General features: G+C 67.5%; 94 protein-coding genes, 2 tRNA genes and 1 pseudogene (1 of these 97 cut by a window edge). 58 read left to right on the top strand and 39 right to left on the bottom strand.

Annotated features, from left to right (window positions below; genetic code table 11):
• From lpdA to MFF01_RS12755, 3 genes are all read left to right on the top strand, one after another.
• On the top strand, positions 1 to 1166 hold the 3' portion of the coding sequence (gene lpdA / locus MFF01_RS12745) for a dihydrolipoyl dehydrogenase (protein WP_238225847.1). The gene continues 274 nt to the left of window position 1, outside the view; the window shows 1166 of its 1440 coding nt (coding positions 275-1440); its start codon lies beyond the left edge, outside the window; the stop codon is at positions 1164 to 1166.
• A 319-nt stretch (positions 1167 to 1485) separates the two neighbouring features.
• The gene (gene lipA / locus MFF01_RS12750; protein ID WP_238225849.1) at positions 1486 to 2460 is read left to right on the top strand and encodes a lipoyl synthase; all 975 of its coding nucleotides are present in this window, start codon (positions 1486 to 1488) and stop codon (positions 2458 to 2460) included.
• Positions 2461 to 2469: 9 nt separating this feature from the next.
• Positions 2470 to 2937, top strand: a complete 468-nt coding sequence (locus MFF01_RS12755; RefSeq protein WP_238225851.1) for a type II toxin-antitoxin system RatA family toxin — start codon at positions 2470 to 2472, stop codon at positions 2935 to 2937.
• 57 nt (positions 2938 to 2994) lie between these two features.
• On the opposite strand, the gene glpK is transcribed toward MFF01_RS12755, so the two are convergent.
• The 3 genes from glpK to MFF01_RS12770 all read right to left on the bottom strand — a co-directional run bounded on the left by glpK (position 2995) and on the right by MFF01_RS12770 (position 6414).
• The gene (gene glpK / locus MFF01_RS12760; RefSeq protein ID WP_238225853.1) at positions 2995 to 4518 is read right to left on the bottom strand and encodes a glycerol kinase GlpK; all 1524 of its coding nucleotides are present in this window, start codon (positions 4516 to 4518) and stop codon (positions 2995 to 2997) included.
• Between the two features lie 20 nt (positions 4519 to 4538).
• Positions 4539 to 6080, bottom strand: a complete 1542-nt coding sequence (locus MFF01_RS12765; protein WP_238225855.1) for a glycerol-3-phosphate dehydrogenase — start codon at positions 6078 to 6080, stop codon at positions 4539 to 4541.
• A 91-nt stretch (positions 6081 to 6171) separates the two neighbouring features.
• On the bottom strand, positions 6172 to 6414 hold the full coding sequence (locus MFF01_RS12770) for a hypothetical protein (protein WP_238225857.1): 243 nt from the start codon (positions 6412 to 6414) through the stop codon (positions 6172 to 6174).
• Between the two features lie 405 nt (positions 6415 to 6819).
• Here MFF01_RS12770 and MFF01_RS12775 point away from each other — a divergent pair, with 405 nt between their 5' ends.
• The gene (locus MFF01_RS12775) at positions 6820 to 7713 is read left to right on the top strand and encodes an SMP-30/gluconolactonase/LRE family protein (RefSeq protein ID WP_238226032.1); all 894 of its coding nucleotides are present in this window, start codon (positions 6820 to 6822) and stop codon (positions 7711 to 7713) included.
• Between the two features lie 38 nt (positions 7714 to 7751).
• On the opposite strand, the gene MFF01_RS12780 is transcribed toward MFF01_RS12775, so the two are convergent.
• Positions 7752 to 8534, bottom strand: coding sequence for a phosphodiester glycosidase family protein (locus MFF01_RS12780; protein WP_238225859.1), 783 nt, complete (start codon positions 8532 to 8534; stop codon positions 7752 to 7754).
• A gap of 236 nt (positions 8535 to 8770) precedes the next feature.
• Here MFF01_RS12780 and MFF01_RS12785 point away from each other — a divergent pair, with 236 nt between their 5' ends.
• On the top strand, positions 8771 to 9268 hold the full coding sequence (locus tag MFF01_RS12785) for a hypothetical protein (RefSeq protein WP_238225861.1): 498 nt from the start codon (positions 8771 to 8773) through the stop codon (positions 9266 to 9268).
• Positions 9269 to 9331: 63 nt separating this feature from the next.
• On the opposite strand, the gene MFF01_RS12790 is transcribed toward MFF01_RS12785, so the two are convergent.
• Positions 9332 to 9727, bottom strand: a complete 396-nt coding sequence (locus tag MFF01_RS12790; protein WP_238225863.1) for a DUF4174 domain-containing protein — start codon at positions 9725 to 9727, stop codon at positions 9332 to 9334.
• Positions 9728 to 9845: 118 nt separating this feature from the next.
• Between MFF01_RS12790 and curA the strand changes: the two genes are divergently transcribed.
• From curA to gyrA, 4 genes are all read left to right on the top strand, one after another.
• Positions 9846 to 10877 (top strand): NADPH-dependent curcumin/dihydrocurcumin reductase, encoded by a 1032-nt coding sequence (gene curA / locus MFF01_RS12795; protein ID WP_238225865.1) that lies wholly within the window; start codon positions 9846 to 9848, stop codon positions 10875 to 10877.
• Between the two features lie 214 nt (positions 10878 to 11091).
• The gene (gene ssb / locus MFF01_RS12800) at positions 11092 to 11667 is read left to right on the top strand and encodes a single-stranded DNA-binding protein (protein ID WP_238225867.1); all 576 of its coding nucleotides are present in this window, start codon (positions 11092 to 11094) and stop codon (positions 11665 to 11667) included.
• A 450-nt stretch (positions 11668 to 12117) separates the two neighbouring features.
• Positions 12118 to 12918, top strand: coding sequence for a glycosyltransferase (locus tag MFF01_RS12805; RefSeq protein ID WP_238225869.1), 801 nt, complete (start codon positions 12118 to 12120; stop codon positions 12916 to 12918).
• Between the two features lie 406 nt (positions 12919 to 13324).
• Positions 13325 to 16069, top strand: a complete 2745-nt coding sequence (gene gyrA / locus MFF01_RS12810) for a DNA gyrase subunit A (protein WP_238225871.1) — start codon at positions 13325 to 13327, stop codon at positions 16067 to 16069.
• A gap of 91 nt (positions 16070 to 16160) precedes the next feature.
• Here the strand turns inward: gyrA and MFF01_RS12815 are convergent, their stop codons facing one another.
• The gene (locus tag MFF01_RS12815) at positions 16161 to 17213 is read right to left on the bottom strand and encodes a GGDEF domain-containing protein (protein ID WP_238225872.1); all 1053 of its coding nucleotides are present in this window, start codon (positions 17211 to 17213) and stop codon (positions 16161 to 16163) included.
• 356 nt (positions 17214 to 17569) lie between these two features.
• Between MFF01_RS12815 and coaD the strand changes: the two genes are divergently transcribed.
• The 5 genes from coaD (at position 17570) to MFF01_RS12840 (ending at position 20620) form a co-directional block, all read left to right on the top strand.
• A complete protein-coding gene (gene coaD, locus MFF01_RS12820; RefSeq protein WP_238225874.1) occupies positions 17570 to 18070 on the top strand; it encodes a pantetheine-phosphate adenylyltransferase in 501 nt (166 codons plus the stop codon).
• A gap of 44 nt (positions 18071 to 18114) precedes the next feature.
• The gene (locus MFF01_RS12825) at positions 18115 to 18672 is read left to right on the top strand and encodes a peptidylprolyl isomerase (RefSeq protein ID WP_238225876.1); all 558 of its coding nucleotides are present in this window, start codon (positions 18115 to 18117) and stop codon (positions 18670 to 18672) included.
• A 17-nt stretch (positions 18673 to 18689) separates the two neighbouring features.
• Positions 18690 to 19178 (top strand): cell envelope integrity protein TolA, encoded by a 489-nt coding sequence (gene tolA / locus MFF01_RS12830; protein WP_505744257.1) that lies wholly within the window; start codon positions 18690 to 18692, stop codon positions 19176 to 19178.
• A gap of 4 nt (positions 19179 to 19182) precedes the next feature.
• On the top strand, positions 19183 to 19641 hold the full coding sequence (locus MFF01_RS12835; RefSeq protein ID WP_238225878.1) for a peptidylprolyl isomerase: 459 nt from the start codon (positions 19183 to 19185) through the stop codon (positions 19639 to 19641).
• A gap of 94 nt (positions 19642 to 19735) precedes the next feature.
• Positions 19736 to 20620, top strand: a complete 885-nt coding sequence (locus MFF01_RS12840) for an EamA family transporter (RefSeq protein ID WP_238225880.1) — start codon at positions 19736 to 19738, stop codon at positions 20618 to 20620.
• A gap of 6 nt (positions 20621 to 20626) precedes the next feature.
• Here the strand turns inward: MFF01_RS12840 and mobA are convergent, their stop codons facing one another.
• Both mobA and MFF01_RS12850 read right to left on the bottom strand, forming a co-directional pair.
• A complete protein-coding gene (mobA, locus tag MFF01_RS12845) occupies positions 20627 to 21244 on the bottom strand; it encodes a molybdenum cofactor guanylyltransferase MobA (protein ID WP_373319754.1) in 618 nt (205 codons plus the stop codon).
• Positions 21238 to 22377 carry an Mrp/NBP35 family ATP-binding protein gene (locus MFF01_RS12850; RefSeq protein WP_238225881.1) on the bottom strand — a complete coding sequence of 380 codons (1140 nt, stop codon included), beginning with the start codon at positions 22375 to 22377 and terminating at the stop codon, positions 21238 to 21240. Before MFF01_RS12850 ends, mobA begins: the two co-directional genes overlap by 7 nt.
• A 245-nt stretch (positions 22378 to 22622) precedes the next feature.
• Here MFF01_RS12850 and MFF01_RS12855 point away from each other — a divergent pair, with 245 nt between their 5' ends.
• The 5 genes from MFF01_RS12855 to hisN all read left to right on the top strand — a co-directional run bounded on the left by MFF01_RS12855 (position 22623) and on the right by hisN (position 28297).
• Positions 22623 to 23126 (top strand): pyridoxamine 5'-phosphate oxidase family protein, encoded by a 504-nt coding sequence (locus MFF01_RS12855; protein WP_238225884.1) that lies wholly within the window; start codon positions 22623 to 22625, stop codon positions 23124 to 23126.
• Positions 23127 to 23286: 160 nt separating this feature from the next.
• Positions 23287 to 24579, top strand: a complete 1293-nt coding sequence (locus MFF01_RS12860) for a nicotinate phosphoribosyltransferase (RefSeq protein WP_238225886.1) — start codon at positions 23287 to 23289, stop codon at positions 24577 to 24579.
• A gap of 29 nt (positions 24580 to 24608) precedes the next feature.
• Entirely contained in the window at positions 24609 to 25367 is a 759-nt protein-coding gene (locus MFF01_RS12865) for a LamB/YcsF family protein (RefSeq protein WP_238225888.1), read from the top strand.
• 115 nt (positions 25368 to 25482) lie between these two features.
• Complete coding sequence (locus tag MFF01_RS12870; protein WP_238225890.1) at positions 25483 to 27426, top strand: AI-2E family transporter; 1944 nt, start codon at positions 25483 to 25485, stop codon at positions 27424 to 27426.
• Positions 27427 to 27511: 85 nt separating this feature from the next.
• The gene (gene hisN, locus MFF01_RS12875) at positions 27512 to 28297 is read left to right on the top strand and encodes a histidinol-phosphatase (protein WP_238225892.1); all 786 of its coding nucleotides are present in this window, start codon (positions 27512 to 27514) and stop codon (positions 28295 to 28297) included.
• A 7-nt stretch (positions 28298 to 28304) separates the two neighbouring features.
• Here hisN and MFF01_RS12880 read toward each other — a convergent pair whose 3' ends face one another.
• Positions 28305 to 29285: an alpha/beta fold hydrolase gene (locus MFF01_RS12880; protein ID WP_238225894.1), complete on the bottom strand. Its 981-nt coding sequence runs from the start codon at positions 29283 to 29285 to the stop codon at positions 28305 to 28307.
• 224 nt (positions 29286 to 29509) lie between these two features.
• On the opposite strand from MFF01_RS12880, the gene MFF01_RS12885 reads away from it, so the two are divergent.
• Entirely contained in the window at positions 29510 to 29983 is a 474-nt protein-coding gene (locus MFF01_RS12885) for an Hsp20 family protein (protein WP_238225897.1), read from the top strand.
• A gap of 77 nt (positions 29984 to 30060) precedes the next feature.
• Here the strand turns inward: MFF01_RS12885 and MFF01_RS12890 are convergent, their stop codons facing one another.
• Both MFF01_RS12890 and MFF01_RS12895 read right to left on the bottom strand, forming a co-directional pair.
• Positions 30061 to 30360: a hypothetical protein gene (locus tag MFF01_RS12890; protein ID WP_238225899.1), complete on the bottom strand. Its 300-nt coding sequence runs from the start codon at positions 30358 to 30360 to the stop codon at positions 30061 to 30063.
• A gap of 94 nt (positions 30361 to 30454) precedes the next feature.
• The gene (locus MFF01_RS12895) at positions 30455 to 30901 is read right to left on the bottom strand and encodes an RNA polymerase subunit sigma-70 (protein WP_238225901.1); all 447 of its coding nucleotides are present in this window, start codon (positions 30899 to 30901) and stop codon (positions 30455 to 30457) included.
• Positions 30902 to 31161: 260 nt separating this feature from the next.
• Here MFF01_RS12895 and kdoO point away from each other — a divergent pair, with 260 nt between their 5' ends.
• The gene (gene kdoO, locus MFF01_RS12900) at positions 31162 to 32028 is read left to right on the top strand and encodes a Kdo hydroxylase KdoO (RefSeq protein WP_238225903.1); all 867 of its coding nucleotides are present in this window, start codon (positions 31162 to 31164) and stop codon (positions 32026 to 32028) included.
• A 32-nt stretch (positions 32029 to 32060) separates the two neighbouring features.
• Positions 32061 to 32360: an antibiotic biosynthesis monooxygenase family protein gene (locus MFF01_RS12905; RefSeq protein WP_238225904.1), complete on the top strand. Its 300-nt coding sequence runs from the start codon at positions 32061 to 32063 to the stop codon at positions 32358 to 32360.
• Positions 32361 to 32510: 150 nt separating this feature from the next.
• On the opposite strand, the gene MFF01_RS12910 is transcribed toward MFF01_RS12905, so the two are convergent.
• The gene (locus MFF01_RS12910) at positions 32511 to 32921 is read right to left on the bottom strand and encodes a hypothetical protein (RefSeq protein ID WP_238225906.1); all 411 of its coding nucleotides are present in this window, start codon (positions 32919 to 32921) and stop codon (positions 32511 to 32513) included.
• 538 nt (positions 32922 to 33459) lie between these two features.
• Here MFF01_RS12910 and hemC point away from each other — a divergent pair.
• Positions 33460 to 34383, top strand: coding sequence for a hydroxymethylbilane synthase (hemC, locus tag MFF01_RS12915; RefSeq protein WP_238225908.1), 924 nt, complete (start codon positions 33460 to 33462; stop codon positions 34381 to 34383).
• 5 nt (positions 34384 to 34388) lie between these two features.
• Here hemC and MFF01_RS12920 read toward each other — a convergent pair whose 3' ends face one another.
• Positions 34389 to 35438: a GSCFA domain-containing protein gene (locus tag MFF01_RS12920; protein WP_238226038.1), complete on the bottom strand. Its 1050-nt coding sequence runs from the start codon at positions 35436 to 35438 to the stop codon at positions 34389 to 34391.
• A 19-nt stretch (positions 35439 to 35457) separates the two neighbouring features.
• Between MFF01_RS12920 and MFF01_RS12925 the strand changes: the two genes are divergently transcribed.
• Positions 35458 to 36513, top strand: coding sequence for a WcbI family polysaccharide biosynthesis putative acetyltransferase (locus tag MFF01_RS12925; RefSeq protein ID WP_373319755.1), 1056 nt, complete (start codon positions 35458 to 35460; stop codon positions 36511 to 36513).
• A 54-nt stretch (positions 36514 to 36567) separates the two neighbouring features.
• On the opposite strand, the gene MFF01_RS12930 is transcribed toward MFF01_RS12925, so the two are convergent.
• Positions 36568 to 36954 (bottom strand): response regulator, encoded by a 387-nt coding sequence (locus tag MFF01_RS12930; RefSeq protein ID WP_238225912.1) that lies wholly within the window; start codon positions 36952 to 36954, stop codon positions 36568 to 36570.
• Between the two features lie 32 nt (positions 36955 to 36986).
• Between MFF01_RS12930 and MFF01_RS12935 the strand changes: the two genes are divergently transcribed.
• From MFF01_RS12935 to glmM, 6 genes are all read left to right on the top strand, one after another.
• The gene (locus tag MFF01_RS12935; RefSeq protein WP_238225914.1) at positions 36987 to 37472 is read left to right on the top strand and encodes an Hpt domain-containing protein; all 486 of its coding nucleotides are present in this window, start codon (positions 36987 to 36989) and stop codon (positions 37470 to 37472) included.
• Between the two features lie 289 nt (positions 37473 to 37761).
• Positions 37762 to 38292, top strand: coding sequence for a peptidoglycan-associated lipoprotein Pal (pal, locus tag MFF01_RS12940; protein WP_238225916.1), 531 nt, complete (start codon positions 37762 to 37764; stop codon positions 38290 to 38292).
• A gap of 164 nt (positions 38293 to 38456) precedes the next feature.
• On the top strand, positions 38457 to 39407 hold the full coding sequence (ybgF, locus tag MFF01_RS12945; RefSeq protein ID WP_238225918.1) for a tol-pal system protein YbgF: 951 nt from the start codon (positions 38457 to 38459) through the stop codon (positions 39405 to 39407).
• The gene (tilS, locus tag MFF01_RS12950; RefSeq protein WP_238225920.1) at positions 39404 to 40504 is read left to right on the top strand and encodes a tRNA lysidine(34) synthetase TilS; all 1101 of its coding nucleotides are present in this window, start codon (positions 39404 to 39406) and stop codon (positions 40502 to 40504) included. Before ybgF ends, tilS begins: the two co-directional genes overlap by 4 nt.
• A gap of 48 nt (positions 40505 to 40552) precedes the next feature.
• Complete coding sequence (ftsH, locus tag MFF01_RS12955) at positions 40553 to 42475, top strand: ATP-dependent zinc metalloprotease FtsH (protein ID WP_238225923.1); 1923 nt, start codon at positions 40553 to 40555, stop codon at positions 42473 to 42475.
• Between the two features lie 210 nt (positions 42476 to 42685).
• Positions 42686 to 44029: a phosphoglucosamine mutase gene (gene glmM, locus MFF01_RS12960; protein ID WP_238225925.1), complete on the top strand. Its 1344-nt coding sequence runs from the start codon at positions 42686 to 42688 to the stop codon at positions 44027 to 44029.
• 6 nt (positions 44030 to 44035) lie between these two features.
• Here glmM and MFF01_RS12965 read toward each other — a convergent pair whose 3' ends face one another.
• The gene (locus MFF01_RS12965) at positions 44036 to 44362 is read right to left on the bottom strand and encodes an MmcQ/YjbR family DNA-binding protein (RefSeq protein WP_373319748.1); all 327 of its coding nucleotides are present in this window, start codon (positions 44360 to 44362) and stop codon (positions 44036 to 44038) included.
• A 221-nt stretch (positions 44363 to 44583) separates the two neighbouring features.
• On the opposite strand from MFF01_RS12965, the gene MFF01_RS12970 reads away from it, so the two are divergent.
• From MFF01_RS12970 to MFF01_RS12985, 4 genes are all read left to right on the top strand, one after another.
• On the top strand, positions 44584 to 45447 hold the full coding sequence (locus MFF01_RS12970; RefSeq protein ID WP_238225928.1) for an outer membrane protein: 864 nt from the start codon (positions 44584 to 44586) through the stop codon (positions 45445 to 45447).
• 221 nt (positions 45448 to 45668) lie between these two features.
• Positions 45669 to 46559, top strand: coding sequence for an outer membrane protein (locus MFF01_RS12975; RefSeq protein ID WP_373319749.1), 891 nt, complete (start codon positions 45669 to 45671; stop codon positions 46557 to 46559).
• 104 nt (positions 46560 to 46663) lie between these two features.
• Complete coding sequence (locus MFF01_RS12980; protein ID WP_238225930.1) at positions 46664 to 47572, top strand: outer membrane protein; 909 nt, start codon at positions 46664 to 46666, stop codon at positions 47570 to 47572.
• 138 nt (positions 47573 to 47710) lie between these two features.
• Entirely contained in the window at positions 47711 to 47935 is a 225-nt protein-coding gene (locus tag MFF01_RS12985; RefSeq protein WP_238225933.1) for a hypothetical protein, read from the top strand.
• Positions 47936 to 47942: 7 nt separating this feature from the next.
• Here the strand turns inward: MFF01_RS12985 and MFF01_RS12990 are convergent, their stop codons facing one another.
• Positions 47943 to 48491 carry an HNH endonuclease gene (locus MFF01_RS12990; protein ID WP_238225935.1) on the bottom strand — a complete coding sequence of 183 codons (549 nt, stop codon included), beginning with the start codon at positions 48489 to 48491 and terminating at the stop codon, positions 47943 to 47945.
• A 743-nt stretch (positions 48492 to 49234) separates the two neighbouring features.
• Here MFF01_RS12990 and MFF01_RS12995 point away from each other — a divergent pair.
• Both MFF01_RS12995 and MFF01_RS13000 read left to right on the top strand, forming a co-directional pair.
• Positions 49235 to 51874, top strand: coding sequence for a DUF3772 domain-containing protein (locus MFF01_RS12995; protein WP_238225936.1), 2640 nt, complete (start codon positions 49235 to 49237; stop codon positions 51872 to 51874).
• A gap of 4 nt (positions 51875 to 51878) precedes the next feature.
• The gene (locus MFF01_RS13000) at positions 51879 to 52412 is read left to right on the top strand and encodes a CAP domain-containing protein (protein WP_373319750.1); all 534 of its coding nucleotides are present in this window, start codon (positions 51879 to 51881) and stop codon (positions 52410 to 52412) included.
• Positions 52413 to 52464: 52 nt separating this feature from the next.
• Here the strand turns inward: MFF01_RS13000 and MFF01_RS13005 are convergent, their stop codons facing one another.
• The 3 genes from MFF01_RS13005 to MFF01_RS13015 form a co-directional block, all read right to left on the bottom strand.
• Positions 52465 to 52797 (bottom strand): c-type cytochrome, encoded by a 333-nt coding sequence (locus MFF01_RS13005; protein ID WP_238225938.1) that lies wholly within the window; start codon positions 52795 to 52797, stop codon positions 52465 to 52467.
• 80 nt (positions 52798 to 52877) lie between these two features.
• Positions 52878 to 54167: a PQQ-dependent sugar dehydrogenase gene (locus tag MFF01_RS13010; protein ID WP_238225940.1), complete on the bottom strand. Its 1290-nt coding sequence runs from the start codon at positions 54165 to 54167 to the stop codon at positions 52878 to 52880.
• 115 nt (positions 54168 to 54282) lie between these two features.
• Positions 54283 to 54693: an MAPEG family protein gene (locus MFF01_RS13015; RefSeq protein ID WP_238225941.1), complete on the bottom strand. Its 411-nt coding sequence runs from the start codon at positions 54691 to 54693 to the stop codon at positions 54283 to 54285.
• A gap of 196 nt (positions 54694 to 54889) precedes the next feature.
• On the opposite strand from MFF01_RS13015, the gene alaS reads away from it, so the two are divergent.
• Positions 54890 to 57541 (top strand): alanine--tRNA ligase, encoded by a 2652-nt coding sequence (gene alaS, locus MFF01_RS13020; RefSeq protein WP_238225943.1) that lies wholly within the window; start codon positions 54890 to 54892, stop codon positions 57539 to 57541.
• Between the two features lie 18 nt (positions 57542 to 57559).
• Here alaS and MFF01_RS13025 read toward each other — a convergent pair whose 3' ends face one another.
• Positions 57560 to 58336: an SDR family NAD(P)-dependent oxidoreductase gene (locus MFF01_RS13025; RefSeq protein WP_238225945.1), complete on the bottom strand. Its 777-nt coding sequence runs from the start codon at positions 58334 to 58336 to the stop codon at positions 57560 to 57562.
• Positions 58333 to 58755 carry a DUF2147 domain-containing protein gene (locus MFF01_RS13030; RefSeq protein ID WP_238225946.1) on the bottom strand — a complete coding sequence of 141 codons (423 nt, stop codon included), beginning with the start codon at positions 58753 to 58755 and terminating at the stop codon, positions 58333 to 58335. The genes MFF01_RS13025 and MFF01_RS13030 overlap by 4 nt, the downstream gene beginning before the upstream one ends.
• Positions 58756 to 58944: 189 nt before the next feature.
• Between MFF01_RS13030 and rfbC the strand changes: the two genes are divergently transcribed.
• From rfbC to rfbA, 4 genes are read left to right on the top strand one after another with little or no spacing between them, the layout of a single operon-like run.
• Positions 58945 to 59496 (top strand): dTDP-4-dehydrorhamnose 3,5-epimerase, encoded by a 552-nt coding sequence (rfbC, locus tag MFF01_RS13035; protein ID WP_238225948.1) that lies wholly within the window; start codon positions 58945 to 58947, stop codon positions 59494 to 59496.
• 32 nt (positions 59497 to 59528) lie between these two features.
• A complete protein-coding gene (gene rfbB, locus MFF01_RS13040; RefSeq protein WP_238225950.1) occupies positions 59529 to 60590 on the top strand; it encodes a dTDP-glucose 4,6-dehydratase in 1062 nt (353 codons plus the stop codon).
• Entirely contained in the window at positions 60591 to 61496 is a 906-nt protein-coding gene (rfbD, locus tag MFF01_RS13045; protein ID WP_238225953.1) for a dTDP-4-dehydrorhamnose reductase, read from the top strand.
• Entirely contained in the window at positions 61493 to 62386 is an 894-nt protein-coding gene (gene rfbA / locus MFF01_RS13050; protein ID WP_238225955.1) for a glucose-1-phosphate thymidylyltransferase RfbA, read from the top strand. Before rfbD ends, rfbA begins: the two co-directional genes overlap by 4 nt.
• 83 nt (positions 62387 to 62469) lie before the next feature.
• Here rfbA and MFF01_RS13055 read toward each other — a convergent pair whose 3' ends face one another.
• From MFF01_RS13055 to MFF01_RS13070, 4 genes are all read right to left on the bottom strand, one after another.
• Positions 62470 to 63090 (bottom strand): hypothetical protein, encoded by a 621-nt coding sequence (locus MFF01_RS13055; RefSeq protein ID WP_238225958.1) that lies wholly within the window; start codon positions 63088 to 63090, stop codon positions 62470 to 62472.
• A 123-nt stretch (positions 63091 to 63213) separates the two neighbouring features.
• Positions 63214 to 63289: transfer RNA gene (locus MFF01_RS13060), tRNA-Ala, on the bottom strand.
• 52 nt (positions 63290 to 63341) lie between these two features.
• Positions 63342 to 63417 (bottom strand) — tRNA-Ala (locus tag MFF01_RS13065).
• 165 nt (positions 63418 to 63582) lie between these two features.
• Positions 63583 to 63972 carry a TIGR02300 family protein gene (locus tag MFF01_RS13070; protein WP_283207189.1) on the bottom strand — a complete coding sequence of 130 codons (390 nt, stop codon included), beginning with the start codon at positions 63970 to 63972 and terminating at the stop codon, positions 63583 to 63585.
• Between the two features lie 288 nt (positions 63973 to 64260).
• Here MFF01_RS13070 and aroA point away from each other — a divergent pair, with 288 nt between their 5' ends.
• Positions 64261 to 65610: a 3-phosphoshikimate 1-carboxyvinyltransferase gene (gene aroA, locus MFF01_RS13075; RefSeq protein ID WP_238225960.1), complete on the top strand. Its 1350-nt coding sequence runs from the start codon at positions 64261 to 64263 to the stop codon at positions 65608 to 65610.
• Positions 65607 to 66263 (top strand): (d)CMP kinase, encoded by a 657-nt coding sequence (gene cmk, locus MFF01_RS13080; RefSeq protein ID WP_238225962.1) that lies wholly within the window; start codon positions 65607 to 65609, stop codon positions 66261 to 66263. Before aroA ends, cmk begins: the two co-directional genes overlap by 4 nt.
• Here the strand turns inward: cmk and MFF01_RS13085 are convergent.
• Together MFF01_RS13085 and hrpB are read right to left on the bottom strand one after the other, a co-directional pair.
• Positions 66260 to 66727: a DUF805 domain-containing protein gene (locus MFF01_RS13085; RefSeq protein WP_238225965.1), complete on the bottom strand. Its 468-nt coding sequence runs from the start codon at positions 66725 to 66727 to the stop codon at positions 66260 to 66262. The two genes, cmk and MFF01_RS13085, sit on opposite strands and share 4 nt — an antisense overlap.
• A gap of 2 nt (positions 66728 to 66729) precedes the next feature.
• On the bottom strand, positions 66730 to 69216 hold the full coding sequence (hrpB, locus tag MFF01_RS13090) for an ATP-dependent helicase HrpB (RefSeq protein ID WP_238226045.1): 2487 nt from the start codon (positions 69214 to 69216) through the stop codon (positions 66730 to 66732).
• Positions 69217 to 69521: 305 nt separating this feature from the next.
• On the opposite strand from hrpB, the gene MFF01_RS13095 reads away from it, so the two are divergent.
• Together MFF01_RS13095 and mutS are read left to right on the top strand one after the other, a co-directional pair.
• Positions 69522 to 69824: a hypothetical protein gene (locus MFF01_RS13095; protein ID WP_238225967.1), complete on the top strand. Its 303-nt coding sequence runs from the start codon at positions 69522 to 69524 to the stop codon at positions 69822 to 69824.
• A gap of 140 nt (positions 69825 to 69964) precedes the next feature.
• Positions 69965 to 72724, top strand: a complete 2760-nt coding sequence (mutS, locus tag MFF01_RS13100) for a DNA mismatch repair protein MutS (RefSeq protein WP_373319751.1) — start codon at positions 69965 to 69967, stop codon at positions 72722 to 72724.
• A gap of 13 nt (positions 72725 to 72737) precedes the next feature.
• Here mutS and MFF01_RS13105 read toward each other — a convergent pair whose 3' ends face one another.
• On the bottom strand, positions 72738 to 73181 hold the full coding sequence (locus MFF01_RS13105) for a response regulator (protein ID WP_373319752.1): 444 nt from the start codon (positions 73179 to 73181) through the stop codon (positions 72738 to 72740).
• Entirely contained in the window at positions 73178 to 74320 is a 1143-nt protein-coding gene (locus MFF01_RS13110; protein ID WP_238225986.1) for a PAS domain-containing protein, read from the bottom strand. Before MFF01_RS13110 ends, MFF01_RS13105 begins: the two co-directional genes overlap by 4 nt.
• Before the next feature lie 305 nt (positions 74321 to 74625).
• On the opposite strand from MFF01_RS13110, the gene MFF01_RS13115 reads away from it, so the two are divergent.
• Together MFF01_RS13115 and MFF01_RS13120 are read left to right on the top strand one after the other, a co-directional pair.
• Entirely contained in the window at positions 74626 to 76089 is a 1464-nt protein-coding gene (locus tag MFF01_RS13115) for an AmpG family muropeptide MFS transporter (RefSeq protein WP_238225987.1), read from the top strand.
• A gap of 92 nt (positions 76090 to 76181) precedes the next feature.
• The gene (locus tag MFF01_RS13120; protein WP_238226049.1) at positions 76182 to 77054 is read left to right on the top strand and encodes an EcsC family protein; all 873 of its coding nucleotides are present in this window, start codon (positions 76182 to 76184) and stop codon (positions 77052 to 77054) included.
• A gap of 135 nt (positions 77055 to 77189) precedes the next feature.
• Here the strand turns inward: MFF01_RS13120 and MFF01_RS13125 are convergent, their stop codons facing one another.
• Entirely contained in the window at positions 77190 to 78578 is a 1389-nt protein-coding gene (locus MFF01_RS13125; RefSeq protein WP_373319756.1) for a leucyl aminopeptidase family protein, read from the bottom strand.
• Between the two features lie 114 nt (positions 78579 to 78692).
• Here MFF01_RS13125 and MFF01_RS13130 point away from each other — a divergent pair, with 114 nt between their 5' ends.
• A complete protein-coding gene (locus MFF01_RS13130) occupies positions 78693 to 79538 on the top strand; it encodes a tetratricopeptide repeat protein (RefSeq protein ID WP_238225989.1) in 846 nt (281 codons plus the stop codon).
• 67 nt (positions 79539 to 79605) lie between these two features.
• On the opposite strand, the gene MFF01_RS13135 is transcribed toward MFF01_RS13130, so the two are convergent.
• Positions 79606 to 80292 carry a metallophosphoesterase family protein gene (locus MFF01_RS13135; protein WP_238225991.1) on the bottom strand — a complete coding sequence of 229 codons (687 nt, stop codon included), beginning with the start codon at positions 80290 to 80292 and terminating at the stop codon, positions 79606 to 79608.
• On the bottom strand, positions 80292 to 81476 hold the full coding sequence (locus MFF01_RS13140) for a pyridoxal phosphate-dependent aminotransferase (RefSeq protein ID WP_238225993.1): 1185 nt from the start codon (positions 81474 to 81476) through the stop codon (positions 80292 to 80294). Before MFF01_RS13140 ends, MFF01_RS13135 begins: the two co-directional genes overlap by 1 nt.
• A gap of 170 nt (positions 81477 to 81646) precedes the next feature.
• On the opposite strand from MFF01_RS13140, the gene MFF01_RS13145 reads away from it, so the two are divergent.
• From MFF01_RS13145 to aat, 6 genes are all read left to right on the top strand, one after another.
• Positions 81647 to 82459, top strand: coding sequence for a DsbA family protein (locus MFF01_RS13145; RefSeq protein ID WP_238225995.1), 813 nt, complete (start codon positions 81647 to 81649; stop codon positions 82457 to 82459).
• Between the two features lie 84 nt (positions 82460 to 82543).
• Entirely contained in the window at positions 82544 to 83023 is a 480-nt protein-coding gene (accB, locus tag MFF01_RS13150) for an acetyl-CoA carboxylase biotin carboxyl carrier protein (protein ID WP_238225997.1), read from the top strand.
• Positions 83024 to 83036: 13 nt separating this feature from the next.
• Positions 83037 to 84392 (top strand): acetyl-CoA carboxylase biotin carboxylase subunit, encoded by a 1356-nt coding sequence (gene accC / locus MFF01_RS13155; RefSeq protein WP_238225999.1) that lies wholly within the window; start codon positions 83037 to 83039, stop codon positions 84390 to 84392.
• Positions 84393 to 84520: 128 nt separating this feature from the next.
• Positions 84521 to 84826 (top strand): hypothetical protein, encoded by a 306-nt coding sequence (locus MFF01_RS13160; RefSeq protein ID WP_238226002.1) that lies wholly within the window; start codon positions 84521 to 84523, stop codon positions 84824 to 84826.
• Positions 84827 to 85095: 269 nt separating this feature from the next.
• Positions 85096 to 85431: a hypothetical protein gene (locus tag MFF01_RS13165; protein ID WP_238226004.1), complete on the top strand. Its 336-nt coding sequence runs from the start codon at positions 85096 to 85098 to the stop codon at positions 85429 to 85431.
• A gap of 197 nt (positions 85432 to 85628) precedes the next feature.
• Entirely contained in the window at positions 85629 to 86306 is a 678-nt protein-coding gene (gene aat, locus MFF01_RS13170; RefSeq protein ID WP_238226006.1) for a leucyl/phenylalanyl-tRNA--protein transferase, read from the top strand.
• A 28-nt stretch (positions 86307 to 86334) separates the two neighbouring features.
• On the opposite strand, the gene MFF01_RS13175 is transcribed toward aat, so the two are convergent.
• Both MFF01_RS13175 and MFF01_RS13180 read right to left on the bottom strand, forming a co-directional pair.
• A complete protein-coding gene (locus MFF01_RS13175; RefSeq protein ID WP_238226008.1) occupies positions 86335 to 87000 on the bottom strand; it encodes a DUF2155 domain-containing protein in 666 nt (221 codons plus the stop codon).
• A gap of 94 nt (positions 87001 to 87094) precedes the next feature.
• Positions 87095 to 87511, bottom strand: coding sequence for an NADH:ubiquinone oxidoreductase subunit NDUFA12 (locus MFF01_RS13180; RefSeq protein WP_238226009.1), 417 nt, complete (start codon positions 87509 to 87511; stop codon positions 87095 to 87097).
• Between the two features lie 503 nt (positions 87512 to 88014).
• Between MFF01_RS13180 and MFF01_RS13185 the strand changes: the two genes are divergently transcribed.
• Positions 88015 to 91743 (top strand): vitamin B12-dependent ribonucleotide reductase, encoded by a 3729-nt coding sequence (locus MFF01_RS13185; protein WP_238226011.1) that lies wholly within the window; start codon positions 88015 to 88017, stop codon positions 91741 to 91743.
• Between the two features lie 635 nt (positions 91744 to 92378).
• Complete coding sequence (locus MFF01_RS13190) at positions 92379 to 93395, top strand: NAD(P)H-binding protein (RefSeq protein WP_238226013.1); 1017 nt, start codon at positions 92379 to 92381, stop codon at positions 93393 to 93395.
• Between the two features lie 63 nt (positions 93396 to 93458).
• Here MFF01_RS13190 and MFF01_RS13195 read toward each other — a convergent pair whose 3' ends face one another.
• From MFF01_RS13195 to MFF01_RS13205, 3 genes are all read right to left on the bottom strand, one after another.
• On the bottom strand, positions 93459 to 94196 hold the full coding sequence (locus tag MFF01_RS13195) for a hypothetical protein (protein WP_238226015.1): 738 nt from the start codon (positions 94194 to 94196) through the stop codon (positions 93459 to 93461).
• A 251-nt stretch (positions 94197 to 94447) separates the two neighbouring features.
• Positions 94448 to 94945: an HAD domain-containing protein gene (locus MFF01_RS13200; RefSeq protein WP_238226017.1), complete on the bottom strand. Its 498-nt coding sequence runs from the start codon at positions 94943 to 94945 to the stop codon at positions 94448 to 94450.
• A gap of 377 nt (positions 94946 to 95322) precedes the next feature.
• The gene (locus MFF01_RS13205; protein WP_238226019.1) at positions 95323 to 95583 is read right to left on the bottom strand and encodes a hypothetical protein; all 261 of its coding nucleotides are present in this window, start codon (positions 95581 to 95583) and stop codon (positions 95323 to 95325) included.
• 323 nt (positions 95584 to 95906) lie between these two features.
• Between MFF01_RS13205 and MFF01_RS13210 the strand changes: the two genes are divergently transcribed.
• The gene (locus MFF01_RS13210) at positions 95907 to 96440 is read left to right on the top strand and encodes a Ros/MucR family transcriptional regulator (RefSeq protein WP_238226021.1); all 534 of its coding nucleotides are present in this window, start codon (positions 95907 to 95909) and stop codon (positions 96438 to 96440) included.
• A gap of 907 nt (positions 96441 to 97347) precedes the next feature.
• Here MFF01_RS13210 and MFF01_RS13215 read toward each other — a convergent pair.
• Both MFF01_RS13215 and MFF01_RS13220 read right to left on the bottom strand, forming a co-directional pair.
• Positions 97348 to 97602: a DUF6894 family protein gene (locus MFF01_RS13215; protein WP_238226022.1), complete on the bottom strand. Its 255-nt coding sequence runs from the start codon at positions 97600 to 97602 to the stop codon at positions 97348 to 97350.
• 269 nt (positions 97603 to 97871) lie between these two features.
• A complete protein-coding gene (locus tag MFF01_RS13220) occupies positions 97872 to 98531 on the bottom strand; it encodes a class I SAM-dependent methyltransferase (RefSeq protein WP_238226024.1) in 660 nt (219 codons plus the stop codon).
• A 332-nt stretch (positions 98532 to 98863) separates the two neighbouring features.
• On the opposite strand from MFF01_RS13220, the pseudogene MFF01_RS13225 reads away from it, so the two are divergent.
• Positions 98864 to 99751 (top strand): annotated as a pseudogene (locus MFF01_RS13225) (TonB-dependent siderophore receptor); the annotation flags it as partial.
• Between the last annotated feature and the right edge of the window lie 26 nt (positions 99752 to 99777).

Below are 99777 nucleotides of genomic sequence, written 5' to 3' on the forward strand. Positions count from 1 at the left end.
CCCGCCTCAACGGCGGGGTCGGCATGCTGCTGAAGAAGAACAAGGTCGACGTGATCTGGGGCGAGGCGACCATCGAGGCGGCGGCCAAGGGCAACACGCCCGGCCGGGTCACGGTCAAGGATACGAGCCGGGCACCGGCGCCCAAGGGCGCCCTCGCGGCTGGATCGTATGCGGCCAAGCACATCATCGTGGCGACGGGTGCGCGGCCCCGCGCGATCCCCGGCATCGAACCCGACAAGAACCAGGTCTGGACCTACTACGAGGCCATGGTTCCACAGACCATGCCGAAGTCCCTTCTCGTCATGGGCTCGGGCGCCATCGGCATCGAGTTCGCCTCGTTCTACCGCACCATGGGGGCGGAGGTGACGGTGATCGAATTGCTGCCTCAGATCCTCCCCGTCGAGGATGCCGAGATCGCCGGCCTCGCGCGTAAGCGCTTCGAGAAGCAGGGCATCAAGATCCTCACGGGCGCCAAGGTGACGAAGGTCGACAAGGCCGCCGACGCGGTCACCGCCACCGTCGAGACCGCGGACGGCAAGACCCAGCAGCTCACGGCCGAAAAACTCATCTCGGCGGTGGGCGTCGTCGGCAACACGGAGGGGCTCGGCCTCGACACGGTCGGGGTCACCCTCGATCGCGGCATCGTCGTCACCGACGGACTCGGACGCACCAACGTTCCAGGAATCTACGCGATCGGCGACGTCGCTGGTCCGCCGATGCTCGCCCACAAGGCCGAGCACGAGGGCGTCCTCTGCGTCGAGACGATCAAGGGTCTGCCGACCCATGCCATGGACAAGGCCAAGATCCCCGGCTGCACCTATTGCCAGCCGCAGATTGCGAGCGTCGGCCTCACGGAGGCCAAGGCCAAGGACCTCGGGTTCGCCGTGAAGGTCGGCCGCTTCCCCTTCGCGGGCAACGGCAAGGCCATCGCGCTTGGCGAGCCGGACGGCCTCGTGAAGACGATCTTCGACGCAAAGACCGGCCAGTTGCTCGGCGCCCACATGGTCGGCGCCGAGGTCACCGAGCTCATCCAGGGCTACGTGGTCGCCATGAACCTCGAGACCACGGAGGAGGACCTGATGCACACGGTCTTCCCGCACCCGACCTTGAGCGAGATGATGCACGAGAGCGTCCTCGACGCCTACGGCAAGGTGATCCACACCTGAAGGCCGCTTCGTGAGAGCCGTCCGGCGACATACGGACGGCTCCGCGATGGCATTTCGAGGCCGTGACATCCTCCCGGAGGATGGGAAACTTCATCCGACACCCGTTCGAATCTGATCGAAATGTGTTTCCGAGCCCCCAAGGGCCGGATGCACGTCTTCCCGTTAGGGCAGGAAAGTCGCACGGGACTGCCTCCGGGCTCGACTGACAAATTCGTCCAGGCGTTTGCGAACCCCCCAGCCCCGATTTGCGATGGGGTCCGCAACCTCCTAAGTCTGGCCCGTGGCACCCGCCGTCGCGGGCGCACCCGTTTGGTGTGAGATGGCCGTCGTCCTCGATCTCCTGCGCAACGATCAGCGTCCCCGGCATCCGGAGAAGGCGCATCGTCCGGACAAGCCGATTCAGCGAAAGCCGGACTGGATCCGCGTGCGGGCTCCGGGCTCCCCCGGTTGGGCCGAGACGAGCCGGATCGTCCATGAGCACGGGCTCGTCACCGTGTGCGAAGAGGCCGGCTGCCCCAATATCGGTGAGTGCTGGGAGAAGCGCCACGCGACCTTCATGATCATGGGGGACACCTGCACGCGGGCCTGTTCGTTCTGCAACGTGCGCACGGGCCTGCCGAAGGGCCTGGATGCAGACGAGCCCGAGAAGCTCGCCGATTCCGTCGCGAAGCTGGGCCTGCACCACGTGGTGGTGACGTCCGTCGACCGGGACGATCTCGTGGATGGTGGCGCCGAGCATTTCGCCCGCACCATCCGGGCGATCCGGCGCATGAGCCCGTCGACCACCATCGAAATCCTGACGCCGGATTTCCTTCGCAAGGAGGGCGCCCTCGAAATCGTGGTGGCCGCCCGACCGGACGTGTTCAACCACAACCTCGAGACCGTGCCAGGCAACTATCTCACGGTTCGTCCGGGAGCGCGTTACTTTCACTCCGTGCGCCTGCTGCAGCGGGTGAAGGAGCTCGACCCGACGATCTTCACGAAGTCCGGCATCATGGTGGGGCTAGGCGAGGAGCGGAACGAGGTGGTTCAGCTCATGGACGACCTGCGTTCGGCCGATGTCGATTTCCTCACCATCGGGCAGTATCTCCAGCCGACGAAGAAGCACCATGAGGTGGTGCGCTTCGTGCCGCCCGACGAGTTCAAGGGCCTGGAGACCACGGCCTACGCCAAGGGCTTCCTCCTCGTCTCCGCGACGCCCCTAACGCGCTCCTCGCACCACGCGGGGGAGGATTTCGCCCGGTTGAAGATGGCGCGCCTCGCCCGTCTGGCGCCCGAGGCGGTCAGCGCCTAGATAGGCCCGATGCCGTCCTTTCGTATCGACCGCCTCGTGCGGCACAGCCCGCGCGCGATGTACGACCTCGTCGCCGATGTGGAGCGCTACCCCGAATTCCTGCCCCTGTGCGAATCCCTCCGAGTGCTGCGCCGGCAGGCGGGGGAGGACGGCACGGAGATTCTCGTCGCCGAGATGGGGGTCGGCTACAAGGCGATCCGCGAGCGTTTCACCACCCGCGTCACCCTCGATCCGACCCATCTGAAGATCGTCGCCGAATACATCGATGGGCCGTTCCGCCACCTCGAGAACCGCTGGCTGTTCAAGGAGGCGGAGGGGGCGGGGTGCAACGTCGATTTCTTCATCACCTACGAGTTCAAGAGCCGCACCCTGGGGCTCCTCATGGGAACGATGTTCGACCGGGCCTTCCGCAAGTTCACCGACGCCTTCGAGGCGCGGGCCGACACCGTGTATGGCACTGCCGCAAGAGTGGGATGAGCCGGACGCCCGCTCCACGACGCGTTCGTGCCGCGCAGGTACAGACATCTTCGTCGCTCACGGCGTGGAACGATCCGCTGGATCGAGGGGTGCCCGCATCCCACGCAGGGCACGGACCGCTCGGTGCCAGCCGTCGAGACGCACGGCCCGGTCGGCCGCCGCCATCCTCGGGCTGAAGCGCCGCTCCAAGCGCCAGGCCTGAGCGAACTCGATCGGCTCCGGATAGAACCCGACGCTCCAACCGGCGAGGTAGGCGGCCCCTAGGGCCGTGGTCTCCTGCACCAGGGGGCGGTCGACGCACAGGCCGAGGAGGTCGGCGAGGCGCTGCATCGTCCAGTCTGAGGCGGCCATACCACCATCGGCCCGCAGCACGGTCTCGGCATCCGCACCCGGCCAGTCGGCCCGCATGGCGGCGAGGAGATCGTGGGTCTGGTAACAGACGCTCTCTAGGGCGGCACGGGCGAAATCGGCCGGGCCGGTGTCGCGGGCGAGCCCGAACAGGGCACCGCGGATGTCGGGCTCCCAATGAGGGGCACCGAGGCCGACGAAGGCGGGCACGAGGTAGACGCCCGACGCCGGATCGGACCGAGCCGCGAGAGGGCCGCTGTCGGCGGCATCGCGAATGAGACCGAGGCCGTCGCGTAGCCACTGCACGGCCGCGCCGGCGACGAAGATCGAGCCTTCGAGGGCGTAGGTGCGCTGCCCCCCGAACTGGTAGGCGATGGTCGTAAGGAGCCGGTTGCACGAGGCATGGGCCTGCGCGCCGGTGTTGAGCAGGGCAAAGCAGCCCGTGCCGTAGGTGGCCTTGACCATGCCGGGCGAGAAACAGGCCTGCCCGATGGTTGCCGCCTGCTGATCGCCCGCCACACCCCGGATGGGGATCGCCGCGCCGAAGAGTTCCGGGCGCGTTATGCCGAACTCCCCGGCGCAGTCCCGCACCTCTGGCAGCAGGGCACGGGGAATGCCGAAGAGTGCCAGCAGATCGTCGTCCCAGACCCCGCGATGGATATCGAACAGGGCAGTGCGGGCGGCATTCGTCGCATCGGTGGCGTGCAGCCCCCCGGTGAGGCGCCACAGCAGCCAGGAATCGATCGTCCCGAAGGCAAGTTCGCCGCGTTCGGCCCGCCCGCGCGCCCCCGGTACGGCATCGAGAAGCCAAGCGATCTTGGTGGCCGAGAAGTACGGATCGAGGATAAGGCCCGTGCGTGCCGTCACGAGTGGCTCGTGCCCCTCGGCCTTCAGACGCAGGCAATGTTCGGCCGTGCGCCGATCCTGCCAGACGAGGGCGGGATGGATCGGCGCGCCCGTGACCCGATCCCAGATCACGGTGGTCTCGCGCTGATTGGTGATGCCGAGGGCGGCGATCGATGTCGCCGGGACATCGGTGCGGGCCAGGACGGCACGGACGGTGGTGAGCACGCTCGCCCAGATACCCTCCGGATCGTGCTCGACCCAGCCAGAGGCCGGATAGGCTTGCGCGATCTCCGCCTGGGCGATGCCCGCCACCGAGAGGTCGGGCCGAAACAGCATCGCGCGCGTCGAGGTCGTGCCCTGATCGATGGCGAGAACGAAGGTCGACATCCGAGCCCCTTTCGTTGACGTCACGCCGCCTGGACCACGCCGTCGAGATGCTCTTCGAGGGCCGCGACCTCGTTCGGCCGCAGATGCAGACCGAGCTTCGAGCGACGCCAGAGCACGTCGTCGGCCGTGCGTGCCCATTCGAAGCGGACGAGGTAATCCACTTCCGCCCGCGTCAGGTCGGCTCCCAGGACGCCGCCGAGGCCGGCGAGACCCGTGGCGTTTCCGAGGATCGCCGGAGCGCGGGTGCCATACGCCCGCGCCAACCGTTCGGCATGGGCGACCGTGAGCCACGGATAGGCATCGCGTAAGTCCGCCACCAGGGTCGGAAAGCCATCGCGGGGAAAGTCGCCGCCGGGCAGGGGCGCATCCGCCGTCCAGGCCCGGGGGGAGAGGCCCGGCAGATGGGGGGCGAGGCGCTCCAGGGCATGCTCGGCGAGGCGCCGATAGGTCGTGATCTTGCCGCCGAAGACCGAAAGCAGGGGCGCTTCACCCTGCGGGGCATCGAGGTCGAGGACATAGTCGCGCGTGGCGGCTTGCGCAGCTCCGGCGCCGTCATCTTGGAGCGGGCGCACGCCGGAGAAGCTCCAGACGACGTCGTCCGCGCGCACGGGAGCCTGGAACCAGCGGCTCGCGGCGGCGCATAGATAGGCGATCTCGTCGGGGTCGGCCACGACGCGGGCCGGGTCGCCGGCATAGTCCCGATCGGTCGTGCCGATGAGGGTAAAGCGTCCCTCGTAGGGAATCGCGAAGACGATGCGCCCGTCGCCGTTCTGAAAGATGTAGGCGCGGTCATGGGTGAACAGGGCCGGCACCACGATGTGGCTGCCCTGGACGAGGCGGATGCCGGCGGCGGGGCGGTGCCCGAGGAGGCGCGGGACGGTGTCAGCCACCCAGGGACCGGCGGCGTTGACGAGCCCTCGCGCCCGCACCTGTGCGCGCGCTCCGGCCGCCTCGACCTCGATGTCCCAGAGGCCGCCGCTCCGACGCGCGCGCACGACCTTCGTGCGGGGCCTGATCGCCGTCCCGCGCTCGGCGGCGTCGAGGGCATTCAGGACGACGAGGCGCGCATCGTCCACCCAGCAATCGGAATATTCGAACCCCCGCGACAGTCCGACCCGCAGGGGCACGCCGGCCGGATCGTGAACGAGGTCGAGATTGCGGGTCGGTGGAAGGTGGCGGCGCCCGCCGAGGTGGTCGTAGACGAAGAGGCCGAGACGCAGGAGCCAGGCCGGGCGCTGGCCGGCCGCGTGCGGCAGCACGAAGCGCAGGGGCCGCACGATGTGGGGCGCCAGACCCCAGAGGATTTCCCGCTCGATCAGGGCCTCGCGCACGAGGCGCACGGCACCGTGCTCGAGGTAGCGCAGCCCGCCGTGGATGAGCTTGGTCGAGGCCGACGAGGTGGCGCCGGCAAGATCGCCCTGCTCGAACAGGACCACCCGCGCGCCGCGCCCGGCGGCATCACGGGCGATGCCACAGCCGTTGACCCCCCCGCCGATGACGGCGAGGTCATAAGGATCGGGCGGCGCGGCGGCATCCGTCACGAGACCTCCGGGCGGGAGCATGAGGCCCGCCGCGACGAGGCGCGACAGGGATTGGGCGACCGCTATCCTTCCATACGGGTCCGGTTCCCGTCCACCCGGACGAGGATCGGGCTCAGGCCGCCAGGGGCAGGATGGGTGCTCTCGCGTCGACGGTCGACTCGGCGGCGGTCCGGGGACCGAAGAGCTGCGCGTAGAGCGTCGTCGGGTTGTGGCTCCGGCCGCCTGCATCCACGATGCGCACGTCGGACATCCCGGAGGTCAGGAGCGACAAGCCCTGCTCCAGGGCGCTGACGATCGAACCGTGTTGATAGGAGAGCGCGCGCAGGGAAACCCGTGCGTGGACGGTGAAGCTCACGGTTCAAATCCTGTCATGGCGGCCGAGCCGACGCGACGTCGGACCGGAGAATGGAAGGCGATGGGAATGGGGACGTCCGGTGGCGGCCTGACCGATCTCGTGGATCGACCGGCGCCTCGACCGAGCCTGTGCCGGGCAATAATGTCCGAGTGTTGACGAAGTCTTCGGCAAATCGCCGTTGACGCCATCGGAATTTACGAAAGTACGAATTCGTCACGCTGCGGGGGCGGGGTCTGGTCGCCGATTGGAGGGCGGGTTCGCAGACCGGCCAGGGCATCGGGGACGGTCCGCGCCCCTCTCGTCGGTGTTCCGGTGCAGCCGATCGATTGCCCCGTCCCACCGGTTCGGACGGAACGTCCGCCCGACGTCGGACGTCAACGGGGAGGGAATCGCTGGGGTATGCGGATGACGACCGAACCGACGATCCGTGTGCTCGACGCCCCCCGGTGCCATCTCGGGGAAGGCCCGAGCTACGACCCGGGGACGGAAACGGCGTGGTGGGTCGATATTCTGGACCGGCGGCTTTTCGAACTGTCGCTGGCGGCGGGCGCCGGTCCCGCACGCGTCTACACCTTGCCGTTCATGGCGAGCTGCATCGCCGCCATCGACCCGGAACACCAACTCCTCGCGGGCGAGGACGGTCTCTATGTCAGGACCCTTTTCGACGGCCGCCTGACACGCCACTGTGCCCTTGAGGCCGACGATCCGGGGACCCGTACCAATGACGGGCGGGTGCACCCGAGCGGCGCCCTGTGGATCGGCACCATGGGATGCGGGGCGGAGCGGGGACGCGGCGCGATCTATCATGTCGCCGGTACCCGCGTGACCCGGTTGTTTGCCCATCTGACGATCCCGAACGCCATCGCGTTCGCGCCGGACGGGCGTGTCGGCTACTTCGTCGACAGCCGGGAGAACCTCCTTATGCGGGTCGCCCTCGATGCCGCGACGGGCCTGCCGGTGGCCGAACCGGACATCCATTACCGCCACGCCGATGGGGGCGGGAGCATCGACGGGGCGGTGGTGGATCGCGAGGGAGTGATCTGGACCGCGCGCTTCGGTGCCGCCTGCCTCGATGCCTACAGCCCAGCGGGCGATCGGGTTCGAACCGTGCCGGTGCCGCCGCACCAACCCACCTGCCCGACCTTTGTCGGGCGCGACCTCGACCACCTTCTCGTCACCTCGGCCTATGAAGGCATGGACGACGCGGCGCGTCGGGCCGACCCGGAGCACGGACGCACCGTCCTCGTCGGCATCGGCACACGTGGCCTGCTGGAACCGGCTTTCCGTCTTGCGGCCTGATACCGCCTCAGGGACCTACGCCGGTCGGGCTCGGCGCGTCAGCGCGCGACGGCACCGACCATGGGGCCCAGCGGACGGCTGAGATCGGAGCGGCCGAGGGACGGGGCGTAGAGGCTCGACACGCTGCCATCGAGGAAGAGGGCGTTTCGGCACCCGAGGCTGTCTTTGAACAGCCGCGCGAAGGCTCCGAAACTCACGGGGCGTTCGGAGATGGCGAACACCGCCGTGCGCCCGTCGTCGCGCACGCCGACGCCGTTGCGGATCTTCTGGCTCGGCCCGTCGCTGGAGATCTTCGGGTGGATATGGCCGTCCACGACCAGCATCGGTCCCGACTGGGTGGCGAAATCCGGTTTGGGGTTCACCCGGAGATAGCGCGCCGTGTCGAGGACGCCGGCCCGATCGCCCTTCACATAGAACACGCCGTTGGGCTTGAGATGGAAGTTGCCCGGCCCGTTGGCCGTCGAGACGCCTTTCAGTTCGCGGCCCTCCTCGATGTAAAGCCCGACGGGCGCTTGATCCTTATCGTACATGCCCGCGTTCATGGCGAAGCGCAGGGCGGGGCCCTGCTTGTCGGCAAGCGTCGAGAGGGCGGAATAGGGCTGTCCGTCGGCGCCGCGCCAGAACACCCGGACCCGCTCACGGCGCAGATCGACGGTGCAGACCGTGTAGGTTTCGCCTTCCGCCTGGACCGGACGGCACGGCGCGGCGGGGACGGGCGCTGCCGGGGCCGGCGTCGCGAGGGCCAGCGCACCGGCCGTCAGGGCGGCGGCGATCCCCAGGCGGACCGTAACGGCGACAGCCTGATTCTCAGGATGGAGCATCGCGAACACCTTGCGGCGGGAAAGGGGGGGAGCGGGCTGCGCTTCCTCGCGCGAAACCCCGGTGATTTTCAAGCCACCCCCTGAACCTGCGGCATGCACGGGATGGGCGGTGGATCGGTTGGTCCGCTGACGCGGATCACGAATTCGGTAGAACGACCGGGCCACTGAACCGTTCTCCGTACATCTGCGTTTGCGTGCTGTTGGGGGACGCACGCGTATCTCTCGGAGAGATTGAGATGAAGCAGGTTGTTGTAGCCTCGGTCGCCCTTGTCGGCGCGCTGGCGATGGTCCCGGCCACGGCCGAAGCCCGTGGTGGGTTCCACGGCGGCGGCTTCCATGGTGGTGGTTTCCATGGCGGCGGCTTCGGTGGTGGCGGGTTCCGCGGCGGCTTCGGCGGCGGTGGCTTCCGGGGCGGATTCGGCGGTTATCGTGGCGTCGGTTTCGGTGGATACCGCGGCGGATTCGGTGGCTACCGCGGGGGTTATTATGGCGGGCGCGGCTACGGCCGTGGTTTCGGCTATGGGCTCGGTGGTCTCGGCCTCGGTGTCGGCCTCGGCCTGGCGGCGGGTGGTCTCTACGGCGGTTACGGCTATGGCGGGTACGCCCCCGTCGGCTATGGCTACGGGGGTTATGCGCCCGTGGGCTACGGGTATGATGGCGGCTGCTACGTGGTACCGCGCACGCGCTGGACACCGTACGGATACCGCCGGGTGCTGGTCGAGCGTTGCTACTGATCGACGGCAAGCATTGTCATCGGACGCATGGGGCTGCCTTCGTGCAGCCCTTTTGCTTGTGCCCTAGCGTCGCATTTCGTCCCGCCGCATCGGCATGGCGTCGATGGTCTCGAACAGGGTCTCTGCGGAGAGCGGCCGGGCTTCTGAGCGCTTGACCTCGCCATCCTTGCCGACGAGCACCACCCGGAACGCCGCCTTCGGCAGTCCGAGGCGGGCTCGCCATCGTCGCGCCTCCTCTCCGTCACCCACCGCCTCGACCACGACGATATCCCGCTCCCGCAAGCCGGACGGCATCGCCGAGAGAGTGGCACGTTGCTGCATGAGATGGGGATCGTCGGCGGAGGGACTCGCGATCACGACCACCCGCGCCTTCCAGCGATAGGCCGTCAGAGGATCGTCGGTCGCGGCGGCCGGACCCGCCACCATCACCGCGGCCATCGTCAAAAGAGTTCGAACCATGGCACGTCCCGGTCTCCGCCCATGCGCGAGGCACCATCCCGACGCGCGGCTCGGATTTGCCTTCCCGACGCCGTACCCCATCTGCCGTCCCTCGAACCGAACCAGGAGGAGATTGCGCATGACCACGCCGACCACAAGCACCGTGAACCGTCGTATTGTCCTCGCGGCCCGTCCGCACGGTGAGCCCAACGAGACCCATTTCCGTCTTGAAGAAGGGCGCGTACCCACCCCGCGCGACGGCGAAGTGCTCCTCGCCAACCGCTATCTGTCCCTCGACCCCTACATGCGCGGACGGATGAGCGCGGCCAAATCCTATGCCGAGCCCGTGGCCATCGGCGACACCATGGTGGGGGCCACCGTGGCCGATATCGTCGCCTCGAACCATCCCGATTTCGCACCGGGCGATACCGTCGTGGGGTTCGGCGGCTGGCAGGACTTTTACACCTCGGACGGCAAGGGGCTGCGCAAGCTCGACCCCGCCGCGGCTCCCGTCACGACGGCCCTCGGCGTCCTCGGCATGCCGGGAATGACCGCCTATACGGGTCTCCTTACCATTGGTGCGCCGAAAGCCGGTGAGACCGTGGTGGTGGCGGCGGCAGCAGGCCCCGTTGGATCCCTCGTCGGGCAGATCGCCAAGCGGCAGGGAGCACGGGCTGTGGGGATCGCCGGTGGGCCGGAGAAATGTGCGTATCTGCGCGACACGCTCGGCTTCGACGCGGCCCTCGACCACCGGGCGGACGACTTCGCCGAGGCCCTTGCCGCCGCCTGTCCGAACGGGATCGACGTCTACTTCGAGAATGTCGGTGGTGCGGTGTTCGATGCGGTGCTCCCGCTGCTCAACACCTTTGCCCGCATCCCCGTCTGCGGCCTCGTCTCGGGCTACAGCGCCACGGACCTGCCGGCCGGTCCCGACCGCGTTCCCCTGCTCATGCGGGCGGTTCTGTCGAAGCGCCTGACCCTACGGGGATTCATCGTCTGGGATTTTGCCGATCAGGAGGCGGCGTTCCTGCGCGACGTCGGGGGCTGGCTGAAGGAGGGGGCCATCGTCCACCGCGAGGATATCGTCGACGGCCTGGAGAATGCGCCGACGGCCTTCGCCGGACTCCTCAAAGGGCGCAACTTCGGCAAGCTCATGATCCGCATCTCGTGACGGAGCGGCCGCGATCGCTTGCCGACGATTTGGAACGAAGATAGAACATCCGAGTGTTGCGAAGCTCCGGTGAGTCGCGGGGACAACCCGTCCGCCGGCGATTGCCGGCCGCTCCGGGACGGCCCATGACAGGGCGTCGCCCGTCGCACCCGCCCATCACCGGGCGGGGTGGCTCTTCGGCGCGTGGTGAGATCGATCGAGAGGAGAGAGCGGCATGGCCGGCAGCGTGAACAAGGTGATCCTGGTGGGCAATCTCGGGCGTGATCCCGAGACGCGGCGCCTCGCCTCCGGCGATCCTGTCGTCAACCTGCGCATCGCCACATCGGAGTCCTGGAAGGACAAGATGTCGGGCGAGCGCAAGGAGAAGACCGAGTGGCACTCGGTCGTGATCTATAACGAGAACCTCGCCCGCGTGGCCGAACAGTATCTGCGCAAGGGTTCGAAGGTCTATATCGAAGGTCAGCTCCAGACGCGCAAATGGGCCGACCAGTCCGGCGTCGAGAAGTACACTACCGAGGTGGTACTCCAGCGCTTCCGCGGTGAACTGACCTTGCTCGACGGCCGCGCGGGTGGCGGCGGCGAGATGGGGATGGACGAGGAGGGCGGCGGCCAGATCAGCCGCGGCGGCGATTACGGTGGCGGCGGCGGTGGCGGCGGGGAGTACGGCGGTGGCCGGTCGTCGGGTGGCGGCCGCTCGTCCGGCGGCGCCGATCGACGTCCGGCCCCGTCGAGCGGTGGCGGGGGCGGCTCCAAGCCGAACTACGACCTCGACGACGATATCCCGTTCTAGGGGGCCGCCGGTTCGAATCCTGCTTCGGAGGGCACGGCGCGAAGGACGCCGTGCCCTTTTTCCGTTTCTGCCAGACGCCGAGCGTTCGGATCGATTTTGCGGCACTTTTGCTCTCGCTGAACCCATTTCACGTTGAAGTCACAAGTCGGCCAGCGCAATTGCGTCCCCGTCGTCTTGCGAACATCTTCAATAGCATCGCGCAATCGCGTCCGAAAGCTTGGCACGATTGTGGGCTGAGTGGGGTGGCGCCGAGCTTCTTGATGATATTTCGTTGTTAAGTGATATGATAACATTCAATCTACTTAAATAGTACAAGAATTTTAGAAGGTGGTTTTGTGCGCAATGAAATCCAAACACAGCAAGTCCCTTAAGAAGCCCCTATCTCATCATGACCGTATCCCTTAGGGAGACGGGCCCGGTGCTCCGGTCCGTCTGTCAGAGTGGGGTGTGATGTCGTTTCGGAAATGGTACTTCGCCGCCAATGCCACAGCCCTGAGGGATGCGTTCGACCTGATCCATGTGGCGGTGGTCTCGGCACGGCAGAATACCGGCCTCGTTCCGTTCTGCATCATCGAGGATACGGATCACTGCGATCGCGTCGCCGCCAATGTCGAGAAACTCATCGCCTCGGGCGTGACGATCGTCCTGCGGAATGCCGAGGTGTTCCCCATGGTGCAGAACGCCTACGGCGCCGCAGCGGCCAAGGCCTACAATGGACACTGGCTCCGCACGGACATTCCCTACATCGAGCGGGAGGACGAATTCGTCCTCTACACCGATATCGACGTCATGTTCCGAGCCGATGTCTCGGACAACGACCTGCGTCCGAAGTTCATCGCCTGCGGGCCGGAGCACAAGCAGGACGACTGGTCCTACTTTAACACCGGCGTGCTGGTGATGAACGTCCCCAGCATGCGGGCGACGCGGCCGGAATTCGTCGAGGTGATCCGCGAGCATATGCCTCGTGCGGCGCCCTACGACGACCAGACCATGTACAATATCTGCTATCGCGACCGCTACGATCGCCTGCCCCTGGAATGGAATTGGAAACCGTACTGGGGGTACAATGCCCACGCGAAGATCGTGCATTTCCACGGACCGAAGCCCAATATCGCCAAGCACCTGCGCGAGGGCGGAACGGTCCCCGGCATGCCGATCTACCGGGAGATGTTCGACCGCGACAGGGAGGGCTACGCGCTCCACATCGCGGAGTTCGACCGTTATCTCGCGGTGCCGCTGGCCGGTCGCTGACGCAAACCGCAACCGTCGCTCGCGGGGAAAGGTCTTGTCCAACAAGGCCTCGGTGGCTGGTCTGGATTGGGGATCGCGGTCCCTCTGCCTCGCCGGATCACCCTTTGGATCTGACCGTTTCGGAGGACTACGTCCACGAGGTGGCGATCCGCAGCGGGACGTCGCTGTGCCACCCCGATCGGAGACGCGGGCAAGCCGTTGCCGATCCACGTCTTTCCCATCGCCGTCATCCGGCGATCTGTGGCGGCTTACGGCCCGATCGGTTATAGATTGGGCGGGGGGGCCGGTGCGCCTCGGTCCGCCTCGTCGGCCAGCACGATCTCCCCGCGAACGAGATTCCCCGTGAGGGGCCGTCGAACGTCGACGCCCCGTGCTTCGGGCGCCCCGCAGGCAGAGAACGAAGACCTTGGCAGAGAACGATATTCCCGGCGCCGGAGCGCCCCCCGCCTCCGACATCAAGCCGGTCTCCATCACCGACGAGATGCGCCGCTCCTATCTCGATTACGCCATGAGCGTGATCGTGAGCCGGGCACTGCCCGATGCCCGCGATGGCCTCAAGCCCGTGCACCGGCGCATCCTGTACTCGGCCTATGAAAGCGGGCACCTGCCCGAGCGCAAGTACGTCAAGTCGGCCCGCATCGTCGGCGACGTGATCGGTCTCTACCATCCGCATGGCGACCAATCGATCTACGATGCCTTGGTCCGCATGGCGCAGGACTTCTCGATGCGCATCATGCTCATCGACGGGCAGGGCAATTTCGGATCCGTCGACGGCGATCCGCCGGCGGCGATGCGCTACACCGAATCGCGCTTGGCCAAGCCCGCCAACGCGCTGCTTGCCGACATCGACAAGAACACCGTCGATTTCCAGCCGAACTACGACGAGTCGCGCGAGGAGCCGACCGTCCTGCCCGCCCGCTTCCCGAACCTCCTCGCCAACGGCGCTGGCGGCATTGCGGTGGGCATGGCCACCAACATCCCGCCGCACAATCTCGGCGAGCTCATCGACGCCTGCATCGCCCTCATCGATGATCCGAGCCTGTCCATCGAGGGGCTGACCGAGATCGTTCCCGGCCCCGATTTCCCCACGGGCGGCTCGATCCTCGGCCGCGCCGGCACGCGTCAGGCCTACGCCACGGGGCGCGGCTCCATCATCATGCGGGCGAAATCCCACGTTGAGGAGCTGCGCCGGGAGCGCGAGGCCCTGATCTTCACCGAGATCCCGTATCAGGTGAATAAGGCGACGCTCATGGAGAAGATCGCCGAGCTGGTGAAGGAGAAGCGCGTCGAGGGCATTTCGGACCTGCGCGATGAATCCGACCGCGACGGCATGCGCATCGTCGTCGAGATCAAGCGCGATGCCATGGCCGACGTCGTGCTGAATCAGCTCTACCGGTTCACGCCCCTGCAATCGTCGTTCGGCTGCAACATGGTGGCCCTCAACGGCGGCCGCCCCGAACTCATGAACCTGAAGGACCTGCTCCAGGCCTTCGTCGACTTTCGCGAAGAGGTGGTGTCTCGGAGGACCAAGTTCCTCCTCGGCAAGGCCCGCGAACGCGCCCACGTCCTGTGCGGCCTCGCCATCGCGGTGGCCAACATCGACGAGGTGATCCGCCTGATCCGCACCTCGCCCGATCCGAACGCCGCCCGCGAGGCCCTGATGGGCCGGGATTGGCCGGCCCGGGACATCGCGCCCCTCATCGCCCTGGTGGACGACCCGCGCCACCGCATCAACGACGACGAGAGCTACCGCCTGTCCGAGATCCAGGCCCGCGCCATCCTCGATCTGCGCCTGCAGCGCCTGACCGCCCTCGGCCGCGACGAGATCGGCGACGAATTGCAGAAGCTCGCCGACGAGATCGCCGATTACCTCGACATCCTGCGTTCACGCCTGCGCATCATGGGCATCGTCAAGGACGAACTCGCCGAGGTCCGCGAGGCCTACGCAACCCCGCGCCGGACGGTGATCCTCGACTGGGATTCCAACGTCGAGGACGAGGACCTGATCCAGCGCGAGGACATGGTGGTGACCGTGTCGCATGCCGGCTACGTCAAGCGCGTGCCGCTCTCGACCTACCGGGCCCAGCGCCGGGGCGGCAAGGGCCGCTCGGGGATGGCGACCCGCGACGAGGATTTCGTCACCCGCCTGTTCGTCGCCAACACCCACACGCCGATCCTGTTCTTCTCGAACCAGGGGCAGGTCTACAAGGAGAAGGTCTGGCGCCTGCCCATGGCCGCCCCGAACGCGCGGGGCAAGGCGCTCGTCAACATCCTCGCCATGGATGCGGGCACCGAGCGCATCACCACCATCATGCCGCTTCCCGAGGACGAGAAGTCCTGGGAGACCCTCGACGTGATGTTCGCGACAGCCAGCGGCGGCGTCCGGCGTAATAAGCTTTCGGACTTCGTACAGGTGAACCGCGCGGGCAAGATCGCCATGAAGCTCGATGAGGGCGACCACATCGTCCACGTCGAGATCTGCAGGGCCGACCAGAACGTCCTTCTGACGTCGAAGGACGGCCAATGCATCCGCTTCCCCGTGGAGGACGTGCGCGTCTTCAAGGGCCGCGATTCCACGGGCGTGCGCGGCATCTCACTGGCCAAGGACGACCGCGTCATCTCCATGACGATTCTCAACAGCTTCGAGGCCAGCCCCGAGGAACGGGCCGGCTACCTGAAGATGCGTCGCGCCGTCATCGGTGACGGCACCGAGGGCGAGGACGCGTCCGAATCCGACGAGGCCGCTGGCGAGGCCGCCATCTCCCTCGAGCGCTACAACGAGATGGGCGCCCACGAGCAGTTCGTGCTCACCCTGTCGGAGCGGGGGTTCGGCAAGCGCACCTCGTCCTACGAGTACCGGACCTCGGGACGCGGCGGAAAGGGCATCACCGCCATGCGGGTCAACGCTCGCAACGGCACCCTCGTGGCGTCCTTCCCCGTGCAGCCCTCGGATCAGATCATGCTGGTCACCGACGGGGGGCAGCTCATCCGGGTGCCCGTGGATGATATCCGAATCGTCGGGCGGGCCTCCCAGGGTGTGACGGTGTTCAACACCGAGAAGACCGAGCGCGTGGTCTCGGTAGAGCACATCGAGGGCGAGGAAGAGACCGGCGACGGTCCCGGCGAGATCACCGGCGAAGTCGCACCATAGCGGTGTCTCGTGGGACGCCCGCTTCGCCATGGGGCGCGGCGGGCCGGCTCTGGCGAAACTTCGAACGGCTACGTCGGGGCCGTTCTTCGGCTCAGGCGGAGGCGACGATGCAGCGGGCCTTACCGGCCGCCTTCGCCTCGTAGAGGGCGGCATCGGCGGCCGAGAGCAGGCTCGCGAGATCGCTGCCGTGTTGCGGTTCTAGGGCGAGGCCGATGCTGACGCCGATCACCGCCGTCTGGTCGAAACGCAACACGTACGGAACGGAGATCTGTGCCGCCACCCGCTCGGCGAAAGCGAGGAGCGCGGGGTGTTCGGCCGCATCGGTGAGGATGACGAACTCGTCGCCGCCCAGACGCGCGATGCTGGCGGGCCGCCCGACGCCGTTGCGCAGGCGATCGGCCACGCCCTGCAGGAGCGTGTCGCCCGCGGCATGCCCATAGGTGTCGTTGACGGCTTTGAAGCCATCAAGGTCGAGGTAGAACAGGGCCATTCGGTTCTCGGGCCGCGCTTCCATCGCCGCCGCGAGGCCGGCGCGATTCATCAAGCCCGTCAGGCTATCGTGATGGGCCCGGAAGGCATTCTCGCGTTCGGCTCGCATCGTGGCCACCAGCAACTTGTTGAGCCGGAAGCCGGCGGCACTCATGGCGGCGAGGTAGAACGGGATCTGCAGGAACGTGATGAAGAAGATCGGTTCGCCCGTGAAGGGAGCTGCGGCACAGCACGGCCCCAGGGCCAGAACGATCATCGCTCCGGCGAAGCGTGGTGCTCCGAAGTTGCGAAACGAAATGCCGCCGACCATGGCGGCTGCCGAGAGACATGACAGGGCTGCGACCACCCAGTCCCCGCCGACGAGGCTGATGAACGTCCCGTATCCGACAGTGGCCGCCCAGGCCAAACCGAGCAGGATGTAGAGGTCCGTAGGAGTCGCGCGTCGTTCGGATGCGGCGCGCTGCGCGATCATCAGGACAGCGAGGCGGGCGACGCAGAGGGAACATTCCGCCGCGCACCAGAGCAGGAACGGCAAGGTCGGGACTCGGAACGCCGCGAGGAACGATACCGCGAGCGTGTTCAGGACACCTCCCGCAAAAATCGGAAGGGTTCCGAACAGACTCCGGATCAGGGCCGCCCGAATCTCGTCCGGCACTTCGGGCCCCGCATCCGTCAACCATCGTGTCAGACGCCAGCGAGGCTGGCTAAACAGTACTGTCTTGTTCTGCATCGCCCGACCGCGAACCGGCTCCTGATCTCGGTTCGGTTGATCACCCGCATCGCGTTAACGTTCATACCACCAGCGGTTGGCATCGCGATTGTGTGCGGGTACTCGCTTGCGCGACTGCAAGAGAATATCACCATGACGCCATTCGTCGGGTCGGATCCGATGAATCTCCAAGCCAGAGTCGGGAAATTGACACGGATGCCGCGATCGTCGCCGGTGTCCATCGGAGTCGATCAATTCGGGCATGGTTTCGTTCGAACTCGAAATGCTCTACCCCAGCCGCGATGATCCGCACCGCGCTCTACGCCGGCTCCTTCGACCCGGTCACCAACGGACACCTCGACGTCATCCGTCAGGCGTGCCGGCTCGTGCAGCACCTCGTCATCGCCATCGGGGTGCATCCGGGGAAAACGCCGATGTTCACCGCCGAGGAGCGGACCGAACTTCTGCGCGCCACCTGCACGCCCCTGGCCGACGCCGAAGGTGCGCGCCTCGAGATCATGGCGTTCGACGACCTTGCCGTCGCCGCCGCGCGGCGCCACGGCGCGACCGTGTTCATCCGGGGCCTTCGTGATGGTACCGACCTCGACTACGAGATGCAGCTCGCGGGGATGAACGGCGCCATGGCGCCCGAAGTCCAGACGGTGTTCCTGCCGGCCTCCACCGGCGTCCGGCCCATCACCGCGACCCTCGTCCGCCAGATCGCGGCCATGGGGGGCGATGTCTCACCCTTCGTGCCGGCCCTCGTGGCCGAGCGCCTGTCCTCCCGCTTCGGCCTGGCCTGACCGCGTCGACCCGTCCGCTTCCCATCGAGAAAGAAAGACCGCCCATGCCGTTCGGATTCAGCCGCCGCCTCGCCCTCCTGGGGCTTGCCGCCGTGATCGGTTTTGCCCCCGCCGCGCAGGCCGCCGACGAGAATACGGTCTTCCTCGACACCAAGGATGGCCGCGTCACCATCGAATTGCGGCCCGACCTTGCGCCCAAGCACGTCGCCCAGCTGAAGACGCTGATCAAGCAGGGCTTCTACAATGGCCTCAAATTCCACCGCGTCATGGACGGCTTCATGGCCCAGACCGGCGATCCGAAGGGCAACGGCACCGGCGGCTCGAACCTGCCGAACATTCCGGCCGAATTCTCCCAGACCCCGTTCCGGCGCGGCACGCTCGGCATGGCCCGCTCGTCCGAGCCGAATTCGGCGAATTCGCAGTTCTTCATCTGCCTCGCAGACGCGCCGTTCCTCAACGGCCAGTATACGGTCATCGGTGTCGTCTCGTCGGGCATGGAGGCCGTCGACAAGATCAAGAAGGCCGCTCCGGGCGCTCCCGGCGGTGCGGTTCAGGACCCCGACAAGATCGTGAAGATGCAGCTCGCCCAGGGCGCGAAGTAACACGGGGCCGCAGGCTCATGACGGGCGGCACGCGGCGCTTGGCATTCCTCGCCATGGCCCTCGCGATGCCGGCCGTCGCGTCGCGTGCCGCGCCCTCGAACGGGCCGCTCACGCTGCCCGAGACCTTGCGGGGCACGGTTCAGGTGCCGCAGGCCGGGCAGGGCATGGCGCACGGCACGGATGAGCCCATCGATACCCTAAAGGCGCTCTACCCCGCGCTTGCCGCTTGCTGGATTGTGCCGGAGGGCCTCGCTCGCTTCGAGCGAACGGAAATCACGGCCCGATTCGCCCTTCGCCGGGACGGATCGGTCATCGGAACCCCGCGTATAACCTTCGCCACCGAAGGCGGCGACGGCCGGGCTCGCGCCCTGCTGGCGGAAGCCGCCGTCGCGGCGATCCGGCGTTGTACGCCCGCGCGGGTCACGCCCGCCCTGGGGGCGGCCATCGCGGGGCGCCCCATCGCGCTCCGCTTCATCCATCTTGGACCCAGAGGACAAGGAATCTAGACCCATGGCAGACACCGAGACCATCATCCTCGAGACCACCAAGGGCCGCGTCGTCATCGGGCTGCGCCCCGACCTCGCCCCTAACCACGTCGAGCGCCTGAAGACCCTCGCGGCGCAGGGCTTCTACGACGGCGTGCCGTTCCACCGCGTCATCGACGGGTTCATGGCGCAGACGGGCGATCCCACGGGCACCGGCTCGGGCGGTTCGGACCTTCCCGACCTGAACGCCGAGTTCAACGCCGAGCCGCACGTGCGCGGCGTCTGCTCCATGGCCCGCACCAACTTCCCGCACTCGGCCAATTCGCAGTTCTTCATCTGCTTCGGCGATGCCCGCTTCCTCGACAAGCAGTACACCGTCTGGGGCAAGGTGACGGAGGGCATGGACGTCGTCGATACCCTGAACAAGGGCGAGCCGCCGCGGTCTCCCGACAAGATCGTCAAGGCGACCGTCGGCGCCGCCTGAGGCACGCTGCGATCACCCGATGGGAAGGCCCGCACGAACCCCGTGCGGGCCTTCCTTCGTTTCGCGCCCTGTCACGCCGGGAGTCGGCCGAACCATGAATCCAGCGACGCTCCCCCCGCGCGACCTCCTACTGGCCCTGGCCGTCGTAGCGGTCTGGGGCACCAACTTCGTCGTGATCCGCATCGGCCTCGACCATCTGCCGCCCCTGCTGTTCGCGGGCCTGCGGTTCGTCCTGGCGGCCGTGCCCGGCGTCTTCCTGCTGCCTCGGCCCGCCGCCTCTTGGCGGAACCTCGCAGCCTATGGCCTCCTCATCGGCGCCGGACAGTTCGGCCTCCTCTTCGTCGCCATTCGCAGCGATATCGCGCCGGGCCTCGCCTCCCTGGTCGTTCAGGTGCAGGTGTTCTTCACCATCGGCCTGTCCATGTGGCTCACGGGCGAGCGCGTGCGCGGCTTCCAGTGGATGGCCCTGCTGCTCGCGGTCTCGGGCATCCTCGTCATCGCGCTTCACACCGATGCCTCGACCACGCCGCTCGGCCTTGGCCTCGTGCTCCTGGCGGGCGCGAGTTGGGCCGGCGGGAACATGGTGGCGCGGGCGAGCGGCGTGCGGAGTATGCTGCCCTACGTCGTCTGGGCGAGCCTGTTTTCGGCACCGCCGCTGCTGGTCCTGTCGCTCATCCTCGAGGGGTGGGATGCGATCCGTGACGGGGTGCTGCGCGCCGATGCGGCGACCTGGGGAGCCGTACTCTGGCAGGCGGTGGGCAACGCCTTGTTCGGCTATGCCGTCTGGGGCTGGCTCCTCGCGCGCCACCCGGCCGCCCTCGTCACGCCCATGGCCCTGCTGGTTCCGGTCTTCGGCATCGGCGCTTCGGCCCTATGGCTCGGCGAGCCCCTCCCGGCCTGGAAGATCGGCGCGGCGCTCCTCGTTCTGGGCGGCCTCGCCCTCGGCGTTCTCTACCCGCGCTGGCGGCGCCTGCCCTGACGAATCTCAGGCGTTTGCGAGGTACGACTCGGCCCGGCCGAGATCGTCCGGCGTGTTGATGTTCCAAAACGGATCCAGTGGGTCGGTGCCCCACTCCACCGCCACCGCGCCCTGTTCCCGCAGGAAGCCGCCGACTCGCCGCTCGCCCCGTACGACGAGGTAGTCGCGTAAGGCAGCGCGCACGGCGACGGGCCACAGCGCCACGGTGAAATGCTCGCGTCCGTTCGAGGACGCCATGGCGATAGGAGCGTCCCGCGCGGCCCCGGCGAGGCGAGCGACGAGATCGAGGGGCAGGAACGGCGCGTCTCCGGTGACGCTCGCGACATGGCCGATCCCGGACGGCGTATGCGCGGCGTAGTCCAGAGCCGCGAGGATGCCCGCAAGGGGCCCGGCATGGTCCGGCACGTCGTCGGCAATGATCTCGCCGGGAAAACGCGTGAACCGGGCCGGATCACCGTTAGCGTTGAGGATCAGGCCGGCCCCGCATTGCGGCGCGAAGCGCTCCACCACGCGGTCGAGGAGCGAACGCCCGGCGAGGAGCCTAAGGGTCTTGTCGCCGCCGCCCATGCGCCGAGACAGGCCACCGGCCAGGACGACGCCGAGGACGACGCCGTCCGTCACGATTCGAAGACGATCCGGGGCGCCGCGCGGGCCACCGGCGCGCCGCTGAGGTTGGCCCAGAGCTTGGCCGCGATGTCGCGATAGACCCGTGCCTGCGGCCCGTCCGGATCGACGGCCACCACCGGGCGCCCGGCATCCGAGCTTTCCCGAATGGTCATGTTCAACGGGATCTCGCCGAGGAACGGGACTTCCAGGCGCGCGGCCTCGTCGCGGGCACCGCCATGACCGAAGATGTGTGAGGCGTGGCCGCAATTCGGGCAGACGAACGTCGCCATGTTCTCGATGACGCCGAGGATCGGCACCGAGACCTTGCGGAACATCGTGACGCCGCGCCGGGCATCGATCAGGGCGAGGTCCTGCGGCGTCGAGACGATGACGGCGCCGGAGAGCGGCGTGGCCTGGGCCATGGTGAGCTGAGCGTCGCCGGTACCGGGCGGCATGTCCACCACGAGGATGTCGAGGTCGCCCCAGGCCACCTCGCGCAACATCTGGGTGATGGCCGACTGGACCATGGGGCCGCGCCAGATCATCGCCGTCTCGGCCTCGATGAGGAAGCCGATGGACATGACCTTGATGCCGTAGCCTTCCATGGGGGCGAGGAGGCGCTCCTCGATGACCTTGGGCTTCCCCGACAGGCCGAACAGCTTCGGCACGGACGGACCGTAGATGTCGGCGTCGAGGAGGCCGACCTTCAGGCCCTGGGCCGACAGGGCGAGGGCGAGGTTGCAGGCCGTGGTCGATTTGCCGACGCCGCCCTTGCCGGAGGCGACGGCCACGATGTGGCGGACGCCGGGAAGGGCCGGGCCGGTGCGGGGCGGCGGGGGAGCCGCCGGCCGGCCCGGGGCGGGCGGCTGCGGGGCGGCGCCTTGCGCCGGATGATTGGGGCCACGTTCCGAGGTGAGGCTCGCGAACACACCGGACACGCCCGCGGTCGCGAGGACCGCGCCCTCGGCCCGGCGGCGGATCGGCTCGAACCGCTCGGCCTCGCTCGGATCGATGAGGATCGAGAACATCACCCGACCCGTCGGATCGACCACCACCTGCGACAGGCGGCCGGACGCGGGCAGGGTGGTTCCTGCGGCGTCGACGGTGACGGTCGACAGGACCTTGAGGACATCGTCGCGGGTGATCGCCAAGCTCGGGCTCCCTGAGCGCGTGGGGCGAAGCAGCCCGGACGCATCGATCGCGCGTCTCGCGCGCCTCTCCCTCACGGGACAGCATGACGCGACCGGGAGCGCAACCCCATGCCGCGCGGCCCATCAGCGCGAAACCAATACGAAGCTCGTCCGTTGAGCCCACGAACCGCCGACGGCGACCGTTCCAGGAACGCCCGCCGCACGCGTCGAGTCCAGAATTGAATTCCAGTCGGAGAGTCCATCCCATGCACCAGGGCAACCACCGCGATCACGAGGGCGCCAAGAAGCTCTTCGCCCTCATCAAGGACATCAAGGTCGCGATGATGACCACCGCCGATCCGGACGGAAAGCTCTACAGCCGGCCGATGTGGTGCCAGGAGGCGGACGAGAACGGCGACCTGTGGTTCTTCACCAAGCTGCACTCGCCGAAGACCGCCGAGATCAGCAAGGACAACCAGGTCAACCTCGCCTACTCGGACCCCTCGAGCCAGACCTACGTCTCCGTCGCCGGCAAGGCCGAGATCGTCACTGATCAGTCGGCCATCGACGACAAGTGGAGCGAAAGCATGAAGACGTGGTTCCCCAACGGAAAGGACGATCCGGAAGTGGCGTTGATCCGCATCCACCCGGAGAAGGGTGAGTACTGGGACAGCCCCAACGCCACCGCGCTGCACATCTACGGCTACGTCAAGGCCGCGCTCACGGGTGAGTCGCCGAAGACCGAGACGAAGAAGGTCGATCTCGCCTGAACCCTCGGGCGTTCGGCGTCTCAAGCAGGGCGGTCATCCGATGGGGTGGCCGCCCTTTTCCATGTCTCTTCACCGGCAGGCTCGATTGACTCGCGCCCGATGCCTATGCGCTGCTCGCCACCGAGCGGGCATGTGGCCCGCGCCGGAACCGTGACCGATCATGCTCGACCTCGCGACCCGGGTTTACAACCACAGCTTCAAGATCGATCCCATCGTCCGGTCCCTCCTCGACACCGATTTCTATAAACTCCTGATGGCGCAGACGATCTTTCGCCGCCATCGCGACACCCGCGTCACCTTCGGCATCCAGAACCGCTCGCGCAGCGTGCGCCTGGCCGATTTCGTCGATGCCGGGGAACTGCGCGAGCAACTCGACCACGCCCGAAGCCTCACCCTAAGCCGAGGTGAATCGACCTGGCTGCGCGGCAACACCTTCTACGGCCAGCGCCGGATGTTCGCGCCCGATTTCATGGACTGGCTGGAGGGCTTCCGCCTACCCGAATACGAGCTCGAGACCCGCGACGGACAATACGTGCTCACCTTCCACGGCCCCTGGATCGAGACGACCATGTGGGAGGTTCCGGCCCTCTCCATCCTTAACGAGCTTCGCGCGCGGGGCGTCGTGCGCCACATGGGCAAGCTCGAACTGCAGGTGCTCTATGCCCGCGCCATGACCCGGGTCTGGGAGAAGATCGAACGCCTGGCCCACTTGCCGGACCTCTCCATCGCGGATTTCGGCACCCGGCGGCGCCACGGATTCCTGTGGCAGGACTGGTGCGTCGAGGCCATGCGGGCGGGGCTCGGCGACCACTTCCTTGGAACCTCGAACTGCCTCATCGCGCTTCGCCGGGAAGTCGAGGCCGTGGGCACCAATGCCCACGAATTGCCGATGGTCTATTCAGCCTTGGCCGAGGACGACGCTGCCCTCGCCCGGGCGCCCTACGACGTGCTCGCCGACTGGCAGCAGGATTACGCCGGCAATCTGCTGGTGATGCTGCCCGACACCTACGGCACCAGTGGCTTTCTCGCCCACGCCCCCGATTGGATGACCGCCTGGACCGGCATCCGCATCGACTCGAAGGAGCCCATCGCGGGTGGTGAGGAGGCCATCGCCTGGTGGCGTTCGCGTGGGTGCGACCCCCGTGAGAAGCTCGCGATCTTCTCCGACGGCCTCGACGTCGACACCATCGAAGCCATCCACGCTCATTTCCATGGACGCATGCGCATCGGCTACGGCTGGGGCACCCTGCTAACCAACGACTTTCGCGGCTTGGTGCCCGATGGCCGGCTCGACCCCATCTCCATCGTCTGCAAGGTGATCGACGCAAACGGGCGGCCCACGGTCAAGATCTCGGACAATCCCTCGAAGGCCATCGGGCCGGAGACGGAGATCGCGCGCTACCGCCGCGTGTTCGAGACGCCCGAAGCCGACGCGATGCCGGTTCTCGTGTGACGCGACGGGCGGAAGCGGGGGCGAGCGGCATGCGCATCGATCTCAACGCGGATCTCGGCGAGGGCTACGGCCCCTTCACCCTGGGCGACGACGCCGCACTCCTCGACATCGTCACCTCGGCCAATGTCGCCTGCGGCTTCCACGCGGGCGATCCCGCGATCATGGTGGAGACGGCGCGGGCCGCCAGGGCACGGGGGGTGGCGATCGGCGCCCATCCGGGCTTCGACGACCTCCGCGGCTTCGGCCGTCGCGTGATCCGCGCGACACCGGACGAGATCGAGGCCGACGTCGCCTACCAGATCGGCGCCCTCCAGGCTTGCGCGGCGCTGGCCGGCCACCGCGTCACCCACGTGAAGGCGCACGGGGCCCTGGCCAATCTCTCCAATGCCGACGACAACGTCGCGCGGGCCATCGCCAGGGCCGTGCGGGGCGTCGACGCCAGTCTCGTCGTTGTGGCCATGCCGGGCCTTCCTGCCGAACGGGCGGCGGAGGCGGCCGGTCTGCGGGTGGTGCGCGAGATCTATGCCGACCGCGCCTATGCGGAAGACGGGCAGCTCGCGCCGCGCAACCAGCCCGGGGCGGTGCTGACCGATGCGGCCGATATCGCCGACCGCACCCGACGCATGGTGGAGGAGGGGGCCATCGTCACCCTGTCGGGTCGGCGCATCCCCGTCGCCGTCGACACGGTCTGCGTCCACGGCGACGATCCGCATGCGGTGGACATCGCTCGCGCCGTGCGCCGGAGCCTGGAAGAAGCGGGGTGCATCGTGGCGCCGTTCGCGCCCTGATCACGGAATCGCGAGGGGAATGGCGCCCGCCAGGGATCGTTTTGCCGCGCCGCACCGTTGCCGAGACGCGGTCCCGAACACGGGGCTCCTAGTGTGGCGTCGAGACGGAACCGGCATGGCGACGAGACCCAACTCCAGATCCTCGCTGATCGTGCCGCGTCCGACCCGGATCGCCGCCGCCGGAACACCGGCTCCGACCGTCACCTCGCCCCTCCTCATCGCCGCGCTTCTCGTCACCGGTCTCTATCTCGGTCGCGACGTCCTCATCCCCATCGCCATCGCGATCCTGCTGTCGTTCGTCCTCGGCCCCCTCGTGAACCTGCTGCGGCGCTGGCACTTCGGGCGCTTCCTGTCCGTGGCCGTCTCCGTCCTGATGACCTTGAGTGTTGTCGGAGCCCTCGGGACCCTCATCGGCGTGCAACTCGCCGATATCGCGACCGACGTGCCGCGCTATCGCACCACCATCGAGCGAAAGATCGAGGGCCTGCAGGATACGCCCGCCGGCCGCATGGCCGAGTACGTCACGAGCATCGGCCGGACGATGCATCGGGACGAGGCGAAACCGAAGCCGGAGCCCGAGACCAAGCCGGCCCCCGATGCTGCGCCGCCGGAGAAGGCGATCCTCGTCGAGGTCAAGGACCGGGCGCCGGACGCGCTCACCCTGGCCGGCACTCTGTTGTCGCCCATCCTGCATCCGCTCGCGACCATCGGCATCGTCTTCGTGGTGCTGCTGTTCCTGCTGATGCAGCGCGAGGACTTGCGCGACCGGATGATCCGCCTTGCCGGTTCGAGCGATCTCCACCGCACCACCGTCGCCATGGACGACGCGGCCAAGCGCCTGAGCCGCTACTTTCTCGTTCAACTCGCCCTCAACGCCGCCTTCGGCCTCATCGTCGGCATCGGCCTCTATCTCATCGGCGTACCGAGCCCGGTCCTCTGGGGCATCTTCTCGGCCCTGATGCGCTTCGTGCCGTATATCGGGGCCTTCGTCTCGGCGCTGTTCCCCTTGGCCCTGGCGGCGGCCGTCGATCCCGGTTGGACGATGGTGGTCGAGACGCTGATCCTGTTCGTCGTCCTCGAGCCCATCGTTGGCCATTTCATCGAACCGATGCTCTATGGCCACTCCACCGGCATGTCGCCCTTCGCCGTCCTCGTCTCGGCGCTGTTCTGGACGTGGCTCTGGGGACCCGTCGGTCTGCTGCTGTCGACGCCACTCACCGTCTGCCTCGTGGTCCTGGGGCGGCACGTGGACAAGCTCGAATTCCTCGACGTGCTGTTCGGAGACCGGCCTGCCCTGACCCCGGTGGAGAACTTCTACCAGCGCATCTTGGCGGGAGACCCCGACGAGGTGCAGGAGCACGCCGAACTCATCCTGAAGACCTGTCCACTGGTGAGTTACTACGACGAAGTGGTGATCAAGGGGCTCGAACTCGCCGCACGTGACGCGGCGCGCGGCGTGCTGACGCCCGAGCAGAAAGCGGACATTCGACAGAGCCTATCCGGCCTCGTCGAGGATCTCGCCGACCATGAAGACGTGGCCGATCACGAAGCGCGCGAGGGCGCGTCAACGGGAGCGTCCGTCGTCAGGGCGAACGTTGCGCCGAATGGAACGGTCCTGTGCGTCGCCGGACGGAGCTTCGTTGACGGCGCCGCTTGTGCGATCCTCGTCCAGCTTCTCGGCAACCGGGGGATCGACGCGCGCCTCGTGCCGTTCTCGGACGTGGCCCGGGCCAAGATCGACACGTTCGAGCCGGGGCCGGCGCGAATCGTCTGTATCGTTTCCACTGCCATCAGTGGCGAGCCGACCCACCTACGCCGCTTGGCCGAGCGCCTCAGGCGCAAGATCCCGGGGGCTCACATGGTCGTCGGCCTGTGGCAGGCGGACGAGAGCGGTCTCGACGAGGCGGCACAGGCCAGGGCGATACCGGCCGACATGCATGTCGCTTCCCTGCGGAGCGCCGTCGAAGCCATCGTGGCCGCCGTGGATCCGACAGCCCCTGCGCCCGCGAACGCCGACCGCCCGGTGCCCCATCCCGTCGGAGCACCCGTCCCCGCCTGATCGCCGGCCCGGTACTGCCGGGGCTTGACGGCGGGTCGCCCCGTCCGCTTCGCTGCGGTCTCGGCCCCAGCGACAGGAAACTCCGATGAGCGTCGTCGATCTCGCGCGATTCATGGACGATCTCGCCACCGAATCGGGCCAGGCGATCCTCCCGTTCTTCCGCGCCGCCTTCGGCATGGACGACAAGGGCCACGGCGGCACCTTCGATCCCGTGACGGAGGCCGACCGGGCGGCAGAGGTGATCCTGCGCGGCCTGATCCGCCGCACCTTCCCGACCCACGGAATTCTCGGCGAAGAATTCGGCTCTGAGAATTTGGACGCCGAATGCGTCTGGGTGCTTGATCCCATCGACGGAACCCGCGCCTTCATTGCCGGCCTGCCGACCTGGGGCACCCTTATCGGTCTCACCCGCAACGGCGTGCCGGTCCGGGGCCTGATGCACCAGCCATATCTTGGCGAACGGTTCTCCGGGGACGGCGCCACGGCGCGGATGCGCTCGGCGCGGGGCGAGCGGACCCTACGGACCCGGCGTGGGACGGACCTGAAACACGCGCTTCTTGCAACCACCGATCCGCGCCTGTTCGCTGACGGTCCCGAACGCGAGGGCTTCGCCGCCATCGAGGCGGCCGTGCGCCTTTCGCGCTACGGCACCGATTGCTACGCTTATTGCATGCTGGCGGCGGGGCAGATCGACCTCGTGGTCGAGGCGGGGCTGAAGCCCTACGACATCGTCGCCCTTATCCCGATTGTCGAAGGCGCCGGCGGTGTGGTCACCACCTGGGACGGTGGGCCCGCCGCCGGGGGAGGGCGCATCGTGGCGGCGGCCGACCGGGCCTTGCATGCCGAGGCCCTGCGGCTGCTCAACCCCTGAACGTCGCTCACGTCTCGGCATAAGCCCCGGCCGAGATCGGTCCGGCGGACTGTCCCGGCACGAAGGCATCGAACGCAGCCCAGAAATCGTCGCGGATCGCATCGGTCTCCGACAGGATCTCATGACGGGCCGCGGGCAACACGAGGATATGGGCTCCCCGCACAAGCCGGGCGAACCGCTCCGCCACCCGAGTCTCGCAAACGGGGTCGGCACCGGCCCCGACGATGAGGGTCGGGATTGCGATGCGGCCGGCCACGCGCCGGTCGCGCAGGTGCGCCATGATGCGGAACGCGTCGGCGAGCCACGCGATGCTCGGATCACCCACGGCACCCGCCCCGACACTCTGGGCGGCTCGGGCGTTGCGTGCGTAGCGCACCGGATCCCCCGACAGGCGGTTTCCCGTGAACGGTTTGGTGGCGATGGACACCGGCCGGCCGAATGGAATGTAGCGACGCCCCAATCCGATCCGGTGCAGGCTGCGGGCGAGGATCGAGGCACCGGCCGGCCAGCGCACCATCCGGAGGGCGAGCATCGGTGCCACGGTGACGATCCGCTCGAACGCCAGCCGGCCCTCGGCCGCGGCGGCGAAGGCCACAGCGCCCCCCATGGAATGGGCGAGGCAGATGTGCGGATACGGCATGAGCGGCAACAGGACCGCCTCCTCCACGGCCTTGAGATCGAGGCGGTAATCCGCGAACCGGGTCACATGACCCTTGTGGGCATCTGCCACCTGGCGCTGCGATTCGCCCTGGCCGCGCCAGTCAAATGCGACGACGGCGAAGCCGCGACGGCGCAGATCCCCGATGGTCTCGTAGTACTTCTCGATGAATTCGGCCCGCCCCTGGAGCAGGCAGATGGTGCCCTTCACGAGCCGGGTGGTGGGACGCCAATGAGCCACCCGCAGGTCGAGGCCGTCCTCGGTGCGGACCGTCGTCAGAACCCCGCCGGGCGGAACCGGATTGTCCGGGGTGGAAGTCAGCGTCGGCATCCAACACTCCTCGTTCGGCAAGATCCCATCCGGCGATCCGCCACGCCCCTAGGTTCTCACGCGGAAAAATTTCGAACGATCGCCCATGTTCCGGCGATCCAGGCTCTTGCAGGGACAAACAGGCCCGCCAATATCATGGAAGCACCGGCCGTTACGGCGGTGCGACAGGTCCGGCCCTAGGGCGGACCCATTCTAAGCATGTTGCTTCTTATGGAGAATATGTCATGCGCCAGTTCGATCTTGCTCCTCTCTATCGTTCCACCGTCGGCTTCGACCGGCTGTTCTCGGCCCTCGACCAGTATGTCGCCGCCGATCCGGCTCCGACCTACCCGCCTTACAACATCGAGCGCACCGGCGAGAACGCTTACCGGATCACCGTGGCGGTGGCCGGCTTCACGGACGCTGATCTTTCCATCGAGGTGAAGGAGAATGCGTTGACCCTCAAGGGTGAACGGACCCCGGATCCCAACAAGCCCGTGACATTCCTGCATCAGGGCATCGCCGCACGCGCCTTCGAGCGCCGTTTCCAGCTTGCGGACTACGTGCAGGTGACGGGTGCAGTGTTGGAGAACGGCCTCCTCCATATCGATCTCGTCCGCGAGATTCCGGAGGCGAAGAAGCCGCGTCATATTCAGATCGCTACTGGGCGGACTTCGCCGGCTCCGTCCATCGAAGGCACGGTGCAAGAGGCCGCCTAAGCCGAAACGTTACGTGCTCTGATCGCGCGCCCCGGTCACCCGACCGGGGCGCTTTCGCGTGCAGGCTCGCGTGGGTGTCAGGACTCGTCGTCGAAGCGGTCGCCACGGCCGGGCTCCTTGCAGCGATATCCGACGAAGCAGCGCGGCGTGTCGCGGGCCGGGACGAAGGCGGGAATCGTGATCTCAGTGATTTCGCAGAAGCTGCGGTCTCGGACGAAGCGATCGTAGGTCGCGCCACCGGTCCCGAGAACCACTCCGCCCTGACGCGAGACGGTGTCCTGTGCCTGCGCGCAGCTCATGGCCGTGGTCGAGGCACGCTGAGCCTGCGCCGGGCCGATGGCGGCGAGACACAGGGCGGTCGCCAAAACACGTCTCATTCGTCCCGTCCCCTTGGGGCGCAGCAGGCGGCGCGTCCATTCGGAGAACGCCGCTGCACCGTCGCCGATCCGGGGGCGCGTCGTCGTGTGCGGTCTACAGGTCGCCGAAGATGAGTTGTCCCTGCGGGCTTGCACGCCGCGCCGAGGCCGCGCCACTTCGAGACGCGGGTTTCGCCGCCCTCACCGACGGGCGCTTGGCGGGCGGCTCGGCCCGTATCCGCGCCTTGGCCCGGTCGCGCGCGATGGCCTCGGGCGCATTCGGATCGTCATCGAGCCATTTGCCGCGCTTGATCACCTCGTTGACCCGGCCCTGATTCACGCCGACCTTGAAGGCGATCTCCTGCTGAGTCATGCCCGTGGTGGCGTGAAGATCGAGGATCGCGCGGGCGAGTTCCGGCGTCATCTTCTGTCCCGTCAGGCGCCGCGCCGGCTTCACGGTCCGCGTCGCACGGTCCCGCTCGCGCAAGCGCTCCAGGAGGGCGAGCGCCATGAGCATCCCATGCTCGCGGAGCGACTCCTCGAATTCCTTCAACGTCGCCATGCTGGCATCCCCAAAGCCGCCGGCCTCCGAATCTATGGAACCGGGACCGTCTTACAAACGTGCCGCACGCCCTTGAGTTGCGCGCGGCGCAACGCCAATGGTTGGGCGCAGGAGCTGGTCCTGACAACCGGGCAGTCTCGTCATCCACCGGTATTCGCGAAGACGGACTCTCGGCGGAGACAATGCGCGGACGGGTTGGTCTCCCCCGCCCCCTTCGGATAAACGACGTCACCGCCAGCTCGAACAGGATGCCGCCCGCGATGATCAGCCCGATCGTTTCCGTTTCCCACGAGGGCGCGGCGCCCGGAACGCATTCCCTCGTCGAGGCCCTGGAAGGCGGCGCGGTTCTGAAGTTCTCCGACTTGGATTTCCCCCTGAGCCCGTTCGAGGAGCGGTTCGTCGAACGTCCCTTCGCCGACGGCAAGGCCAAGAATGTCAACATCCGGGGCAAGGACGCCGCGTTGCGCGGTGCGGCCGGCACGACCGAGGAACAGGAGGCGTTGCGCCAGCTCCTCATCCGGTACCGCGCCTTCGCGGAGGCGCTGATCAACCGCCATCTGCCGGCCTATCGCGGCAAGGTCACGTTCGCCGGCACATCCTATCGGCCCTTCGAAGTCGATCGGCGCAAGCTGAGCTGGCGACGCGACGACACCCGCCTGCACGTGGATGCGTTTCCATCGAACCCTATCGGCGAGAAGCGGATTCTACGAATTTTCCGCAACATCAACAGCGAAGGCCAGCCGCGCCTGTGGCGGGTCGGCGAGGATTTCGCCTCCATGGCACAGAAATTCGTGCCCGGGCTTCCGGGCTATTCGCCCCTCTCGGCGCGCCTGCTGGCCGCCCTGAAGATCACCAAGGCCCGGCGTTCCGAATACGATCACCTCATGCTGCACCTGCACGATGCCCTGAAACAGGACATGGCCTATCAGGCGAACGCGCCGCAGGCCGACGTGCAGTTCGCGCCGGGCGAGACCTGGGTCACGTTCTCGGATCTGGTGATGCACGGCGCCATGGGGGGCCGCTACATGCTGGAGCAGACCGCTTATCTCGCGGTCGTCGATCAGGTCGAACCGAAGCAAAGCCCCCAGCGCATCCTCGCCCGGACCCTGGGCCGCCCCCTTCGCTGAACCCCACGCCCCGCAAAGGACCCAATCCTCTCATGATCCTCGAAATCGCCCAGATCGACATCAAGCCCGGCTCGGAGCCCGACTTCGAGGCCGGCATCGCTAAGGCCGCCGAGATCTTCCGCGCCGCCAAGGGCTGCCGTAGTTTCGCCGTCCGGCGCTCCGTGGAGAAGCCGCAGCGCTACCGCCTGCTCATCGAGTGGGACACCCTCGAGAGCCACACGAAGGATTTCACCGGCTCCCAGGCCTGGCAGGATTACCGGGCCATGGTCTCGCCGTACTTCGAGGTGCCGCCCAGCGTCGAGCACACGGAATTGACGCTCCAGGCGTTCTGAGGGCAAGCCTCGGCGAACGCCGCTCGCCCCTCGGGAGTGTGGCGTTCGCTTCGAAGGGCCTCGCACAAGCGAAAAGTCTTACCGAACGTCCGTGTGCGCCGAAGGCTTAGCTTGAAACTAACGGTGCGGCGGGAGGCTTGCGCGTGATATTCAGCGGCCCGAGCCGCGGATGATCATCTTCAATTGCGAGTCGAGATGATTCCAGCGGGCGACGATCCGGCGTTGGGCACAAGCCTCAAAGGAATCGCCCGCGAAGAAGCCGACATTCACTTCCGTTTGCCGGCATTCGAGGAGCGGCGGAAGCACGATCACTGCCGGAACCGGTAGACTGAGCAGGGCGAGATCGATCATCAGACCGAGCTTCCAGCTGATGCGGCTCCATCGCGACTTCTTCGGAGGAGCCGCCTGGAGGCCGTAATAGTCCCTGGCTAAGTGGGCCTTCACGGTTTCATGGCTTGGGACGATGCGGCGAGGAAATTTCGTTTCTCGGCCTGGCTCAAGGCCCGCTGGGACGGTCTCCGATAGGACGCCCTGTTTCGGCGAGTCCGAATATTTCGTCATGGCGGCCTCACCGCATGCCCGTGGCGATGGAACGGAGCTGCGCCTGCAGGGTGAAAAGCTGTCCGAACAGGTCCTGGCGTGCGCACGCGGCCGCAACGAGCCCCTGTGGTAGGAAAGCTGGTCGGGAACCGGCACCGCACGGCATCAAGGCTGTGACGACGAAGGTCCCGAACGAGGCGAGGGAACTCACGAGCAAGAGGATCTTGAAGAGGCCGGGCCCCCGGCGACGGGGAGCGACGTCCTCCGCGCGTGAGGGGCGGACGGGGCGCGGATCCGCGTCATCGGGATCATCACGGGGACCGAACTCGGCCTGATAGTACCGTTCAAGCTTGCTCAGCCTCATCCGTCCGTCGTCCCGCCAATCGCTACAACTCCTGCGTTGCAACCACAGGGCGCGCGGAACCACTAATTTTGTGACAAGAACGCCAGTCGATTCCTCCGCGAAATGCCCGCCTTCGCGTTGTCCCATGCCCGGTGACAGGGCGCCGCGGACTGCGTACCACGGTGCTCAGGACCACAGCCCGAGCGATCTTCGCCCATGATCCAGCGCCCCCTACGCATCGGCACCCGCGGCAGCCCCATGGCGCTCGCCCAGACCGGACTGGTGAGGGACCAGATCGTCGCCGCCAATCCCGGGCTCGAGACCGAGATCGTGGTCGTCAACACTGTCGCCGATCGCATCCTCGACCGCCCGCTCTCCGAGATCGGCGGCAAGGGCCTGTTCACCAAGGAACTCGAACAGGCTCTCTTCGCTGACGTGGTCGACGTCGCCGTCCATTCCATGAAGGACGTGGAGACCTGGCTACCCGAGGGTCTCGTCATCGCCTGCATCCTGGAGCGCGACGACCCGCGCGACGCGTTCCTGTCGCCCCGCGCCGCGGGATTCTCGGACCTGCCTGCGGGCGCCCGCGTCGGGACTTCATCCCTGCGACGCGCAGCGCAGGTGCTCATGCGCCGGCCGGACCTGCGCATCGTTCCCCTGCGGGGCAACGCCAACACTCGGATGCGCAAACTGGAGGAGGGGACCTGCGACGCCACCCTCCTGGCCCTGTGCGGCCTCGAACGCCTTGGCATGACCGAGATGGCCCGGAGCGTCCTAACCGTGGACGAGATGCTGCCGGCCGTGGCGCAAGGGGCGCTCGGCATCGAGTGCCGCGAAGCCGACGCCGAAGTGCGCGCTCTCCTCGCCCCCCTGGTCTGTCCCCGCGCCACCGCCGAACTCGACGCCGAGCGCGGGCTTCTGGCCGAACTCGACGGCTCGTGCCGCACGCCCATCGCGGCCCTGGCCCGGATCGCGGGCGAGACCCTGTCCCTCGACGGGCTGCTCTTCCTGCCGGACGGCAGCGCCCATTGGGCGGTGCAGCGCTCAGGGTCCGTCGCCGATGCCGCGCGGATCGGCGCGGAGGCGGGTGCCGAGCTGAAGCGCGCGGCCGGCGACACCTACTTCAAGCACCTGCAGTAGGGCGATCAGGCGAGGCTGCGCTCGATGGCCTCCTCGTCGCAGACGACACCGGCGGCGCGGGCGTATTCGAGGCCGAGGGGATGGGGCACCGCCGCGCGGGGCGCCCTCTCGGTGAAGGCCCCGAGGAACACCCGCATCACGTGGGCGACCCCCTCCGGTGTCACCGAACGCAGGTCGTCGGCGTAGTACCGGGCGGCATTGGCCGTGCTGGTGACGATCTCGTAGGCGGGAAAATACACCGCGCGCGGCTCGGCCTCGACCACTTCCTCCGCAGCGACACGCAGCGCCGCCTTGCTGTAGGCGTTGGACACGAGGACGTGCCGGTCGGCATAGGAGGCGATGAGCGGCACCGGCGAGACCGTCAGGATCACCCGGGCGCGGGCGTTCACGCGGAACAACCTGTCCAGGAACGCGAGCATGTCGTCCCGGACCTGCGAGGCACGGGCGTTGACGAAGGCGTAGCGTTCGGGATCGAACCCGTCGCCGATCACCCCCGGGGCCACCGGCAGGACTGCGCCGTCGGCCCGGTGCTCCCATCCCTCCGTCAGGCCAAGGGTGTACACGAACACATCGAGGTCCTCGAACATCCGACGCACGGCCGCGAGGTGGCTTTCCTGCGAGGCGAGCAGGGCCGCCTCGTCGGCAAAGCCGGCGGGTTCGATGGCGGGACGAAACGGATCGACGAGGCGCCCGTCCGGACGGGTCCAGGCGGTGAGACCCGGCCGATAGGTGCCATAGGCGCGGTCGAACAGCTGCAGCAGCTGGCGCGCGGTGTAGACGTTGCCGTAGCGCGCGGAATAGGTGCCGAACTGGCGCGCTTCGGCCGCATCGGGCGGGAGCCCCGCGGGGGCGGGCTCGGCGAGGTAGCGGCCGAACCCAGCTTCCGTCAGGGCGCGCGACACGTGCTGGGCGAAGCAAGAGCCGGCCGTAGCCACCCGGGCGCCCGGCGCGATGGAGAAAGCGCCGCTCGGCCCCGGCGCCAGGGCGAACGGCGGCACCCCCGCCACGACCTTGCGCCAGAATCGCTCGGCCGGTAGATCGGCGTAAGGGTTCATCACCACGGCGGCACCTCTCATCCGATCGTTTACAGGCTGGCCGCACCGGGCCTTCGCAAGGGTCGCGAACTTCGGGCGATCCGTTCTCTCCTCGCCGTCATGGTCACCATCCTGGGCGGGACCGTGGCGCCGGCCCGGCCCTCAGGCGGGACCGGAGCGCACCGGTCCGCGCATCGCCGTCCTGGGCAATTGCCAGGCGGAGGGGATCGGCCGCGCCTTGAGCCTGCTTCTGCCCGACGCGCAGGTGACCCTCGTCCCCCTCGCGACACTGCGCCGGGACCACGGCAGCGTGGCGCAGCTGCGCCGCCACCTCGCACCGTTCGACCACGTCTTCACCCAATTCTTTCCGGACGGGTTCCTCGACGGTGGCAACGTCCACGCCCTGGCACAGGGGAACGCGCGCCTGCGGCTATTCCCGACAATCCTCTTTCCGGCGTTTCACCCCGACATGGTTCATGTCGGCGATATTGGCGCCCTCTCGGCTGCGCGCCTCGTGCACTCGCCCATGGGACCGTACCACTCCGCCATCGCGCTCTGTGCCTACCGTGAGGGGCGCACGGTGGACGAGACCCTGGCGCTGTTCCGGGACGACGTCTTTGCATGCCTCGGCTATTACGAGGCCTGGGTCGATGCGAGCGCCTATCTGCTCGGCAGTGCCCGCGACATCGACTTTCCCCTCGAGGCCGAGCTGGCGCGCTGGTCACGGCGCGGCTGCTTCATGCACGTGCTCAATCACCCCAAGCTCTTCGTGCTGGGCGATCTCGCCCGCCGCCTCGCCCGCGAGGCGGGGCTGAAGCCTGCCGATATTCCTGTGGAGGATTACCTCGCCGACGATCTCGCGACGGATGCAGTCTGGCCGCTCTACCCGGAAATCGCCCGGCGCTACGGGCTCGTAGGCAGCCTGCGGTTCAAGCCGAAAGAGCTTGCCGGGACAACCGCCCCGACACTCCTCGACCACGCGGCCTTCGTGTCCGGTAGTTTCGAGACGTATGCCCGACTACCCGTGGACAGCCTCGTCTGCCCGCGCGTCGCCGCTTGGCGCGATGATCCGGCAGTGCGGGCGATCTTCGCCTGAATCGGGCGATCGATACGGGGCGCCAGGGACCGGGTCGCCGCCTCGCAGACCGGATCAGCCGGCGGCGCGCGAGCCCGTGGTGGCGGCGATGCCGTGGGCGAGTTCCGCGACGGGCTGCATCCGGAACGGCTTAGCGACGAAAAGGCTGTTGCTGACCGCCCGCTTCGGCGGATGCGCGCTGCTTGACGTATAGACGACCGGACGGCCGGGGTGCAGCGCCCGGAACGTCTCGGCTACCGTCCAGCCGTCGACGAGGCCAGGCAGGTTGATGTCCGTGAACAACCAGTCGATGGCCGCCCCCGTCTCGCGAATCACCATCAGGGCCGCCTCGCCGCTGGAGACGGCGATCACGCTCGACCCGCCCTGCTCGCAGACGCGGGTGAGCATGTCGAGAAGCAGATAATTATCCTCGACAACCAAAACCCGGCAACGGGAATCCATCGCATATTCCAACTCTTTCCATAGTCGAAGCTATGCTGTATTGGTTAACGGTCCTTGAACGCTGCCGTGGCCTGTCCGTGCCGAGATCCCCACCCCCCATCGACACGATAAAGATTCGCGACGGCGCGCCCGACCTGCTCGAAGTGTCGAAATTCGACGAGTCCGAGCTCGTGTACGATCCCTCGACACTTGCCGAACTCGAAAGCGTTTTCGGGCGTGTGCGCTTAATGGATCTTCTCAGTCACCTGAATAGCGAGATTGCTCAGCGGCTTCTCGCGCCCGAAACCGATCGCTCCGCCCTGCGGCACGACGCGCACACCTTGCTGTCGGTGAGCGGATCCCTCGGCTTCTTCGAGCTGTCCCGGCGCTGCATCGAGATGGAGCAGGCCTGCCTCCTCGGAATCGATCTGGTCGCCCCCCTGCGGGCCGCCCGTTCTGCGGCCAAGGGCGCGATCGCTGCGATCGGCGAACTCGAAGCCTGTGCCATCGCGGCGACGACGGAAGCCTGCGCCGCCTGAGAGCTTCCGTTGCACGGGGGCGACAGGGAGCGTGAAATGGCCGGCCTTCCATCGAATGGACCCAGACGCGCCGTATTGATGCGTGAGTTGATTCCGCGACGAACGCGAATTCTGGTCAAGGGTGCGTCCACGCACGTGGCCTTCCGAGAAGGCGCGGCCGAAACCCCGTGTCAAGGTTGACGGAACCCTCGCTTAACCAGACCGGCTTAATCGACGAGCCTTGAAACGCCGCGCGAGTCACCGAGTTGGCCCGTGCCGGGCGCAGGCACCGTCCGAGGAGAACAGGACCATGGTCACGATCGCGCGCTCCCGCGTGCTGAGTTTCACGGTGGCGCTTTGCGCCGCTCTCAGCGTCGCCGCCTGCAGCAACGACAAGGATCTCGCCGATGCCTCCGGCTTCGGTGCCGGAGGCGCCGGCGGTGGCGCTTACGGAGCCGGCGCCGGCACACCCGGCAGCGCCCAGGATTTCGTGGTCAATATCGGCGATCGCGTATTCTTCGAATCGGACTCGACGGATCTGACGCCTACGGCGACGGCGACCCTCGACAAACAGGCGGCCTGGCTTCAGCGCTACCCACGCTACACCTTCCTCATCGAGGGCCATGCCGACGAGCGCGGCACCCGCGAGTACAATTTCTCCCTCGGCGCCCGCCGTGCCCAGGCGGTGAACGATTACCTCGCCTCGCGCGGCATCGCCTCGAGCCGTATCCGCACAGTGTCTTACGGCAAGGAGCGGCCTGTGGCCGTGTGTAACGACATCTCGTGCTGGTCACAGAACCGCCGCGCCGTCACCGTCCTCGATCGCGGCGCTGGATCCTGATTTCCGCTGCCTCGTCTCGGTCAATGACAAGCGGCCGAGACGAGGCGGATATCTCCAGGTGTCGAACGAAACGCCCGCGTTTTGCCGCAATGCGGCACACCTGTTATGGGGCGCAAGGCCGCGTCGCTGGCCTTCACGGGACACGTTCACCGGTGCCGATTGCCATGCTCCGTCGCCTTCTCCTTACCACCTGTCTCACGTTCGCGGTTGTGCTGCCCGCGGCGGCTCAGGACGGGTCCGACTTTGTCGTGCGCCTGAACCGCCTTGAGAATCAGTCGCGCCAGCAAGCCGGGCAGATCGAGACGCTCCAGCACGAGAACCGGCAGCTCAAGGAGCAGCTGCGCAAGTTCCAGGAGGACGTCGAGTTCCGGCTTCAGGAAGCCAAGGGCGGCGACAAGGGTGGACGGGCCGCTCCGGTGCCGGGCGGCAATCCGGCAGCTCAGAAGCCGGCCAAGCGGAGCGACGCCTTCGATCCCGAGCAGAATCCCGGCCGACCCGGTGCCCCGATGCCGCTTGGCGCGACGCAGCCGTCGGTTCCCGTCGCCGAGGCGCCCCGGTCCCGCGCGGTGCCGCCCAACGTGGTGGAGTCCGAGGACGAGGAGCCCGGACTCTCGTCTCCGGGCTTCGGCGAGCCCGTCGACCTGACGCCGCCGTCGCGGGTGCCAACCACCGGCGCCATCGCCCAGCCGACCCGCCCGAGCGGCAGCGTGGCCGCCACCGGCACGGGCGACGCTCGGTCGGATTACGAGGCGGCCTACGCCTTCATTCTTCAGCGGCAATACGAGCAGGCCGAGATGGGCCTGCGCCAGTTCATCCAGTCCCACCCGCGCGATGGGCTGGTGCCGGCGGCCACCTACTGGCTCGGCGAGAGCTACCTTCAGCGCAACCGCAATCGCGAGGCGGCCGAGCAGTTCCTGAAGGTGTCGACGGATTACGCGCGTTCGCCCCAGGCGCCCGAAGCGATGCTGAAGCTCGGAACTTCTCTCAACGCCCTCGGCGCCCGCGAGCAGGCCTGCGCAACCCTCGCCGAACTCGAGCGCAAGTTCCCCGGTGCCGCGCCCTCCGTCCGCCAGGGCGTGACACGCGAACAGAAGCGTGCCCGCTGCGCGGCGTGACCGCCTGGGACTTCGACCTCGGCGCCATCGAGGCGTCGCTCGTTCCGTTCGTCACCCCCACCACACCCCATGGCGGTGTGCTCCTGGCCGTCTCGGGCGGCCCCGATTCGACGGCTCTTCTGCACGCGGCCCTGCGGGCGGGAGCGACGGTGCCCCTCCACGTCGCCACCGTGGATCACGGCCTGCGGGTGACCTCTGCCACCGAGGCCGCCGGGGTCGCCGAGATGGCGAGGGGGCTCGGACTGTCGCATCGGACCCTCATGTGGACTGCGCCGAAGCCGGGCCATGGCTTGCAGGCCGCCGCCCGCGCCGCCCGGTACAATCTCCTCGCCCGCTATGCGCAAGACCTCGGGGCCGCCTGGGTGCTAACCGGCCACACTCGGGACGACCAAGCGGAGACCGTTCTCCTTCGCCTCCTCGCCGGCAGTGGTCCGGCCGGTCTCGCCGGCATGCGGTCCGAGCGCCCCCTGGCCGACGCCGTGCAGCTGGGGCGGCCGTTCCTCAGCCTGCGGAAGGCTGAACTCGTCGCCTATTGCGCGGCCTTAGCACTTATCCCCATCCAAGATCCCTCGAATGCCGATCCGCGTTTTGCCCGCGCTCGCCTTCGCCGACTCATGCCCGTCCTCGCCCAGGAGGGCTTGAGCGACGTTCGCCTGTGCCGACTCGCCGCGCGTTGCGCGCGCGACGACGAAGCCCTGACCCAGGCCGCCGCAGCCGCCTATGCGGCAGCCATCCGCCCCGCCGACGGCCCCGTTCTCGTCCGCCTCGACGCACCTGCCCTCGCGGGGCTGCCCGACGCGATCCTGATCCGCGTCGTCGCGCGAGCCCTTGGGGCGGCGGGCGCCAGCCCGCGGCTGGAGCGGATCGAGCGGCTGATCCTGAAAGATCTGCGTCCGGCCCTCGACGCCGGGACATTCCTGCGCCGCACCCTCGGCGGCTGCCTCGTTACGCTGACACGGGGGAGGGGACTGACCCTGGCCCCAGCCCCGCCGCGGGCGGGGAGCGTGACCGGGGCGGACGGCCTTGCCGCAGGCCCGCGCGATTTACTTGGCAAGGGGGACGGCGGTGCCTACATTGGCTCGGAGTGCCCGGACTGATATCCGCCTCTTCACACTGCGGACCCGGACACCCCCAGGGATTGATCGATGAACCCGAATTTCCGCAATTTCGCCTTGTGGGTCGTCATCTTCCTGCTCGTGCTCGCCCTCGTGACCCTGTTCCAGAATCCGGGGCATCGGGGCGGCGGTACCGAGATCGCCTATAGCCAGCTCCTGAACGACGCCGATGCCGGCAAGATTCAGACGGTGGTGATCTCCGGGCAGGACGTGAGCGGCTCCTACGTCGGCGGCGGCAACTTCACCTCCTACGCTCCGAACGACCCGAGCCTGGTGTCCAAGCTCCAGAGCAAGGGGGTGCAGATCTCCGCGCGCCCGCCCTCGGACAACACGCCGTGGTTCATCCAGCTCCTCGTGAGCTGGTTGCCGATCCTCGTGTTCATTGGCGCCTGGATCTTCCTCTCGCGCCAGATGCAATCGGGCGCCGGCAGGGCCATGGGCTTCGGCAAGTCGAAGGCGAAGCTCCTCACGGAAGCCTCTGGGCGCGTAAGCTTCGACGATGTCGCCGGCGTCGAGGAGGCCAAGGAGGATCTCCAGGAGATCGTCGAGTTCCTGCGCGATCCACAGAAATTTCAGCGCCTCGGCGGCCGCATTCCGCGCGGTGTTCTCCTCGTCGGTCCTCCCGGCACGGGTAAGACCCTCATCGCCCGCGCTGTGGCGGGTGAGGCCAACGTTCCGTTCTTCACCATCTCGGGCTCGGACTTCGTCGAGATGTTCGTCGGCGTCGGCGCCTCCCGCGTGCGCGACATGTTCGAGCAGGCGAAGAAGAATGCCCCGTGCATCATCTTCATCGACGAGATCGACGCGGTCGGCCGCCATCGCGGCGCCGGCCTCGGCGGCGGCAACGACGAGCGCGAGCAGACCCTGAACCAGCTCCTCGTCGAGATGGACGGGTTCGAGGCCAACGAGGGCGTGATCATCATCGCGGCCACCAACCGGCCCGACGTGCTCGATCCCGCCCTGCTGCGTCCGGGCCGGTTCGACCGCCAGATCATGGTGCCCAACCCCGACGTCGTCGGCCGCGAGCGCATCCTGCGTGTCCACGTCCGCAAGGTGCCCCTAGCACCGGACGTGGACCTTAAGGTCATCGCGCGCGGAACGCCCGGCTTCTCCGGCGCCGACCTTATGAACCTCGTCAACGAATCCGCCCTGCTCGCGGCGCGGCGCGGCAAGCGCATCGTCACGATGCACGAGTTCGAGGACGCCAAGGACAAGGTGATGATGGGGGCCGAGCGCCGGACCCTGGTCATGACCGAGGACGAGAAGCGCCTCACTGCCTATCACGAAGGCGGCCACGCCATCGTCGCCTTCAACGTGCCGGCGACCGATCCCGTCCACAAGGCGACGATCATCCCGCGCGGCCGAGCGCTCGGCATGGTCATGCAGCTGCCGGAGCGCGACAAGCTCTCCATGAGCTTTGAGCAGATGACCTCGCGCCTCGCCATCATGATGGGCGGCCGCATCGCAGAGGAGATGACGTTCGGCGCCGACAAGGTCACCTCGGGGGCCCAGTCGGATATCGAGCAGGCGACGCGTCTCGCCCGCATGATGGTGACCCGCTGGGGCTTCTCGCCCGAACTCGGCACCGTCGCGTACGGCGAGAACAACGACGAGGTGTTCCTGGGCATGTCCATGGGCCGTCAGCAGACTGTCTCGGAGGCCACCGCCCAGAAGATCGACGCGGAGGTCCGCCGACTCGTCGAGACCGGCCTCGAGGAGGCCCGCCGCATCCTCGGTGAGCACAAGGACGATCTCGAGGCCCTCGCTCAGGGGCTGCTGGAATACGAGACCCTGTCGGGTGACGAGATCCGCAACCTCATCGCCGGCAAGCCGCCCGTTCGGGATTCCGGTGACGGACCGTCGAGCACCGTTCGTGGGTCCTCGGTGCCCTCCGCCGGTCGTGGGCGGCCGCGTGAAACCGATGGTGGCCTGGAGCCGCAGCCCCAAGCTTGACCTTCGATCCTCCTAGAACGATTTGACCGTGAGCCCGCCCCTCCGGCGGGCTCACGCGCTTATGGGGACTGCGTGCCCGGGAAACCCGTGATTCAGGTTCGGCCGCCTATCGTCCCGGTCGTGTGCGCTGCGGATCCGCCGGGGGCACGACCTGCAAGAGCCATCGGCCCTGACGCCCCACGGCCCCAAGAGAGACGGATTGCGAAAGCCATGTCGCGCAAATATTTCGGCACGGACGGTATCCGGGGCCGCGCCAATGGCGTCATCACGCCGGAACTTGCCCTGAAGGTCGGTCAGGCCGCCGGCTTGATCTTCCAGCGCGGGGACCACCGCCACCGCGTGGTGATCGGCAAGGACACCCGTCTATCGGGCTACATGATCGAGACCGCCCTCATCGCCGGCTTCACCTCGGTGGGCATGGATGTGCTGCAGCTCGGCCCGATGCCGACGCCGGCCGTCGCGATGTTGACCCGCTCCATGCGGGCCGATCTCGGCGTGATGATCTCGGCCTCGCACAACCCGTTCGAGGACAACGGCATCAAGTTGTTCGGCCCCGATGGATTCAAGCTGAACGACGAGGTCGAGCGCGAGATCGAAGCGCTCATCGACGGTGAGCTGCACAAACGCCTCTCGGGCTCGCGCGACCTCGGAAGGGCCAAACGCATCGAGAGCGTGCACGCCCGCTACATCGAGTTCGCCAAACGCTCCCTGCCGCGAAACGTCACTCTCGACGGCCTCCGCATCGTCGTGGATTGCGCCAACGGCGCCGCCTACCGTGTCGCCCCCGAGACCCTGTGGGAACTCGGGGCCGAGGTGATCGCCATCGGCGACGAGCCGGACGGCTTCAACATCAATCAGGATGTCGGATCGACGGCGCCGGCCGCTCTCGCGGCCAAGGTCCGCGAGCTGCGGGCCGATATCGGCATCGCCCTCGATGGCGACGCAGACCGGGTCCTCATCGTCGACGAGAAGGGTCAGTCCGTCGACGGCGATCAGCTCATGGCCGTCGTCGCCCGCTCGTGGAAGGAGGACGACCGCCTGACACAACCGGGTCTCGTCGCCACGATCATGTCTAATCTCGGCTTGGAACGCTACCTAGGCGGAATCGGCCTGTCGCTCGCCCGCACGGCGGTGGGCGACCGCTACGTCCTCGAGCATATGCGCGAACACGGCTACAACCTCGGCGGCGAGCAATCCGGCCACATCATCATGTCGGATTACGCGACGACGGGGGACGGCCTCGTCGCGGCCCTGCAGCTTCTCAGCGTGGTCAAGCGGTCGGACCGACCCGTCAGCGAGGTCTGTCACTGCTTCGATCCTCTGCCGCAGATCCTGCGGAACGTCCGCTATCGCTCGGGCGAGCCCCTTCGGGCGGAAGCCGTCGTCACCGCCATTGCCCATGCGCGCGACCGACTCGGAAACGGCGGACGCCTGGTGATTCGCGCCTCGGGCACTGAGCCGGTGATCCGGGTCATGGCCGAGGGCGACGACCGCACCCTGGTGTCGGACGTGGTCGACACGGTGGTGGAAGCCGTGGCCCGGGCCGCCGCCTGACGACCTTCACGCCCCGTCAAGGGCGTCAAGGGCCAGGGTCCGCCACGCCGCGAGCAACGCATCGCGCAGCACCGCCTCGTCCGCATCCCATAGATCGAGGTTGGTCCAACCGCGTCGACCCCAGGCGCCGGGCACGGGGCTGAACAAATCCGGCTCTTCCTCCAAGACGCGCGCTTGGTCGTCGCGCGTGAGACGAAGCACGACCCGTTCCTCCTCGACCCACAGGGTGGCGAAGATGCGCCCAGCGATGCGGAAGTCCGGATGCCCTTGGTGCGCACCTTCGCTCACGTCGGGAAGCATCAGGGCTAGGGCTCGGACATCGTCGGGACGCATGGCCATCCGTCTAAACGACGGGTGAGGGGAACGCACGGGGCCGTAAAAGACGATGAGGAATGAAAGGGTCTGCAACCCGGTTCCGCGTCGTCGTCAAGGCTTCGGCAAGGATAAGATTTAACGTTAAACCCGCTTTAACTCCCCTCGGGGCAATGATGCCTTCGTCATCTGAGCCGGTGCCTTTCGCCCCCGGCAAACGGTCGAGTGAAGGACTGAATTCCATGCGCCGCTCCAAGCTGAATGCCTTGGTGCGCTCGTTCACGCTCCTTGCGAGCGTAGGAGCGCCCTGCCTCGGATATGCCGCCGATCTGCTTCCGCCCCTGCCGCCCGAGCCCCTGCCGCCGCCCGTCGAGATCGGTGGCGCCTGGTACCTGCGCGGCGATGTCGGCGTTGGCGCGGCCAGCTACGAGAAGGTCGTGACGACGGTGAAGGGCGGATATCTGCCCGACGATTACACGATCCATCAGAAGAACATGGGCGACCAGTTCTTCGCCGGTGGCGGTATCGGATACCAGTTCAACGGCTTCCTGCGCGGTGACATCACCGGCGAATACCGGGGCGGCAGCCGCTTCTCCTTCGTCGAGAAGTTCAACCTGCCTTACGGCGACGGCACGCCGGCCAAGGGCATCGACTACGATCAGGGCAACCTGTCCTCCGTCGTCGCCATGGCCAACGGCTACATCGATCTCGGCACGTGGTACGGCGTCACCCCGTTCGTCGGTGGCGGCATCGGTGCCGCTTTCCACACGGTCAGCGGCTTCAACGATACCGGCGCCGGTTCGGCCGCCGGGGGCTTCGGGATCGCCGCAACGAAGCACACGACCAATCTCGCCTGGGCGGCCATGGCTGGCCTCGGCTACAGCGTGACGCCGAACCTCAAGCTCGAACTCGGCTACCGCTACATGAACCTCGGCCATGTCGGCACCGGTCCCGTGACCTGCTTCAACGATCCGGGTTGCGGCGGCGCCTCCTACCGGCTGAAGGAAGTCACCTCGCACGATGTGCGCATCGGCATGCGCTGGATGCTCGGTGGCATCGTCGCCGATTACCAGCCCGAGCCGGCTCCCTTGATTCGCAAGTACTAGATCGCAATTACCGAAAACAAGACAATCGATCGATTTCCGGCCAAGAGCGTGGACCTCCGGGTCCACGCTCTTCTTGTTTTTGCCCCAGATAAAACTGATCGACCTAGACCAAATCTTTGATTTTAATCGGAAAATAACCGGCTTTCCCTAGAACTTACACGAGGGACAGGTGCCGATCTCATCCTCCGTCTCATGCCTCGATCAATCCCGCCGGTGACAGCATGATCCAACAGACGCGCCCCTCGCATCCAGCTCTGCCGGCGATGCGCGCTGCCCTTGCCGGAACCACACTGCTGGTGGCATCCCTGATGGTGCAAGCCCCCGCGCAGGGTGCCGATCTGGCGCCGCCGCCCCTCGAAGCGGCAGTCATCCCCGTCGGGAGCGGCTGGTATCTGCGGGCCGACTTCACGGAGAGCTATCTCGTCCGTCCAAAGGATGCGACGCTGCCCGACCCCAACGATCCCGGTATGCCGCCCCTGCTTCGGCGGTCCCTCAGCCACGAGCCCGGTTATGGCGGCGGCGTCGGCTACCGCTTCACCCCCTGGCTGCGCGTCGACGCCACCATCGACCAGCGCCTGGCCGCCACCTACAGCGCCTACTCGTCGCGGAGCAATTTCGTCACGGGTTACAACGTCGAGGCCGGTCGTCTCAGCGTGCTCACGGGTCTCGTGAACGTCTATGCCGATTTGGGGACATGGTGGGGCTTGACGCCCTATCTCGGCGCGGGTCTCGGTTTCGCGCAGAAGGACTTTCACGGGGGCTACACGCAGACGACCTGCGTGATCGACGCCTGCGATGGAAATGCCGGCACCGGACCCCGCACCGCCGTCGCTCGCCCGGACCGGTCCGTGACGAGCTTCGCATGGTCCCTCACGGGCGGTGTCTCCTACGACCTCGGCGCCGGCTTCAGTCTCGACGCAAGTTATCGGTACGTCGATCTCGGCCGCGCGAAATCCGGGTCCGATGCCTTCGGCCAGAGCAGCCGCCTCAAGGATCTTGCCGCCAACGAGGTCCGGGTCGGCTTGCGCTACGCCTTCGCGGACAGCTTTGCACGCCTGCCGAGCCTTCAGGGCCTGCCGGTGGTCTGGAGCAGCGGCAACCCGTACGAATAGCGTCGCGCGGGTCCGGAGCAACGCTCCATTAAGGTTACTCAACTACAGCTGTATCGACAGGCGCAGAGTAACTTAGTCCATCTGATGCCTCGAGGACGACATCGATGCGGACCCTGACCTTCGCGATCCTGACGACCCTGGCCCTCGGCGGGGCTTTTCCCGTCCAAGCCGCCGACCTCGATTATGGCGTGTTGCGCGGGCCGGATTATGAGCCGCCTGCACCGAGCATCGACTGGAACGGCGTGTATTTCGGCGGGCATGGGGGTTATACGTCGGGAGCGCTGGGCTTCACAACGACGTTTCAGACCCTCGTAGCAGGTAATTTAAAGTCGACAAGCGCCGAAGAGGTTCTGGGTGCTTCGTCATTGCTAACCGCGCGATCTGCGCGCGTCGGCGGCGGAAGCTACGGAGCTTTTACCGGATTTAATTATCAATTCGACGAGGCAGTTGTTGGTCTGGAAGCTGATTACACTCGCTTCGAGCGGGGTGGCGCAACGTCCGATGCTATTAAGCGTTCGGCGACCGCAAGCACCGGTTTCTACGAAACCGTTGAACTGAAAGGACTAGCCTCCACAACGATCGAAGATTACGGCACGATTCGTGCGCGGGGTGGATGGGCCTTCGGCAGCTTCCTCCCATTCGTTACGGGCGGTCTCGCCATCGGTCGAGCGCAGGTCGTCGACCGTGTCGAGATCAAATCTTATGGCTATGACCAAACAACCTATCGAGCGAACCAAGCTTTAACGACCGGCTCGCCGGCCTATGTCAACAACCATGGCTATGCCACATTCCTTCAAAAGGATCCCGCTGGAAGTACAGTTGACAGTCCGATGGTCCTGGGCAGAGCCACTACAAAAGTTGTCGGCGGCATCGCCCTTGGTGGCGGTCTTGAATATGCCTTGACGCAGAACTTCATCCTGCGCGGCGAATACCAATACGTCCTTTTCAACGATTTCGATGGCCATAAGGTCAATCTCAACACCGTACGCGGCGGCGCGGCCGTGAAGTTCTGAGGTGGTCGGAACCTTCGCGGTGACCCACCGTCGAACCGATGGTCGTCGTTGCCGAGAAGATCGTTAAGGCGGCGCGGCCTATGATCGGCGAAAGGGAAGGCTCGCTGTATGGCCTTTCCGACAGACGGAACGCCCCGCATGATCCGCTCGCTTTTCCTCACCGGCTTGTCCGCGGCCAGCGTCTTCGCGGCCGGTTTGGTCGCGCAGGCCGGGGGTGCCCCTCACCACCGTCCGCTGCTCCCGCCGGAGGTCGCCTACCGCGATCCCGCTTACCTGCCGCCGCCACCGCCGCCTGTTCCCGTCGTCACGCCACCGCGCTCCTTGAGCCTGCCGCTCTACAACGAGCCTCCGCCCCGGTTCTGAGGCAGGCTCAGCTTTCGAGCTCGGAATCCCAGTAGAGGTAATCCACCCAGGTGTGGTGGTATTGCCGATGGTCGAATTCCGGCTGGCGGCGGTGCAGCTCGTGCCGGGTCGGGCGGTGCGGCTCGTTCAGGAGCGGCATCTCGGCTTCGGCGGGCGTGCGGTTGGCCTTGCGTAGGTTGCACGGCGAGCAGGCCGCGACGACATTCTCCCAGCTCGACAGGCCCCCGCGCGAGCGCGGCACCACGTGGTCGAAGGTCAGCCCGCCCGAGGGCAGGCGAAGGCCGCAATATTGGCAGGAGAAGGTGTCGCGCAGGTAGATGTTGTAGCGGGTGAAGGCGGGGCTGCGCGCCAGGGTCACGTAGCTCTTGAGGGCGACCACGCTCGGCACCCGCAGGGAGCGGCTCGGGCTGCGCGCCTCGACGTCGTAGCTCGCCACCAGGGTCACGCGGTCGAGGAACAGGGCGGTGAACGCGTCCTTCCAGGACCACAGCGACAGCGGATTGTACGACAGAGGCCGGTAATCCGCGTTCAGCACGAGCGTTTGGAGATCCAGCATGGCGCTTACTCTCTCGACGGGTCGACAGGGGGACAACGCGCGGGAATCGCCCGGCACGCTGCCCCTGTCCGATGAAAGATCAAGATTTTTCGAAGTTTTGGCCGGTGCGCTCGGCGATCATGACGGTCACCGGCGACACGCCACGGGTGGGACCAGCGGATCTCGGTGTCGGCGTCGCGTTTCGGGCGTTGCGGAGCCCTCGCGGGCATGAGCCGGTGAGGACTTTCCGGAGGTGCGCTCGCCTCGACGGGTGAGGGGCTTTGCCAAAAGCGGTCGCATCGGGCGGAAACGCCCGGTTCGTGGCAACGTCCGCCGACGACCGTCACCACCCCCTCGCACCGATACGAAAAGGCATAGTCCATCGCGGCTTAGTCTAATATCAGCATGACACGCTTGTGAAGGCTGTCCGACGCATCCGTGACGTCGCGTCCCCCGCCCGATGCCGGCCGCCGCGCCGCCACCGCGCGGCGTCAGCCTTTCGCCCCATTGATCGGCGAAGGCGACGGCTCCCGACCCCGATGCCCCCGGCCTCGTTCGGGCGATTCCGACGCCCCGGCATGGAGTCGCGCGATGCCGGGCGGAAAGGGGTCTTAGAGTGCCTTGCGAAACTCCCGATCACGGCCGGTTCTCGTTCCGGGCCTGGCGGCGTGGCGGGAGTTTTGTGAGAGCCACTGAGAACGCTCAAGGACGGCACCTTGCAGGACACGAACGCCCGAACCGCGCAGCGTCCCAATCCATGGGGAATGCGTCGCAACCCCGGCCGGGGCGCGTCGCGCCTCTCCCGCCTGTCGATGGCGGGATGGCTCGGCCTCGCTCTGCTCGCCTCCGGTACGGGTTCGGGACACGCGGCTCCGGCAGCGCGGCTCGCGCAAGTCGCCCCCCCCGCGACCCAACCGACGGCGCCCGCGGCTCAGCCGGCGGCTCCGGCGGCCCAGCCCGCGCCAGCGGCACCCGCTGCGAAGCCGGCGCCGCCCAAACCGGTCTCGGATGAAATCAAGACGGTTCGTGAAACCCTCGACAAGGCCAAGGACGACCTCGAGCGCCGCGAGAAGATCCTGTCCGGCCAGACGGTGGGCAGCGGCGATCTCACCCGCGCCCGCGACGGTATCGACGCCATCGCGGACAGCATCCGCCATGTCATCGACATCACCACGCCCCGCCTCGAGGCCGCGCGCGAGCGCCTGACGCAGCTCGGCCCCAAGCCGAAGGAGGGTGCCGAGGGTGAGGACGTCGCCCGAGAGCGCACCGAGCGCGAGCAGGCGGTGGCGGAGATCGACGAGACTCAGCGCTTGGCGAAATCTCTCCTCGTCCAGAGCGACCAGATCGTCGACCAGGTGACGAACCGGCGCCGCGCCGATTTTACCCGTGGCCTGTTCGAGCGCTCGACGGCCCTCGTTAGCCCGGACCTGTGGATGCGGATCGCCGCCGATATCCCGCGCGACGTGCGCGCCCTCCGCAATGCCGTCTCGGACACCGGCGAGCTGCTCACGCGGAACGGAACCATCGGCAACCTGATCCTGCTCGGCGTCGCCTTCGGCATCTCCATCGCCCTGTATTTCGGGCGCCGCAACATCGCTCCGCGCCTCGGGCGGCGGGACGCCAAGGCCGTGGCGCCATCGCAGCGCAAGAAGCTGCTCGCCGCCTGGCGCGTCTTCCTCCTCGGCACCGTGCCGGCGGTGTTGGGCAGCTATGCGGTCTACTACGCCCTCGATGCCACCGACCTGCTTCCCCTGCGGCTCCTGCCGGTGGCGGCCGCCATCCTCGGCGGCCTCGCCTTCATCGCCTTCGTCGAAGCCGTGGCCGACGCCCTGCTGTCACCGGACAAGCCGTCCTGGCGCACGACGACGATGACGGATGCCGCCGCGTCGCGGATCATCACCCTGGCGGTCGGGATCGCCGTGGTGATCACGGTGATCAAATCCATCGAGGCCCTGAACTCGGCGATCTCGGCGGCCCTCCCGATCTCCATCGCCACGCGCGGCATTGGCGCGCTTGCCACGGCCCTCATCCTCGCCATCGGACTGCATCGCTTCGCCGACACCGCGGAGAAGGAGGAGGCCTGCTTCGGGCCCTACGTGGCGCCCGAGGCGGCCACGGGAATCGGCGGACCGGCCCGCCTCCTCGGCTGGGCCGCCGTGGTGGTCATCGGCGCGGCGGCGCTGTTCGGGTACGTCGCCTTCGCGACCTTCCTCATCGACCAGCTCGTCTGGACCGCGAGCCTGTTCGTGCTGCTGTTCCTGTTCATCGGCAGCGCCGACACCTTCATCGGTGGGACGCTGCGTGACGACACGAAGATCGCCACGGCGCTCCAGGCCAACACCGGCCTGCGCAAGCGCTCCCTGAATCAGATCGCCGTGCTCGCCTCGGGCTTCGCCCGCGTGGTGCTCATCCTGGTGGCGGCCCTCCTGGCGCTGGCGCCGTGGGGCCTCGATTCCACCGACGTGTTCACCTCGGTGCGCTCAGCCTTCTTCGGCTTCAAGGTCGGCGACGTCACCATCTCCCTCTCCACCATCGCGCTCGCCATCGGCCTGCTCGTGCTCGGCATGGCGATCACCCGCGCGATCCAGCGTTGGCTCGAGAACACCTACCTGCCGGCCACCGACCTCGATGCCGGCCTGCGCAACTCGATCTCGACGATCACGGGCTATTTCGGCTTCCTGCTCACCCTCGCCCTCTCATTCTCCTATCTCGGCCTCAGCCTCGAGAAGCTCACCATCGTGGCCGGCGCCCTGTCGGTGGGTATCGGTTTCGGCCTGCAATCCATCGTCAACAACTTCGTCTCGGGGCTGCTGCTCCTGTGGGAGCGCCCCATCCGCGTGGGTGATCAGGTGCTCATCGGCGACAGCGAAGGCATCGTGAAGCGCATCTCCGTGCGCTCGACGGAGATCCAGACCTTCGACCGCTCGGCCGTCATCGTGCCGAACTCGAACCTGATCTCGGGCATCGTCAAGAACCGGGTGCGCGGCGACCGCACCGGCCGGGTGTCGATCACCGTCAACGTCCTGCGCAATCAGGATCCGGTGCGTGCCGCCGAGATGCTGGTGGCCTGCGCCACCGCCCATCCGGACGTCCTCAAGGAGCCCGCCCCCCGGGTCGTGTTCCGCAAGATCGGCGATCCGTTCCTCGAATTCGAGCTCATCGCCATGATCGTCGATGTGAGTTTCGGGCTGAAGGTTCAGAACGATTTGAACTTTGCCGTGTTCAAGGCCTTGTCCGAGGTCGGAATGATCCCGGCCATGGGGCCTGCCTCCAGCAACGTCGTCGTGCAGGGGCTGGAGCCGTTTCAGGAGGCTATGGGTCGAATCGCCAGCACGTTCGTGGAGCCGAAAGGCAACGGTGCGGGTTGGATGGATCGGTCCGGGGCGGAAATGCCGAAGGGGTGAACGGGTGAACAAGGGCTGGGTAAGACTCAAGAGTCCGGGTCCGCGTGGAGTCGGCACGGGGCTGGTCCTGGCCTGCGGTCTCGCGCTCGGTGGCTGTGCCAGCCAGCAACCGCTCGAAACAGCCACCGCCCTGCCCAGCCTGTACTGGCCGATGACCACCGCCTCGGCGCAAGTCGACGCAGCCACGGCCCGCGACATGATCTCGGCCTACCGTGCCCGCTCCGGCGGCAAACCACTGCAGCTCGATCCCGAACTGCAGAAACTCGCCGAAGCCGAGGCCGCCGCCATGGCAGCCGCCGATCGGCCGAGCCGCGCCCAGACCGTGCGGGTCGCCATGGAACGCCTCGGCCATCCCTCGGCCGGTGCCAACCTCTCGGCTGGCTACCATACCCTCGCCGAAGCCTTCTCCGGGTGGCGCGACAGCCCGGCCCACAACGCCGTGATGCTGGCGCCGGAGGCCACCCGCATGGGCATCGCCACGGCCTACGCGCCGAACTCGAAGTACCGGGTCTACTGGGCACTGCTGGTGTCGAAGTAGCCGTCGCGTCGCCGCCGAGGCCCCGCCCGTTGCCGGACTGGCCGCGTCGGGCTCAGCCCGGCGGGAGAACCTCGATCTGGATGCCGGCGTAGTATGCCGCGAGGTTGGCGATCTCGGTGTCCGACAGGCCCTTGGCGACGACGCTCATGATCTGATTATTGCGCGTGCCGTCGCGGTACTCGGTGAGCGCCTTGACGAGGTACGGCTCGACCTGCCCGGCGAGGTTCGGCGCCTCCGGCAATTTCGAGAGGCCATCCATCCCGTGACAGGTCTGACAGGCGGTCGCCGCCTTGCGACCCGTCTTGGCGTCACCGGCACAGGCTGATCCGGTGATGGTTGCGCCGAGGGAAACGGCGACAAGGAGGGTGAAGGCGGAACGGATCATGCGGGGTCCGAAGGCATCTGGCGGTTCGAAGGCGGATCGGCCGGCTGATTGCGAAGGGCGACCCGCCGGCCTCGGACGGATCACTTGCCTTCGTAGGTGATCCGATAGATCGCGCCCGCGGTGTCGTCCGAGACGAGGAGCGAACCGTCGAGGAACACGGCGACATCCGTCGGGCGGCCGAGATACTCGCCATCCGCCGTCAGCCAGCCTTCGGCGAACGGCGTCGGCGCCCCGGCCTTGCCGTCCTTGTCCACGGGCACGAACATGACACGGGCGCCGATGGGCGTAGTGCGGTTCCACGAGCCGTGCTCGGCAATGAAGATCCCGCCGCGATACGAGGTCGGGAACATCTTGCCGCCATAGAACGCCATGCCGAGATCGGCGGCATGGGGCGGCAGCTCGGCCTGCGGCAGCACGGCATCTTTTGGCGGTGTCTCGTCCTTGTACTCCGCCGTACGAACCTGTCCGCCGCCGAACCAGGGGAAGCCGAAATTCTCGCCGGCCTTGGCGGCGCGGTTGAGTTCGCCCGGCGGGGTGTCGTCGCCCATGCCGTCGACCTGGTTGTCCGTGAACCACAGGGACTTGTCGGCCGGGCTGAAATCCATGCCGACGGAATTCCGGATTCCCGTGGCGAACACCTCGCGGTTCTTGCCGTCCGCATCCATGCGGATGATCCCGCCGATGCCGGTCCTGGCGTAGAGGTCGCGCTTGTCGGCCGGCGGGACGTTGTAGGGCTGGCCGAGCGAGATGTAGGTCTTGCCGTCCGGCCCGACCCGGCACATCCGTGCGGTGTGGTTGTAGCTCTCTTCCGCCGCCGGAATGAGCGCGCCCTGCTTGACCAGCACGCCAGCGGCGACGTCCGGATTCTCGTAGAAGAACTCGGCCGCCGGGAACGACAGGACCCGGTTCTGCTCGGCGATCGTCAGCACGCCGTCCCGGGAGAAGCAGACCCCGTTGGGGATCTTGAAATCGATGCCGGGGGCGAAGGCCCGGACCTCGTCGGCGACCCGATCCTTGTCGCGGTCGGTCACCGTGTAGACTTTTGTCTTGCGGGTACCGACGAACAGCACGCCCGCATTGGGCCCGACGGCGATGGAGCGGGCATCGGGCACCACGGCGTAGAGATCGATCTTGAAGCCCTCGGGCAGCTTGACCTTGGCGAGGGTCTTGCGCAGCGCGTCGGCGCGCCGTCCGGTCTGGGGGATTTCGGGCGCCTCGGCCGTGCCGGTGCTCTGCATCCCCGTCAGTTTTTCCAAGGCGTCGGCCTTGGCCTTCGTCTCGGCGGGGGCGGCCCCTTGGGCGAAGGCGCCGAGGCTCGTCAGCCCGAGGGCGACGCCGGCCAGGAGCGTCGCGGTGAGGACGGATCGCATGGGGTTCTCTCCCGGCTCCACCCGCATGATCGGGGTGGTTGCCGGGAGTGACGATAGGGGCTCGCCCACCACTCTCGCAAGGGCCGCCCCCGGGGGGGCGACCGAAGGGGGGCGGTCAGTAGGGCAGGATCTTGATGAACAGGCCCCAGAGGACGAATAGGATGCCGACGATGGAGACACCCCAGACGATCGAGCGGATCTTGGGCACGCCGAAGCCGTAGATCGGCAGGTAGGCGAGGCGGGCAAAGAAGTAGAGATAGGCGCCGAGCACCACCGCCGTGTTGTGGCGCCCGGTGGCGACGCAGGCAAGCACGAGGGCGGCGAAGATCGGGAAGGTCTCGAAGAAATTCTTGGAGGCCTTCTCCAACCGTGCGGCGGCCCCCGTCACCTCCGGCGTCTTGCCCTCGCGATTGCCCGCGGCCCAGGCGAGCCCGCCCCGTTGCTGCAGGCCGCTATAGGAGGCGGCGACGATGTGCACGAGGCCGAGGAAGCAGGACCAGGCGAGGAGGCGGATTTCGACGGGCATTGTTTCGGCAATTCCTTCGTAAGCGTGGATGCACCGTACCTAGAGCATTGCGTGCCCGAGGGGCACCCGACGGTGCGAAACGTGAAACCGCCCGTGACTTGAGGCGGAACCCTCCGTATGAGACGCCTGCGCGGGGACCGGCCCATACGGTCGATCGCACCGACCCGGCGGGGCCAAGGACAGAGTCTTTATTGCGATGAGCGGCGTCAACGAGATCCGGTCGACCTTCCTCGACTTCTTCGCAGCGGCGGGCCACGAGGTGGTGCCGTCGTCGTCGCTGGTGCCACGCAACGACCCGACCCTGATGTTCACCAATGCCGGCATGGTGCAGTTCAAGAACGTCTTCACCGGCGTCGAGAAGCGGCCCTACGATCGTGCCACCACGGCGCAGAAATGTGTCCGGGCCGGGGGCAAGCACAACGACCTCGACAATGTCGGCTACACGGCGCGCCACCACACCTTCTTCGAGATGCTCGGCAATTTCTCCTTCGGCGATTATTTCAAGCCGCAGGCCATCGAGCTCGCCTGGACCCTGATCACCCGGGAATTCGGGCTGTCGAAGGACCGCCTCCTGGTCACCGTCTATGCCGACGACGACGAGGCGGCCTCGCTCTGGAAGAAGATCGCCGGGTTTTCCGATGATCGCATCATTCGCATCGGCACCTCCGACAATTTCTGGCAGATGGGCGACACCGGCCCGTGCGGCCCGTGCTCGGAGATCTTCATCGACCAGGGACCGGGGCTCCAGGGCGGCCCGCCCGGCTCCCCGGACGAGGACGGCGACCGCTTCCTCGAGTTCTGGAACCTCGTGTTCATGCAGTACGAGCAGATCGAGCCAGGCAACCGCCTCGCCCTGCCGCGCCCGAGCATCGACACCGGCATGGGCCTGGAGCGCATGGCCGCCATCCTACAGGGGGTGACGAGCAACTACGATACAGACCTGTTCCGTGCCCTCATCGACGCCGTCGCCCACGCCGTCGGCCGTCCGCCCGAGCCCGCCAACCGCGCCTCCTACCGGGTGATCGCCGACCACCTGCGCGCCTCGTCCTTCCTCGTCGCCGACGGCGTCCTGCCGGGCAACGAGGGCCGTGGCTACGTGCTGCGCCGGATCATGCGCCGGGCCATGCGTCACCTCGAACTTCTGGGCTCGCGCGACCCTGTGATGTACCGCCTCGTACCCACCCTGGTGCGCGAGATGGGCCAGGCCTATCCCGAACTCACCCGGGCCGAGGGCCTCATCGCCGAGACCCTGCGGCTGGAAGAGACCCGGTTCCGCCGCACCCTGGAGCGGGGCCTCGCCATCCTGGACGCCGAGACCCGCGATCTCGGCCGGGGCCAGAACCTCTCCGGCGAGACGGCCTTCACCCTCTACGACACCTACGGCTTCCCCCTCGACCTGACGCAGGACGCTCTCAAGGCGCGCGGCATCGGCGTCGACACGGACGCGTTCGGGGCTGCCATGGAGCGCCAGCGCAAGGCCGCGCGCGCCGCCTGGACGGGTTCGGGCGAAGCCGCCACCGAGACCGTCTGGTACGGCGTCAAGGAGCGCACCGGCGCCACGGAGTTCCTAGGGTACGAGACCGAGACCGCCGAGGGTATCGTCACCGCCCTCCTGCGGGACGGCACCGAGGTCGAAGCCCTGGAGGCCGGGCAGACCGGCCTCGCCCTCCTCAACCAGACACCGTTCTACGCCGAGTCCGGCGGTCAGGTCGGCGATACCGGCACGCTCACCGCCTCCGGCCTCAAGGCACGGGTGACGGCCACGGAGAAGAAGCTCGGCGACTTGTTCGTCCACCACGTTACCGTGGACGAGGGCCGGCTTGCCCTGAACCAGCCCGTCGAGCTCGCCGTCGAGGGCGGCCGCCGCGCCGCCATCCGGGCCAACCATTCGGCGACCCACCTCCTGCACGAGGCCCTGCGCCAGGTGCTCGGCGACCACGTCGCCCAGAAAGGCTCGCTGGTCTCGGCCGAGCGCCTGCGCTTCGATTTCAGTCACCCCAAGCCCATGGACGAGGCCGAGATCCGCGCGGTGGAGGACATCGCCAACGCGGTGCTCCTGCAGAACACCCCCGTGGTGACGAAGCTCATGGCGCAGGACGAGGCCGTGGCCTCGGGCGCTCGTGCCCTGTTCGGCGAGAAGTACGGAGACGAGGTCCGCGTCGTGTCCATGGGCCTGCCCGTTGCCGGCGGCGGCAAGGCGTTCTCGGTGGAACTCTGCGGCGGCACGCACGCAGCGCGCACGGGCGAGATTGGCCAGGTCTCCGTGGTCGCCGAAAGCGCGGTCGGTGCAGGTGTGCGCCGCATCGAGGCCCTGACGGCGGGCGCCGCCCGGCGCCACCGCGCCGAAGAGGGCCGCACCCTGGCTCAGATCGCCGGTCTGCTGAAATCCGCCCCCTCCGACGTGCCCGAGCGCCTCTCGGCTCTCATCGAGGACCGCCGCCGCCTGGAGCGCGAACTCACGGACGCGCGGAAAAAGCTCGCCATGGGCGGCGCCGGCTCCGGCGGAGACGAGATCGCCGAGGTCGCGGGCGTAAAGCTCTTGGCCCGCGTCGTCGAAGGCGTCGAGATGCGCGACCTGAAGTCCCTCGCCGACGAGGGCAAGAGTCGGATCGGCTCTGGCATCGTCGCCCTGGTCGGGGTCGCGCCCGACGGCAAGGCCGGCCTCGTCGTCGGCGTCACGGCCGACCTTACCGAGCGGTTCGACGCCGTCGCCCTGGTGCGGGCGGGCGCCGGCCATCTCGGCGGCAAGGGCGGCGGCGGCCGCCGCGACATGGCTCAGGCCGGCGGACCGGAGGGGACGGGGGCAGAGGCGGCCCTGGATGCGATCCGGTCGGCGGTCGCCGGCTGATCGGCCGGCGGCGTGACCCTATCCGGGCGACGCCGCCGACCCCGCCAACAGACCGCCGTCGATGGTCAGCTCCGTGCCGGTGACGTAGGCGGCTTCATCGGAGGCGAGCAGGACGGACAGCGCCGCGACTTCCTCCGGGCGGCCGAAGCGCCGTAGGGGCGTGTCGGCCACCAGAGCGTCCGTCCGCGCCTGCCGGTCCGGCCCGGTCCCGAGCATCGGCTCCCACATGGGGGTGAGAATCGCCGCCGGGTGGATCGAGTTGCAGCGGATGGCCCATCCCTGCTGGGCGCAGTAGAGCGCCACGGTCTTCGTATGGTTGCGGATTGCCGCCTTCGAGGAGGCGTAGGCCGCCGCGCCCGGAATGCCGACGAGGCCGGAGCGCGAGGAAATGTTGACGATCGATCCCGTCCCGCGCGCCTTCATGGCGCGAATGGCATAGCGGCAACCAAGGAAGGTGCCGTCGAGGTTGACCGCGTGAACCGCGCGCCAATCCGCCAGGGAGGCGTTCTCCGGGTCGTGCGGGACCATTCCGTCCTCGAAGCCCGTCACGCCCGCGTTGTTCACAACCACGTCGACGGTGGGGACCGCCCGTACGAGGGCGTCCCAATCCTCTTCCCGGGCCACATCAAGCGCCAGCGCCCGGCACCCGATGGTGGCGGCCATGTCCAGGACCGCTGCCGCATCCCTATCCGTCGCGACCACAATGCCGCCTTCGCGATGGAAGGCTTCGGCGATGGCGCGCCCGATCCCGCGCGCGGCCCCGGTGACGACGCAGGTCTTTCCCGCCAGCCTCAATTCACCCGCTTCCACGTCTGGGTCTTGCAGAATACGCTCATGACGCAGCCAGCGACCTCGACCACGTTCGCCCCCTTGAGGGTCATCGAGCCGGCGTAGGTCTTGCCGTCCTTCGGGTTATAGAGCGTGCCCTCGAAGCCGTCGCCCTTGGGGCGATTGGCGTTCATGATCTGCACGCCGACGAGCTTGCGGTTCTTCAGGGAGGCGTCGGGGTTCTGGCTGTCGAGGCCGGGGCCGGACACGCTCGCGAGGGTGCCGCAATAGCCGGCGCCGCAACGCGCGATACGAACCTTGGAATCGCCCGTCTCGGTGAGCCAGAGGCCCGTGGGGTCGGCCGCATTCTGGGCCGAGGCCGGGCCGGCGAGTGCGAGGAAGAGGGTGCCCAAGGCGGCGCAGGCCAGCCGATTCGTGATGGTCATCGTACGATGTCTCCTTGGCCCGCGCTCGGCGTGGTCGGGGGGCATAGCGTAGGCCCGGTCGCACCGGCAAGCGGTCCATGCTTCGGGTCCCGCGTCTGCCTCTCAAGTCCTGGCCCAGCCTTGACAACCCGGCCGGAACCCCGGCCTAGGACGGTTCGAATTCGAGGTTGTCCTGAGGATCCATCCATCATGCGGGTGATCGAAACCGAGATCGCGGCGGTCAAGCGCGTCGTTCCCAATCGCTTCGGCGATGACCGAGGCTGGTTCTCGGAAACGTTTCGCGTCGATACGCTTGCGGCCGGCGGAATCGACGTGGCGTTCGTTCAGGACAACCAGTCCTTTTCGGCGCAGGCCGGCACCGTGCGCGGCCTGCATTTTCAGCTTCCGCCCGCCGCACAGGCGAAGCTCGTGCGGGTGCTCGCCGGATCGATCCTCGACGTCGCCGTCGATCTGCGCCGCGACAGCCCGACCTTCGGCCGCCACGTCGCCGTGACGCTGGACGCAAAGGGCGGCGAACAGCTCTACGTGCCGGCCGGATTCGCCCACGGGTTCTGCACCCTGGAGCCCGACACCATGGTGGCCTACAAGGTCAGCGCCTATTACAGCGCGGCTCACGACCGCAATCTGGTTTGGAACGACCCCGATCTCGCGATCGCCTGGCCCGTGGACGAGGCCGCGGCCGTCCTGTCGGACAAGGATCGCGCCGCCCCGCGTTTCGCGGATCTCGGCGCGGCGTTCTGAACCAATCCGAAAGCTTTGAGGAGACGACACGCATGCGCATCCTGGTCACCGGCGGCTGCGGCTTCATCGGCTCCGCCCTCGTCCTGCACCTCGTGCAGGATCTCGGGCACGACGTACTCACTCTCGACGCCCTGACCTACGCGGCCAATCCCGTCTCCCTGGCGCCGCTCTCCGACGATCCGCGCCACCGGCTGGTTGAAGCGGACATCTGCGATCCGAAGGCGGTTCACGCCCTCTATACCGAGTTTCGGCCGGACGCGGTCATGCATCTCGCCGCCGAGAGCCACGTCGATCGCTCCATCACCGATCCGGGCGCGTTCATCCGCACCAACGTGGTCGGCACCCAGGTGATGCTCGACGGCGCCCGCACCCACTGGGACGGGCTCGACGGCGCGGCGAAGGCCGCGTTCCGCTTCCTCCACGTCTCCACGGACGAGGTCTACGGCTCGCTCCCACCCGATGGGTTCTTCACCGAGGAGAGCCGCTACGATCCCCGCTCGCCGTATTCGGCCTCGAAGGCGGCGTCCGATCACCTGGCGCGGGCCTGGCATGAGACCTACGGCCTGCCGGTGCTCATTACGAACTGCTCGAACAATTACGGGCCGCGCCACTTCCCGGAAAAGCTCATCCCCCTGATGATCCTCAACGCCCTGGAGGGGAAGAACCTGCCCGTCTACGGCGACGGCCTGAACGAGCGCGACTGGATCCACGTCGAGGATCATGCCCGCGGCCTCGTCGCCGTGCTGGAGAAGGGGCGCCTCGGCGAGACCTACCTGCTCGGTGGCCGTTCCGTGCGCAACAATCTTGCGGTGGTGAAGGGGCTCTGCGCCGCCTTCGACCGCCTGCGTCCCGAGCACGCCCCCCACGACCGCCTCATCACCTACGTCGCCGACCGCCCCGGCCACGACCGCCGCTACGCCATCGACCCGTCGAAGGCGGAGGCCGAGGTCGCGTGGGCGCCGACGAAGAACTTCGAGACGGCGCTGGAAGAGACCGTGCGGTGGTACCTCGACAACGAGGCGTGGTGGCGCCCGATCCGCGAGGGCCGTTACACCGGCGAGCGCCTCGGCCTCGGTGCGACGAAGGCCTCCTGAATGGATATCCTCGTTCTCGGCGGCGCGGGTCAGGTCGGCACCGAACTCAAGGCCTATGCCTGGCCCGACGGCGTACGGGTGGATGCACCCGACCGCACGGCCCTCGACATCACCGACGCGGGCGCGGTGGCTCAGGCCCTCGACGCGAAAGCCTACGCGGCGGTGATCAATACGGCGGCCTACACCGCCGTGGACAAGGCCGAATCCGACGTCGTCGCGGCCTGGCGCCTCAACACCCTGGCTCCGGCGATCCTGGCGGCGGCCACGCGGGAGCGGGGCATTCCCCTCGTCCATGTCTCGACGGATTACGTGTTCGACGGCGACGGTCTCGGCGACTACGTCCCCGATGCGCCGGTGAACCCGCGCAGCGTCTACGGGGCGAGCAAGGCGGCGGGCGAGATGGCGGTGCGGACCGCCAACCTGCGCCACGCCATTGTACGCACCGCCTGGGTGGTGAGCCCGCACCGGGGCAACTTCGTGAAGACCATGCTGCGCCTCTCGGCCGAGCGCGATGCCCTCACGGTGGTGGACGACCAGCACGGCTGTCCGACCTCGGCCACGGACCTGGCTGAGGCCTGCGCCCGCATCGCCCTGCGCCTCGCTGCCGACGCGGACGCTCCTACGGGGACGTTCCACTGCGTCAATGCCGGCGCGACCACGTGGGCCGGCTTCGCCCAAGCCATCATAGCGGGCTCCGCCGCCCGGGGCGGCCGGGCGATCCCCGTCACGGGCATTCCGACGAGCGCCTATCCGACCCCGGCCCGGCGCCCGGCGAATTCCCGCCTGTCGACGGCGAGCCTCACGGCCGCTTACGGGATCGTGCCGCGCCCTTGGGCGACCGCACTGGATGATATCCTCGACCGGCTCATCGGGCCGGCCCACACCAACACGGAGACACGGGCATGAAGGGCATCGTCCTTGCCGGTGGATCGGGCACGCGCCTGCACCCGGCCACCCTGTCGATCAACAAGCAGCTCCTGCCGGTCTACGACAAGCCGATGATCTATTACCCGGTCTCGGTGCTGATGCTCGCCGGTATCCGCGAGATCCTGATCATCTCGTCGCCCGAACACCTCGACAACTACAAGCGCCTGTTCGGCACCGGCGAGCAGTTCGGCCTGCAATTCTCCTACGCCGTGCAGCCTCGCCCCGAGGGCCTCGCCCAGGCCTTCGTGATCGGTCGCGACTTCGTGGGCCAGGACGATGTCGCCCTGGTGCTCGGCGATAATCTGTTCTTCGGCAACGGCATGAGCGAGCTGCTCACCCGCGCCCGCGCCCGCAAGAGCGGCGCCACGGTGTTCGCCTATCACGTCGACAACCCGGCGGCCTACGGCGTCGTGACCCTCGACAAGCAGGGGCGGCCCCTGCGCCTCGTGGAGAAGCCGCCCGAGCCGGAAAGCCCCTGGGCAGTCACGGGCCTGTATTTCTACGACAATCAGGTGCTCGACATTGCCGCCGCCGTGACGCCGTCGCCCCGGGGTGAGCTGGAGATCACGAGCGTCAACCAAGCTTATCTCGAGATGGGCCAGCTTCACGTCGAGCGGATGTCGCGGGGCTACGCCTGGCTCGACACCGGCACCCATGACAGCCTTCTCGAAGCCGCCGAGTTCGTCCGCACCCTTCAGCACCGCCAGGGGCTGCAGGTGGCCTGCCTGGAGGAGATCGCCTACCTCCAAGGCTTCATCGACAAGGAACAGCTCATCGCCCGCGGCAATCTCTTCGCCAAGACGGCGTATGGCCAGAATCTCCTTCGACTGGCCAAGGACGACGCCTTCGCGGATTTCGCGGCTCGGTGAAGTCAAGTCGGGGGCTCGGACTCCCGGTCAGCGGTGGCTCCTTCGAGCCGCCGCCGAGCGACAGCGTCGCGCGGGAGGCGTGTTCACCCGTTGGACGAAGGATGCGGCACCTCTTCGTCATCGTACGAAGCCGACCCACCCAGAACGCTCCCGAAATACGTTTCCTCCACCTCGCAGAACGCCACACCGTCCGGAGTCGCCAGGACGGCCTGCAAGACGAACAGCGCCTCATCGGGGGCGGGGGCTGCGCCAGAGCTGCGTAGGCCTCGCAGAGCCAGGGTGTGGCGCGTCGGGGCGAGCGGGTGCACGACCCGGCCGAACGGCGCCCGCGTCGCGTCGAGGCTGCGGTTCATCGCCGGGGTGAGACGGGCGGGGACATACCAGTTGTCGGCCACCGAGAGGACGCGCGCGCCGCAGACAAGACGGACGCGGCGGTGACGCACGGCCTCGCTGTCACCGAGCCTCAGACGCTCACGCTGAGCCGCTTTAAGTGGCCGCTGTGGACCCGGAATAGGATCAGCCAGGAGATCGGCATCGGGAAAGCCGCGCTCGGTGCACCACGCTTCCAAGACGGCGGTGGCGCTGGACCCGGTGAGCAGACGTGCCGTCAGGTCGGCGATCAGGCTCTGCGCCGTCTCATTGGAAACCGGCCCATCGACTGGCGGCATCATGCTCGGAAAAACCGGATCGGCATCGGAAACCAAACTACGGACGCTGGTGTCACGGCGAACCGTCGCAGTGCTCGCGCCACCTTTGCTTCCTCACGGCCGAGCCGGCGAAGCTATCAGAGATCCGATGCAAACAGGATGGACAGAAACGGACCGGACTGGTGGAGCCTAACGGGATCGAACCGATGACCTCTTCCATGCCATGGAAGCGCTCTCCCAGCTGAGCTAAGGCCCCACATTGTCTGGTCTACGTCGTCTGTCGTGATCGGCTTTGAGGGAAAGCCGATTGGTGGAGCCTAACGGGATCGAACCGATGACCTCTTCCATGCCATGGAAGCGCTCTCCCAGCTGAGCTAAGGCCCCACTTTTTGCCTCCGAATTCAGCAGCTTAGCTGTTTCCGGGAGCGTTTCGACCGGCCCCCGTGGTGGCGACCGGCGATGGCGGTTCTATATTCGGCCGCCGCTCCGGCCTCAAGCCCCTTTCTCGCCGGCCGGCAAAGTTTTTTGCCGGCCGAGGGGAGGAGAGGCTCAGCCTTCCTCGTCGGTCTCGATGTCGCCGTCGATGAGATCGGCCACGTCGTCGTCGCCCGCATCCTCCTCCTCGAGGAAGGTGTCGTCGCCGTCCGCGTTGTCGGTATCGGTGTCGTCCGTCGCGGTGTCCGCGTCGTCGTCCGCCGCTTCGACCTCGTCGAGGGAGACGATCTCGGGGCCGCCCTTCTCGGCATCGGTGTCCTCGTCGTCATCCGCCGGTACGGCGGCTGAGCGCGACGCGAGGGCGGGCGCTGCGACGCGCGAGGTGGCGGCGGCCTGATAGATCGTGCCGCATTTCGGGCAGGTGGCCGGGTCCTTGTCGAGGTCGTAGAACTTGGCGCCGCAGCTCATGCATTGACGCTTCAAGCCGAGTTCCGGTCTGGCCACGGGCGAACCTCTAAAGTCGATTTTGGGGGAGGCGCCCCGTTAGTCGCGCGCAGGGCTCCTGTCAATTCGCACAGGTGCGACGACGCCTTTCCCATGCCATCCTCGGCTTCGGCAGTGCCCGCACCCCACTCGAAGACCCCACGCGAGCCCCCTCGGATGACGCGGCCCGTCCTGCGTGATAACCGGCCTCTCACAAGCCGGTTCGTCCCTGCCGGCTCCCTCGCGGTACGTGGCGATCCGGCCTTCGGTCCGGGCTCGACACACGCAGCCGAAACCCGAGTCCAGCCCGTGTCACACGACCTTGCGCCCCAACCCCTCACCGCCACGGCGGGCCTCGCCCTCCAGGGCTCCCTGCGGCCGCCCGGCGACAAGTCGATCTCGCACCGGGCGATGATCCTGGGGCTGCTGAGTATCGGCGAGACCCGGGTCGAAGGTCTGCTGGAAGGCGACGACGTCCTGCGCACCGCCGCCGCCGCCGAGGCCCTCGGCGCCACGGTGGAGCGCCTTGGCGAGGGACGCTGGCGCATCCTCGGCGTCGGGCTCGGCGGTCTGACCGATCCTGCGGACGTCCTCGATTTCGGCAATGCCGGCACGGGCTCGCGCCTGATGATGGGCGTCGTCGGCGGCCAGCCCGTCACCGCAACGTTCGACGGCGACGCCTCCCTGCGCAAGCGGCCGATGCGGCGCATCCTCGATCCCCTGGTTCGGATGGGCACCGAGGTGGTGAGTGAACAGGAGGGTGGGCGCGTACCCCTCACCCTGCGCGGTCCGCGCGAGGCGATTCCCATCACGTACGAGACGCCGGTCGCCTCGGCGCAGATCAAGTCGGCGGTGCTGCTCGCGGGCCTCAATGCGCCGGGCATCACCACGGTGATCGAGGCGGCGGCGACCCGCGACCACACGGAGCGGATGCTGCGCCTGTTCGGCGCCCATGTTGAGGTCACGGCCCACGGGCCGGAGGGCCATGGCCGTACCATCGCGCTGACCGGCCAGCCGACCCTGCGGGGGACCGACGTGGTTGTCCCGGCCGATCCGTCCTCGGCAGCCTTCCCCCTCGTCGCGGCCCTCATCGTGCCGGGCTCCGAGGTCACCATCGAAGGCGTGATGATGAATCCGCTCCGCACGGGCCTCATCACCACCCTCATCGAGATGGGCGCCGACATCGAGCGCCTGCGCGAGCGCGAGGAGGGCGGCGAGACCGTGGCGGACCTGCGGGTGCGCGCGAGCCGCCTGCACGGCGTCGACGTGCCCCCCGAGCGCGCGCCGGCGATGATCGACGAGTATCCGATTCTCGCCGTGGCAGCGGCCTTCGCCGAGGGCACCACCCGGATGAATGGCCTGCACGAATTGCGGGTGAAAGAATCCGACCGCCTGGCGGCGGTCGCCGACGGGCTGAAGGCCAACGGCATCGCCCACATCATCGAGGGCGACGACCTCGTGGTGCATGGCGACGGCACCGCGCCGAAGGGCGGCGGCACGGTGGCGACGCATCTCGACCACCGCATCGCCATGGCGTTCCTCGTGCTGGGGCTCGCCACCCGCGAGCCCGTCACCGTCGACGACGGCGCCATGATCGCCACGAGCTTCCCGAGCTTCCTGCCGACCATGCAGGCGCTGGGCGGACGGATCACCCCATGAGCGCGGCATACATGGGCGATCTGCCCCTCGTCATCGCCATCGACGGCCCGGCCGCCTCCGGCAAGGGAACGCTCGCCAAGCGTCTCGCCGCCCATTACGGCCTGCCGCACCTCGACACGGGCCTGCTCTACCGGGCCGTTGCCCTCACGGTCCTCGACGCGGGCTACGCCATCGACGATCACGCGGCCGCTGCGCGGGCCGCCGCCACCCTCATCGCCGACCGCCTCGCCGACCCCCGCCTGCGCGACCGCGCCATGGGTGAGGCGGCCTCCCGCGTCTCGTCGGTGCCGGCCGTGCGCGCGGCCCTCCTCGCCTGGCAGCAGCGCTTCGCCGGCAATTCCCTGGGCGCGGTCCTCGACGGGCGCGACATCGGAACCGTCGTCTGCCCCCATGCGCGGGTGAAGCTGTTCATCACGGCGGCGCCCGAAGAGCGGGCGCGGCGGCGCCATCTCGAGCTCCAGCGCCGGGGCGAGAGCACGAGCCTCGGGGCCATCCTCGACGACATCGTCGCCCGCGACGCCCGCGACGCCCAGCGCTCCACTGCCCCGTTGAAGGCGGCGGCCGACGCAGTGCTCCTCGACACCACCGACCTCGACGCCGATGCGGCCTTCGCAGCAGCGCGCGAGGTGATCGACCGCGCCAGGCCGCATTAGACCTCCGGTCGCCGTCCGCGTCCCTCCCTCAGGGCGGGCGGTCCGAAGCGGTTGGGGCCGGGGGTTCCCTCGCGCAGGAGCGTCTCGATGACGAACCACGCCGAGAAGCCGAGCATCGCCAGGAGAAGAGCGATCACGAGGACGGGCTCGGAGTCGGCCAGCCGGTCGAGGGGGGCGAAGCCCAGTGCCTGAACGCCAACCCAGGCCATGAGCCAGCCGGCGGTGCGGTCACGATCGTGCAGCCGCCGCGCCGTGGCCGCGAGCATGACAATTCCCAGGACGGGAAGGCCGAAGGCGACGATCATCGCCGGCATCCGGGCGCCGAGGGCGGCAAGCCAGATGCTGAGGCACAGCAGGCCGGCGCCGTACAGGATCGCCCGGACGGTGAACCGCCGATAGGCGTAGGACGAGATGCGGCCGCGCGAATCGACGGCACGGCCGAGGCGCCGAAGGACCGGCGTCATCCTCACGTGCCGCGCGGCTTCACCCGCCGCGTCGGCGGTTCGGCCACGGGGTCTTCGGGCCAGGGGTGCCGGGGGTAGCGCCCGCGCATCTCTGAGCGCACGGCGCTCCACGACCCGCGCCAGAACCCCGGTAGGTCACGGGTGATCTGGATCGGTCGCGAGGCCGGGGAGAGCAGGTGCAGCACGAGGGGCACCCGGCCGCCCGCGATGGCGGGATGGCGCTCGAGGCCGAAGAGTTCCTGAACCCGGACCGCCAGGACCGGCCCACCCTCCGATTCGTAGTCGAGGGCGATGCGCGAACCGGTGGGCACCTCGAAATGGGTCGGCGCCTCTATCTCGAGTCGGGCGCGCAGATCCCACGGCAGGAGGGCCTGGAGGGCACAGCCGAGGTCATCGGCCGTGATCGCATCGAGGCTCGCGCGTCCGACGATTTCGGGCGCCAGCCAATCCGTTACCGTCGCGCCCAAGGCCGCGTCGGAGAGGTCGGGCCAGGTGGAATCCGCCGCACGGAGGAAGCGCAGGCGCGCGAGCCACTGCGACAGGGCCGGTGTCCACGGCAGAACGCTCAGGCCGAGCTCCGCGATGCCGTTCGCCAGGATCACGGCGGAGTCGGCATCCGGCGGCACCGGCAGGATGCGCTCGCCGAGGGTGAGGGCGCCGAGGCGCCGCTGAGCCCGGGCCCGCAGGGCGCGCGCGCCCTTGTCGAACGCCACCTGGGTGACCGAGGCGATGCGCTCGGGAAACAGCGCTTCGATGGTCTCGAGGGCGATGGGTGCGGCGGCGAGGATCCGGGCGTTGGCGGCCGTCCCGACGAGGTCGGCCACCACGAGGAAGGCTTCGCGCGCCAGGGGCAGGGCGGGATCGAGGCGCCCGGCGCGGCCGTTGGCCATCACGAACTCACCGTCGCGTCCCCGCGCCCGCGCCACCCGGTCGGGATAGGCGAGGGCGAGGAGGGGGCCGGCTTCGGAAAAATCGGCCCCGGCGTCCCTCTGAGCGCGGGCGAAGGTTTGCGCCTGCTTCGCCCAGCCGTCCGCGAGGCGTCGCATGTCCTGGGCCCGGGGCCCGCGATCGCGCGCGTAGCGCTCGACCCGGTCGCCGAGATCGACGGCGTCGCCGCCGAGCCCGCGCTCCACCAGCACGGCGGCGAGGTTCGCCGCCTCTCGTGCGCGGCCGTGGGCGGCGGCCTGCACCACCATCCGCGCGAGGCGCGGCGGTAGGGGGAGGGCGCGCAACGCCACCCCCATGGGGGTGAGGCGGCCATCGGCATCGAGGGCATCCAAGGCCCGTAGCATGGCGCGGGCCTCCGTGAGGGCCGGGGCCGGCGGAGAATCGAGGAACGCGAGGGTCGTAGGATCGGCCACCCCCCAGGCGGCACAATCGAGGAGCAGGCCCGAGAGATCGGCGGCGAGGATTTCCGGGCGTCCGAACGGTTCGAGGGCGTTGGTGGCGGCCTCCGCCCACAGGCGGTGGCAGACCCCCGGCTCCGTGCGCCCGGCGCGGCCCCGGCGCTGATCGACGGAGGCGCGCGAAGCCCGGGCCGTGACGAGGCGGGTGAGACCGAGGCCGGGCTCGTAGACCGGTACCCGCGACAGGCCGGAATCGACGACGATCCGCACACCCTGGATCGTCAGGGAGGTCTCGGCGATGCTGGTGGCGAGCACCACCTTGCGCCGGCCGGGCGGGGCAGGCGCGATGGCACGGTCCTGCTCGGCCGGGGTCAGGGCACCGTACAGGGGCGCGACGTGGGTCACAGCGTCGATCCGGTCGGCAAGCAGGGTCGCCACCCGGCGGATCTCGCCCTGTCCGGGCAGAAAGGCCAGGACGGAGCCCGGATCGGCTCGCAGGGCCCGCAGGATCGCATCCGTCATCGCCTGCTCGATGCGTTGGTCGGGATCGCGGGCGCTGTGGCGGGTCTCGACGGGATAGGCGCGTCCTTCCGATTCGATCACGGGGGCGTCGCCGAGCAGGGTCGCGACGCGGGCGCCGTCGAGGGTTGCGGACATCACGAGGATCCGCAGGTCTTCGCGCAGGGCCCCCTGGGCATCGAGGGCGAGGGCGAGACCGAGGTCGGCATCCAGGGACCGCTCGTGGAATTCGTCGAACACCACTGCGCCGATTCCAACGAGTTCGGGATCGTCGAGGATCATCCGGGTGAAGACGCCCTCGGTCACCACCTCGATGCGGGTCCGCGCCGAAATCTTTGAGCCGAGCCGCACGCGCAGGCCGACGGTGTCGCCCACCCGTTCGCCCAAGGTCTGCGCCATGCGTTCGGCTGCCCCCCGGGCGGCGAGGCGGCGCGGCTCCAGCAGAATGATCCTGCGGCCCGCGAGCCAGGGCGCGTCGAGGAGCGCCAGGGGCACGCGGGTGGTCTTGCCGGCCCCCGGGGGAGCGACGAGAACGCAGGCGCTCCGTTCGGCGAGCCTTTCCGCGAGGGCAGGCAGGACCGCCTCGATGGGCAGATCGGGTGTGGTGGCGGGGCCGGACGACATCACCCGGCTCGTGCCGCGAAGCGCCTCGCACTGCAAGTCGGGATGACCGGGCGGCTCGCGCATCGTCACGGTCGGTCGGCCAAGGTTCGTCCGGGGCGAAATGCATCCCGGACCTCGCCTCGTGATCCGCACGCTCCGGTGCCGCGAAAACTTCGGCCGCAACGTTCAATCCGTCGTTCGGCGATAAAAGCGTTAGTCATTTCCGGCAGTTGATGCACGAACCGGAGAAAGATCGCGGAACGGAATCGCACACTGTGACTTGTCGCAGCGACGCCCGCTCGGGGCATCGACGAAAGACGAACCGAATGACCAGAATCGCCATTGCCCTTGCCGCCAGCACCCTCCTGGGCGCCTTCGGCCTGACCGCCGCCTCCGCCGCCCCGGCCATGCCGGTCGGTGCCCCGATCGTTGCCGGCGATCACTCCGTTGAGCAGGTGGCGAGCCGTCATCGCCACTACCAGGGCATGCGCTACCGCGGCATGGGCCATGGTCGCCATATGCGCCGGATGCCGGCCTCGCGCATGAGCAGCAACCCGAACTCGCGCAACCCGCAGCAGCCGGGCTACATGCAGCAGAAGGGCCAGACCACGGGCGGTCCGCGCTACTGAGATCAAAGGCCACCTGATTGATCGGGGCCGGTGCACGAGCGCCGGCCCTTTTTCGTGGATACTCCCTTGTCCACCCTTCTCCCCAGGGGAGATCGCACCGCGCGCTGATCATCGACGTCGGCGTCTGATAGTCTGACGCCATGTCTCAGCGCCCATCGCCGTCACCGCGCCCCGCCCGTTCGGTCCCGAAGACCGGTGCCGCCCCGTCGGACTACACCACCAGCGCTGCGGTGCTCGATACGGCCGGTGCCACGCCGATGATGGCGCAGTACATCGAGATCAAGGCCGCCAACACCGACTGCCTCCTGTTCTATCGGATGGGAGATTTCTACGAGCTGTTCTTCGAGGATGCGGAGATCGCCTCCCGGGCGCTCGGGATCGTACTGACGAAGCGCGGCAAGCATGGCGGCGCCGATATCCCCATGTGCGGCGTGCCCGTGGAACGCTCGGACGATTATCTCAGTCGTCTCATTGCGCTCGGCCATCGCGTCGCCGTCTGCGCCCAGACCGAGGACCCGGCGGACGCGAAGAAGCGGGGCCCGAAATCCGTGGTCCGTCGCGAGGTCGTCCGCCTCGTCACCCCCGGAACCATCACGGAAGACCGGCTCCTCGACCCGGCCCGAGCCAACGTCCTGCTCGCCATCGGCCGCCGCAAAGCGGACATCGACCATGTCTACGGCCTCGCCGCCCTCGATATCTCCACGGGCCGTTTCAGTCTGAGCGAGGTGCCGGCCACCGAACTCGCCTCGGCTATCGCCCGCCACGAGCCTCGCGAGATCGTCCTGTCCGAGACGATCCACGACGATCCGGCCCTCGCCCGCCTATGGCGGGAGGTGCCCGCCCCCGTGACCCCCCTCGCGCAGGCCGAGCTGGAGCCGGCGGCGGCCGAGCGGCGGATCAAGGCTCAGTTCGGCGTCTCGACCCTCGACGGCTTCGGCCAGTTCGGCCGGGCCGAGATCGCGGCAGCGGGCGCGGCGCTGCTCTACATCGAGCGTACCCAGATCGGTGCGCGCCCGACCCTGTCGCCGCCGACCCGGGAAGCCACGGGGGCGACCCTGGCCATCGACGCCTCGACGCGCGCCAACCTCGAGCTGACCCGGACCTTGTCGGGCGAGCGTCGGGGCAGCCTCCTCGACGCCATCGACAGGACGGTCTCGGCAAGCGGGGCGCGGCTCCTCGCCGAGCACCTCGCCGGGCCGCTGACCGACCTCGACGCCATCCGGCGGCGCCATGCGGCGGTGGCCTGGCTCACGGAACAGGGCGTCTCGCGAAAGGCGTTCCGCGAGATCCTGGCGCGGGCGCCCGATCTCGCCCGCGCCCTGTCGCGCCTCGGCCTTGGCCGCGGCGGTCCCCGTGATCTCGCGGCCCTGCGCGACGGGCTCGATGCCGCGCAGGCCCTCGCAACCCGCCTTTCCACCCTCGACGGCCTGCCGGACGACCTCGCGACCCTCGGCGAGCGCCTCCGGCATGTCGATGCCGCCCTCGTGACCCATCTTCGCGCCGCCCTGGCCGACGACCTGCCCCTCAAGCGCACCGATGGTGGCTTCGTCCGCGAGGGCTACTCGCCCGAGATCGACGAGTGCCGTGTGCTCGGTCAGGATTCGCGAAAGGTCATCGCCGCCCTCCAGGCGCGCTACGCCGAGGAAACCGGGTGCAGGACGCTTCGGATCAAGCATAACAACATGCTCGGTTACTACATCGAGGTGCCGCAGGCCGTCGGTGAGACCTGCCTTAAGGGGGTGATGCGCGAGACCTTCATCCACCGGCAGACGATGGTGGACGCCATGCGCTTCACCAGCGTCGAACTCGGTGACCTCGAAGGCCGCATCGCCGGGGCGACGGATCGGGCGCTCGCCCTCGAGACGGCTGTGTTCGACGGTCTCTGCGGCGAGGTGCTGGCGCAGGCCGGCGCCATCGCGCAGGTGGCCGATGCCCTGGCCGCCCTCGACGTCGCAGCCTCCCACGCCGATCTCGCCGTGGAGCGCGACTGGCGCCGCCCGGTGGTGGACGACGGCTATGACTTCACCGTCACGGGTGGGCGCCACCCCGTGGTCGAGGCCGCCCTGCGCCTGTCGGGCGAGCCGTTCATCGCCAACGATTGCGACCTGTCGGGGGAGGGGCGCGGCCGTATCCGCCTCATCACCGGGCCGAACATGGGCGGCAAATCGACCTTCCTGCGCCAGAACGCCCTCATCGCCGTCCTGGCACAGATCGGCGCCTTCGTACCGGCGACGAGCGCCCGGCTCGGCCTTGTTGACCGGCTGTTCTCGCGCGTGGGCGCCGCCGACGATCTGGCGCGCGGGCAATCCACCTTCATGGTCGAGATGGTCGAGACCGCCGCGATCCTGAATCAGGCGACCCGGCGCTCCCTCGTGATCCTCGACGAGATCGGGCGCGGCACGGCGACCTTCGACGGCCTGTCCATCGCCTGGGCCTGCCTCGAGCACCTGCACGAGAAGAACGCCTGCCGCGCCCTGTTCGCCACCCACTTCCACGAGCTGACGGCGCTGGGCCAGCGCCTGTCGCACCTCGACAACGCCACCCTGAAGGTGGCCGAGCACCGGGGCACGGTGGTGTTCCTGCACGAGGTGGTGCCGGGTGTGGCAGACCGCTCCTACGGTCTCCAGGTCGCGCGCCTCGCTGGGCTGCCGCCGGGGGTGATCGCCCGTGCCGGAGCCATCCTGAAGAACCTCGAAAAATCCGAGCGCGACCGGCCGACCCGTCCGCGCATCGACGACCTTCCACTCTTCGCCGCCCTATCGGCTCCGCCGATGGAGGAGGTCGAACCCGAACGCGAGGACGGCCTACGCCTCGTGCTTGACGGAATTGATCCCGATGCCCTGACGCCGCGCGAAGCCCTGGATGCCCTCTACCGCCTCAAGGCGGCGCGGGACGCCTGATCCGCCGCGGACTTCAATGGTGCACTCGTTTCCCGTCCTGGGCGGCGAGGCGGAACCCGTCGAGGCCGTCGAGACTTCCGGCGTGTCCCGCGCGGCAATCGGCGACGTAGCGCAGCGCCCCGGCCACGACCCGCTCGGAATAGGGCTTGGCGATCACACCCATGGCGCCTGCGAAATCGTCCGGAATGCGCTTGGCGTTCGCTGTCATGAACACCACCGTCGTGCGGCGGTCGGCGCTCAACGCCTGAGCGACGGCCACGCCCGTCGGTCCATCGACGAGGTGGATGTCGACGAGGGCGACGTCCGGATGCGTCGCAAGCCCGAGGGCGATGGCTTCCTGCGACGAGCCCGCGACGCCGACGGTCACGTGTCCGAGATCGTCGAGCAGGCATTCGAGTTCGAGGGCGATGAGCACCTCATCCTCGACCACGAGGATGCGCAGGGGTTGTGACGTCATTTCTCCCATTGGGGTGCCTCCTCCACGGGATCGGCGGTGGCGTCGCGCAGGGAAACGGCATCGAGGGGCACGCGGATTGCCACCCGCGTTCCCGGATTCGTCTCGCTCCACGCGATCGTACCGCGAAGCTGGCGAACCACCATCTCGACGAGTGAGCGCCCGAACCCCGCCGGATTGGGGGGACCCGCCGAGAGACCGATCCCGTCATCCTCGATGGTCATGTGCAGCGCATCATCGCGGCGTTGCGCCGTGATGCCGATGCGCCCGGCTCGGTCATTCGGAAACGCATGTCGCACCGCATTCGTCGCGAGTTCGTGCAGCATCAGGGCGAGGGGCGCGGCCATGGCGGCCGACACAGCCATGGAGTCGATGGAGGCGTTCACCACCGTGCGATCACCGTCGATCCCCGCCACGAGATCGCCGACGAACTCATCGGCGAATTCGCGGAAGTTGAAGCGGGTCACGTCGCCGGCCGAATACAGCATGCGATGAACAGTCGAGAGGGCGCTGATGCGCTCGGCCATGCCGTTGAGGGCGTCGCGCGCCTCGCCCTCGGGGGTGCGCCGGGCCTTGAGCAGCATGAGGGAGGAGATCACCTGAAGATTGTTCTTCACCCGGTGATCGACCTCGTGGAGGAGGGCGGTCTTCTGCTCGAGGGCGGCGCGCAGATCGGCAGTCTGTTCGGCGACCTGACGACCGAGATCCTGGTTGGCGTGCGTCATCGCGACTTCGAGATTGCGCTTGCCCGTCATGTCGGCCTGCGCCGAGTAGTAATGCGTCACGGTCCCGTTCGCGTCCCGCACCGGCGAGAGGGTGAGCCCGTTCCAGAACCAGGAGCCGTCCTTGCGGTAGTTCACGAGTTCGGCTTCGAACGGGGCTCCCTTCGCCAGGGCCTCGCCGATGCGCGCGACGGTGTCCGAGTCCGTCAACGGCCCCTGCAGCATCCGGCAGTTGCGGCCCGCGATATCTTCCCAATCGTATCCCGTCAGCGCGAGAAACGCCGCATTGGCCCAGACTATGGGGTGATCCTCGCGCTGGGCGTCCGCGAGCACCATCGGCGTCGGGCTCGCCGCGAATGCGGAGGCGAAGGTTCCGTCGGCGTCGACTGAATCGATCAAGGAATGCGGGCGGACGTTCATGTCCGCCTCGCGCGAACCCGAACGCACCCGAATCGAAAAGACGGAGAGCGACGCGTCACGAGGGAGGGCCCGCCTGTGTATGACGTCGAGAAGACGTCTGCGGGGATGCAATCGACTGACGATCCGTGACGCAAGTCCCAATTGGCGTACATGCAGTTTGAACGCAGCCTGTTAACAGATTATCGGCCATTTCCGGGATTGCCGAGGCCGCTCCTTTGCGCTCGCTCACGCGACCCAACGGATGTGACCGACGCCCGTTACGGTCGCCGAATGTAAGCGCCGAGCTTGAAAAGGAGTTCCATCCCATGGCCGAAAGCCCTGTGAGGAGCCGGCCGCGCCTGCGCGCCTGGGTCGAGGATCGCCGAATCCCGCTCATGCTGGCGCTGGGCTTCTCCTCTGGCCTGCCGCTGCTCCTCGTGCTCGGAACCTTCTCGACGCGGCTCGCCTACTCGGACGTCGACATCAAGGCCATCGGCCTCTTCAGCTACCTCGCGCTGCCCTACACACTGAAGTTCCTCTGGGCGCCGCTCATCGACCGGTTCGACGTGCCGGTGCTCACCGGCCGCCTCGGCCGCCGGCGCGCTTGGCTGGTGACGACGCAGGGCGCCGTGGCCGCCGCCTTGACCCTGATGGCCTTCGCCGATCCGTCCACAAGTCTCGCGCTCCTCGGTCTTGGTGCCTTCCTCCTGGCATTCTGCGCCGCCACCCAGGACGTGGTCATCGACGGCTGGCGCATCGACGCCGCCGGCACCGATCTGCAGGGCGCCCTCGCCGCCACCTCGAACCTCGGCTACCGCTTCGGCCTCATGGCGGCGGGAGCCGGCGCCCTGTTCCTCGCCGATGCCTATGGATGGCAGGCGGCCTACCTCGCCATGGCGGCCCTGATGACCGTCGGACTCGTGGCCGCCCTCCTGGCTCCGGCTTTCGACCGGTCGGGCGACGAGGCGCGAGCGGCGGCGGCCGTCGACGCCCTGGCCGGTCGCCCCGTCAAGGTCTGGACGTTCCGTGGCGCCGTGCTGGAGCCCCTCGCCGAGTTGCACCGCCGTCTCGGGTTCGGCCTGTGGGCGATTCTTGTCCTCGTCGCCTTCTATCGGATGCCGGATTTCATCTCCGGCGTGATGGCGAGCCCGCTCTACCGGCAGGTCGGCTTCAGCCTCACGGAAATCGGTGCCGTGTCGAAGCTCTACGGCATCTGGGTCGGCATCGCGGGTGCGTTCGTCGGGGGCTGGGCGATGCAGCGCTTCGGGCTGTTCCCGACCCTGGTGGTCGGCGCGTTCCTCGGCGCCGCCTCGAACCTCGCCTTCTCCTGGCTGTCCTTCGGCGGCCCGGAGGTGTGGCGCCTCGCGGCGGCCATCTCCATCGACAATTTCTGCGGTTCCTTCGCCGGCATGGCGCTCATCGCTTACATGTCGAGCCTGACCGCACCGGGCTTCGCCGCGACCCAGTACGCCCTGTTCTCTTCCCTCTACGCGCTTCCCGGCAAGCTGGTCGCCGGCACCTCGGGCTACGTGGTGGCCGCCTACGGCTATCCGGTGTTCTTCGCGTTCACGGCGGCCGTCGGCATTCCGGTGGTGGTGCTCTGCCTGTTCGTCGGGCGGGCAGGGGAGCGCAGCGCCGCGCGAGCGGCGGAGGGCGTCGGGGCGGATGCCGCCGCCGTTCAACCGACCGACGCCGAGATCCTGGCAGGGAACCATCCCGGCAACCCCAGGCTTCCATCATCCAATCCCGGCACCGCGGTGCCCGGCCCACGCGTGAGATCCCAGACGTGAGCAACATCTCCCTCGTTCCCGAATCCCACCCTCAGGATTCCCGTACGGACGAAGCCAGCGAATCGGACCTCGTCTCCAAGGGCGCGGCAGAGTTGAGCGACCTCGATGCTGCCGCCCTGCGACGGGCCGTAAGGACCCTCGAGAATCCGGGTCTGGCCTCGCGCCTGTCGGCGGCGGCGGGCGCCCCCCTCGACATGATCGGCCGGGCGCTGCCCGAAGCCGTCACCGGTGCCGTGTCGCGGGCGACCGAGAGTGCGATGCAGACCGCCCTGCGGGTGGCGCTCGCCACCCTCCCGGAAGCGCAGAAGACCGTGGTGCCGGCCGGCAACGACCTCGTAGAGACCCTCGCCGAAGCGCCAGTGAGCGCCGGTACGCGCCTCGGACGCCTGCTCCCGGCGAGCGATTTCGCCCACAAGGCCATGGCGGCCGTCTCCGGTGCCGTCGGCGGGGCCTTCGGCCTCGCGACATTGGCGGTGGAGTTGCCCCTCTCCACAACCCTGATGTTGCGCTCCATCGCGGGTATCGCCCGCGAGGAGGGCGAGGACCTGTCCGATCCGGAGAACGCCCTGGCCTGCGTGCAGGTCTTCGCCCTCGGCGGTCGCACGGGAGAGACGCCGCTCACGGAGAGCGGCTACTTCGCCGTGCGCGCAGCCCTCGCCAAGACCATGGCCGAGGCGGCGCGCTACGCCGGCAACCGCGCCCTCCTCGACGAAGCGGCCCCCGCCCTCATCCGATTCTCGACGCAGATCGCCGCCCGCTTCGGCGTCGTCGTTTCGCAGAAGGTCGCCGCCCAGGCGGTCCCGATCCTCGGCGCCGTCGGGGGCGCCGCCGTCAACACGGCCTTCATGGACCACTTCCAGGTGACGGCCCGTGCGCATTTCACCGTGCGCCGTCTGGAACGCGCGTACGGTGCCGCCGTCGTGCGGGAAGCCTACGAAGCCGAGAAGGCCGCCTTGGCGGTCTAGCTCGCTCGCATAGCGCCTTCGAATCGAGGGAGAACCGGCGACTGTCGGGTTTCACGAGGCGCTCGAAGCGGAGGAAGCATTGGCGTGCCATCGCCTACTCCGCCCGAAGCCTTGTTCTTGAAAAAGCTTCGCAGTCTATTCCGCCGCAGGATACCGCCTCGACAGCAGCTCATGGACGAGGCGCGCGGTCTGCACCTCGCCGCCTTCAGGCCGACCCGGTTTCGTCGACGGATTCCAGCCGTACAGGTCGAAATGCACATGGGCCCGTGTCGCGGGCGCGAAGCGGCGCAGGAACAGGGCGGCGGTGATCGCGCCGGCGAACGGTCCACCAGGAGCGTTATTGAGATCGGCCACCTTCGAATCGAGGAGGCCGTCATAGGGGGCGTGCAGCGGCAGGCGCCAGACCGGATCGACCGCGGCGCGGCCCGCCGCCGTCACCGCCTCGGCGAGGCTGTCGTCCTCCGTGAAGAAGGCCGGGAGGTCGGGGCCGAGGGCGACGCGGGCAGCGCCCGTGAGGGTCGCGAAATCGATGAGGAGATCGGGTTTCTCGGCATCCGCCAGGGCGAGGGCGTCGGCGAGGATGAGGCGCCCCTCCGCATCGGTGTTGCCGATCTCCACGGTGAGGCCGGCGCGGCTGCGGATCACGTCGCCGGGCCGGAATGCGGCGCCCGAGATCGAATTCTCCACGGCCGGAACGATGAGGCGCAGGCGAAGGCGCAGGCCCGAGCCCATCACCATGCTGGCGGCTGCGAGAGCCGCGGCGGCACCACCCATGTCCTTCTTCATCAGAAGCATGCCGCTCGAGGGCTTGATGTCGAGCCCGCCCGTATCGAAGGCCACGCCCTTGCCGACGAGGGTCACGCGGGGAGCGTCGGGATCGCCCCAGGTGAGGTCGATGAGGCGCGGAGCACGGGGCGACGCGGCTCCGACCGTGTGGACGAGGGGGAAATCCCTCGCGAGGGCATCCCCCGCGATCACCGTGACGGCGGCGCCGTGCGCCTCCGCCAGAGTATGGATGGCAGCCTCGATCTCGGCGGGACCGAGGTCGTTGGCGGGCGTGTTGACGAGATCGCGACCCAGAGCCACCGCCTCGGCGATGCGAGTGATCGCCTCGACATCCACGCCCTCGGGGGCGACGAGGGTCGGAAGGGTCGGGCCGACGGCGCGGTAGCGCGTGAAGCGATAGCTGCCGAGAAGCCAGGCGAGGGCCGCTTCCGCCCCGTTGAAGCCGGAGCCCTCGAGGCGGTAGCGACCGGCCGGCAGGGCGCCGGGCAGCTTGCCGACGAGGAGGCGATCACGGCCCGGCCCGGGTTCGCCGAGACCCAGCAGCACCCGCGCCAGGCGCCCGTCGCCCCCCGGGAGAAGCGCGATGCGCCCGGCCTTCGGAGCGAACGCCGTGGCGCGGGCATAGGCCGCCGCGCAAGGGTCGAGGCCCGCTTCCAGGGCGGCCCAGTCTGACGGAGCGACACAGGTGATGGGGGTGGCGGACGCGTCGTCCGAGGCGTCGGTGAGCAGTCGGGACAGGGCTTGGGCTCCTCGGTGAGAGACGGAATTAACCGGTGGTTAGGGTTAAGTATCTACCACCGGGATACCGGCAGCGTGAAGCAATGTCCGGGTCGTTGGGTTGACGGAGTCGCCATGGTCCGGCCGCGTTTCGAACCGTCACGGGCGCTTCCGCGCCTCGTGGGTCTCACGCTCGTCGCCACGCTTGCAACCGCCTGCAATCGCAAGGACGGTCCCGAGACCACGGGGTCCCTCGGAGGCCTCTCGCTGCCGAGCTTCGGGGTGCCGAGTTTCGGCCGGCCGCAGACCAACGTGGTCACGCGCCGCGAGGTCGAGGCCATGGGCGAGCGCTACAACGCTGACCCCAACGACATCGCCCTTGCGATGCGCTACGCCCAGGCTCTGCGGGCCACGAACCAGCGGCCTCAAGCCGTGGCGGTCCTCCAGCAACTCGCCCTGCGCAATCCGAAGAACACTGCCGTGCTCGCCGCCTATGGCAAGAGCTTGGCCGAAGTCGGCCGCCTCTCGGAGGCGGCGGACGTGCTTCAGAACGCCCACACGCCGGCTCAGCCCGACTGGCGCGTGCTCTCGGCGCAAGGCGCCGTGGCCGATCAGCTCGGCGACCACACCCGCGCACAAGGCCTCTATGAAGCCGCCCTCAAGATTCAGCCCGAGGATCCGGTGATCCTGTCGAATCTCGGGCTCTCCTTCGCCCTCGCCAAACGTCTCGACGAGGCCGAGGCGACCCTTCGCCGAGCCGCCGCCCAGCCGCGAGCGGATGCCCGGGTGCGTCAGAACCTCGCCCTGGTCTACGGCCTCAGGGGAAAATTCGCCGAAGCGGAGGAGGTGTCCCGTCGCGACCTCTCCCCCGAGGAGGCCGCGGCCAACACGGCGGCCCTACGCGCGTTCGTCGCCCAACCGAACGCCTGGAAGGCCTTGAAGGCATCGGATGCCCGTCCGCAGGCGGCCAAGCGCGGCTGACGTCAGATCGGATCGGGTCGATCGCATCGGGATGGCGGATCTGAGCTTCGCTCACGCGGACGCTGGATCACAGGTCAGCCGACACCTGCAGGGTCTCGACCGGTGCATCCTGCGCGTCCGTGAACACGCCCGCCGTGAGGGTGGCGCCGTAGACACAGGCCGTGTCGAGGTTGGTTCGGTGGGCACGCAGATCCGGCCGGCCGCTGCGTTGCGGCGTGTGACCGTGGACGACGTGACGGCCGAAATCGTAATCCGCCGAGAGGAACGGTTCGCGGATCCACAGGCGGGTCTCGATATCGGGGTCGATGCCGGGACGGCCGGGCCGGAAGCCCGCATGAACATAGTAGCGCCGCGCGTCCGCCCAGGCGGTCGGCAGGGCGGACATCCAGGCAAGGACGTCGCGCGGCAGGGCCTGCGGGTCCGGCGTCCCGAAGGACTGCAGGGTCGCGACCCCGCCGTTCTCGACCCACGGCGCGGCGCCGAAGCCGTCGCGATAGGCGCTAAGCATCAGGCTCTCGTGGTTGCCCATGAGGCATGTGACGGCGTCGGGCTCTGCGGCCTGGAGGGCGCGCAGGGTCGCGACGACGCCGGCGCTGTCGGGACCGCGGTCGATGTAATCGCCGAGGAACACGAGGCGGCGCGGGGCGCCGGCCCGGTGGGTATCGATGCGGGCGAGGAGGCGCGCCAGGGCGTCGGCGCAGCCGTGGATGTCGCCGATGGCGTAGGTGAGTCCGGCCGAGGGGTCCGTGTGCATCAGCGCAGCCACGCCTTCAGGCGCCGCACGGCGTCCGCGCAATCGGCATGCGAGCCCGCGAACGAGAACCGGACGTGGTGCTGGCCCGCGACGGCGTCGAAATCGAGGCCCGGCGTGGCGGCGACCCCGGCCTCGTCGAGCATCCGCCGGCAGAACCCGGCCGCGTCGTCCGTCAGGTTCGCCACGTCGGCATAGAGATAGAACGCCCCGTCCGCGGGATGCGTGCGCCCGAGGCCAAGGCCCGGAAACGCATCGAGCAGCAACTCGCGGTTGGCCGCGTAGCCGGCGCGCACGGCCTCGACCTCCTCCACCGCATCGAATGCTGCCAGGGCGGCAACCTGGGACAGGTAGGGTGCCGAGATGAAAAGGTTCTGGGCCAGGCGCTCCACGGGGCGGACGAGCCATTCCGGAACCACCATCCAGCCGATGCGCCAGCCCGTCATGCACCACGTCTTAGAGAACGAGTTGATGACGATGGCGTCGGGCTCGTAGCGGAGCGCCGTGTCGGTCGGCACGCCGAAGCTGAGACCATGGTAGATCTCGTCGGAGATGAAGCGCAGATCGAGGGCGCGGGCCGTGGCGCAGAGATCGGCGAGACGCTCGGGCGCGATGACCGTGCCGGAGGGGTTGGCCGGGCTCATCACCAGCACCCCGGCCAATGGCGCTTCCTCGTGGAGGGCGCGCAGGCCCTGGCTCGTTGGGGCGTAGCGGTCCACTTGCCGTAGGGGGAGGGGGGCCGGGACGAGATCGAGGGCGTTGAGGATGCTGCGATAGGCCGGGTAGCCCGGCTGCGGTACGGCGACCCGTGCGCCGACATCGAACAGGGCGAGGAAGGCCAGGATAAAGCCGGCCGACGACCCCGTGGTTACGACGATGCGCTCGAGCGCCACCGTGACGCCGTGGGTGTCGGCGTAATGCCGGGCGATCCGCGCGCGCAGGGCCGGCAGGCCCAGTGCCTGAGTGTAGGGCAGGGTCCCCCCGGCGAGGGCACCTTGCGCCGCCGCGACGACGGCGCGGGGAGCGGGTGCCGAGGGCTGGCCGACCTCCATGTGAACCACGCCGTCGCCGCGCGCTTCCCGGGCGGCGGCCGCCGTCATCACGTCCATGGCGAGGAATGGCGCCACCCGCGCGGCGCGGCGGGACGGCAGGGGAGAGGTCGCGGCGCGGGGGGATCGAAGCGTCATGTCGGCGTCTTTAAAGTGTTCGCGTCGGGACGGAAACTCGGCGACCGTCCGACTGCGCGATTGACCCGCCGCCGCGAAAACGCCTAACCCCGGCGATAGACGCACAGCCCGACGTGCACGATCTTTTTCGCCCGGCCGCGTTTTCATCGGCCGTGCCCCCGCGAGGACGCATGCCCCTGCTCCGGTCACTTCTCACCTCCGTCGTCCTCTTCGGGGCTTCAGCCGCCCTGGCGCAGACGACCCCGCAGAACGCTCCGGCCGCGGCGACGCCGGCCCCGGTAACATCTGCCCCGGTCTTCTCCGACACCCAGCGCCAGGCCATCGAGGCCATCGTCAAGGACTACCTCGTCAAGAACCCGGACGTGCTGCAGGAAGCCATCGCCGAAGGCGAGAAGCGCGCCCAGGAGACCCAGAAGCTGGCCCAGGCCGCAGCCCTGAAGGAATCCCGCGAGGCGCTGCACAACTCGCCCCACGGCGTGGTGGCCGGCAACCCGGCCGGCGACGTCACCATGGTGGAGTTCTTCGACTACAATTGCGGCTATTGCCGCAAGGCGCTCGGCGACATCCAGGCGCTGATCAAGGGCGACCCGAAGCTGCGCGTCGTGCTGCGCGACTTCCCCGTGCTCGGGGCCGAATCCCTCGAAGCCAGCAAGCTTGCGCTCGCCGCCAAGCAGCAGCTCAAGGCCGACAAGATGTTCGACTTCCACGTCAAGCTCCTCGAGACCAAGGGCCGTGTTACGGGCGAACGCGCCCTGGCGGTGGCCAAGGAGATGGGCCTCGACGTCGCGCGCCTCGCCAAGGACGCACAGGGGCCAGACGTGAAGGCGGCGCTCTCGGAGAACATGACGCTGGGCGACAAGCTCGGCCTGTCGGGAACGCCGGCCTTCATCATCGGCGACGAGGTCATTCCCGGCGCCGTCGGTGTCGATCCCATCCGCAAGACCATCAGCGACGTCCGCCAGTGCGGCCACGCCAGCTGCTGAAGCCGACGAACCCCGGAGGCGGCAACCGCTTCCGGACATGCGAATCCCTGACTGACGACGACCGAGCCGATGCCCAAGGAGCCGATGTCCAAGAACGATCCCTTCGATCCTGAGCTCGTGCGTGAACTCGCCAAGCTGATCACCGAGACGGATCTCACCGAGATCGAGGTCGAGAAGGGCGACCTGCGCATCCGCGTCGCCCGCCGCATCGAGCCGGTCCACGTGCAGGTGGCGGCACCCGCCCCGGCCCTCGCGGCGGTGACGCCCGCGCCCCAGCCCGTCGCCGGACCGGGCTCCGTGCCCGAGCGCGCGCGCGCCGGATCCGGTCATCCCGGCGCGGTGCCCTCGCCCATGGTCGGCACCGCCTACCGCCGGCCATCCCCGGACGCGAAGGTGTTCGTCGATGTCGGCTCGCAGGTGGAGGCCGGCGAGAAGCTTCTCCTCATCGAGGCGATGAAGACCTTCAACGAGATCGTGGCGCCCCGCGCCGGCACCGTCACGGCCGTCTTCGTCGAGGACGGCCAACCCGTCGAGTTCGGCGAACCCCTCCTCGTCATCGAGTGAGGATCGAGGCATCATGTTCGACAAGATCCTGATCGCCAACCGGGGCGAGATCGCCCTGCGCATCCTGCGCGCGGCCAAGGAACTCGGGATCGCGACCGTCGCCGTCCATTCCACGGCCGATGCCGACGCGATGCATGTGCGGCTCGCCGACGAGAGCGTTTGCATCGGCCCGCCCGCCGCCCGCGACAGCTACCTCAACATCCCGTCCATCATCGCCGCCTGCGAGATCACCGGCGCCGACGCCGTCCACCCCGGCTACGGTTTCCTGTCGGAGAATGCCCGCTTCGCCGAAGTGTTGGCGCATCACGAGATCGGGTTCATCGGCCCCAAGGCCGAGCACATCCGCATCATGGGCGACAAGATCGAGGCCAAGCGCACCGCCAAGCGCCTCGGCATTCCCTGCGTGCCGGGCTCGGAGGGCGGCGTCGAGGATCCCGTGGAGGCCAAACGCATCGCCGCCGAGATCGGATACCCGGTGCTGGTCAAGGCCGCGTCGGGCGGCGGCGGACGCGGCATGAAGGTGGCGCGCACGGAAGCCGACCTCGAACAGGCCCTCGGCATGGCCCGCCAGGAGGCCAAGGCCGCCTTCGGCGACGATGCCGTCTATCTCGAAAAGTACCTCGAGAAGCCGCGCCACATCGAGGTTCAGGTGCTGGGCGACGGGCGCGGCAACGCCGTGCATCTGGCCGAGCGCGACTGCTCGCTGCAGCGCCGGCACCAGAAGGTCTGGGAGGAGGGCGGCTCGCCCGCCCTCAACGCGGATATGCGTGCCGAGATCGGGGGCATCTGCGCCCGCGCCATGCAGGAATTGAAGTATCTCGGCGCAGGCACCGTGGAGTTCCTCTACGAGGACGGGCGGTTCTACTTCATCGAGATGAACACACGCATCCAGGTCGAGCATCCGGTCACCGAGATGATCACCGGGATCGACCTCGTGAACGAGCAGATCCGCGTTGCGGCCGGCCTGCCGCTGTCCGTGACCCAGGACGAGATCGCAGTCTCCGGTCACGCTATCGAATGCCGGATCAATGCAGAACACCCGGCGACCTTCCGGCCATCTCCCGGACTCATCACCTATTTCCACCCGCCGGGCGGCCTCGGGGTCCGCGTCGATTCGGCCGTATTCCAGGGATACCGCATCCCGCCGAACTACGATTCCCTCATCGGCAAGCTCATCGTTCATGGGCGCACCCGCAACGAGTGCCTCATGCGCCTGCGCCGAGCCCTCGACGAGTTCGTGGTCGATGGGGTCGACACCACGTTGCCCCTGTTCCGCACCCTCGTGCGCAATGCCGATGTGCAGAACGGTGCCTACGACATCCACTGGTTGGAAAAATTCCTTGCCGAGGGGGGGCTCGACGAGCCGTAGGGCCACCGGTGGCGACGGCAGCCGGAACGGGATGCGACGGTGCCCGTTCTTATCGGACGCCGCCAGTTGTCAGCCGCACCATCGGTTCCGCAGCGGCACCTTTCTCGGACCCGCCAAGGAATCGTTTCATGCGCCTCACCCCCCTGCTCATCGTCTCGGCCCTTTTGACCGGGCCCGCCCTGGCGCAGGCACCCTCGGGCAACGTCGCTCAGCCCGAGCGGGCCGTGCCGCAGGCCGGCAACACCACGGGCGGTCCCCTGGAAAACCCGGCGAGCCGCGACATGGCCCCAGCCCGGTCCGGCTCAATGCCGGCAGGTGAGAACGGCGTGTCGTCGAGCACCGGCGCTGTCGACTCGGCCAAGGGTGGAAACGCCCAGCAAAACGAGCGCGCGGTGCCGAACACCGGTGGGACATCGGGCGGCCCGGCACGGTAACGCCACCCACCTGTCTATCGTCCGAGCATCCCGATTAAGGCCGGCCCCAGTTGGGGCCGGCCTTTTGCGTTTCGGCGGCCCTCTTTCGCGCCTGCAGCATGACGATGGTGCGCCGCCGCACATCATACTTTGCCGACGCAATGTTTCGAGGAACAGATTGTGTGCAATCGACTTTCTCTGGGACACCGGACGGAAGTCGGACTTCCAGCCGGGGCGCCCGCCGCCCCGAGCCAGCCGGACACCCTATCGACGCATCTCGAAAGCACCTCATGAAGTCCCTCGCCTATGCCGCCGCCGCCCTGGTCTTCACCGTCGGCGGTGCCCTCGCCCAGTCCCCCTCCGGCAATGTCGGTCAGCCCGAGCGGGCCGTCCCCCAGGCCGGCAACACCACACGCGGCCCTATCGACAACCCGTCCGTCTACGGTGCGTACCGCAACGCCGAAACCGATCTCGTCGACCTTGACGTGACCGGCAGTGTTGGCCCCCGCCAGCTTCCTTCGAACAGCGAGGCCGTCATCGTAGACTCGGCCAAGGGCGGCAACGCAGAGCAGAACAATCGGACGGTGCCGAATCTTGGCGCGACGTCGGGTGGCCCGGAATTCTAAGGGACGGATCAGAGAAAGTCTCGCGAACCTCGCGGTCGCCGCCGGCTTCCATCCAGACCACGACGGCACACCGCGAGGTTTGTGAAAGGCACGAAAAATCGGCGGAGCCTTCGGGGCTTCGCCGTTTCGCGTTCACGATCCGCGCGGCCCGCAGTTCCGCCCTAGCGTTCCGACGCACCGCACGGCAAAGTCCATTCATGCACGACGCCGACCGCGTGGACATCACGCCCGAGATCCTGCTCAAGGCCTACGCGGCGGGCATCTTCCCCATGGCGGAGGATGCCGACGATCCGGCGATCTACTGGGTCGAGCCCAAGGCGCGTGGAATTCTTCCACTCGACGGATTTCACGTCGCCAAGCGTCTGGCGCGTACCGTTCGGTCGGACGGGTTCTCGGTTCGGGTCGACCATGATTTCGACGCGGTGATCGCCGGCTGCGCCGCCCCGCGTCGGGACGCCGAACGCACCTGGATCAACGCACGTATCCGGGACCTCTACGGCGCCCTGTTCGATTCGGGGTATGCCCACACGGTCGAGGTCTATGCCGAGGGCCACCTCGTGGGTGGTCTCTACGGCGTGTCCCTCGGAGCGGCCTTCTTCGGGGAGAGCATGTTCCACACCGTCCGGGACGCCTCGAAGGTAGCGCTCGTCCACCTCGTCGCCCGCCTGCGGGCCGGCGGCTATCGCCTGGCCGACACCCAGTTCGTCACCGATCATCTGCTGCAGTTCGGCGCCGAGGAGGTGCCGCGCCACGTCTACAAGCGGCGACTGGCCGAGGCGATCGCCCACACGGCCGATTGGGACGTGTGGCCACGGGGCACGATCATCGACGGAAACGCCGCGCTGGCGGCCCTCGCGGTGGAGCGAGAGCGCTGATCCTCACCCCATCGCGGGGAGGGCGACCCTATCGGAACAGAGCGTCGAACAGGTTCTGCGGCGGCGCCGGGGGGGCCGGAGCCGGACCCTCGTTCGACGGGAAGAACTTTCGCGAGGGCTTCTGCTTCGGCTGAACAGGCACACCGCGCGGGGCCTCCACGTCCACCTGACCATTGGGATTGACCTGCTGGGCCGTGCGCGTCGCGTCCTGCCCGCCGCGCTGGCGCCGGGGCTTCTCGGATTTCGCGGCCGCGACCGGCACGTCCTCCTGCTCCTTGGCCTCGGCGATGACGTCTGCCCCACCCTTACAATCGACCAGCCACACGTCGTAGATCGGATGCTCGATGGCGTGGAGCCCCGGGCTCGCGGCGAACATCCAGCCCGTGAAGATGCGGCGATACTTGCTGTCGAGGGTGACTTCGTCGACCTCTAGGAAGGCCGTGGTCTTGGGGCTCTCCGTCGGCGGGCGGCTGTAGCAGACGCGGGGGGTGAGCTGGAGCGCCCCGAACTGAACGGTCTCGTCGACGGCCACCTCGAACGACACGATGCGTCCGGTGATCTTGTCGAGGCCCGAGAACACGGCGGTCGGGTTCTTGATTTTGTCGGCCCGCGCCGGCAACGCGCCGAAACCGAGGCTGAGGGCTAGGGCGGCGAGAACGGCGTTTCGCGAAGTCCGTGCGGTGTTGCGGCTCACGGCTCGCTCCCTTGGCAGACGCGCCGAGGGCTGAGGGCGACGCGCCCCGCGTTTAAGTGCGCAACATTGGTGGAAAAAGGGCCGCGCCCGAGAATCAGTCGCCCGGGGTCCAGGGTGCATAGTCGCCCGTGGCCGCCGGGCGCTGGCCGGTGCTGAGCTGCGAGCCCTTGGGGCGGTAGGCGCCCCACGTCCCCGTTAGATTCTCGACATGGGGCTTTTGCCATTCGCGAGGGGTGTAGGCCTCCTCGCTCGGCGGCACGTCGGCGTTGTGGCATAGCCAGGAGCGCCAGCCGGGCGGCACCTTCGAGGCGTCGGCATAGCCGTTGTAGACGACCCAGCGCCGCTCCGTACCAACCGACCGGTCGATGAGCGGCCCTTGCGCACGGTAATAGACATTGCCGTCGTCATCCATGCCGACCCGCTGCCCCTGGCGCGCCGTGTAGAGGGCAAGCGACATCGTCTGCCCGTTCCACCAGGTGAAGATCCGCAGAAGCGTGTCCTTGAGAGCCATCGCGTTCGCCTGAGAAGGGCCGTCTTGCCCTGTGCCGTCGATCGGCGGGACTATGGTGACGGCCGGGCCGGGTGTCCAGCGCGCGTCCGCGACTGCGCCCGGATTGTCACAACGCTGCGCCATTAACCATGTGACTGACTGCCCGATCCGGTGCCGAACCTGTGCGCCGTCAGATTCCTCGGACCGATTCCGTGAGACCCAAGGCGCACTTATCCGAATGTCGCAGCTATCCACAGGATTAAGGTCGCCGACACAACATCTAGTCAGGAACATAGCCAGCGCACACAAGTTGTTGACGTGACGGGATCGAACGCGTTAGCGTTCGAATGTCGCCGGAGCGATCCGATCCTTCAGCGGCTCAGCGATTTCGCCCGATCAGACATAGCGCCCCGCGAGCGTTCGCGAGCGCATGCCCGATCGGGACTAGCCTACGCACTTCAAGGACAGGGCCCGGCTTTTCGAGGCGGGCCGCCAACGTCGCCAATGGGCGGGAGACAGGTTTCATGCGGTTCGAGCGTCGCCTCACCACGGCCGGGCAATCCCCCTACGCCACGATTCCCTTCCGGAAGACCCTGAGCGAGATCCGTAATCCGGACGGTTCGGTGGTGTTCCGCCTCGAGGGCATCGAGGTTCCGGAGAGCTGGAGCCAGGTCGCCAGCGACGTGCTGGCCCAGAAGTACTTCCGCAAGGCCGGGGTGCCGGCCCGCCTGAAGAAGGTCGAAGAGAACGACGTGCCGTCGTTTCTGTGGCGTTCCGAGGCCGACCTCGCGGCCCTGGCCGAGGTGCCGGAAGCCGAGCGTTACGTCTCCGAGACCTCCTCGACGCAGGTCTTCGACCGCCTCGCCGGCTGCTGGACATACTGGGGCTGGAAGGGCGGCTACTTCTCGTCGGAGGAGGATGCCAGCGCGTTCCTCGACGAGCTGCGCTTCATGCTCGCCCGCCAGATGGTGGCGCCGAACTCGCCGCAATGGTTCAACACCGGCCTGCATTGGGCCTACGGCATCGATGGGCCGGCGCAGGGCCACTACTATGTCGATTACCGCACCGGCGAACTGACGAAGTCGGCCTCCTCCTACGAGCATCCGCAGCCCCACGCCTGCTTCATCCAGGGGGTGCAGGACGACCTCGTGAACGAGGGCGGCATTATGGACCTGTGGGTCCGCGAGGCGCGCCTGTTCAAGTACGGCTCCGGCACCGGTTCGAACTTCTCCATGCTGCGCGGCGAGAACGAGAAGCTCGGCGGCGGCGGCAAGTCGTCCGGCCTGATGTCGTTCCTGAAGATCGGCGACCGGGCGGCAGGCGCCATCAAGTCGGGCGGCACCACGCGGCGCGCAGCCAAGATGGTCATCGTCGACATCGATCACCCCGATATCGAGCAGTACATCGACTGGAAGGTGAAGGAGGAGCAGAAGGTCGCCGCGCTGGTCACGGGCTCCAAGATCGTCTCCAAGCACCTCACTGCGGTGATGAAGGCCTGCACCCAGTGCGAGGCGGAAGGGGATGCCTGCTTCGACCCCGAGCGCAACCCCGTCCTGAAGAAGGCGGTGAAGGCCGCCCGCAAAGACATGGTGCCGGATTCCTACACCAAGCGGGTGATCCAGTTCGCGCGCCAGGGCTTCACCAAGATCGATTTCCCCGTCTACGACACCGACTGGGATTCGGAAGCCTACCTCACGGTGGCGGGTCAGAACTCCAACAACTCCGTCTCCCTCACGGACGACTTCTTGCGCGCCGTCGAGAACGACGCGCCTTGGCAGTTGAAGGCCCGCACCACCGGCAAGACCACCAAGACCCTGCCGGCCCGCGAACTCTGGGAAAAAATCGGTGAGGCCGCCTGGGCGTCCGCCGATCCGGGCCTGCACTTCAACACCACGATGAACGACTGGCACACCTGCCCGGCGGGCGGACGCATCCGCGCCTCGAATCCGTGCTCGGAGTACATGTTCCTCGACGACACCGCTTGCAACCTGGCCAGCGCCAACCTGCTGACGATGTACGACCGCGCCACGAACCACTTCGACGTCGCGGCTTTCGAGCACCTCAACCGCCTCTGGACGGTGGTGCTCGAGATCTCGGTGATGATGGCGCAGTTCCCGTCGAAGGAGATCGCGGAACTGTCGTTCCGCTACCGGACGCTCGGCCTCGGCTACGCCAACATCGGCGGCCTCCTCATGAGCATGGGCCTCCCCTATGATTCCGACGCGGGCCGGGCGCTCGCGGGGTCGCTAACCGCGATCATGACGGGTGTCGCCTATGCCACCTCGGCCGAGATGGCCGGCGAACTCGGGGCCTTCCCGGCCTACGAGGAGAACGCCGACGCCATGCTGAAGGTGATCCGCAACCACCGTCGCGCCGCGCACGGCGAGGCCGAGGGCTACGAGTTCCTCTCGATCAACCCGGTGCCCCTGGATCTCGCCAACATTCCGCAGGCCGATCTCGCAGACCGAGCTCGCCACACCTGGGACCGCGCCCTACAGCTCGGCGAGGAGCACGGCTTCCGCAACGCCCAGGCCACCGTCATCGCGCCGACGGGCACCATCGGTCTCGTCATGGACTGCGACACCACCGGCATCGAGCCGGACTTCGCCCTCGTGAAGTTCAAGAAGCTCGCCGGCGGCGGCTACTTCAAGATCATCAACCGCGCCGTCCCTGACGCCCTGCGGACGCTCGGCTACCGCGAATCCGAGATCGCCGAGATCGAGGCTTATGCCGTCGGCCACGGCTCCATGGGCCAGTCGCCGGCCATCAATGCCGGCTCGCTCCGGGCCAAGGGCTTCACCGACGACAAGATCGCGGCCGTGGAGGCGGGTCTGAAATCCGCCTTCGACATCAAGTTCGTGTTCAATCGCTGGACGCTCGGCGACGACTTCCTCACGGGCGTCCTCAAGGTGCCGGCCGAGAAGCTTGATGACCCGGCCTTCGAGATCCTGCCCTTCCTCGGCTTCTCGAAGAAGGACATCGAGGCGGCCAACACCCACATCTGCGGTGCCATGACCCTCGAGGGCGCGCCCTTCCTCAAGGCCGAGCACTACGCCGTGTTCGATTGCGCCAACCCCTGCGGGCGCATCGGCAAGCGCTACCTCTCCGTGGAGAGCCACATCCGCATGATGGCGGCGGCCCAGCCGTTCATTTCGGGCGCCATCTCCAAGACCATTAACATGCCCAACGACGCCACCGTCGAGGATTGCAAGAACGCCTACCGCCTGTCCTGGACCCTCGCCCTTAAGGCCAACGCCCTCTACCGGGACGGCTCGAAGCTGTCCCAGCCCCTGAACTCGGCCCTCATCGCCGACGAGGAGGAGGACGCCGAGGAGGCCGTCGAAGCCCTGGTGGCGGCGCCCGCCGCCGCTAAGGCGGCGCAGCTCGCCGAAAAGGTCGTGGAGCGGGTCATCGAGCGCGTCGAGCGCATCCGGTCCCGCGAAAAGCTGCCTGACCGGCGCAAGGGCTACACCCAGAAGGCCGTGGTCGGCGGCCACAAAGTCTACCTGCGCACGGGCGAGTACCATGACGGGCGCATCGGCGAGATCTTCATCGACATGCACAAGGAGGGCGCCGCCTTCCGATCGTTGATGAACAACTTCGCCATCGCGATCTCCATCGGCCTCCAGTACGGCGTGCCCATGGAGGAGTATGTCGATGCCTTCACCTTTACCCGCTTCGAGCCGGCGGGCTTCGTACAGGGCAACGACGCCATCAAGAACGCGACCTCGATCCTCGACTACGTGTTCCGCGAGCTCGCGATCTCGTATCTCGGCCGCATGGACTTGGCCCATGTCGATCCCTCCGACATCGGCAACACGGTGATGGGCAAGGGCGAAGGGGAGGGCGCTCGCGGCGACAAGCCGGATCCCGTGGCCGCCAACGTCGTCTCGCGCGGCCTCCTGCGCGGCTCGGCCGATCGCCTCACCCTGATCCAGGGCGGCCCGGCTGGCGGCACGGTGGGCGTGGGCGCACCGAGCACCGGCGTTACGGCTCCGGCGGGCGGCGTGGTTCATGCCCTGCGCGGCGCAACGGCCCTCAAGGCGGAGCCATCCCTCGCCGGCATCGCAGACGTCCTGGTCGAGGCGCTGCCCTTCGCCAAGCCGGAGCGCACGGTCTCCGACCGGCGCGCCGAGGCCAAGATGAAGGGCTACGTCGGCGAAGCCTGCCCGGAATGCGCGAACTTCACCTTGGTCCGGAACGGGACCTGCCTGAAGTGCGATACTTGCGGCGGCACGACGGGGTGCTCGTGAGGCGACCCGCTCGACTTGACCATCACGACGAGCAGCATAACATTTCGTTTTTAGCGGTGTTTCTGACTATTAGAACGGCATAAAGATGCGTCTGAGGAGAAGGCGTGCGGAGCGATCCGCGCGCCTTTCTATTTGTCTGCAAAGCCTTACGGGTCAGGGGAGGGAAGCGCGGGGACCGAAGCCGAGTCGCATTGAAAGAGCCTGCTACCTGGGATGGGGGACGTCTAAGGCCGACTTGCCTCGCAACACACCGACGGCGTCCCGTGCCGACTATCAGGGTCGGAGGGGAGGGGGCCTACCCGCCCATCGCACCATGCCCGGCAAAGGCGGTTCGCCGACGGGGGTGGTGCCGGCTTGTTTATGCGTGAGAACCCGTTGCTCGTCTCACGCTACACACGGTCCATCATCGAGATCGGCGCAGGAGGCCCCGATTGCGTCCACGACGTACGCGGACAGCGCGCCGCCCCGTCGAAGGCTGCCCCTGACAGCAGAGCTGCCGCTGCCATCCTGGACGAATCACCCGAGGGATGGCTGGCCCGGTAGATCCAGATCGGTAAAGTCACCGTAAGGGTAGCGCGTCACGCACCGTAACCGCGACTGGCGAGCTAAATGGCGAAGCGCCGGCTGGATAGACCATGACCGCTGTTCGACCGGATAGCGGGAATCCGCGCCGCGTCCTCGTTCTTGGGGCGACGGGCACCATTGGCCGGGCAACCGTGCGCGCTCTGGTGTCACGCGGTCACGAGGTCGTTTGCCTTGTCCGGCGCTCGACCGTCACCGCGATCCCGGGAAGTTCGGTTCAACCGCCTGGTGTATCCGCGGGTGCCGCCGAACGGGTCGTGGACTTGACCGATCCGTCGTCGCTGGCGCGCGATGGGATCCGGAGTGAATCTTTCGACGTTCTGGTGTCGTGCCTCGCGTCACGCACCGGATTGCCCGAGGATGCGTGGGCGATCGATTACGAGGCGCACGTAAGCGCCCTTCACGCGAGCCGGGCAGCCGGTGTCACCCACGTCGTGCTGCTGTCGGCGATCTGCGTCCAGAAATCGATCCTCGCGTTTCAGCACGCCAAGCTCGCCTTCGAAGCGGTGCTGGTCGCGTCGGGCCTGGATTACACGATCGTGCGGCCAACGGCGTTCTTTAAATCGCTCTCGGGGCAGATCGAGCGCGTGAAACGCGGCAAGCCGTTTCTCGTTTTTGGGGATGGAACGCTGACGGCCTGCAAACCGATCAGCGACGACGATCTGGGCCGCTACCTCGCGGACTGCCTCGACGATGGTGAACGGCGCAATCGCATTCTGCCGATTGGCGGGCCGGGCGAAGCGATCACGCCGAAGGCCCAGGGAACGGCGCTTTTCGCATTGCTGGAGCGAGAGCCGCGCTTCACGCACGTCCCGGTAATGCTGTTGGATGTGATCATTGCCGTCCTGGCGATGATCGGACGATGGGTGCCGACCCTGGCCGCGAAGGCGGAACTCGCGCGAATCGGCCGCTACTACGCCACCGAATCCATGCTCGTGCTGGATCCGGCGACTGGGCGATACGACGCGCAGGGTACGCCCTCCACGGGGTCGGAGGCGCTGTTCGACCATTATGCGCGCGTGATCCGTGGCGAGGCAGTCGCCGAGCGCGGCGACCACGCGGTGTTCTGACGAAGCTCAGGTCCTAAGAGACATTCGGCCTTCATCCGCCCACCTGCGTAGGGCTGACAACCGTTACGCTGGCACCGGCCCCCGGCCCAGCGCATCGTCCGCCAGGCGGCGGAAGGCATTTGCAAGCCGTGCGGTCAAACGTGACAGCGGCGAGCGCCACAAACCGAACCCATCGTCGCAGAGCGGATCGTTGACGACGGGACTGCCGTCCTGGCCAACCAATACGTTTCCGACGTTCGGATCGAGGGCACGTGGCGATGCGGCGCGGAGCGTTGCGACAAAGGCTTCGTATTTCGGCCAAGCGGCTCTGAAGTCTTCTCGTATGCCATCGAAGCTCGAATGATCGATCCTCGGCTCGTAGGCCGGCCATTCTGCCTTGAACCGCTCGCGAACGCCCTCGTCCACGAGCACGCTGGGATGGTCCGCGATGACGGCGTGTGCGTAAGCCAGCCACCAAGTATCCAAGGAGGGCGTGCTCAAGCGCGAGCCTACCGTCATCAAGGCACCACAGCGGCTGACGGAGAGGTCATGGACACGCGGCGCATGTGGCCCATCGGACCCTGCAAACCCCTTGCGGATCAGGGCGGCATAGTCGCCAAAGCCATCGGCTTTGCGCGCGAGGCGCACGACGACCTCGGGATGGTCAGCGTGCGCATGGACGGAGCCGTGATAGCCGTAGCCGATTTCGGCCCAGCCAGTGGCGATGAGCGAGGCATGCGCCTTGGCGGCCGAGCGTTCGACGATGCCGAGGGCGACCAGCGACGGTTTTACGACCTTGTCTCTGTTCCTGAATCCCAGCATCGCGCTTCTCCTTCCTGCCACACGAGGAACCGACGCGACGCACCCGCCGGAGCTGCGCGGAGGCAGAACCAGAGGGATCAGCCGGACGGGCGGGGCCGGCGAAGGTCAGGGAGACCGTGTCGATGTCAGGATCAGCGTGACGTGTCCGTCACACCACTGTCATGCAATGACCGGCGGTCCTGGAAAGTTCAAGTGCTACGGAAGCGTAAACCGCTACGCGATCGATCTGCGCTGTCCCGTCGCAGGTTCTGTCAGGCCGTCGCCGCTCGCGCGAGGATGCTACGCGCCAAGATGCCATCCTCTTCCGAAAGACCGTCTTCCGCATTGGGCTGGACATGCTGGCCCGCATGGGTAGGGCCGACCGCCACGTCGTCGAGGACAAGGTAGTTCGTAATCCGGTTCCGCGTCACGTGTTCGGCTATCTCGTCGCCCCGTCGGGCACTCTCAGCAGGGAGCATTGCGCCCGTCTCGGGATCCCGGCTCGTCGGCAGGATGGCGGTATGCCAGTCCGGATGGAAGCAGTCATCGGGCAGGCCGGCTTCGAGCAGGGTCGGACGACAATCGGCGACGCGCCACGTCGACGAAACCACGATGCGCGCGTCGAACGCTCTCACCAAAGCAGAGACGCGGGCGATTTGAGCCGGGTTCAGCCTGTCTTTGCCCGCCTTCCGCTGATAGGCGACCGTCGTGACCACCCCATCAATATCGAGGTAGATCGTCGGCCGTCCCGCGCCATCGTGCTGGTTCAAGAAGCCGAACTCCGCCCCGGATAGCGGTTCTCCATCCGCTGCCGCACGGCTACAGGGCAACACCAGAGGCGTCCAGTGCGCTCCTTACCTCAGGCCTGCGGTTTCGGGATCCGAGAAACGCTGCTTCAGACACGAATAGGAGGGCGCTCCAAGCGGCCGGGCTGGGTGTCGGCGTTGATCGTCATGATCCAAACAGAAAAACGGCGGAGCTTCTGCCCCGCCGCCATGCCGTACGGTGATGCCGCCAGCACACCCCCTATGAGCCGATCATGGCTTGGGACGCACCGATGATGGTGAAGGCCAGACCGCCCGCGAACGCGCCGGCCATGGCGTAGGAAAACCCCTTCAGCAACATGTGAGCGACCTCAAGAGTCCGATCAGCAGCGGTTTCCGCCCGAGGTCTGGCCGTACTGCATCACGGGGAAGTTCTGCTGGTTGGCGTTGCCCTCGGCGGCCGAACTCATCGGGCAGCCACCATAGGCCGGCACGCGAGAGGGGGCATAGAGCGAACCGGTGGTCTCGACCTCAGACCCGAACGAGGTGTAGCGGGAGGTCGGACGCTCGGCGGCCATAGCGGACGAGATCGAAACAACGCCAAGGACAAGAGCGGCGGTGGCGGTGGCGATACGGGTCATCATGGCGGTCTATAAGCTCCTTTACAGCGACTGACCTGGGGTCAGGTCCGTTTCTCTCTGTTGGATTTAATATGGGGAGCCGATTTCATTCTGGACGTGTCGATCCGCACACGACTTTCAAGATGGGGTACGACGCCGAGGGATCTGCAAGGCCTGGATCGCGATCGGGTATCGTCGATGGAAGCAATCTTCTGGACAGGCGGAGGAATAGGCCGCCCCTAACGGGGTGGATAAATCGCCCAAAGGCCAAATGTCCGGAAATTGGGATCGACTTTATTGAGATAATTGGGCTTAGAAGGAGTTTGCTAGATGAATGGATTGCTTTTATGGCCGAAATCAAAGCTCACCAAGAGGCTGATATTATCGAGCTGAGCGCCAGCATCGTTGTCGCCTACGTGAGCAACAACTCGATGCCTTTCAGCGAACTCGGCAATCTTCTGGTAATTGTTCACGCTTCCGTGAAGGGGTTGGGTGGAGAAGGCACAGCCGTATCGGCCAAGGACGAGGTCGTTAAGCTGACCCCGGCGCAGATCAAAAAATCGATCACGCCGGATGCCCTGATCAGCTTCGAGGACGGCAAGGCCTACAAGACCTTGCGTCGGCACCTTACCAGCCGTGGGCTTACGCCCGAGGGTTACCGGGCCAAATGGGGACTGTCGTCGGACTATCCGATGACCGCCGCCAGCTACTCAGCGGCCCGTTCGGAACTTGCTCGTTCGTTTGGGCTCGGTCAGCAGCGGAAAGGCTCGGAAAATCAGCCAGAGGAAAAAGCTGATCAGACCAACAAGGCGATCTCTGAGGACTCTGCGGATACAAAGCCGAAGCGTGTTGAACGTCCGCGCAAGGCCGCTGCCGCGTGATGCGGATCAGGGCAGAGGGCTAACCGGCCCGCTGCCGATTGGCGAACCGGCTTGGCAGACACTCCAGTTCGGCACCGCGTTGCCACGGAACGACGCTGGGTAGCCCGGCTTCGCAGGCTTGGGGGGAGGCAGCATCGACATGCGATGTTGCCCCCGACCGTTACGTCTCGCGACGGCTTTGCCGTCGTTCGGTCAAGGCTCGCATCGCCGTGCAAGTCGGCGTGAGACCGGATCATTCGTGACATCGTACCCTCGAACCGGCGATGTTTTGATCAGAAGGCTCCTGGTGATCGCTCCACGTGGGAATGAGAAACGACATGACGTTACGAATCACTCTCGTACTCGCCTGCGTGTTCAGTTCGGCATTTGCTGCGCAAGCGTCTGACAGGCTGATACTCAGCGAGGGCAATTGGGATCTCACTAGGTCTGAGGATCAATTCAGCAGCGCTCAGTCATGCGTCTTGAGGCCGAAGACACCGTCTCGCATTCAAGTCACCCACAATCGGATGGATGTGACCGGGATGCCGAAAAATTCCGTGTTCAATTTTCAATACAGGATTGATGACGGGCCGGCATCAAACCCAGTCTTTCCATCAGAGGCCATGCAAACATCAGGCAGAATCACCATCGAAGGTGATGCTTTTCACGCCCTTGTCGGAGGGAGGCGCTTTAGGATCCGGATCCTCGATCGATGGCATGAAGCCATCACGGAAGACGTCGACCTCACCGGCTTGAAGGAGGCTTACGCGCAGATGACGGACCAATGTAAGTAGCCCTCGACCCGCTCTGCCGCAGGCGGATCTGATGTTCGATGCGATCCAGCCCGATGAACGGGAAAACGGGATTACGCTCTATGCGTCTGATGAAATCTCGGGTTCGCATGCGGGGAGCAAGCGGATTGTCTACCTCAGCATCGTGGGGCTGCCTGAGGAACGGACGCTGCCTGCATCACGAACGGTTGGACCAGCACGCGCCGACCACTGAGGTCGTGGACGCTGACGCTCCATTCGGACCAGTCCTCCTGACCGTCCAGTTCATCCATAACGCTGGCCGCGACCTCGATCGCCCGGCGTGCGAGACGCTCGGGACGCCGAACGTCCCTGCCAATCGCATCGAGGACGAACGCGTAGCCGTTGGTGGCGTGGAAGCGGTAACGGGCCATCCGAAGCAAATCCCCCCAGTTGCAGCCTCTGAGAACGCGTGAGTTCGCGTTTTGTTCTTTATGGGGATATCCGGTGGAAAAGGGCAAGGCCATGTGTGCCGGGCCATGAGGTTGCGCTCAGTTTCGTGAAGGCCGCCTGGGTGGGGACAGGGCTTTGCCGGAGCAAGATCGCGATCGACAAAACATGGGGCCCGGGATCGCGCTCGAGCGAGTGGGTTTGCGACCTTGGGACGGGGCACGGTATTGTCCGCGACCGCGCCGAGATTGTCCTATGGGGGCGAAACTGCCTGTCCATCGCTTGTCGCGACGGTTCGACCGATGACTGCCCAGAGCGGGTCACTCTGACCGCCTTCCGGCACCACGCCGTAGGCCGCGACCCCAGAAAACCCGGCATGGCGCAGGTAGAGTTCGATCAGCCGCGCCTGGTCATCTCCCCCAAGGGAGCGCCAGATGGCCACCGCTTTGGTCGGAAAACATCGGTTCGAGAATGAGATGATCACGGGGGCATCGGGCACAAGCACGCGCGCGACCTCGCGAAGAACGCCAACCGGGTCCTGCAGGTACTGGACCCCGACGCAGATTACAGCGGCGTTGATGCTCGCGCTCTTGAGGGGCAGGATCGGATCGGCGTTCAGGTCCTGCACAAAACGCTGCGTCAGGCGCGGGTTGGCCGCAAGCTCCCGGTCGTTCAGCCCATGGCCGATCACCGCGTCGTAGGCGATCTCTGCGGGCAGGTGGCTGACCCAACTCGACATCAGGTCGAGAATACGTCCGCCGGTCGGCAGGTGCGTGCGGTAGAGGTCGGTGACGGCGTCAACGGCTGCGTCGTCGATATGGGTCACGAAGCGCGGCTGGGCGTAAAACAGTACGTCAGGTGTTGGATCCTGTTTGGCGAACGCTTCGGGGGGCAGTCTTGGAAGATTGCTCATCAGGATCCCCGATCGTGTGCCATCCGCATCGCGAAAAGCACGCTGCGCCGTATACGCCGGGTATCTTGGTCACGATCGGGTCGGCGGCAACTCTGTGCTCGCGAGCAGGGCATCCCATCGCAGCAGCGCAGCCTAAAATTATCGCGCCCGCCCGGACGTTGCAGAACCGTCACACGGAGGGATTCACTCCGTGGAGCCCTTGTGATCGACTACGCTTGAACGTAGCGAAAAGAACGAAAAAGCCTAGCGACCACAGTAGTTTAGAGCTTCTAAAAACTACGCTTTCCAATCCTGGGGGCGTGTCTCGGTGCGGGCACTGCAGAGCCATTCTCATGAAGCCGATCTCGTTCGTTCTATCTGATCGCCCTCGCCATGCCGTTGCCCGCGCCGCGCTGGCGGGCGTGTCCCTGCTGAGTCTCGTTGTGGGTGCGGCTGCTCAGGAAGCGACTTCGCCGCGACGCGGCGTGTCCAATCCTCCCGCTGAGGCTAGTGTTCAGCTGCAGGAACTGAACGTTCAGGGGACTGGGCGCGGAGTCGGCAACGGACTGGATGGGGGCGCTGCGGTCCGCGCCATTGAAAGCCCGACCGGGCCGGTGTCTGGCTATGTCGCGACGCGGTCAGCGACCGCCACAAAGACCAATACGCCGCTGATCGAAACGCCGCAGTCCATCAGCGTGGTCGGGCGGGAGCAGATCGACGCGCAGAAGGCGCAAACCCTAACGCAGGCGACGCAGTACGTCCCCGGCCTTTTCTCCGGAACGTTCGGCGCTGATTCGCGCATCGACTACTTCAACCTGCGTGGCTTCGTTGCCAGCGACTACGGCCTCTATCGTGACGGCCTGCAGCTACTGAACTATGGCTTTGGCTACTTCAAGGTCGACACGTTCGGACTGGAGCGAATCGAAGTGCTCCGGGGACCTGCGGCCGTACTGTTCGGCGCGGGCACGCCCGGCGGTCTCATCAACCAGGTTTCCAAGCGCCCGACGGTCGATCCGCTTCGCTATGTCGAGGTCGGCGGCGGTTCCTTTGGCCAGGGCTATGCCGCCTTTGATCTCAGTGGTCCCGCAGACGATTCCGGCCATTGGTTCTATCGTCTGACCGGTATCGGCCATACGGGCGGAACGCAGGTCGATGGCGCACCGGACGATCGCGTCTACATCGCACCGGCCTTCACCTATAAGCCGGATGGGGCCACCAAATTCACGTTCCTGTCGTGCTGGTAGCTCGACAGGAACGTGAATTTGGT

It is taken from the genome of Methylobacterium adhaesivum (assembly GCF_022179065.1).
In the GTDB taxonomy this organism is placed as follows: Bacteria; Pseudomonadota; Alphaproteobacteria; order Rhizobiales; family Beijerinckiaceae; genus Methylobacterium; species Methylobacterium adhaesivum.

Excerpts from the sequence above, each read along its gene's own strand:
- lipA (WP_238225849.1), top strand. The coding sequence starts at position 1,486 with ATGGCCGTCGTCCTCGATCTCCTGCGCAACGATCAGCGTCCCCGGCAT.
- MFF01_RS12755 (WP_238225851.1), top strand. The coding sequence starts at position 2,470 with ATGCCGTCCTTTCGTATCGACCGCCTCGTGCGGCACAGCCCGCGCGCG.
- glpK (WP_238225853.1), bottom strand. The coding sequence starts at position 4,518 with ATGTCGACCTTCGTTCTCGCCATCGATCAGGGCACGACCTCGACGCGC.
- MFF01_RS12765 (WP_238225855.1), bottom strand. The coding sequence starts at position 6,080 with ATGCTCCCGCCCGGAGGTCTCGTGACGGATGCCGCCGCGCCGCCCGAT.
- MFF01_RS12775 (WP_238226032.1), top strand. The coding sequence starts at position 6,820 with ATGACGACCGAACCGACGATCCGTGTGCTCGACGCCCCCCGGTGCCAT.
- MFF01_RS12780 (WP_238225859.1), bottom strand. The coding sequence starts at position 8,534 with ATGCTCCATCCTGAGAATCAGGCTGTCGCCGTTACGGTCCGCCTGGGG.
- MFF01_RS12785 (WP_238225861.1), top strand. The coding sequence starts at position 8,771 with ATGAAGCAGGTTGTTGTAGCCTCGGTCGCCCTTGTCGGCGCGCTGGCG.
- MFF01_RS12790 (WP_238225863.1), bottom strand. The coding sequence starts at position 9,727 with ATGGTTCGAACTCTTTTGACGATGGCCGCGGTGATGGTGGCGGGTCCG.
- curA (WP_238225865.1), top strand. The coding sequence starts at position 9,846 with ATGACCACGCCGACCACAAGCACCGTGAACCGTCGTATTGTCCTCGCG.
- ssb (WP_238225867.1), top strand. The coding sequence starts at position 11,092 with ATGGCCGGCAGCGTGAACAAGGTGATCCTGGTGGGCAATCTCGGGCGT.
- MFF01_RS12805 (WP_238225869.1), top strand. The coding sequence starts at position 12,118 with ATGTCGTTTCGGAAATGGTACTTCGCCGCCAATGCCACAGCCCTGAGG.
- coaD (WP_238225874.1), top strand. The coding sequence starts at position 17,570 with ATGATCCGCACCGCGCTCTACGCCGGCTCCTTCGACCCGGTCACCAAC.
- MFF01_RS12825 (WP_238225876.1), top strand. The coding sequence starts at position 18,115 with ATGCCGTTCGGATTCAGCCGCCGCCTCGCCCTCCTGGGGCTTGCCGCC.
- tolA (WP_505744257.1), top strand. The coding sequence starts at position 18,690 with ATGACGGGCGGCACGCGGCGCTTGGCATTCCTCGCCATGGCCCTCGCG.
- MFF01_RS12835 (WP_238225878.1), top strand. The coding sequence starts at position 19,183 with ATGGCAGACACCGAGACCATCATCCTCGAGACCACCAAGGGCCGCGTC.
- MFF01_RS12840 (WP_238225880.1), top strand. The coding sequence starts at position 19,736 with ATGAATCCAGCGACGCTCCCCCCGCGCGACCTCCTACTGGCCCTGGCC.
- MFF01_RS12855 (WP_238225884.1), top strand. The coding sequence starts at position 22,623 with ATGCACCAGGGCAACCACCGCGATCACGAGGGCGCCAAGAAGCTCTTC.
- MFF01_RS12860 (WP_238225886.1), top strand. The coding sequence starts at position 23,287 with ATGCTCGACCTCGCGACCCGGGTTTACAACCACAGCTTCAAGATCGAT.
- MFF01_RS12865 (WP_238225888.1), top strand. The coding sequence starts at position 24,609 with ATGCGCATCGATCTCAACGCGGATCTCGGCGAGGGCTACGGCCCCTTC.
- MFF01_RS12870 (WP_238225890.1), top strand. The coding sequence starts at position 25,483 with ATGGCGACGAGACCCAACTCCAGATCCTCGCTGATCGTGCCGCGTCCG.
- hisN (WP_238225892.1), top strand. The coding sequence starts at position 27,512 with ATGAGCGTCGTCGATCTCGCGCGATTCATGGACGATCTCGCCACCGAA.
- MFF01_RS12880 (WP_238225894.1), bottom strand. The coding sequence starts at position 29,285 with ATGCCGACGCTGACTTCCACCCCGGACAATCCGGTTCCGCCCGGCGGG.
- MFF01_RS12885 (WP_238225897.1), top strand. The coding sequence starts at position 29,510 with ATGCGCCAGTTCGATCTTGCTCCTCTCTATCGTTCCACCGTCGGCTTC.
- MFF01_RS12890 (WP_238225899.1), bottom strand. The coding sequence starts at position 30,360 with ATGAGACGTGTTTTGGCGACCGCCCTGTGTCTCGCCGCCATCGGCCCG.
- MFF01_RS12895 (WP_238225901.1), bottom strand. The coding sequence starts at position 30,901 with ATGGCGACGTTGAAGGAATTCGAGGAGTCGCTCCGCGAGCATGGGATG.
- kdoO (WP_238225903.1), top strand. The coding sequence starts at position 31,162 with ATGATCAGCCCGATCGTTTCCGTTTCCCACGAGGGCGCGGCGCCCGGA.
- MFF01_RS12905 (WP_238225904.1), top strand. The coding sequence starts at position 32,061 with ATGATCCTCGAAATCGCCCAGATCGACATCAAGCCCGGCTCGGAGCCC.
- MFF01_RS12910 (WP_238225906.1), bottom strand. The coding sequence starts at position 32,921 with ATGACGAAATATTCGGACTCGCCGAAACAGGGCGTCCTATCGGAGACC.
- hemC (WP_238225908.1), top strand. The coding sequence starts at position 33,460 with ATGATCCAGCGCCCCCTACGCATCGGCACCCGCGGCAGCCCCATGGCG.
- MFF01_RS12920 (WP_238226038.1), bottom strand. The coding sequence starts at position 35,438 with ATGAACCCTTACGCCGATCTACCGGCCGAGCGATTCTGGCGCAAGGTC.
- MFF01_RS12930 (WP_238225912.1), bottom strand. The coding sequence starts at position 36,954 with ATGGATTCCCGTTGCCGGGTTTTGGTTGTCGAGGATAATTATCTGCTT.
- MFF01_RS12935 (WP_238225914.1), top strand. The coding sequence starts at position 36,987 with ATGCTGTATTGGTTAACGGTCCTTGAACGCTGCCGTGGCCTGTCCGTG.
- pal (WP_238225916.1), top strand. The coding sequence starts at position 37,762 with ATGGTCACGATCGCGCGCTCCCGCGTGCTGAGTTTCACGGTGGCGCTT.
- ybgF (WP_238225918.1), top strand. The coding sequence starts at position 38,457 with ATGCTCCGTCGCCTTCTCCTTACCACCTGTCTCACGTTCGCGGTTGTG.
- ftsH (WP_238225923.1), top strand. The coding sequence starts at position 40,553 with ATGAACCCGAATTTCCGCAATTTCGCCTTGTGGGTCGTCATCTTCCTG.
- glmM (WP_238225925.1), top strand. The coding sequence starts at position 42,686 with ATGTCGCGCAAATATTTCGGCACGGACGGTATCCGGGGCCGCGCCAAT.
- MFF01_RS12965 (WP_373319748.1), bottom strand. The coding sequence starts at position 44,362 with ATGCGTCCCGACGATGTCCGAGCCCTAGCCCTGATGCTTCCCGACGTG.
- MFF01_RS12970 (WP_238225928.1), top strand. The coding sequence starts at position 44,584 with ATGCGCCGCTCCAAGCTGAATGCCTTGGTGCGCTCGTTCACGCTCCTT.
- MFF01_RS12975 (WP_373319749.1), top strand. The coding sequence starts at position 45,669 with ATGATCCAACAGACGCGCCCCTCGCATCCAGCTCTGCCGGCGATGCGC.
- MFF01_RS12980 (WP_238225930.1), top strand. The coding sequence starts at position 46,664 with ATGCGGACCCTGACCTTCGCGATCCTGACGACCCTGGCCCTCGGCGGG.
- MFF01_RS12985 (WP_238225933.1), top strand. The coding sequence starts at position 47,711 with ATGATCCGCTCGCTTTTCCTCACCGGCTTGTCCGCGGCCAGCGTCTTC.
- MFF01_RS12990 (WP_238225935.1), bottom strand. The coding sequence starts at position 48,491 with ATGCTGGATCTCCAAACGCTCGTGCTGAACGCGGATTACCGGCCTCTG.
- MFF01_RS12995 (WP_238225936.1), top strand. The coding sequence starts at position 49,235 with ATGCGTCGCAACCCCGGCCGGGGCGCGTCGCGCCTCTCCCGCCTGTCG.
- MFF01_RS13005 (WP_238225938.1), bottom strand. The coding sequence starts at position 52,797 with ATGATCCGTTCCGCCTTCACCCTCCTTGTCGCCGTTTCCCTCGGCGCA.
- MFF01_RS13010 (WP_238225940.1), bottom strand. The coding sequence starts at position 54,167 with ATGCGATCCGTCCTCACCGCGACGCTCCTGGCCGGCGTCGCCCTCGGG.
- MFF01_RS13015 (WP_238225941.1), bottom strand. The coding sequence starts at position 54,693 with ATGCCCGTCGAAATCCGCCTCCTCGCCTGGTCCTGCTTCCTCGGCCTC.
- alaS (WP_238225943.1), top strand. The coding sequence starts at position 54,890 with ATGAGCGGCGTCAACGAGATCCGGTCGACCTTCCTCGACTTCTTCGCA.
- MFF01_RS13030 (WP_238225946.1), bottom strand. The coding sequence starts at position 58,755 with ATGACCATCACGAATCGGCTGGCCTGCGCCGCCTTGGGCACCCTCTTC.
- rfbC (WP_238225948.1), top strand. The coding sequence starts at position 58,945 with ATGCGGGTGATCGAAACCGAGATCGCGGCGGTCAAGCGCGTCGTTCCC.
- rfbB (WP_238225950.1), top strand. The coding sequence starts at position 59,529 with ATGCGCATCCTGGTCACCGGCGGCTGCGGCTTCATCGGCTCCGCCCTC.
- rfbD (WP_238225953.1), top strand. The coding sequence starts at position 60,591 with ATGGATATCCTCGTTCTCGGCGGCGCGGGTCAGGTCGGCACCGAACTC.
- rfbA (WP_238225955.1), top strand. The coding sequence starts at position 61,493 with ATGAAGGGCATCGTCCTTGCCGGTGGATCGGGCACGCGCCTGCACCCG.
- cmk (WP_238225962.1), top strand. The coding sequence starts at position 65,607 with ATGAGCGCGGCATACATGGGCGATCTGCCCCTCGTCATCGCCATCGAC.
- MFF01_RS13085 (WP_238225965.1), bottom strand. The coding sequence starts at position 66,727 with ATGACGCCGGTCCTTCGGCGCCTCGGCCGTGCCGTCGATTCGCGCGGC.
- hrpB (WP_238226045.1), bottom strand. The coding sequence starts at position 69,216 with ATGTCGTCCGGCCCCGCCACCACACCCGATCTGCCCATCGAGGCGGTC.
- MFF01_RS13095 (WP_238225967.1), top strand. The coding sequence starts at position 69,522 with ATGACCAGAATCGCCATTGCCCTTGCCGCCAGCACCCTCCTGGGCGCC.
- mutS (WP_373319751.1), top strand. The coding sequence starts at position 69,965 with ATGTCTCAGCGCCCATCGCCGTCACCGCGCCCCGCCCGTTCGGTCCCG.
- MFF01_RS13105 (WP_373319752.1), bottom strand. The coding sequence starts at position 73,181 with ATGACGTCACAACCCCTGCGCATCCTCGTGGTCGAGGATGAGGTGCTC.
- MFF01_RS13110 (WP_238225986.1), bottom strand. The coding sequence starts at position 74,320 with ATGAACGTCCGCCCGCATTCCTTGATCGATTCAGTCGACGCCGACGGA.
- MFF01_RS13115 (WP_238225987.1), top strand. The coding sequence starts at position 74,626 with ATGGCCGAAAGCCCTGTGAGGAGCCGGCCGCGCCTGCGCGCCTGGGTC.
- MFF01_RS13130 (WP_238225989.1), top strand. The coding sequence starts at position 78,693 with ATGGTCCGGCCGCGTTTCGAACCGTCACGGGCGCTTCCGCGCCTCGTG.
- MFF01_RS13135 (WP_238225991.1), bottom strand. The coding sequence starts at position 80,292 with ATGCACACGGACCCCTCGGCCGGACTCACCTACGCCATCGGCGACATC.
- MFF01_RS13140 (WP_238225993.1), bottom strand. The coding sequence starts at position 81,476 with ATGACGCTTCGATCCCCCCGCGCCGCGACCTCTCCCCTGCCGTCCCGC.
- MFF01_RS13145 (WP_238225995.1), top strand. The coding sequence starts at position 81,647 with ATGCCCCTGCTCCGGTCACTTCTCACCTCCGTCGTCCTCTTCGGGGCT.
- accB (WP_238225997.1), top strand. The coding sequence starts at position 82,544 with ATGTCCAAGAACGATCCCTTCGATCCTGAGCTCGTGCGTGAACTCGCC.
- accC (WP_238225999.1), top strand. The coding sequence starts at position 83,037 with ATGTTCGACAAGATCCTGATCGCCAACCGGGGCGAGATCGCCCTGCGC.
- MFF01_RS13160 (WP_238226002.1), top strand. The coding sequence starts at position 84,521 with ATGCGCCTCACCCCCCTGCTCATCGTCTCGGCCCTTTTGACCGGGCCC.
- MFF01_RS13165 (WP_238226004.1), top strand. The coding sequence starts at position 85,096 with ATGAAGTCCCTCGCCTATGCCGCCGCCGCCCTGGTCTTCACCGTCGGC.
- aat (WP_238226006.1), top strand. The coding sequence starts at position 85,629 with ATGCACGACGCCGACCGCGTGGACATCACGCCCGAGATCCTGCTCAAG.
- MFF01_RS13180 (WP_238226009.1), bottom strand. The coding sequence starts at position 87,511 with ATGGCTCTCAAGGACACGCTTCTGCGGATCTTCACCTGGTGGAACGGG.
- MFF01_RS13185 (WP_238226011.1), top strand. The coding sequence starts at position 88,015 with ATGCGGTTCGAGCGTCGCCTCACCACGGCCGGGCAATCCCCCTACGCC.
- MFF01_RS13190 (WP_238226013.1), top strand. The coding sequence starts at position 92,379 with ATGACCGCTGTTCGACCGGATAGCGGGAATCCGCGCCGCGTCCTCGTT.
- MFF01_RS13195 (WP_238226015.1), bottom strand. The coding sequence starts at position 94,196 with ATGCTGGGATTCAGGAACAGAGACAAGGTCGTAAAACCGTCGCTGGTC.
- MFF01_RS13205 (WP_238226019.1), bottom strand. The coding sequence starts at position 95,583 with ATGATGACCCGTATCGCCACCGCCACCGCCGCTCTTGTCCTTGGCGTT.
- MFF01_RS13210 (WP_238226021.1), top strand. The coding sequence starts at position 95,907 with ATGGCCGAAATCAAAGCTCACCAAGAGGCTGATATTATCGAGCTGAGC.
- MFF01_RS13215 (WP_238226022.1), bottom strand. The coding sequence starts at position 97,602 with ATGGCCCGTTACCGCTTCCACGCCACCAACGGCTACGCGTTCGTCCTC.
- MFF01_RS13220 (WP_238226024.1), bottom strand. The coding sequence starts at position 98,531 with ATGAGCAATCTTCCAAGACTGCCCCCCGAAGCGTTCGCCAAACAGGAT.